The following is a 115,343-nucleotide window of genomic DNA, read 5'->3' as shown; positions in this document are numbered from 1 at the left end:
TCCGGGTGAACAGGTCGTAGGTCATGCCGAGGCCGTGCAGGTCCTGCGCGATGACGCCGTTGTAGCGGTCGGCGAGCTCGCGGGCGGACACGCCCTCCTTGTCGGCCTGCACCTGGATCGGCGTGCCGTGCTCGTCGGTGCCGCTGACCATCAGGACCTGGTTGCCCGCCATCCGCTGGTAGCGGCTGAACATGTCGGCGGGCAGCGCGAAACCGGAGACGTGCCCGATGTGACGGGGCCCGTTGGCGTACGGCCAGGCGGGCGCGGTCAAGATGTGACGGCTTGACGAGGACATGGAATCAAGGGTAGTCGCGTCGGGGACGCCCCGGCACACGACAGGAGTAGCCTGGTCCGGCGGCGCCCGCACTATCCCCGCGAAGCCCCCGCGATCCCCACGAAGCCCTTGGAGGCGGAGCCAGGCATGGCCCAGAGCACGTCCGAGCAGCCGGCCATCGACGAGGCGGCCGGGGAGGCGGCGGCAGCGGGCGGGCCACAGCGAGATCGGCTGGCCCGCATGGCCGGGCGGGTGCGGCGGACGCGGCGGGTGGTGTGGCTGTCCCTGCTGGTCGCGGCGGCGACGGTGCTGGTGCAGTGGGTGATCATGACGCCGCCGCTGTACTTCGACCCGTACTACGTGTGGCTCGCCGCCCGCGACTGGCCCGACATCCCGCTGAACGTGTGGCCGTTCGACGAGGTCCCGCACCAGGTCACCCGGATCGGGCTGGTGCTGCCGGCGCGACTCGTCCAGGAAATCCTCGGGGACGGGCAGGCCGCCTTCTTCGTCGTCGCGGCGCTCGGCGGCTGCGCGTTCTTCGTTGGAACGTACCTGGTCGTCAGGTCGCTGTTCGGGGACGTGGCGGGCGTGGCGTCGGCGGCGGTGCTGCTGATCCACCCGTTCTTCACGATGACGAACCCGTTCGGCCACGAGATCACCTGGTCGACGGGTCAGGTGCTGCCGGACATGCCCGGCGCCGGGCTGTTCACGATCGGGCTGGCGGGCCTCGTCGTCGCGAGCCGCCGGACCGGACGCGCCCAGACCCGGATGCTGATCGCCGCCGGGGTGTTCATGGGGTCGGCGTTCCTCGTCCGGGAGTTCCTGGCGTTCCTGTTCCTCCCGATCCCGGTCTACCTGGCGCTGCTGCGGATCCCGTGGCGCCGCAACATCACGGTCGGCGCGCCGATGCTCGCGATCCTGGCGGTCAACCTCGTCCACAACCAGATCGTTTGGGGCAGCCCGCTCGCCGGGCTGATCTCCGCGGCGACGCACGGCGGCCAGTCCCGCGACTACGTGACGCGCGAGCTCGCCGCCCGCTCGTTCCTGCGCGCCATGCACGACTGGAACGAGCTCGGGCTGGTGTTCACCGCCGCCCTGGTGCTGACGACCCTCGGCTGGTCGGTCACCCACGACCGGCGGCTCGCGCTGGTCCTGGTGTGGTTCTTCTCCCTGGCCGTCCCGCTGACGTTGTTCTCCGGCGTCCTCGACCCGAACGACATCTCGCTGCGGGCCTGGCTCCAGCGGTACTGGTTCGCGGTGCTGCCCGCGCTGCTCGCGGGCGGCTTCGGCTCCCTGATCCTGATGTTCCGGATGCTGCCGCCGGATCTCGTGTCCCGGCTACGGCTGCGGACGCTGGTCGTTCCGGTGCTGGCGGTGGTGCTCGGCGGGACGTACGCGGTCGCCGCCGTCCGGTCCGTCCCCGACCTGCCGCGCGACAAGGCGTGGGGCGAGCTGCGCGGCTATCTGGCCGGGCACCGCGACATCACGCTGATCTGCGCCGACCGGCGGCTCGCGCAGACCCTCACCTTCTACACGCGGGACGTGTGGGGCGACCCGATCTGGCGCGGCGAGATCCGCGACTTCCCGCACTACCTGGGGCAGGTCCCGCGGAACGCGACCGAGGGGCCGATGCTGTACACGCGCTGGCGGGGCATGGAGTCGCAGATCGGCGGCGGCTGGCGTCCGGACCCGGCGCAGGGCTGGCGGCTCATGTGGCGCTCGTCCGACGGGATCCTCCAGCTCTGGAACCCGCCGCCGCAGCCGAAGCAGGATCAGGCGGCGGACTAGCGCGCCCAGGCGACCCAGTCGCCCTGGATCGTGCGGCGGCTGTCGATGATCCGCCAGCCGGGCGGGGCGCCCTTCGGCCAGGACGCGGCGGCCGGCTTGTCCTTCGGCCACGCCAGGACGACCATGTCCACGTTCTGCGGCGGCGCGTACCAGCGGGCGTCGAAGACGCTGCCGTCGGCCCACCAGGCCCAGTAGTAGTGCGAGAGGCGGATCGTCCACGGGACGTTCCAGTCGACGGCGATGGACCGCTGCCGGCGCAGGTCGATGCTCCGCCGGATGTCGGTGTGCGCGGTCTCGTCGCGGACGAGGGGCCGGGCGATCCGGTCGGTCGCCGTCACCGACATGCCGATCGCGACGGCGGCCAGCACGCCCGCGAGCAGCAGCGGCCCGCTCCGCCGGAGCCGGGCGACGGCCACGGACGCGCACATGAGCGCGAGCCCGGTGGCCGTGGCGTGCCACAGCTGGAACGACTCCCAGTCCCACGTCAGGAACGACGTCTCCGGGAAGTCGTAGGGCGTGTGCTTGTAAAGGGTGAGCAGATCGCCCGCGTACCACTGGACGACGCAGGCGGCGACGACCGTCAGCGTGGCCGCCGCGGCGGACGCCCACAGCAGCGTCCGCGCCGACGCGCGCAGCAGGACCGCGACGCCGACGGCGAACAGCACCGGCGTGATCGAGGCGAGGTAGCGGCCGTAGACGTAGTTGCCGATGCGGTACTCGACCGGGAGCGCCGCCGAGGTGGCGAACGCGATGCCCGCGACGATCGCGATGACGGCGAGGGCGAGGGCGCGCGTCCGTCCCGGCGCGCCCAGCATCGCCGCCTTCACGGACGGCGTGCCCGCGGGCCGGACGGCGACGTACGCGACCGCGACGAGGCCGATCGCCGCCATCCCGCCGGTCGCGGCGGCCTGGTACCAGACCTGCCCGGTGCCGAGCGACAGCATCCAGCCCCAGCCGTCCTCGGACGTGAGCCGCCGGACGACGTTGCCGCCGAGGTCGTTGTCGCCCGTCGGGTACATGTGCGGGAGCAGTGACCGGTTCAGCAGCATCCCGGCACCGGTCGCCGCCGCGGCGGCGAGCGCGGCGAGGCCCGTCGCGCGCCAGGACCGCCACCGGCACACCAGCGCCGCCGCGACCAGCGCGAGATGCGCGGCCAGCAGCACCGCGCCGCGCGTGTGGCAGGTGTAGGCGTACGCGACGATCAGCGACGCGCCCGTCCCGGCGAGCGTCAGCCGGACGGACGAGCGGCGGCCGGTGGGCGGCGGCGCGTTCAGCCAGGCGTGGACGAGCAGCAGCCAGCCGACCACCATCACCGGCAGGATCGCGTCGGTCAGCGCGAACTCGGCGTAGAACAGCACGGCCGGGAGCACCGCCATCACGTGCCCGAACACGTACGCCCAGCGCCTGCGGACGCGCAGGCGGCGCAGCAGCAGGTAGCCGAGCGGGAGCATGGCGGCGCTGATCAGCGCGTTGATCACCAGGGCGCCGCGGTAGATGCCGACCGGGTCGTCGCCGAACCAGAACGCGGGCGTCAGCAGCAGCGGGTACCCGCCGCGGTAGACGGTCCCGGACGACATGTCGGCGTCGGCGCCGCCGGTCAGGACGCGGGCGGCGAACAGGTAGCCCGACTCGTCCGGGGTCGCGACGGGCACCGTCTGCCCGGAGGCGAGCACGAGCCGGACGGCCACCTGCGCGGCCCAGCCCAGCACGAACAGCCAGGCCCAGCGGCGGCTCGGCCGGGACGGGGCGGGGCGCCGGTCCGGCGGCGCGACCGGCGGCCGCGCGCTGACGATCGGCCGGCCCGGCACCGGGGGCGCGGTCGAGGCCGGCGACGCGGTCTCGGCGCCCGCCGGCGTTGGCGTGCTCATCGACGTACGGCCCCCCACCGCCGGGCTGTCAGAGAACGGTGATCCATCGCCGGTCAAGCCTGTCACACCACCGCCGGAGCACCGGTTCGAGGGCCGGGAACGTTCAGCGAGTTCTCGGCCTTCGCGACGGTCTGTCCGGCACGTTCCGCAGGATGCCCTGCTATGCCCTGGACACTCCGCTCTCGTCGCCTTCGTCGCTTCCGGTCGCCTTCGTGGCACCGGACTTCCCGGCGGTGCTCTTCCCAGCGGTGACCTTCGCGGGCCCGTCCTTCGCCGGGTCGTCCTTCGCGGACTCGTCCTTCGCGACCCGGCGGGCGGCGGCGTCCACGACTCCGGCGGCCTCCTCGGCCGCGTCCACGATCGGCGGGTGCTGGCGGCGGCGGATGCCGAGGATGCTGACGAACAGCGAGGCGAAGATCGCCTGGAGGCTCATCACGAGCGCGGTGGCGGCGGGCACGACGATGCGCAGCGACTCGCGCGGGTCGAGCTCGCCGAAGCTGTTGACCCGCCAGTGCAGCAGCGAGGCGACGAGGCCGCCGAGACCGGCGACGGCGAGCAGCCCGCCGAGCAGCAGCCCGCGTTCCAGGCTCCACCAGTCGATGATCTTCTGGACCCGCTGGTCGTGCGGCAGGAATCCCTCCTGCATCGCGTAGACCTTCGTGAGCAGCGCGAACAGCACCGCCTGGAAGCCGATCACCAGCGCGGCGCCGGCGCCGACGAGCGTGTCGACGTCGAAGGCGATCTCCCCGACCGTGACCGGACCGGTCGACAGCGCGATCCCGGCGAGCAGCCCGAGCGTCATGAAGACGAGACCGGGGATAAGGAACAGCCAGCGCGGGCTGTAGAGCATGAGGAAGCGGAGATGACGCCATCCGTCACGCCAGGTGTTCAGGTGCGGGGCGCGGGTCCGGCCGTCGGGCGACAGCGTGGTCGGCACCTCGCGGATGTCGTAGCCCTGCAGCGTGGCCTTGACGACCATCTCGCTGGCGAACTCCATGCCGCCGGTCTGCAGGCCGAGCCGCAGGATCGCGTCCTTGTCGAAGGCCCGCAGCCCGCAGTGGAAGTCGCCGATCTTGCTGCCGAAGAACAGCCGGCCGACGAAGCTGAGCACCGGGTTGCCGAGGTAGCGGTGCAGCGGCGGCATGGCGCCGTCGGCGATACCGCCCTTGAACCGGTTGCCCATGACCAGGTCGGCGCCGTCGCGCAGCTCGTCCAGGAACGGGCCGAGGGTGGTGAAGTCGTAGGAGTCGTCGGCGTCGCCCATCGCGACGTACCGGCCGCGCGCGGCGCGGATCCCGCCCATCAGGGCGTTGCCGTACCCCTTGTCGACGACCGGCACGACACGCGCCCCCGCGTCCCTGGCGAGCTGCTGGCTGCCGTCGGTGCTGCCGTTGTCGGCGATGACCACCTCGCCGTCGATGCCGTTGTCCTCGAAGAACCCGATCGTCTTGCGGACGCAGGTCTCGACCGTCTCGGCCTCGTTCAGACACGGCATCACTACGGAGAGTTCCACGCGATCTCCTTCGTTACCCCTGGTGACGTTTTCCCTGATGGCGTTTCCCCTGATGACCGCCGGCGGGACGATCCACTAATCTCAGTTGTTCTGCGCGGCGGCCCGTCGTCGTTCATGAATCCAGTGGTTCATGATGCCTGCCGGAGACGGGTATTGATGGCCGCTCTCGTCAAGAGCACCCGTATCGTGTTGCCCTATCGCAACCCAAAAAACATCACCGCCGCGTTCGCGGGCGGCAGGCTAGGACGTCAAGCATACGGGCACAGCGGCCCGGAAGGGGGTCGCCTGTGACGCGCGCTGGTCAACGCAGTGCCGCCGGACAGGGGGCCGGACACCGAAGGGGAGGTGCGGCAGTGGCGGGCGAATCGCCGCGGGGCACCGCGGCCGGAACGGGCGGGACGGCCCTGGCCACGGCCGAGGGGGCCGCCGAGGACGCGGACGGCCGACCGGGCGTGTCCGGCACGGGCGACACGCCCGGCGGGACGACGACCGTCCCGGTCCCGGACGAGGACCTGGACGAGGCCCTCGCCGGAGACCTGGGCGACGGCCCGGGCACGGGCCTGAAGGACGCCCAGGAAGCCGGCGACGCGCCTGGTGAGGCGGGCGGCACGGAGGACGAGACCGCCGGCTCCCGGCGCGGGCGGCGCGGCCGCGGCCTGTGGGCGCTCGCCCGGCGGCACCCCGCCTTCAGTGTGATCATTGCCACAGCGGCGCTGCTCCGGCTGATCGCGATGCTCGGCTACCAGCCGGTGATGTTCTTCAACGACAGCTTCGACTACCTGCACGTCGCGACCGACCCCTACCCGCATCCGCTGCGCCCGGACGGGTACGCGTTCCTGCTGCTCATCCTGAAGCCGTTCCACAGCTTCGCGCTCGTCGCCGCCGTCCAGCACCTCATGGGCCTCGCCATGGGCGTGATGATCTACGCGCTGCTGCGGCGGCGGTTCCGGCTGCCCGGCTGGGGCGCCGCGCTCGCCGCCGCGCCCGTGCTGCTGGACGCCTACCAGCTCCAGCTCGAGCACCTCGTCCTGTCGGACACGATGTTCACGTTCCTGGTGATGAGCGCGGTCACGCTGCTGCTGTGGCGGGACCGGCCGTCCTGGAAGATCGCCGCGGCGGTCGGGCTGATCGTCGGGCTGGCCTGGCTGACCCGGTCGGTCGGGATGCCGGTGCTGCTCGGCGTCCTGGTGTACATGCTGATCCGGCGCGTCGGCTGGAAGGTCATGGCGGCCACGCTCGCCGCCTGCATGCTGCCCGTGCTCGCCTACATGGGCTGGTACAAGGCCGACAGCGACAAGTTCGCGATCACCGAGAGCAACGGGATCTTCCTGTACGCGCGGGTCTACAAGTTCGCCGACTGCCACCAGATGAAAGACCTCCCGGTCAGCCAGTACCCGCTGTGCACCGAGCCGCAGAACCGGCTGGCGACCTCCCAGTTCGGCATCTGGAGCGCCGAGTCCCCGCTGAACCGCTACCCCGGGACACGGTTCAGCCCCGAGAACAACGCGCTCGGCAGCGACTTCGCCAAGCGCGCGATCATCGCGCAGCCGGTCGACTACCTCCAGGTCGTCGCGCACGACTTCTTCCGGGTGTTCCGCTGGGAACGGACGGTGTTCCCCGACCCGGCGACGTACTCGCAGTACGAGTTCGAGAAGACGAGCAGGCCGCTGCCCGATTGGCACATGCCCGGCGGCGGGGTCGCCTCCGCCGAGGCCAAGGCCTACGAGCGCGGCGAGGCCCGCACCCAGGTCGTCGAGCCGTTCGCCGGGGCCGCCCGCGGCTACCAGGACGTCTTCTACCTGCGCGGGACGATGATCGGCGGCATCCTGCTGCTCGGGCTGGCCGGGCTCGTCCCGCTGTGGCGGCGGTTCGGCGGCGAGGCGCTGCTGCCGTGGACGCTCGCGACCGGCCTGCTGCTGGCCCCGGCGGCGACCGCGGAGTTCGACTACCGGTACGTGCTGCCCGCCATCCCCCTCGCGGCGCTCGCGGCCGGGGCGGCGTTCAGGCCCGAGGCCCGCGCGACGGTCACCGGCTGGACGCGCCGCCTCCGCGTCCTTGCCCAGAGCAAGCGTGTTCCGGACAAGGCGGCACCGCCGGACGCACCCAAGGCCCCCGTGGCCTGAGGCGCGCGCCCCGCGCTACCAAGGTCCGCTTACCAGGCGTGCATGCGGCGAAGGTGGAACACCATCGCCACGTCGCTGCCGCCTGGTGCCTGCGGCACCTCGCCGTGCCCGCCCTTCATCGCGGACAGCGCCTTCACGTTCTGGCTCTGGCACTTCGGGCAGGAACGGTCCACCCAGGGCGTCGTGCAGGGCTGGCCGCCGCGCTCGTAGATGACGGCCTCGTTCCCGTGCCCGTCGCCGTAGTGGCGGGCCTCCAGCTCCTCTTTCCAGGTCGTCGCGCAGTTCAAGCACTCGAAGACCCAGGACTCGTGGCTCGACCATGCGTCCCGCACGGCACTCACCTCCGCATCCGTGGCGACGCCACCAACTCCATAGTGCGCCCCGCCGCGCGCCACCGTCCCGGGTCATTCCCCGAAAGAACCGTTCGGACCGCCCTGATTCCGCCGCCCCGCGTCGCGCCCCCTGGTTACAGCGTCTTCCTGGCCTGGACGACGGCGTCGTAGACCACGCGCTTGGGGGCGCCGTTCTCCTTGGCGACCTCCACGATGGCCTGCTTGCGGGGCGTCCCGGCGTCCTCGCGGGCGGCGACGGCGGCGGCCAGGTCCGCCGGGTCCGACAGCCCCGCCGGCTCGGGCGCCCCGCCGACCACCAGCGTGATCTCGCCGAGCACGCCGCCCTCGGCCCACGCGGCCAGCTCGCCGAGCGTGCCCCGGCGGATCTCCTCGTAGGTCTTGGTCAGCTCCCGGCAGACGGCGGCCGGACGGTCCGCGCCGAACGCGCCGGCCATCGCGGCGAGGGTCGCCGGGAGGCGGCGCGGGGACTCGAAGAACACCATCGTGCGGGGCTCGGCGGCGAGCGCGTCCAGCCGCCGGGCCCGCTCGCCCGGCTTGCGCGGCGGGAACCCCTCGAAGCAGAACCGGTCGGTGGGCAGCCCGGACGCCACCAGCGCGGTCGTGACGGCGGACGGCCCGGGCAGCACCGAGATCGGCACGCCCTCGGCGACGGCCGCGCGGACGAGCCGGTACCCGGGATCCGACACGCCGGGCATGCCCGCGTCGGTGATCACCAGGACGTCCCGCCCGGCCAGCAGCTCGGCCAGCAGCTCACCGGCCCGCGCCTGCTCGTTCTGGTCGTGGTAGGACACGATCCGCGCGGTGAGCCGCACGCCGAGGTCGCCCGCGAGCCGCCGCAGCCGCCGCGTGTCCTCGGCCGCGATCACCGGCGCGTCCGCGAGCGCCGCCCGCAGCCGCGCCGACGCGTCCTCCGGCCGCCCGATCGGCGCCGCCGCGAGCACCAGAGTCCCCGTCCCCATCACGTACCAGTCCCCATCACGCGCCCGTCCCCATGACGTGCCCAGTCTTCCACCCGTGTCCGCGGCGCGCGCCCGGCCGCGCGTTCCGCCCGAAACGGGCGGGGTCCGGCCGCCCGTACGATGACGGGATGGCGATGACGGATCTCGTGCACGCGCCGGCCACCGGGTCACGGCGGAGGCCGCCCCCGCTGCGGGAGTGGCTCGCGCCCGCGATCCCCGGCAACCCGCTGCTGTCCTGGCTGGGCCCGCTCCTGGTGACGCTGTTCGCCGGCTACCTGCGCTTCGACGGGCTGGGGACGCCGAAGCAGGTGGTCTTCGACGAGACCTACTACGCCAAGGACGCGCTGGCCCTGCTGGAGTTCGGCTGGGAGCACAACACCGTCAAGAACGCCGACAAGATCCTGATCGCCGATCCGGACGCGAACATCTGGACGGACGGCCCCTCGTTCGTCGCGCATCCGCCGTTCGGCAAATGGATGATCGCGATCGGCGAGTGGATGTTCGGCGCGACGCCGTTCGGCTGGCGGTTCGTCCCCGCGCTCGCCGGGACGCTTTCGGTCCTGATCCTGTGCCGGGTCGCGCGGAAGATGACGGGGTCGACGATGCTCGGCTGCGCCGCCGGGCTGCTGCTCGCCGTGGACGGCCTGGCGTTCGTGACCAGCCGCGCCGCGCTGCTGGACATCTTCGTGATGTTCTGGATCCTCGCCGGGTTCGCCTGCCTGGTGAACGACCGCGACCGCTCCCGCCGCATCCTCGCCGAGAAGATCGAGCAAGGGCATAAGTCCCTCTATGGGCCGTTCCTCGCGCACGGCTGGCGGTGGGGCGCCGGGGTCTGTCTCGGCCTCGCCTGCGCCACCAAGTGGACGGGCGTTTTCTATGTCGCCGCGTTCGGGGTGATGGTCGTCCTGTGGGACTACGGGGCGCGCCGCGCGGCCGGGGTCCGGGCGCCGTTCACCGGGACGATGCTGCTGGAGGCCGCCCCGGCGTTCGTGCAGCTCGTCGTGGTCGGGCTGCTGACCTACCTGGCGACGTGGTGGGGCTGGATCTTCAAGCCGGGCGCATGGAACCGCGGCCAGGCGTCCGACCATCTGCTGTGGCGGCCGTTCGAGGCGATGCCGGACCTGTGGCGCCACCACAAGCAGATCCTCGACTTCCACACCGGGCTGGACGACAAGCACCCGTACCAGTCGTGGCCGTGGGACTGGCCCGTCCTGCGGCGGCCGGTGGCGTTCTTCTACACCGAGCCCAAGGGCGCCTGCGGGGGTGCGGCGCGCTGCTCCCGCGAGATCCTCGGGATCGGCACGCCCGCGCTGTGGTGGGGGGCGCTGGCGGCGCTGATCGCCGTCGCGTTCATCTGGGTCATGCTGCGGGACTGGCGGGCGGGGGCGATCCTGGTCGGGTTCCTCGCCGGCTGGCTGACCTGGTTCCCGTCCGCGTTCGCCGAGCGGACCATGTTCCTGTTCTACGCGACGCCGCTGATCCCGTTCATGGTGCTGGCGGTCGTCCTCGTGCTCGGGTATCTGATGGGGCCCGCGCCCGTCCCGTTCGCGGGTGCGCATGCCGCCGCCCGTCCCGGTAAGGGCGCGCATCACGACGACACGTCCGAGGGCGTTTCCACCTTTCCCGACTACGGGGAGGGCGGCGCGCACACGGTGGAGCCCGCGGGCCCGCCCCTGCCGGGCGCGGGGGTGCGGCGGCTGGTCGGCGCGGCGGCCGCGGGCGCGTTCCTGCTGGTGGTGCTGGCGAACTTCGCGTACTTCCACCCGATCCTGTCGGCCCAGACGATCCCGTACGACGACTGGCACGAGCGGATCTGGTTCGGCTCCTGGGTCTGATCCGCCGGCTGGGCGGGCTGGTCAGGCGGGGGCCTTGGCGGGGACGGCCGGGGCGGCGTGCGGGCGGAGCAACCGGCCGCCGAGCAGGCAGAACGCCAGGGCGAGTACGCCGCCCGCGCCGGCTCCGGCGAACGCGCCGGGAACGCCCGCGAGGTCCTGCCCGAGCCCGGCGGCGAACGAGCCGGCCGAGCTGCCCGCGCCGACCGCCGCGACGACCCACGCGAACGCCTCGGTGACGGTCCCGCTCGGCGCGAGCCGGTCGACGAGCGTGAAGCTGCACGCCAGCACCGGCGCCAGGAAGACGCCGGACGCGAACGCGAGCACCGACATGGCCACCAGCCCCGGCGCGAGGACGAGCGGCACGTACCAGGCGGCGAGCGCGGCCATCAGCCACCGCAGCCGCCGGTGCGGCTCGCCCGCCCACCGCCGCGCGCCGTAGACGATCCCGCCGGTGAGCGCGCCGCCCGCCATGCACGCCAGCAGCAGCCCGGACGCGACGTCGCTGCCGTGCCGTTCGGCGTAGGCGACGACGGCGACCGCGTACACGCCGAGCGCGATCCCCGCGCAGGCCAGGGACAGCAGCAGCACCCGCAGGCCGGGCGAGCGCAGCGGCCCGGCCCAGTCGGACGCGCGCGGCTCGCCCGTCCAGCGGCGGGACGGCCCGGACAGCGCGACGATCAGCGTCCCGGCGATGCCGAGCGCGCCGGTCAGCAGCAGCGCGGTCTCGGTGTTCACGACGGCCGCGGCGACGACGAGCAGCGGGCCGACGGTGAAGAGGAGTTCCTGGGCGGCGGCGTCCAGCGCGTACGCGGCGTCAACCTGGTCGGGGCCGTCCAGGACGTCCGGCCAGAGGGCGCGCAGCCCGGCCTCCAGCGGCGGCGTGGCGAACCCCGCGACGATCACCGCGGTGACGGCGGCGGGCAGCGGGCCCGCTCCGACGGCGGCGAGGAGCCCGAAGCCCGCGGCGGACGCGCACGCGGCCGGGAGCAGGACGCGGGGCTGCCCGAACCGGTCCATGGCGCGGCCGAGGACCGGCTGCCCGGCGGCCGTCGCCAGCCCGAGGATCGCGGCGAGCGTCCCGGCGAGGGGGTAGCCGCCGTCGCCGGCTCGGACGTGCAGCACGACGGCGAGCATCCCCATCCCGTTGGGGAGCCGGCCGAGGAGGGTCGCGCCGAGCAACCACCCCGCGTACGGCCGTCGCAGGAAAACGACATAACCCCGCATGATGCCCCCGCATTGATCCCCGTCATACGTATTACCCACCCGGGTCATACGTACCACTTCCGGGCCCCGCGGCGCTAGTCTGAATTCGTCCATGATCCGCCAGGGGAGGCGCAAGGTGCCGGCAGTCAGCCGTCCCACCAGCAAAGACGTGGCTCAGGAGGCCGGGGTCTCGCAGTCGACCGTCTCGCTCGTGCTGGGCGGCAAGTGGACCGGCCGGGTGTCCCCCGCCACCGCCAGCAGCGTGCGCAGCGCGGCCGAACGCCTCGGATACCGGCCCAACCTGGCGGCCCGGAACCTGCGGCTCGGCACGACCCGGACCGTCCTGCTGATGGTCCCGACCCTGACCGCACCCTTCTTCGGACCGGTCTACACCGGCGCGGCGCGGGTCGCGTCCCGGCACGGGTTCGGCGTCGTCGTCTCCACCTGGTCGGACGATAGGTCCGCCGACCCGGAACGCCCGGTGGCCCAGGGGGGCGACAGCCCATTCGCGGTGCCGGACGAGGCGATCGACGGCGTCCTCGCGTCCTCGCTGGCGGTCGAGGAGCTCGGCGAGTTCCGGCAGACGCCCGTCGTGATGCTCGACAGCGGACCGTCCGGGCTTCGCGTGCCGACGGTCGACTTCGGCGTCGCGGACGGAATGCGGGACATCGTGGCCCACCTCACCGCCCTCGGCCACCGCCGCATCGGGCACGTGGCCGCCGCCGTCGACCAGTGGACGTTCCACGCCCGCGCCGACGCCCTCGCCGAGGCCCTCGCGCCGCTGCCCGGAACGGTCCTGCTCCGCGCCACCTGCGCGATCGACGTCGGCTCGGCCAAGGACGCCGCCGCGCGGCTGCTGGACCGTGCCGATCCGCCGACCGCGCTGATCTGCGACGACGACCTGATCGCCGCGGGCGCCTACAAGGCGGCGCGGGCGCGCGGCCTGGACGTCCCGGCCGACCTGTCGATCACCGGGTTCGACGACGTGCTGCTCGCCACCGCGCTGGAGCCGGAGCTGACGACCGTCCGGCTGCCGGCGGAGGAGCTGGGCGCGCAGGGCATGGCGGCGCTGCTCGACCTGCTGGCCGGGCGGCGTCCGGCGCCGCGCGTGCTGCCCGGAGAGCTGATCGTCCGCGGCTCCACGGCGCGCCCGCGGGCTTTGTGAGAACGGCGCCCCAGGTCAGGGCGCATACATATCGGGGGGAATATCGATGCGCGTCCGATATCACTATTGGACATGACGTCTCCGGCCCTGCTCTGCTCTCCCCCATGACGACTCGCGCTCCCCGATTCCGGACGCCGCTCGGCGCCGCCGTCCTCGCCCTGTCGGCCTTCGCCGCCATCGCCGGTTGCGACTCCGAGGCCGCCGCCCCGAAGAGCGGTCCGTCCGCGCCGGGCAGGGCGGCGGCGAGCCCGCAGAGCCCGCCCGTTTCCGCGCGGCCCGCGCAGCCCGCGCCATCCCAGGGCGATGTCACGGCGAAGCTCGGCCGGCTTGAGAAGGCCCGCGGGGTGCGGATCGGCGCCTATGCCGTCGACACCGCCACCGGCCGTTTCGTCGCGCATCGTGCGGACGAGAGGTTCCCGTTCGCGTCCACGTTCAAGGCTTTCGCGTGTGGCGCGGTCCTGCGGAAGGCGCGCAATTCCGATCCGGGGCTGATGGACCGCGTCATCCGCTACAAGAAGAGCGACCTGGCCCCCTTCTCCCCCGTCACCGAAAAGCACGTGGGCACCGGCATGACCGTCTCCGACCTGTGCCACGCGACGATCACCCAAAGCGACAACACCGCCGGGAACCTGGTTCTGAAGGAGATCGGCGGGCCCGCCGGTCTCACGGCCTTCCTCCGCTCGCTCGGCGACACGGTCACCCGCAGCGACCGCTGGGAGCCCGGCCTCAACGACTGGAAGCCGGGCGAGAAGCGCGACACGACCGCGCCGCGCGCCTGGGCGGGGAGCCTGCGGGCCCTGACGGCGGGCGACGCCCTCGCGCCCGCCGACCGCGACCGGCTCAACGCCTGGATGAAGGCGGCGGTCACCGGCGGCAAGCGCATCCGCGCCGGGCTCCCCCAGGGCTGGGCAGCCGGTGACAAGACCGGCACCGGCGGCACCTACGGCAGCGCCAACGACGTCGCGATCGTCTGGCCGCCGTCCCGCGCCCCGCTGGTCATCGCGATCCTGACGACCAGGCCGGACGCGGGCGCCGCCGCCGATGACCGGGCCATCGCGGAGACCGCCCGCGTCCTTGCCCAGGCCCTGAGCCAGACCGAATAGGCCGAATCCGTCACAGCCCCTTGAGGAAGTTCGCCGCGATGGGGGCGGCGGCCTCCGCGCCGGTGCCCCCGCCCTCGACGATGACGGCGAACGCGACGTCCTCGTGGTAGCCGATGAACCAGCCGTGGGTCGGCGGGTTCTTGCCCTCGCCGAACTCGGCGGTCCCGGTCTTGCCGGCCGTCCCGGACGGGAACGAGACGCCCGCCGCCGTCCCCTCGCTCACCACGGCGGGCATGATCGTCTGGAGGGCCTTCTTGACGGCGGGTTCGAGCCGCTTCGGCGGCTCGGGCTTGCGGCCGCCGGCGTCGGCGGCGTTCACGGCGTCGGCCGCGCTGACGAGGCGCGGCGACCGCCAGGTGCCGTCGGCCGCGGCGGCGGCGACGGCGGCCATGTTGAGCGGGCTGGTCAGCACCTGGCCCTGGCCGAAGGACGCGGCGGCGAGCGCGGTGTCGTCCTTGTTGGCCGGGAACGCGGCGCGGACGGCCGGGACCCCGGCGATGATCGGCGCGTTGAACCCGAACTGGGCCGCGACCTCGGTGAGCCGCTTCTCGCCCAGCTTGTCCACGGCCATGCGCGCGAACGTGGTGTTGCACGAGTGCGCGAACGCCTGCCGGAACGGGACCGTCCCGAAGTCCTCGTACTTGTAGTTGTGGAACTCGCGGCCGCCGACCGTGGTGGTGGCGGGGCACGCGACCCTCGTCGCCGCGCCGACGCCGTCCGCGACGATCGCGGCGGCCGTGACGACCTTGAACGTCGAGCCGGGCGGGTACTGGCCCATCAGCGCCCGGTTGTACCCGCCGGGCTTGTTCGCCACGGCGAGGATCTCCCCGGTGGACGGGCGCAGCGCGACCATCGCGGCGGGCTTCTTCGCCGCGCTCAGCGCCTTGCCCGCGGCGGACTGCACCCGCGGGTCGATGGTCGTCTTCAGCGGGCTGCCCGGCGAGCTGTCGAACCGCTTCAGCGTCTTGACCGGGGTGCCGTCCGCGCCGACGATCTGCACGGCGAGGCCGGGCGTCCCGGCGAGGCGCCGCTCGTACTGCTTCTGGAGCCCGTCCAGGCCGACGAGGTCGTCCTTGCGGTAGGGCGCGCGGAGCTTCTTCGCGGCCTCGGCGGACGCGGCCCCGATCGGCCCGGCCAGCTGCCGCGCCGACCCGGACTCCGACTCGCTCAGCACGCTGCCGTCCGCGGCGAGGACCGGCGCGCGGTCCGGCCACGCGCGGCCGGCGCTGAGCCGCTGGCCCTCCTCGAGCTCCGGGTAGAGGAGCTGCGGCGACCACCGGACGCGCCATTCGCCGTCCCGCTCGACGAGCGGCAGCGGCGCCTCGTACTTCCACGTGCGGGTACCGGCGAGGAGCAGCTCGGCGGCGTAGGACGCGCCCGCCTTCCCGCCGTCGGCGCCGCCCACGGACGCGACGGTGAACCGCTGCGCCGTGAGCCCGAGGTCGTCGTACATCCGGGTGAGGCGCTGCTCGAAGTCGGCGGGCGCGCCGTCCGTCAGCGCCTTCATCGCCGCGTGGTCTCGTTTCGTCCAGGCCGCGAGATAGCTCTCGGCGGTGTCCCGCGGGTCATCGCCCCTGTTCAGGAACCACACCGTCCCCGCCCCCAACATCACGACCGCCGTCACGACCACCGCGACGACGATCATCCGGGTTCGGCGCATCGATCTTCCCCTCCCTGCTGACTGAACCACCCTTGAACGGAGCCACAACAACACCAGCCAGGCGGCGAAATGTCCAAGAATGATATCTATGTTGGAGTTATATCCGAATTGATATGATCGCTGGTCGTGAACCTCGTCGGCCATCTGCGGTGCTTCGTCATCGTCGCGGAAGAGCTGCACTTCGGGCACGCCGCGGAACGGCTCGGCATGGCCCAGCCGCCGCTCAGCCAGCGGATCCAGCGGCTGGAGCGGGAGCTCGGCGTCCGGCTGTTCGACCGGTCGAGCCGGCGGGTGGAGCTCACCGCGCCCGGCAGGCTCCTGCTGGACGAGGCCCGTGACATCCTCACCCGCGTGGAGCGCATCTACTCCGTCGCCGAGCGGGCCCGGCGCGGCGAGGTCGGCACGGTCCGGGCGGGCGTGCCGAGCGACCTCGGCGGGACGATCGTCGCCGCGCTCATCGCCGCGTTCCGGGACCGGCGCCCCGACCTGCGGCTCGACCTGCGCGAGACGGGCACGGCCGAGCAGGTCCGGGCGCTCGCCGACGGCGCGCTGGACGCGGGCGTGGTCCGGCACCCCTGCGACTCCCGCGACCTGGAACTCGGCCCGATGCTGGCCCAGCCCCTAGGCGTCCTGCTCCCCACCGAGGCGAACCTTGCAGCCGACGCACGCCCGGCCACCGAGGTGCACCTGGCCGCCGAGGTGCATCTGGCCGACCTTCGCGGGTTCGGCCTCGTCGTGCCGCCGCGGGAGGACGCGCCCGGCGCGCACGACGACCTGCTCGCGACCTGCCGGCGGCACGGGTACGCGCCCACCGCGATCCACGAGGCGCGACATCCGCAGTTCGCGCTCGGCCTCGTCCTCGCGGGGACGGCGGTCGCGCTCGTCCCCCGCACCGACGACTCCGCGGGGGTGACGTGGCGTCCGCTGGTGGGCGAGCCCCTCTCCTGGCGGACGTCGTGCGTCTGGCGGCGGGCCCGCGACCCCGAGCACGCCCGCGCGATCGCCGACTTCGCCGCCGTCGTGACCGCCGTGCTGCGCACCGAGGCCGGCATGGCACCGCTGGACGGCGTTCCCGCGCGCCGGGTCGTCCCGCGCCCGTCGTCGGGATTCCTGGCATGAGCGCGGTCCCGGGCGAGGCGAGCCGGAATTCGAGCACGGCGAACGCCGGCGGGGAGGTGGCGGACCGCATCGAGGCGGAGTTCCGGTCGGCGGGCGTCACCGGGTTCCTGCACACCGTGGACATGGACACCGGACGGGAGGTCGCCGTCCGCGCGGGCGCGCCCGTCGTGCTCGCGTCGGTGTTCAAGGTGCCGCTGCTCGTCACCTTCCACCGGCAGGCGGCCGAGGGGCTGCTCGACCCGTCCGAGCAGGTCACGCTGCCCGCGGAGGGCCGCACCACCGGGCCCACCGGGGTGTCGGGGATGCTGGACGAGGCGCGCCTGTCGCTCCGCGACCTCACCTTCCTGATGATCACGGTCAGCGACAACGCCGCCGCCGACGTGGTGCTGGAGCGCGTCGGCCGGGACGCCGTCAACGCGACCGCCGCGGCGCTCGGCCTGCGCGACACGGTCGTCGAGGTCAGCGGGCGCGAGCTGCACGAGACCCTCCTCGCGGACGCCGGAGCGAGCAGCGTCGCCGACGTGTGGGCCAAGCTGGACGAGCCCGGCATGCAGTCCCGCCTCCGCGCCCTCGACCCCGCCCGCACGAGCCGCAGCACCCCCCGCGACATGACCCGCCTGCTGTCGCTGATCTGGCGGGACGAGGCCGCGCCGCCCGCCGCCTGCGCCGCGATGCGCCGGCTGTTCGGGCTCCAGGTGTGGCCGCACCGGCTGTCGTCCGGGTTCCCCTACGACGACGTGGTCGTCAGCGGCAAGACCGGGACGCTGCCGACGCTGCGCAACGAGGTCGGCGTCGTCGAGTATCCGGACGGCGGGCGGTACGCGGTCGCGGTGTTCACCCGGTCGCCGCTGCCCGTCGCCGTCCTGCCGCAGGCCGACGCCGTCATCGGCACGGCCGCGCGGATCGCCGTCGAGCACCTCCGGCACCCCTAGTCGCTCACGGTCACCCAGGGGCGACGGGACGACTGAACGTGACAGCCCCAATACCTCCGATTGGACGGACCGCTAACCCGGCACTCCCTCGGGAAACGTAGGCTGTACCCCTGCTTTGATCGTTCATGGGGAGACTTCTTTGCGGCTGCCGGATCATCTGGAGCTATTGCTCACCGACGAGCCGGTGCTCGACGTCTACTCGCACGGCCCGTGGCGCGTCCCGGACGGGCTCTTCGAGGAGATCTCGGCCCGGATCGACGGACTCGCGGCCGACCCGCGGGCCGCGGACCTGACCACCGACGAGCACAAGCTGCTGACGCTGCCCGCGTCGCTGGTCACCGCGGAGATCTTCGGCATCCTGGCGTTCCTGCCCGGCGGCGGCGCGATCAAGGCGGGCTCGTGGTCGCAGCTCCCCGAGCGGCTGCTCTACGAGCATCTCGTCAACCCCGGCCCGCTCAGCACCCGGATGACCCGCTGGGACGCGCCCGGTGGCCGGTGGCGGCCACCGGTCGACTGGTTGATCGAGGCACCCGACCGGGAGCTCGCCATCGAGCTGGCGCGCGACTGCCTGTCCGTCCTGGAGGGCGTCGAGCCGCTGGAGGAGCGCCGCAAGGCGCTGCTGCGGATGTACGACGACGCGCCCGAATGCGACGTCAACCTGCCCAAGATGGAGCTGCGGGAGCAGTGGCACGCGCACGCAGGTGACGACATCGTCACCGCCGTGCCGGAGCTGCTCGGCCCGGTCGGCTACCTGGAGTGGGTGTGCGGCGGGCTGCTCGCGTCCTACGAGCACCTGACGGAGGTGGCGCCGCGCGAGGAGAGCGTCGAGGTCCACCTGATCCATCTGCTGCTGCAGGGCAGCATGGAGCACGTCCCGGCGGAACTGTCCGTCGCGCTGGGCGAGGACCGCTACGGCGACCTCCAGCAGCGGTTCCCGGGCGAGCGGCGCGGGTTCAAGCCGGGCGCGTGGCAGGAGCGGACGCGGGCGTGGCTCGTCCGGGCGCTGGTCGCCGGGGCCGCCGACGCGTGCCGCGGCTGGCTCGACATGGCGATGCGGTTCGTCGCCGTCGTCCAGGGGCTGCCGGGCGACCCGTGGTTCCCGAAGGCCGAGTGGATCCCCGTCGGCCAGTTCCAGACCGACCTGCGGCGCCTGTACGCGCCGCGCCGCCGCGTCGTCAACCCGCTCACCGAGACGCTGAAGAGCATCCCGGCGAAGGCCGTCAAGACCGCCGGGTCCCGCTCGCGCGGCCGCCCCGAGATCGCGACGTCGCTGGTCGGGCAGCCGGAGGTCGTGCAAGCGCTGGACGAGCTGACCCGCGGCGACGAACCCGTCCGGCTGCTGCTCGCCGGGCCCGACGCCACCGGCAAGCGCGACGCCGCGCAGGAGCTCGCGAAGGCGCTCGCGTTCGGCCGCGACCCGCACTGGGTCACCGACAACCTGTTCACCGGGCAGCGGCTGTCGGACGCCGTCGCCAAGCTGCACGCCGACGCCCGCGACTGCGCCGGCGACCGGCTGCTCATCATCGAGGGCCTGGACGGCATCGTCACCGACCCCGGCAACGGCGAGGCGATCGCCGCCGAGCTGCACCGGCTGCTGGCCGTCCACCCCGACCTGCACGTGGTCGCGCTCTGCGACCACGGCGGCGAGGACCGGATCCGCGAGATCAACCCCGTCCTGCCGCAGCGCTTCCGCATCGCCCGGACCCGCCCGTTCACCGCGGAGGGCCACGCCGAGCTGTTCCGCCGCGCGCTCGACGCGCGCGGCGCCCGCGGCACCCGGCAGGCCGTGGAGGCGGCGGGCGCGCTGCTCGCCGCGACGCCGCCGATGCAGACGCTCCGCAACGCCCGCCTCGCCCCGCACCTCGCCGACCAGGTCGTCGCCGCCGTCCGCGCCCGAGCCGCCAAGGACGCGGCCCCGGCTGAGGCCGATTCCAGGACGGCCGATGCCAAGGCGGCGGATCCCGCGGATGAAGGGGTGGTCGAGGAGGCCGCGAACCAGGACACCAGGCCGGTCGTCCGCAAGCAGGACATCCCGGCGACGCTGGACACCTCGCTCGCCGCCGGGAACCCGCTCGCCGAGCTGCACTCCCTCACCGGCCTCGACACCGTCAAGCACGAGATCGCGCTCATCGTCGCCGGGACGCACGCGGCGCGGCTGCGCAGCGAGTCCGGGCTGAAGATCACCCCGCCGACCCGGCACATGGTGTTCACCGGCAACCCCGGCACCGGCAAGACGATGGTGGCGCGGCTGCTCGGCCGCATCTACAAGCGGCTCGGCGTGCTGTCGTCCGGGCACCTGATCGAGGCGTCCCGCGCGCACCTCGTCGGCGAGTACATCGGGCAGACCGCGCCGCGCACCCGCCGGCTGGTGGAGCGGGCGCTCGGCGGCGTGCTGTTCATCGACGAGGCGTACACGCTGACGCAGTCCCCGCTGAAGGGCGACTACGGGCACGAGGCGATCGCCGAGCTGGTCAAGCTGATGGAGGACCACCGCGACGACCTCATCGTCATCGTCGCCGGATACCAGCAGGAGATGGCGGAGTTCCTCGTCGCCAACCCGGGCCTGGACTCGCGCTTCCCCAAGCAGATCCACTTCCCCGACTACAGCGACGAGGAGCTGATCACCGTGTTCGGGCAGCTCGCCGCCGCGGACGGCTTCAAGCTCGCGCCCGGGACCGACGACGTCCTGCTCGCGATGCTGCGCCGCGCGCCCCGCGGCCCGTCGTTCGGCAACGGCCGCCTGATGCGCAACATGCTGGACGTGGCCGTCGCCAACCAGGCCGACCGCGTCGCGTCCGCCGCGTTCGCCGCGAAGAAGAAGGGCGACGGCACCGGCAAGAAGGCGGGCAAGATGCCGTCGAAGAAGGAACTGATCACGCTCACCGCCGACGACCTGCCCCCGCTGCTGGACCATCCCGAGGAATTCTTCGGCCTGTATTTGTAGGCGCGCGGGTATGACGTAGGTGGCTTCCCCGCCCGCTCGACGGCGAGGAGGCTTTCATGGGCCCGGACGACCGGCGTCTCCTGCGCGGCATCGCCGGCCAGGAGACGGCCCGGCTGCGGGATGGGACGCGCCCGTGGTCATGGTGGCTGGAGCGCGCCGTCCTGCACGGCCGCCGCCACGGCTACACCGCCATCCTGCTGATCGCCGCGCAGTGGCGCGGCGCCACGGACGTCCGCGGCTACGAGGAGTGGCGTTCAGCGGGCCGCCAGGTCAGGAAGGGCGAGACGGGCATCCGCGTCCTCGGCCGGACCGGCACGCCCCGCGCGGTCTTCGACGTGTCGCAGACCGACGGCCTCCCCCTGCCCACCGGATCCGGACCGCCGCCGCCCGAGGCCGGACAGCGCCTCGCGGCCATCACGGCGAAGGCCCCCGAGCGGGGTGTGCGGCGGATCGAGGCCGACTCGGTCGCGTTCCTCGTCGCGGCGTGGCTGGGGCTGGAGCCGCCCATGCCCGACTTCCCGGCGCGGGCCTTCTGGGCGGGTCCGGGGCTCGGCGACCGCATCCTCCGGACGACACGGCGGCTGCACGGGCGCGTGTCGGGCGCGTCCCAGCACGGCATCATGGCTGACGCCCAGCGCTTCTTCCGGGCTCGGGCGGCGGCGAGCTGGGTGCCCGGCTACCTGGCCGGACGCGGTTTCCCGCCGGGCGTCCAACGCCACTGGCAGATCGGATACGCCCCCGCCGGCCCGCACGCGCTCACCGACCATCTACGGACCCTCGGTCATGGCGACGAGGAGATCGCCGCCGCCGGTCTCGCACGTCCGGGCCGCCGGGACGGACGGCTCCGCGACACCTTCCGGGACCGCGCCATGTTCGCCATCCGCACACCGGACGGCGCGATCGCCGGCTTCATCGGACGCCGCCGCGACGACGGCCCCGGCCCCAAGTACCTCAACGGGCCCGATACGCCGCTCTTCCACAAGGGCGAGCTGCTGTACGGCCTGCACGAGGCCCGCGACCGGCTCGCCGGTGGGGCGCGTCCCGTCCTGGTCGAGGGACCGCTGGACGCGATCGCCGTCACGATGGCGGGTCCCGCCGCGTACGCGGCCGTCGCGACCTGCGGCCTCGCCCTCACCGCCGCGCAGCTGGACGCGCTCGCGGACGTCGCCGATCTGGACGGCGCGGGCGTCGTCGTCGCGCTGGACGGCGACCCCGCCGGCCGGTCGGGGGCCGTGCGGGCGTGGGAGCGGCTCGCCGGGATCGGCGGCCCGGTCGAGACCGCCGATCTGCCGAGCGGCCGCGACCCGGCGGGCCTCCTCCAGGCCGAGGGCCGCGCCGCCGTCCTGCGCGCGCTCGGCAACCGGACGCCGCTGATCGACGCCGTCGTCGACGCGGCCGTCGAACGGGCGGGCGGGCCGCTGGTCACACCGGAGGACCGGCTCGCCGCGATCCGCGCCGCGTCCAGGATCATCGCCGCGCGTCCGGCTGAGGCGGCACGTCAGGTCGTCCGCGTCGCGTCCCGCGTCGACGTGCCGCCCGCGCTTATCACCGAGGTGTTGGTGGACACCGTCAGCCCGTGAGAGGCGCTGTCAGTCCCTGAGAGGGGGTGTCAGCCGGTGAGCCGCGCCGCCGTGTCGAACAGCAGGCTCTCGGCGCCGCGGCGCGTGATGATCTGTGCCCCGACCGGCAGGCCGCCGACCGTCCCCGCCGGGAAGCTCAACGCGGGCAGACCCAGAACGTTCCACGCGCAGGTCAGGGCCACCAGCGCGGGCGCGTGCCGGCCGAACGCCCCCTCCAGCTCGCCGATCTTCGGGGCGGTCATCATCATGGTCGGCAGGGCCAGCAGGTCGTAGCGCTCCAGAAGCCCGGCCACATGGCGGGCGAACTCGCCCCGCTCGCGGAACGCCCGGAGGTACCGCCAGCCCGGCGTCGGCGCCGCCTGCTCCAGGCGCTCCAGCGTCGGCGGCTGGTACAGCTCGGGCGCCGCCGCGACGCGGTCGGCGTGGATGTCGTACGCCTCGCAGTCCTGGATCGCGCGGAAGACGCGTCGCAGCTCGAAGAGGTCGAGCGGCTCGGCCGGGGCGTCCGAGAACAGCGCCCGGACCGTCCGCACGACGTCCGGGTCGGCGGACTCCGGCTCGATCCAGGCGACGCGCGGGGTGTCACCGACCGGCAGCGACACGGCTTCCGCTGGGCCGGCCAGCGCGTGGTAGGCGATCCGGCAGTCGTCGGCGGACGCGGCGAGGAAGCCCACGTGATCGAGCGACGGCGACAGCGGGAACACGCCGTCGGTCGGGATGACGCCGTAGGGCGGCTTGAACCCGGTGATCCCGCAGAACGCCGCCGGGATCCGCACCGAGCCGCCCGTGTCCGTGCCGAGCGCGAGCGGGACCATCCCGGCGGCGACCGCGACCGCGCTGCCGCTGCTGGAGCCGCCCGACATCCGCTCCCGGTCGTGCGGGTTGCGGACCGGGCCGTTCACCGACACGTCGCCGCTGCCGCCGTACGCGAACTCGTGCGTGCCGGTCTTGCCGACGATCACGGCGCCGGCGTCGCGGAGCATCGTCACGCAGGCCGCGTCCTTGCCCGCCACATGCCCGGTGAAGTGCGCCGATCCCATGCCGGTTGGCAGGCCGGCGACGTCGATGATGTCCTTCACCGCGACCGGTACACCGTGCAGCGGGCCACGGTCGACGCCGGACCCGAGCTCGTTGTCCGCCTGCTTGGCGGCCGCCTCGGCGCCCTCGCGGTCGAGGGTGACGAAGGCGTTGAGCTTCGGTTTCTCGCCCGTGTTCTCGCCGGAGTTCTCCTCCGCGTCGATCGACGCGAACGCGTGCGCCAGCAGTTCCGCCGCCGTCGTGTCGCCGGAGCGTAGATCGCGCCCGAGATCCGCCAGCGACCGTCCGGTGAAGAACCCGCCCATACCGCCTCCTATCAGTACCGTCTCGTCCAGACGGTGCCTCCGATCTGCGTACCATGACAGACCGTCCGGAGACGAGCCCGGTACCGCGCATCGCGCTGCGTGGCTCGCTCGTCGCGGAGCGTGAGCCTCTCGTCGCAGATCCCCGACCGCCCGTCGACCGCGCCCCGGAACCCGTGAACATACGCGCCAGTACACGGCAGGCTGCAACGCACCTGAACAGATGCTTCCGCCGGTTCGCTGGGGGGCGGGGCGGTGGCCGTGCCGCGTCCCGGACGCGGTCACCGCCCCTTGTAGCCGGGGACGTCGACAGGTGGGGGGACAAAGCCACGGCGGCTAGGCCAGGACACGCACCGCCGCCGTGGCTCTGTCAACCGTCACCCTTCTCGCCTTGGCAGGGCGGTTGAGGCCGGGCGACGGTTGAGGCCGGGCGACGGTTGAGGCGGCCGATCGCGGGGACGTGATCCTTTCGAGGTCCACGGCGATCCTGCGAGGCGGCACCGAAGGGACGGATCACCCCATGACCCAGTCCGGCACGACTCCGTCCGGCATGAGCCACTCCGCCGGCTTGCACGACGACGACGCCGTCCGGCGGATCCACGCGTACTGGAGTGCGGCCAACTACCTGTCCGTCGGGCAGATCTACCTGCTGGACAATCCCCTGCTCCGGGAGCCGCTCCGGCCCGAGCACATCAAGCCGCGGCTGCTCGGCCACTGGGGCACCTCGCCCGGCCTGAACTTCTGCTACGCGCACCTCAACCGGGTGATCAACGCGCGTGACCTCGACATGATCTACATCATGGGGCCGGGGCACGGCGGCCCGGCGGCCGTCGCGAACGCCTGGCTGGAGGGCACCTACAGCGAGGTGTACCCGGACGTGTCGCTGGACGCCGACGGCATGCGCAAGCTGTTCCGGCAGTTCTCGTTCCCCGGCGGCATCCCCAGCCACGTGGCCCCGGAGACGCCCGGGTCGATCCACGAGGGCGGCGAGCTCGGCTACTCGCTCGCGCACGCGTACGGGGCCGCGTTCGACAATCCGGATCTCGTCGTGGCGTGCATCGTCGGCGACGGCGAGGCGGAGACCGGTCCGCTGGCGGCGAGCTGGCACTCCAGCAAGTTCCTCGACCCGGTGAAGGACGGCGCCGTCCTGCCGATCCTGCACCTCAACGGCTACAAGATCGCGAACCCGGCCGTGCTGGCGCGCATTCCCGAGGAGGAACTGGTCCAGCTCCTCGACGGCTACGGATACCAGCCGTTCCTGGTGAGCGGGGACGAGCCCGCGTCCATGCACCGGAAGATGGCCGCCGCGCTCGACCAGGCCCTGGACGAGATCGCCGACATCCAGCGGAACGCCCGCGAGGGGCGCGTCACCGAACGGCGGCGCTGGCCCGTCATCGTCCTGCGGTCGCCCAAGGGCTGGACGGGCCCGAAGGAGGTCGACGGGCAGCCGGTGGAGAACACGTGGCGCTCCCACCAGGTCCCGCTCGCGGGTGTGCGCGACAACCCCGAGCATCTGGCGCAGCTGGAGGCCTGGCTGCGCTCCTACCGTCCTGAGGAGTTGTTCGGCCGTGATGGGAGCCCCGTCGCGTCCTTGCGGGCGCTGGCGCCTGTTGGGGAGCGGCGGATGAGCGCCAATCCGCACGCCAACGGCGGGCTGCTGCTGAAGCCGCTGCGCCTGCCCGACTTCCGCGGCTACGCCGTCCCGGTCGGCAAGCCCGGCACGACGTCGTCCGAGCCGACCCGCGTGCTCGGTGCGTTCCTACGGGATGTCGTGGCCGCCAACACGTCCAACTTCCGCATCATGGGCGCGGACGAGACCGCGTCCAACCGGCTCGGTGCCGTGTTCGACGCGACCGACCGCGTCTTCCAGGGCGAACGGCTGCCGGGCGACGAGCACCAGGGGCCGTCCGGGCAGGTCATGGAGGTGCTGAGCGAGCACCTGTGCCAGGGCTGGCTGGAGGGCTATCTGCTGACGGGGCGGCACGGGCTGTTCAACAGCTACGAGGCGTTCGTCCACATCGTGGATGCGATGTTCAACCAGCACGCGAAGTGGCTGAAGGTCACCCGGCATCTGGCGTGGCGGCGTCCGATCGCGTCCCTGAACTACCTGTTGTCGTCGCATGTGTGGCGGCAGGACCACAACGGCTTCACCCACCAGGACCCCGGCTTCCTGGACGTGGTGCTGAACAAGAAGCCGGAGATCGTCCGGGTGTATCTGCCGCCGGACGCGAACACGCTGCTGTCGGTCGGCGACCATTGCCTGCGGTCCCGCGACTACGTGAATGTGATCGTCGCCGGGAAGCAGCCCGCGCTGAACTGGCTCTCGATGGACGCGGCCGTCGCGCACAGCACCCGCGGCATCGGCATCTGGGAATGGGCGTCGAGTGACGGCGGCGCCGACCCGGACGTCGTGCTCGCCTGCGCCGGAGACGTCCCGACACTCGAAACGCTCGCCGCCGTCGACCAGCTTCGGCAGCTCTTCCCCGAGCTGCGCGTCAGGGTCGTGAACGTTGTGGATCTCATGCGGCTGCAACCGTCCAGTGAGCACCCGCACGGGCTGCCGGATCGGGAGTATGACGCGCTGTTCACCACCGACAAGCCGGTGATCTTCGCCTTCCACGGCTACCCGTACCTGATTCATCGGCTCACCTACCGCCGCGCAGGGCACGCCAACCTGCACGTCCGCGGCTACAAGGAGGAGGGGACGACCACCACGCCGTTCGACATGGTCATGCTGAACGACCTGGACCGCTTCCACCTCGTCATGGACGTCATCGACCGCGTCCCGTCGCTCGGCGGACGCGTCGCCCACATCCGCCAGCGCATGGCCGACCGGCGGCTGGCCCTGCGCGCCTACACGCGCGACCACGGCCAGGACGCACCGGAAATCCGCGACTGGACGTGGCCGTACTGATGCGCGTCCTGACCGTCAACCCGGGATCGAGCAGCCTGAAGGTGAGCCTGCTCGACCCGGACGACACGCTCCTCGCCGAGGACTCGGCCCCCGGCCACGAGATCGCTGGGATCGTCGGTGAGATGCCCGCTTCACCGGACGCGATCGGGGTGCGCTTCGTCCATGGCGGGACCGACTACACGGAACCGATCCTGATCGATGCCGCGGTCACCAAGCACTTGCAGGGCCTTGCCGACCTGGCGCCTCTGCACCAGCCCGCGTCGCTGCATGCTCTGTCGGAGATCACCGCCGCCTTGCCTGGCGTACCGGCCGTGGCCTGCTTCGACACCGCGTTCCACGCCACCCTGCCCGACGCGGCCGCTACCTATGCGCTGCCTTCTGAATGGCGTACCCGGTTCAACCTGCGTCGCTACGGGTTCCACGGTCTGTCGTTCTCCTACGCCGTCCGGCGCGTCGGCGCTCTGCTCGGCGGCCGGCCGGCTCGCATGGTCATCTGCCACCTGGGTTCTGGCGCTTCGCTGTGCGCTGTGGCCGACGGCCGCTCCGTTGACACCACCATGGGTTTCACGCCGCTTGAGGGGCTCATCATGGCGTCGCGGGCGGGCAGCATCGACCCCGGCATCCCGCTGTGGCTGATCAAGCACGGTCTTTCCGCCGAGGACGTCAACTCCGCCCTCGAACGCGACTCCGGCCTGCGCGGCCTCACCGGCACCGGCGACATGCGCCGCATCCGCGACCTCGCCGAGCAGCGCGACGTGAACGCCCTCGCCGCCCTGGACGCCTACCACCACCGCCTCCGCGCCTGCGCCGCCGCCATGACCGCCTCACTCGGCGGCCTGGACGCGCTCGTGTTCACGGGCGGCGTCGGCGAGCATGATGCGTCCGTCCGCATGCGCCTGGCCGAGGACCTCGCGTACTTGGGAGTTTCCATAGACCCTGATCGAAATGGCACGGTCGAGGGGGATACGGAGATCACGGCTGCGGACGCTGTTGTCCGTACGCTTGTGGTGGCGGCTCGCGAAGATCTAGAAATAGCGTCCGGCGTCAGGCGTGTTCTTCGTTCATGACGCGTCTGATATTCGTTGGTCGTATTCGTTAATCATATTCCTTGGACATCAGAGCGAAGTTGGTAATTCGGGCGGTGGGGGCGGCGCAGCGTACGGGGCCGCCCCTCCAAAGTCAAGGGCGCCTTCGGCGTCGCTTCGCGATGGGACTCCGTCCCACCCTTGACTTCGGAGCCTCTACGGCCCCTCATGCAGGTGACAAGGGGCAGGCTCCGCCTGCCCCGCCGCGACGCGCCGCCCCCACCGCCCAGCCACGAAGTAGGAATCTAAAATGGACAATTTGGACCAGTGGCCACATTTTTTCCATGGAATCTGGGCGCGCAGACTGACATTTGATGTGTTATCATTAGAACATGAGTTCGATCACCTTGGATTTGGATGCGTCCACCGGTGAAATGGTGGGTGTTCTTTCGGTGATCGCTTCGGAGCTTGCGCGGCGGGGTGCTCCGGATTCGGCGGCTTCTTGCAAGGAACTCTCCGAAACCCTCGCTGCCGCCACCGACCAGATTGAGGCCGCCCTGGCCGGATTGGTGGCCGTGGTCGACCGGGCCGGGGAAGTGCGGCGTTGGGGTTACCCGTCCACTCAAGCCTGGCTCCGTCATGAGCTCGGCATGCGCGACAACCGCGCCAAGGAGCGTCTCACCCTCGCCCGCCAGCGTGACCGCCTCGCTCAGGTGACGAAGCGCTGGACGGACAGCGACCTCTCCTTCGGATACGCCGCGACCATCGCGGGTGCGGTCGTCCGGCTTGACGACCAAGACTGCCAGGCCGCCGAAGAGATCTTGCTCGGCATGGCCGACCAGGGCTGTTCGGCTGGGAAGGTCGCTTCGTTCGGTAAGCGCATCCGTGACGTGATCGCCGAGCGGGACGGCACCGAGAACCCCAACGGCGACGTCAAGCACGGATACGAGCACTCCTGGATCGACTCCACCCGTTCCCTGGACGGCGGCCGCTACATCAAGGGTTGGCTCAACGCAGAGGACGCCGCCATCTGGGACGGCACCCTCGCGCCGCTCGCCAAGCCCGCCGGGACGGATGACCGCCGGGATCTGTCCGAGCGGACGGCGGCCGCACTGACCTCGGTCCTGAGCGGCGGTCACAAGGCCACCCGGGTCACCGTCATCTGCGACCTGGACACTCTCACCGGCGGTAGCGTCCCGGCACGGCTCACCGACGGCACCCCGATCCCGGCCGAGCACGCGCGTCGCATCGCGCTCAACGCGGGCCTGTCGCCCTTGCTGCTCGGCCCCGGTCAGCACCCGCTCTACCTCGGCCACACCGTCCGGATCGCCACCGCCGCGCAACGTCGCGTCCTGCAGACCATGTACCCCACCTGCGCCGTTCAGGGCTGCGAGGTACCCGGAATGCTGTGCGAAGTCGACCACGTCCACGGCTGGGCACTGGGCAAGAGCCCAACCGACATCGACAAGCTCACCCTCACCTGCGGCTGGCACAACCGGTTCAAGCACAGCCATCCCGGCCAGATCCAGATCAATCGAGATCCCTTAACCGGGCGCTACGCCTACCGGCTTCGCCCGCCGCCCGACCGGCGGCCGGTCCCCGCATCCGGCCTCCCGCCACCCCGCCTCCAAGCCGCCTGACCCTCGAGCCTGGCGCGTTGGCTTGGTGTGGTCATGCGGGATTCAACGCGTTGCCAAGCGGACACAATACGTGGCGAACCAACCACTGTCCGCACGTGTGCGGCGGGGACGAGATCGAGGACGGAGGCCCCCATGGACGCTCTTCGGGCGCGCAGGTTCCAGCGGTACTTCACCGCGCTGGACAGCAACGAGGACGGCCGGCTGAGCAGGTCGGACTTCGAGCTGGCGGGGCTCCGGTACGCCGAGAAGCTCGGCTACGCGGCCGGGTCGGCCGAGCAGCGCCGGCTGTCCGACATGTCCGTCGCGCTCTGGACCGACATGGTGAGCCCCATGGACACCGACGGCGACGGTGAAGTCACCTACGAGGAGTTCTGGGCCGCCATCGAGCAGAACCTGGGTAGCGACCGCGCCGACTACGCGAAGGTACGGCCGGTCATCGAGATCTACTTCACCATGGCCGACAGCGACTCCGACGGCGAGATCAGCCGGGAAGAGTTCACGACGATGTTCACCACTGCTGTGCGCGTCCCCGAAGCCGACGTCGCCGCGAACTTCTCGGCGATCACCGCCGAGCACGCAGAGGTGCTGACCCTGGCCCGGTTCCACGAGGCGATGGCGGAGTTCTGCTACGGCACCGACCCTCAAGCTCCGGCCAATCATTTGTTCGGCCGTCTCTGAGAGCGGGAGTCCCGGGGCGCCGGTCAGCGGGTGCGTTGGTGGGTGGTGACCAGGACGCCGTCGCCGTAGGTTTTCGGTTCCGTCATTGCCCATGCGGTCTTGTCGGGGGTCTCCGGCCAGAGTTTGCGGCCGTGGCCGAGGATCACGGGGAACCACATGAGGCGGATCTCGTCCACCAGGTCGTGCGCCAGCAGGGATTGGACGAGCGTGATGCTGCCGGGTACGGAGATCTCGCCGTTGACGTCCTGTTTCAGCTGGGTGATCTCGTTGGTGAGGTCTCCCGGGAGCACCGTCGTGTTTCGCCATTCGGGGTCGGTGAGTGTCCTGGAGACGACGTATTTCGGCATGCCGTTGTACTTGTCGGCGAGTTCGCCCTCGTACTGCGGCCACGCGGAGGCGAAGCCCTCGTAGGTGGCGCGGCCCAGCAGCAGCGCCGCCGACGCCAGTGCCTCGTCGGTCTTGAACTGTTCGCCCTCCGGGCCCCGGTCGAACTCGAAGCTCCAGTTCGGGTATTTGAAGTCCTCGCCGCCGGGCGCCTCGACGACGCCGTCCAGGGAGATGAACTCGGTCACGACGATCTTTCCCATGTCAGGCCCCCTTGGTGAATTCGCTCAGCGCGGGCGCCAGGACGTCCGCGGTCGTGCTGTGGTTCTCGCCCGGGATCGCCTTCAGCGTGGCGGTCGAAAGGTGGTCGGCCACCGCTTTCGCGCCGGCGGCGAGGGCAGGCCAGGTGTTGTCGCCGTAGAGGACGAGTGCGGGCACGTTGACCTTGTCCCATAGGGCGGTGCGGAGCGGCCTGCCGGACATGGTGTCTCCGACGATCCGGCCGTCGTAGGCGATCGTCGGCGCGATCGCTTCGAGTCCCGGCCAGAAGTCGCTGTCGCGCATTCCGGCGACGGCTTCTTCCGGCATCAGCGCGGCGGCGGTCATGAACAGCGCCACGGCGTCTCCGGGGCGGCCTTCGGCGACGGCCGTCTCCAGTCGCTCGACGTAGTCGGGTGGGAGCGGGGGGCGGACGTCGTCGATGACGACCGGCGGCTCCCACAGGGCCAGGCGCGCGATGGGGGCACCGGCCTGCGCCGCGTGGAGGGCGAGGAGCGCCCCGGACGACCAGCCGAACACCGTCGCCGGACGGCCTCCGGCCGCCTGCTCGATGATCGCGGTGAGGTCCTCGATCTCGCGTTCGATCGCGTAGGGGGCGGTGTCGCCGCTCTCGCCGCGCCCGCGGCGGTCGTAGTTGATGATCTGGAACTCGCCGGCGAGCAGCTCCGCGGTCTGCGCGTTCTCGGGGGTCGTGGCGCGGTGGGCGGTCGCGCCGTCGATGATGACGATCGGTTCGCCGGCGCCCCACGTGGTGTAGGCGATGGCGGTGCCGTCGGCCGAGGTTACGGTGCCCTGGGACATCAGGTCACACCTTTCTCGTGGTCGGTGCCGCGTTGGGATCAACGCGTTGGCGCCAACCCTAGAAACGCTCGTCGCCCTCGATCTTGTACAGGAGCGACAAGGGCTCGTCGCCGTCGCGCCGCCGCAGCCGTGTCGCCGTCCGGCCGATGAACCGCTGGAGCGAGCGCGCCAGATGCGGCTGGTCGTAGTAGCCGAGCCGGTGGACGACGTCCAGGGACGGCGCGCCTTCGCCGAGGAGCACCGCGGCGTGCCGGGCACGGTCGATCTGCCGGATGGCGCCCTGGGTCAGGCCCGTCGCGGTGACGACGCGGCGCTGCACGGAACGGGTTCCGACCTTGGCGATGCCGCCCCAGACGACCTCGTCCACGAGCGGGTCGCGGACGAGCACGCCCGCGCGCACGAGTTTCCCGACGAAGTCCTCCGCGTTCTCGAAGCCGGGGATCTCCCATTCCTCGCCCCGCAGGACGAAGGCGCGCCCTTCGGCGAAGGGGCTCTCCAGTTCGGAGTCGACCAGGCGGGCGATGGGCAGGTGCGGCATCGACGTCCCGTGCGCGAACGTGATCCCGAACGCCTCGGAGTCGCCGGAGATCGTCGCGGTCGACGCGATCGTCTCCGGTCCCCGGAGGGCGGCGTGGACGGTGCCCTCGAACTCCCAGAAGACGAGCTCCCAGTTCGACGTCGCGACCGAGGTCATGCTCTCCTGGCCGCTCGTCCGTCCGCGCCAGACGCGCGCTATGTACGGCGAGTCGGATTCGCGGTGGTCGCTTTCGATCGGCATGCGGCGCCCTCCCGGTCTTGGGGCGAGACTATCGAGCGGGCCTCAGCGGGCCGGTTTTCCGGCTTCGCGGGCTCGTTTCTCCTCGTCCTCCAGGAGCGGGCCTACGCGGAACGGGACCTGGTGGGTGAGGACGATCGAGGTGATGCTCCGGCGGACGCCGGGGCAGGCGAGGATCGAGTCGATCACCTCGTGGAGCTGCTTGCCGTTCGGGGCGACCGCGCGGACCAGGAGGTCGCCCTGGCCGGTGATGCCCAGCACCTCCAGGACGCGCGGGATCGCGGCCAGCGCGGCGGCGGCCTCGCGGAGGCGGCCCTGGGCGACTTCGAGGGTGACGAACGCGGTCAGCTCGAAGCCGATGGCGCCCAGGTCGACCTCGCGGCCGCGGTGTCCGATGACGCCGTCGCGTTCCAGCCGCTCGACGCGGGCGTGGGCGGTGTTGCGGGCGATGCCCAGCTTGGCGGCCAGTTCGGTGACGCCGATGCGCGGCTGCTCGACCAGGCGGCGGAGTATCTGCAGGTCGAGGAGTGTGGGACGGGTCACAATGCTCAGCTCCGGTCGGTGCGACGCTCCATATTTGAGCAATCTGGTCAATTGTCGCGGTCCCATCTTGCACTCCGCTCAGCGGGGCGGGCTCAATGCAGTCATGAGCACCACCGCCTCTCCGATCCGTGACCGGCTCGAACTGGAGCGGGGGCGGATCGCGATCGGCGGCGTCCACGCGCTCGTCCGGCTGCTGCTGGAGCAGCGGCGTGCGGATGTGCGGCGCGGCTGGACGACCGCCGGGTTCGTGTCCGGGTACCGGGGGTCGCCGCTGGGCGGGTTCGACCAGCAGCTGGCGCGGGACGCGCGGCTGCTGGAGAGCCACGACATCCGGTTCGTGCCGGGTGTGAACGAGGAGCTGGCGGCGACGGCCGTCTACGGGTCGCAGCTTGTCGAGCATCTGCCGGGGCCGAGGTATGAGGGTGTGTTCGGGCTCTGGTACGGGAAGGCGCCGGGCGTCGACCGGTCGCTGGACGCGTTCAAGCACGCGAACTGGCTCGGCACGTCCGAGCGGGGCGGGGTACTCGCGGTGGTGGGGGACGATCCGTCCTGCAAGTCGTCCACGCTGCCGTCCGCCACGGAGGGGGCGCTCGCGGAGGCGTTCATGCCGGTGCTCGTGCCCGCGTCGGTCGGGGACGTGCTGCGGCTGGGACGGCACGGCTTCGAGATGTCCCGGTTCAGCGGCGCCTGGACGGGCTTCAAGGTCGTGACCGACGTCGCCGACTCGCACGAGATCGTGGACGTGGAGCCGGTGCCCGATCCCGTGTTCCCCGAGTTCAGCTGGCGTGGGCGGCCGTGGAAACCGACGCGTCGGCCGGGCGTCGATCTGAAGGACACGACCTCGCTGGAAGGCGAGGTTCTGGAAGGGCGGCTGCGGGCCGCGGCGGCATATGTCGCGGCGAACGGCCTGGATCGGGTTGAGGGCGCGGGCGGCGAGGCGACCCTCGGGTTGGTCGCCGCCGGGCGCACGTATCTGGAGTTGCGTGAGGCGCTCGATCGGCTTGGGTTGGATGATGCGGCGCTGGCCCGGCGGGGTGTCCGGCTTCTGCGGCTTGCGATGGTCTATCCGCTCGACGCCGGGCGGGTTCGGGAGTTCGCGCGCGGGCTCCGCGAGATCGTGGTGGTCGAGGAGAAGCGGGCGTTCGTCGAGACGCAGTTCAGGGACGTCCTGTACGGGGCTTCGGAGCGTCCGGCCGTGTACGGGAAGTACGGGCCGGACGGTGCCGGGCTCGTTCCGGTGGACGGCGGGCTCGACGCCGACCGGCTCACCAAGGCGCTGGCCCGGTTCCTCGCCGACCGGGTCGGCGAGGAGCACGTCGACCTGCGGGATGCCGTGCTGCGTCCGCGCAAGCCGGCGGTGAACCTGCTCGGGTCCGCGCGCACGCCGTTCTTCTGCTCGGGGTGCCCGCACAACCGGTCCACGGTCGTCCCGGACGGGTCGATCGCGGCGAGCGGCATCGGCTGCCATGTGATGACCGTGTTCGCCGACCGCAGCATCGGCACGACGCAGATGGGCGGCGAGGGCGTGATGTGGGTCGGGGCCGCGCCGTTCAGCGACACCGGGCACATGTTCCAGAACCTCGGGGACGGGACGTTCTTCCACTCGGGCAGCCTCGCGATCCGGCAGGCCGTCGCGGCGGGCACGAACATCACCTTCAAGATCCTTTACAACGCGGCCGTGGCGATGACGGGCGGGCAGGACGCCGACGGCGGCTCCGACCCGGCGGCGATCACCCGGATGCTGCACGCCGAGGGCGTCGCGAAGATCGTGGTGGTGGCGGACGACCCGTCCCGCTACCCGCGCGGCACGGACTGGGCGGCCGGGGTCCGGGTCCGGCACCGCGATGAGCTCGACGCGGTCCAGCGGGAGCTGCGCGAGGTGCCGGGCGTGACCGTGCTGCTGTACGACCAGGCGTGCGCGGCGGAGACGCGGAGGAAGCGGAAGCGCGGGCTCGTCCCGGATCCGCAGACCCGCGTGCTGATCAACGAGGCGGTGTGCGAGGGCTGCGGCGACTGCGGCGTGAAGTCGAACTGCCTGAGCGTGGAGCCGGTCGAGACGGAGTTCGGACGCAAGACGCAGATCAACCAGACGTCCTGCAACAAGGACTACTCGTGCGTGGACGGCGACTGCCCCTCGTTCGTCACCGTGACTCCGGGCGAGCGCAAGGGGAAGGCGGGTGCGGCGCTGCCGGAGATCGGTGCGCTGGCCGAGCCCGACGTCCGGCCCGACTCGGCTGACGTCCTGCTCGTCGGGATCGGCGGGACCGGGGTCGTGACCGTCAACCAGGTCCTGGCCATGGCGGCGCTGCTCGACGGGCGGCACGCTCGCGCGCTCGACCAGACCGGCCTCAGCCAGAAGGCGGGCGCCGTCGTGTCGCATCTGCGGATCGGCGGCTCGCATCGGGACCGTCCGGCCATGGTCGGCGCGGGCGGCGCCGACGCCTATCTCGTGTTCGACTCGCTGGCGGGGACGTCCGAGCCGAACCTGCGCCGCTGCGCGCCCGGCCGCACCGCGGCGATCGTGTCGACCAGCGAGGTCCCCACCGGGCGGATGATCACGGACACGGCGGCGTCGCTGCCGCCGAGCGCGTCGCTCGTGCGGCGGATCGCCGACCGGACGGACGCGGACCGCCTCGTCGCGCTCGACGCGCTCGGTCTCGCGGAGCGCTGGTTCGGGAGCACGACCACGGCCAACTTCGTCGTGGTCGGCGCCGCGTACCAGGCGGGGCTGCTGCCGCTGTCGGCGGACGCGATCGAGCAGGCGCTGGCGCTGAACGGCGTCCAGGTGGAGGCGAACGTCCAGGCGTTCCGTGCCGGGCGCCGTCTCGTCCTTGAACCGGGCTGGGCGTCGGCGGTGTCCCCCGAGCCGTCTGCGGCGCCGGCGCCGCGGCCGCTGGACGGCACCGCTGCCGCCGCGACGAGCCTGGTGGACGCGTCCGGCGCGGGTGGCGAGCTGGCCCGCGTGCTGCGGGCCCGCGTCCCCGACCTCGCCGCGTACCAGAACCTCGCGCTCGCCAAGCGGTACCTGGACGCGGTCATGCGCGTCGCCTCGGCCGCCGAGCGCTCGGCCGCCGGTGCCGAGGGGTCCCGGCTCGCGGTGGCCGTCGCCCGCAACCTGTACAAGCTGATGGCCTACAAGGACGAGTACGAGGTGGCCCGCCTGCACCTCGATCCCGAGCTGGCCCGCCGGGTGGAGTCGCAGTTCGGGGCGGGGGCGTCCGTCCGGTACATGCTGCACCCGCCGCTGCTCCGCGCCATCGGGGTGGACAGGAAGATCGCGCTCGGCCGGACGGCCCGGCCCGCGTTCCACGCCCTGCGCGCGATGCGGCGGCTGCGCGGCACCCCCTTCGACCCGTTCGGCATGACGGCGCAGCGGCGTGCCGAGCGCCGCCTCGTCACCGGTTACGTGGCCGTCGTGAACGAGCTGGTCGCCGGTCTGGACGGTGGCGAAGGGCAGGCGAATCTCGACCTCGCCGTGCAGATCGCAGAGTTGCCCGACATGATCCGCGGCTACGAGGACGTCAAGACGGCGAACATCGTCCGGTACGAGGAGCGCCTCCGTGAGCTGCTGACCGCGTGGCGCTCGGAGTCCGCCCCGGCGGCCGTCTGACCGCGCCGGCCGGTCGAACCCGTCCGGCGGACGGGCCGTACCAGCTGGTATGCCGGGACCTCGCCCGGCCCGGAAGTGCGACGAGGGTTGGTTCGAGTGAAACCGGGCTTGCGGCTGGCGGAGCGTTACCGCCTCGTGGACAGGCCTTCCCGCGCTCGCGGAACGCTGGAGGTCTGGCGGGCCTGGGACGAGCTGCTCGGACGTCCCGTCGCGGTGAAGCTGCTGACCTCCGCGCGCGGCGATCTGCGCCGCGCGTTCCGGGAGGGCGTCAACCGGGCCGCCGGGCTCTCGCATCCCGCGCTGGAAACGGTCTACGACAGCGACCAGACCCGCGATGCGTCCGGACGTCCCGTGCCCTTCGTCGTGACCGAGTTCCTGGACGGTGAGACGCTCGCCGGGCGGCTGCGGCATGGCCCGCTCAGCGCGTCAGAGGCGCTCGGCGTCTGCGCGCAGATCGCCGCCGCGCTGGACGCCGCGCACAAGGCCGGGGTGACGCACGGGAATCTCGAACCGGGGAAGGTCTTTCTCGTCCGCGGCGACGTCAAGGTCGTCGATATCGGGATCGGCGGCATCGTGCGCAGCGACCGCAGCGACCGCAATGTGCGCGGTCGGCGCGTTCCCGATCAGGCGGCCGACGTGCGTGCGCTCGGCGCCATCCTCTCCGCCTGCCTGCCCGCCGGGGCGTCCGGGGAACCGGCCGCGATCGTCGCGCGCTGCCTCGGTGCGACGGCCGTGGGCGGGCCGTCCGCGACGGAGATCGCCGGGCTCCTCCGCCGGGGCGACGGCGGCCCGGCGAACGCGGTGTTCGCGCCTCGGCGGGCCCGGGCGAACGGCGGCCCTGCGCACGCGACGCTGCCGTTCCATGATCGTCGGACCAAGGTTCTGCCGCCGCCTTCGTCGCGTCACCGTGCGGCGGGCGCCCGGCTGGGGGCGGTCGCGCTCGCGGTCGCCATCCCCGTCACCGCCGCCGTCGCGATCCTCGTGTCGGCGCCGCGCACGCCCGCCCTCGCGCCTCCGCCGCGCGCCGAGGCGAGCGACGCGCTCGGACGGCTGCGCCCGATCGTCAGCCGCGGCTACACCTCCGGCGAGATCCGCTCCGATGTCGCCATCGACCTCAACGACCAGATCACGAACCTGGAGAACGCCCTGGCCTCCGGCCGCGGCGGCGAGGTGCGGCGGCGTGCGGTGAACCGGCGGATCGCGCTGCTGCAGGATGAGATCGTCGCCCGGCGGCGAGATCGCGGGCTGTCCCCCGACGTCGCCGCCGAGTTGAATCGCGTCCTCGCGACGATCCAGGCATGACGGCCGTGCGCGCCCGGATCAGACGCAGCCCTCGAACTGGGGGATCTCGATGATCGACAGGTCCATGCCGGTGCCGTCGAACCATTTGTGCATCAGCTTGGCGGCCGTCCCGTCCTGGTACATGCGGGTGATGGCGCGGTTGAGCGCCTCGCATCCGTCCGGGTCGCCCTTCTGCAGCCCGATGCCGGTGTTCTGCTCGCTGATCCGCGCGTTCACCAGCCGGAACCCGCCGCCCTCCCGCCGGATGAGCCCGGCAAGGATCACGTCGTTGGTGGTGATGGCGTCCACCCGCCGGTCCTTGATCATGGCCATGCAGGCGTCGTAGTCCTTGGCCGGGACGATCTGCGCGGTCATCCCGTTGATGGCCAGGAGCCGCTTCGTCGGATCGGCTCCCTCGACCGCGCAGAACTTCCGTCCCTTCAGATCCCGCACGCCTTTGACGCCGCGCTCGTCGGCGCGCACCAGGACGTCCTGGTTGGACATGTAGTACGGGCCCGCGTACGCGATCTCCGTCTTGCGCTCCGGGGTGACCGACAGCGTCGCGAGGACCATGTCGGCGCGGCCCGAGGTCAGGATCGTGATCCGCTCGGACGCCAGCGCCGGGACGAACCGGACCTGCTTGCCGAGCCGGTCCGCCACGTACTGGGCCACGTCGATGTCGAAGCCCTCGAACCGGCCGTCCGGCCGCCGCAGGCCGAGCCCGGGCAGGTCCGGCCGCACCCCGACCACCAGCATCTCCTTGTCGAGGAGCGACGCGTCACCGCTCTGCCCGCACGCCGTCAGCAGCCCGCCCGCGAGGACCCCCGCGGCCAGAATCCGGACGGCAGACCATTTCCCGGAATTCCTCACGACGTAACCATAAAGGGCCCGAACCCGTCGGGGAGCGCCCATTTCGACCAGATTCGCGGCGGGCCCCGGCTACCTGCGCCGGAGCGCCCGGTTCAGCGGGACGGTTTGCCGGGGCCGGAGCCGGGCGGGGGGCCGAACTCCACGCAGCAGTAGCCGGTGTGCGGCGCGAGCTTCGCCTCGATGGGCGCCGCGCCGGGCCCGTCGGAATCGTCGTCGGGTGGGGTGCGGGCTTCCGTGGTGCCGGTGGTCAGGGTCTCGACCATGCCGGAGAGGAAGGCGTGGTTGACTCCGCAGACCAGGTCGGGGTCGTCCGCGGCCAGGGGATGGAACGGGCAGTTGCGCAGCCGCAGCCGCGTGGGGCTCTCGCGGTCGGGCTCGAAACCGTGGCGTTCGAGGATCTCGGCGGCGGAGGTGAGCGCGCGTTCGGTGCCGAGCCGTCCGCCCCGGACGGGACGGCTCTCCGCGGCGCCGAGCGCACGGCCGCGTTCCGCCGCCACCCGTAGCGCCGCGTCCCGGCCGTTCTCGTCCGTGCCCTGCTCGCGGACGGCGTCCAGCAGGATGCTCGCGAGCAGGGCGTGCTCGCGCTGCGGGATGTTCACCTGCACGTCGACGCCGGACGGCTCGTACACCTTGGGCGCCCGCCCGACCCGCCGCACGCCGGGCGGGTTGGCGTAGCGGGCGTGCAGGAGCCCCGCGTCCACGAGCTTGTCCAGGTGGAACGCGGCGAGCTTCCGGGAGATCCCGACGCTGGCGGCCGCCTCGTCCCTGGTCACGGGGCGCCTGGCCGCCCGGATGAACGCGTACATGCCGCGCCGCAGGTCGTCGCCGAGGATCGCGGCGGCCTCCAGCCCGGCCGAGTCTGAGGTCACGGGATCACCCTAGCCCGCCACCATCGAAACACCAAGGTGAGCAGGTTAAATAATCGAAGGCCGCCCCTATGCCTCCTCATCGTTGACGGCTCCTGCTATAACACCAATACTTGTTGGTGAAATAGGAGGTCCACATGAATGATCAGGCGCACCAGCCGGCCAAGCGGCCGGTGACCCCACTCGCCGGGAGCTACGGCCACCCGCTGCATCCGATCCTCGTGACGGTGCCGATCGGGGCCTGGATCGCGGCGCTCGTGTTCGACATCGCCTCGCACCTGGTCGACGATCCGGAGTTCGCGTCCCGGGGCGCGCTGTGGCTCATCGGCCTCGGCATCGTCGGTGCGCTGGCCGCCGCGGTGACCGGGTTCCTGGACCTGCTCGCCGTCCCGCCCGGCACGCGCGCCTTCCGCACGGCGCTCGTCCACATGTCCCTGAACCTCGCCGTCACGCTCAGCTTCGCGGGCGGCTTCTTCTGGCGCATGGGCGACGGCACGGGCTCGGTCGCGCCCGCGCAGATCGCGCTGTCCGCCGTCGCGCTCGCGGCGCTGGCCGTGTCCGGCTATCTCGGCGGGAAGCTCGCCTACCGGTACGGCGTCCGCGTGGCCGACGAGACGACGCAGGCCGAGGGCTTCGTCCGCTCGTAGGACGGCCCGAACGACGCCGGCACAACAGGCACCTCCTCCGGATGAGGTGCCTGTTGTGGTGCGGGGCGGTCGGGCGAACCGGGCCGTGCGGTCCGGGTCAAGGCTTCGTCCGAGGCCCCGGGCTATGGGGTTGTGATGGGCGTGGTGTGGGGGGCTAGGAGGTGCCGGCGACCACTTCCGTTTCTGTCTCGGGGACGGTGGACGGGGACGGCCTGGAACGGCGCGGGGTCATGCCAAGAGCGGCGATCGCGGCGACCGCCATGAACCCGGCGACCGTGAGCCAGGCGTTCACGTATCCGTTGTGCGCGTCGGCGTAGCCGAGCGGGGTGCCGAGGACGGCGACGGCGAGGCTGACGCCGAGGACGCTGCCGAGCTGGCGGCTCATGTTCACGACGGCGCTGCCGGTGGCGTAGCGGTGCGGCGGCAGGTCGACGGCGGCGGAGGCCAGGATCGTGGGGAGGGCGAGGCCGACGCCCGTCCCGCCGATGAGCCAGCCCGGCAGCAGCTCGGTGGTGTAGGCCGGTGCCGGGCCGAGGCTCATCGCGATCAGGACCACGCCGAAGGCGCAGAGCATGCACCCGGCGGCGGTGATCAGACCGACGGGGACCCGCGCGGCGGCGAGCCTGCCTGCGATGATGGCCATGATCGGGACCATCAGCGGGCCGGGCGCGACGGCGAGCCCGGTCTTGATGGGCGAGTAGTGCCAGACCTGCTGCATCCACAGGACGCCGAGCAGGAGGTTCGCGGCGAACGCGACGGTGAAGAGCAGGATCGTCGCGTTCGACCAGGAGAAGGTCCGGACGGCGAGGAGCGACGGTTCGATCACGGGCGCGGGGTGGCGCAGGGAGCGGAGCCAGAACCAGGCGAGGCCGAGCAGCGCGGCGGCGATGGCGATCGTGGTCTGCTCGCCCGGCCAGTCGTTGATCTTCACGAGGCCGAGCGCGAGGAGCGCGACGGAGAGGGTGAGCACCGCCGTGCCGGGCAGGTCGGGGACGCGGGCGGCGGCGCCGTCGCGGGAGTCTGGGACGAACCGCAGCGCGAGCAGCGTCACCGCGATCCCGATCGGGATGTTGACCTCGAAGACCCAGCGCCAGGAGACGTCCACCAGGACGCCGCCGACCGCGGGGCCCGCCGCGGCGGCGAGCGCGGCGGACGCGGACCAGATCCGCACCGCGCCGGCGCGGCGGGCGGCCGGGTACGCCGAGAGCAGGAGCCCGAGGCTGGTGGGGATGAGCGCGGCGGCGCCGGCGGCCTGGAGGACGCGGAACCCGACCAGCCACCACAGGGACGGCGCGAGCGCGCACGCCTGGGAGGCGAGCGTGAAGACGATGAGCCCGGCGATGAGGCCGGGCTTGCGGCCGTAGCGGTCGGCGAGCCGGCCGAGCGGGACGAGCAGCGCGGCGAACACGATCGCGTACCCGTTGAGCACCCAGGACAGGTCGGCCATCGAGTGGCCGGGGAAGTCGCGTCCGATGTCGTTGAACGCGACGTTGACGATGAACAGGTCGAGGCCCGCCATGAACGAGGCGACGGAGAGTACCGCGAGCACTGGCCGGGGGCGCACCTGACTTTGTTGCACCATAGTCAGGGAGGCTAGCGAGCGGCCTGACTTTGGTCAAGCGAAGTCAGCAGGTTTATAGTGGACGGGTGACAATCGCACTTGAGGGGCACTTCGCCGACCGTGACAGCTGGTCGATGCAGAACTGCCCGGTCGCGAGGACGCTGGCCGCGCTCGGCCCGCCATCGGCGGTGCTCGTGCTCAGCGAGGCCTACTTCGGGACCAACCGGTTCGGTGACTTCGTCCGCAATCTGGAGATGACCGAGTCGGCCGTCACGGCGCGCCTGCGTCACCTCGTCAAGGCGGGCCTGCTCAGCCGGGAGCCCTACCAGGAGCCCGGCCAGCGGACGCGCTACGAGTACCACCTGACGAAGATGGGCCAGGACCTCGCGCCGACCCTCGTCGGCCTCATGGAATGGGGCGAGACCTACCTGCCCGGCGAGGAGGGGCGCCAGGTCATGCTGACGCACGCCGGCTGCGGCGAGGCCGTGACGGCGCAGGTCAGATGCGCGGACGGCCATGACGTAGGGGTGGACGAGATCATCATGCGCCCGCCCCGGCCCGAGGAGGCGGCAGCGGCGGCCGACGCCGAGTAGCGCCGGCCGGGAACGCGCGTCAGAGGCGGCCGCCGGCCCGCGTCACAGGCGGCGGCTGGTGCCGCCCGCCAGGCGCAGCGCGTGCTCGACCAGCGACACCAGGACCTGCTTCGCCGACAGCGTATGGCGCGCGTCGCAGAGCATGACGGGCACGTGCGGGTCGATGTCCAGCGCCATCCGGATCTCGGGCGGGTCGTAGCGGTCGGCGTCGTCGAAGCAGTTGACGGCGACGACGAACGGGGTGCCCTTCTGCTCGAAGTAGTCGATGGACGCGAAGCTCGCCATCAGCCGCCGCGTGTCCGCCAGCACGACCGCGCCGAGCGCGCCGCGCGACAGCTCGTTCCACATGAACCAGAACCGGTCCTGGCCCGGCGTCCCGAACAGGTAGATGGCGACGCCGTCGCGCAGGGTGATGCGGCCGAAGTCCATCGCCACGGTCGTGGTGGTCTTGGCGGCGACGCCGTCGAGGTCGTCCACGCCGACACCGACGTCGGTCAGCGCCTCCTCGGTGCGCAGCGGCCGGATCTCGCTGACCGCGCCGACCATTGTGGTCTTCCCGACGCCGAACCCGCCGGCGACGAGGATCTTCAGCGCGACGCGCGGGCCGTCCAGCCGCTCGTCGTGCTCGGCGAGGGCGTCGGAGGAGTCCGGCGCGTCCAGGGTGTCCGGCGGGGGGTCAGAGCGCGCGGAGTTCATCGAGCACCCTCCTGAGCAGGTTCGGATCGGTGTGTGGCGAGCTCGCGTGCGGTGGGTTCGCGTACGGCGAGCTCGCGTGCGTGGCGCCTGCGGGTGGTGCGCCCGCGTAGGGAGCGCCCGCGTGCGGCAGGCCCGCCCCGGGCAGGCCGGTGAGCGGGTCGGCGGACGGCCCGGACCACCGCTGGACGTCCACGAGCCCCGAGTCGAGCAGGTCGCCGACCAGGACGCGGATCACGCCGAGCGGCAGGTCGAGGTCCGAGGCCAGGTCGGCGAGCGCGTGCGGGCGGCGGCACAGCGCCAGCAGCCGCCGCTGGTGGCGCGACAGCCGGCCGGGGTCGGCGGGCCGCCTGCCGGTGGCGACGAGGATCGCCACAATGTCCAGCGGCTCGCCGTTCGGCCGGGTGCGGCCGCGGGTCACCGCGTAGGGACGGACGATGGGTCCGGCGGCGGCGTCCAGCCACCGTTCCCTGCCCGGGGCCCCGTGATCGGGGGCGCCGGGCGCGTCGCCGGGGTCCATCGCACGTCACCTGGTTCCCGGTCCCGGGCCCGGCGGCGGGCCCGGCGAAGGCGCCGGGCCGTTCTGCCGGACGCCCGTGGACAGCTGCCGCCCGACGCGCTTGACCAGCATCGTCATCTCGTAGGCGACCAGGCCCGCGTTCGCGCCGACCTCGCTGAGCAGCGCCAGGCAGCTGTTGGCCCCGGCCGGCACGACGAAGAACAGGCCGTCGTCCATCTCGACCAGGGTCTGCCGGATCTCGCCGGAGTCGAGCTGCGCCCGCGCCCCGGTCGCGAGGCTCTGGAACCCGGCCGCGAGCGCCGCCAGGTACTCGGCGTCCTCGCGCCCGACGCCCCGGGACATGCCCATGACCAGGCCGTCCCGCGACAGCACGACGACCTTGCGGACCTGCGGGACCCGGCCGACCAGATCGTCGAGGAGGAAGTTCAGCTCGGTCGCGACGCCCTGCCTGCTCATGATCGTCCTTCCGTGCCGTCGTCCATGGGTTCCTCGTCGTCGTCCCTGCCGCGCAGCCAGCCGGCCTGGAGCGAGGCGAACAGGTCGCGGGACGCCTCCGCCGAGCGCGCCTCCCACGCGGCGACCGCGTCCTCGGGCGGCGCTTCCGGCGATGGCGGCCCGGCGGCGTAGACCTCCGCCTGCGGGGCGGTGTCGCGGAGCTGCGGCGCCAGGTTGCCGCCGCGCACCCGGCGCGGCAGCGGGGTCCGTCCGCCGTTGCCCGCCTGCGCCTGGGCCTGCGCCTCGCCGAAGGACGGCGGCGACTCGTGGCCGTAGGGCGGCACGTGCGGGCCCGCCGCCTGGAACGGGCGCGTCGCGTCGTAGAGGGGCGTCCCGTAGGGCGGGGTCTCGTGCGGTGCTGGTTCGTACGGGGGTGTTTCGTACGGCGGCGACGGCGGGGTCTCGTACGGCGGCGGGGTCTCGTACCGGTCGTACGATGGCCGGTCCTCGGTGGACGTCGGCGCATGCAACCCCGCCGTCGCGTCGTACTCCGGCTGATCCGTGATGGACGCCGGCGCATCGGGTGAAGTGGTGTCGTCGTAGATCGGGGCGTTGAGCATCGTCGTGGACGTGGGCGCCTCCGGCGTTGGCCAGGCCCTCATCGAGCCGTTCCGCACGGGCGTCCCGTTCTCCTGCCGCGGCTGCGGATGCGGCTGCGCCGAGTTCGAGCGGGCGACGGGGACGTCGCCGGGGACGGCCTCGTCCTCGGGCTGGTCGGCGTCCACGATGAGCTCGCGCGGGATCAGCACGACCGCGCTGACGCCCCCGTACAGCGACGGCTGCAGCGCGACCCGGATGCCGTGCCGGCCGGCGAGGCGGGCGACGACGAACAGGCCGAGCCGGTCGGTGACCGCGAGGTCGAACTCGGGCGGCCGCGACAGCCGCAGGTTCAGCGCGTCGAGTTCGGACTGGTCGAGGCCGATGCCGCGGTCGATGACGTCGACGGCGAACCCGTTGGCGCCCATCTCGCCGCGGACCAGCACCTCGGTCGGCGCGGGCGAGAACACCGTGGCGTTCTCGATCAGCTCGGCGAGCAGGTGGATGATGTCGGCGACGGCCTCGCCGATCACCGCGGCCGGGCCGGTCACCACGACGACCTCGACGCGCGTGTAGTCCTCGACTTCGGAGACGGCGGCGCGCAGCACGTCCTCGACGTGCACGGGCCTGCTCCAGCCGCGGCCCGGGGACGTCCCGGACAGGATGACCAGGCCCTCCGCGTGCCGGCGCATGCGGGTGGTGAGGTGGTCGAGCCGGAACAGGTCTTCGAGGGCCTTCGGGTCGGACGCGCCGCGCTCCATCTCGTCCAGCATGCGGAGCTGGCGGTGCAGCAGCGACTGGTTGCGCCACGCGACGTTGAGGAACACGCGGCTGATGCCCTGCCGCAGGTAGGACTCGCGGACGGCGGTGTCGATGGCGGTGCGCTGCACCCGCGTGAACGCGTCGCCGACGCGGGCGACCTCCTTGGTCCGGCCCCATTCCATGAGCCCGCCGAGCGGCGGGACCTCGGCGTCCACGTCGACCTCCTCGCCGCGGCGCAGCCGGGCGACCACGCCGGGCAGCCGGTCCTCGGCGAGGTGCAGCGCGGCGCGCTGCAGCCCGCGCAGCTCGCGGGACAGGCTGCGGGCCGCCAGCAGCGACAGCACGATCGAGACGACCACGGCGAGCAGGCCGAACCCGCCCGCGAGGACGAGCCGGAGGATGATCCGGTCCCCGATCGGCTTGGCCATCTCGTTGAGCGCCAGGCTCGCCTGCGTGACCTTCTGCGCCCAGGCCTGCGACAGCAGCTGGGTGGTCGCCTGCCAGTCGGCGGCCTCGGGGGGCAGCCGGTCGTCGCGCGCCTCGACGATCGCGGCCTCGGCGGCGCGGTAGCGCTGGAAGCCGTCGGAGGCGGCGAGCTGCTCCAGCGGCCCGCGGATCTCGGCGTTCAGGTCGGCGAGCCCGGAGTCGAACTCGCGCCGCCCCTCGGCCGCCCACTGGATGAACGCGGTGTGCTCGGCGGGCGTGAGCCGCCCGTTGCGCGCCATCGCGGCGGTGACGAGCGAGTCCTGGCGGAGCATGTAGGCGCGGGCGTTGCCGAGGCTGATCAGCGCGCGGCCCTGCGTGAGGATGGCGACGTCGTTGACCGTCACCAGCCCGTTGAAGACCTTGATGACCTCGTCGAGGACGGTGCTGTAGGCGTTGATGACGTCGAGCGGCTCGGCGCTTCCCGCGTCGACCTGGGCGCGCAGCGTCGGCAGCGTGTCCAGCGCCTTGATCGCGACGGCCAGGCGCCGCTCGGTCTCGGGTTCGGCCGCCTCGCGCGCCTCGGCGGACGTCGCGGTCCTGCGGAAGGACGCCTCCATGGCGCTGACCCGTGCGCGCAGCCCGCCGAGCTTCTGCCTGTCCTTGGCGTCGCGGGTGCTGAGCGCGACGACGCTGAGGGATCGTTCGGCCTGGAGCAGGCCGACCAGGTTGATGCCGGGCAGGCCCATCTTCTCGTAGGTCGTCGAGAAGTCGAACTTGTCGGACGCGTCGCCGACCGTGATGTTCGCGGCGAACGCCCACAGCGCGATGAGCGAGACCAGCGGAACCAGCAGCAGCGCCGTGATCCGCAGCCGGATCGGGCGCTTGCGCCGCCGCCGCTCGCGCGCGGGCGCGTGGTGCGCGGACGTGTGATGCGGGGACGCGTGGTGCGGGGCCTCGCCGTGCGGCGGCTCGCTGTACGGAGACTCGCCGTACGGAGACTCGCCGTGCGGGGGCTCGTTGTTCGAGGCGGCCGTGTAGGGGCCGGCCGGCCGGCCGTCGCCAACCATCAGATCACAACCTCATGCGGGGGGACGGGCCGCGATCCGTGGCCCGCTCTTTCGGTCTGTGTGGGCTTGCTAGGGGCGCACCTCGTCCATGGCCGCGCGCGCGACCAGGCCACGGAGCCTGCTGGTGATCTTCGCGACGGCGCGGGCGTGCCCGTGCACGGCCTTCTCGCGCGTGGAGTACCGGCCGACGTCGGCGTGCATCGACAGATCGGACACGATCGTCTGCCACAGCAGCGGTCGCCCGTCCGCCGCGAACCCGAGGTCGATCACGGTGAACCAGGTCGACACGACCACCACGACACCGCCGACGCGGATGACGTCCTGTGCCAGCAGGCGTCCCCGTACGTCCAGCAGAAGGCGCTGGGCCTCTTCCGAGGTGACTCGTCTCCCGTCCGAGCGGTAGTAGTCGACGGACTGATGCCTGTCCAGAGGCTGTTGCTTCTCGACCGGCATGTGCTTTTCAACCGACATGGTGCTTCCCATCGCTGCGCGGGGTTGCGAGGAAAGGCGGGGTCAGCGGCCTGGACGCGCGTCCCGCGGCCAGGCGGGGACCTCGCACCAGACGGCCTTGCCGGACGGGGTGAAGTCCGTGCCGTGCCGGTCGGCCATGATCGCGACGAGGAACCAGCCCCGTCCCGTCTCCTCCATGAGGTCGACGCCGCCGCCGTCGGCGAACCGCGTCCGCGGCACGCCGGCGCTCTGGTCGTGGACCTCGATGCGGAGCCGGTCGCCGGCGCGCAGCAGCCGCAGCGACAGCACGGTGCCGGGAACGTCGGCGGAGTGCCGGACGGCGTTGGTGACGAGCTCGGAGACCAGGACCTCCGCGTCGTCGCCGACGTGGCCGATGTCGGAGCCGGTGGTGACGGACCGGCTGAAGCGCCGGGCCTGCGGCACCGATTCGTGCTCGGCGGGCAGCGTCAGCTCGCCCAGCAGGATCGCCGCGCCGTTGGTCGGGGCGCCGCCGTTGGACGGGGCCGCGCCGTTGCTCGGGGCCATGCCGTTGGGCAGGGCGGTGCCGTTGGACGGCGGCGGCGCGCCGTCCGGTGCGGCCGTGCCGGTGGCCAGGGTGTTAGGGAGTTCGATGGTGTGGTTGTCGCCCGACATGCGGAACGCCTCCTTGACTAAGGCGTGTTGCCCGGATCCAGCCCGGCCGGGACGCGAGGCTGGGAGGGGCTAGGGGGTTGGTGCGGGTGCCGCCGCCGTTCGGGCATGCGGCGGCACGGGGGTCGAGGACGCGGGACCGCGGACGACACGCGGAACGCTCGGTCTCGACGGCGGGCACGACCTTGACGACGTGCACTCTCTCGATCTGTACCGTCTCGACCGAGCGGGCGGTCATGACGGATCGCCTTCCTCGGCATCGCCCGCCCGGGTGCGCAGCAACCGGGCGGTACTGGTGAACCACTCGTAGTTCTCCTGCTCGAAGCGCAGTCCGCGCATGCAGGTCAGGTACGGGCCGACCGGGGTGCCGGTCCGCAGGAACGTCTCCTCGTCCAGGTCGCCGCGCAGGTGCTTCATGGTGTGCTCGAAGACCTCGATCTTGGCGGCGGACGCCACCGCCCGGTCTTCGAGCTGCGCGATGACGGAGGACGCGGAGATGTGGTCGACGGCCTGGACCATCGCGAGCAGGTTCTCGCGGATGATGCCGGGCTTGGCGGGGGTGGCCGCGAACCGCTCGAGCTCGTCGAGGCCGGCCTGGGTGACGGTGTACACGCGTTTGTTCGGACGGTCGTGCTGGATGATCTGCCGACCGCTGATCAGGCCTTCCGTCTCCAACCTCGACAGCTCCGAGTAGAGCTGCTGCGGTACGGCGTGCCAGAAGTTGGAGACGGACAAATCAAAGATCTTGGCCAGCTGGTAGCCGCTGTACTCGCCGTCGAGCAGCGCGGCCAGCACCGCGTGACGTAGCGCCATCGGCCTTCTCTCCCCGCCTTGACTCAGGGTTGACCCGACGTTATCAGGCAGCGACATGAATAGTCATGCTTTTGACTAGGATTGGTTAGGGTGATTTTTCCGGTCCGCTGAGAAGTTCCAGGTCACCGGCAGGTCGGTGGCGAGGTCCCCGGCGAGGCCGGTGATCTGGCCGCGGAGGAACGCGTCCCGGGTCTGGCGGCGCTGCGTCTTTCCGCTGGTCGTGCGGCGCACCGCGCCCCGTCCGGCCAGGACGACGCTCAGCGCGGGCAGCTCGAACGCGCGGGCGACCTCGGCCTTGATGAGGGCGGCGAGCTCGTCCAGCGGCGTCCCGGCGGCGACCCTGGTGCTGATCTCCTGGACGATCACGACGTGCTCCTGCACTCCCCCGCCGTCAAGGACGAACGCGGCACCGGTGAGCGCCGCCGGGTGGGCGGCGCCGGCGGTCTCCTCGACGTCGTGGGCGTGGATGTTGCGGCCGTTGACGATGATGAGGTCCTTGATCCGTCCGGTGACGAACAGCTCGCCGTCGGCGGCGAGGAACCCGAGATCGCCCGTCCTGAGGTAGGGGCCTTCGCCGTCGGAGGTGTGCGCGCCGAAGGTCGCGCGGCTCGCGGCCGGGTTCTCCCAGTACCCGCGTGCGACGCTTCCGCCGCGGACCCAGATCTCCCCCACCTGCTCCTCCGGCAGGCGCGCGCGGGTGCCGGGGTCGACGATGCCGACGTCGAGCGTGACGGGACGCCCGCAGCTCACCAGCCGCCGCCGCGCCCCGGCGTCCCCGTCCGGCGCCGGGACGGCCTTGTCGAGGGTGAGCGCGTCGGCGTCGAAGTCGCGGACGACGGGACCGGTGCCGAGCGGCGCGGCGGTGACGAGCAGCGTCGTCTCGGCCATGCCGTAGCAGGGCATCCACATCCCGGGCCGGAACCCGACCGGCGCGAACCGCTCGCTCATCCGCTCCAGCGTCGCGGCCCGGACGGGTTCGGCGCCGTTCTTGACGACGCGGAGCGACGACAGGTCCAGGCCCTCCAGCTGGCGGTCGGTGACGCGGCGCAGCGCCAGCTCGTAGCCGAAGTTCGGCGCGACGGTGACCGTGCCGCGGTACCGGGTGATCAGCTCCAGCCACAGCACCGGACGTTTGATGAACGTGATCGGGGAGGTGAACACGTACCGGCAGCCCAGGTACAGCGGTTGCAGGACCTGACCGACCAGGCCCATGTCGTGGTAGTGCGGCACCCAGCCGACCCCGACCGTGTCGGCCGTCCCCTCGATGCGGCGCTGGATCTCCTCGCCGTTGCTCAGCAGGTTGCCGTGGGTGACCATCACGCCCTTGGGGTCGCTGGTCGAGCCGGAGGTGTACTGGAGGAAGGCGAGCGTGTCCGGGCCGAATCCGGGCGGCGTCCAGGAAGCGGGGCCGGGGACGGTCTCGTCGGCGGCCTGCGTGTCGAGGGCCTGGACGCGGCGTTCCAGACCGGCGCCGTCCAGCCAGGCTTCGATGGTGGCGCGGTGGGCGGTGTCGGTGAGGATCAGCGTGATGTCGGCGTCCTCGATGATCCGGCGGGTGCGGCCGAACCGTCCGGCGTCCAGGTCGGGCAGGGGCGCGGGGACGGCGATGACGCGCGCGTACAGGCATCCCAGGAACGCCGCCAGGAACTCCAGCCCCTCGGGATACAGCAGCAGGACGGCCCTGTCCTGGAGGCCGCGGGCCTGTAAGCGGGAGGCCAGCGCGCGGGCCCGGCGGTCGAGCTCGGCGAATCCGAGCACGTTCTCCTTGTACCTCCCGAGCCGTTCCTCGCTGATGAAGGTGAACGACCGGTCGTCGCCGTGCGCGTCGATGTTCTCCCGGACGAGCGACACGAAGTCTTGATGCTCGTGCATCCCGGTCACTCGTCCCCTGGGCTGGTCGGCTCAGCGACGGTCACCAGCTCGGCCAGGGAGAGGAGGGAGAACCAGCGGCCGTCGTCGAAGGTGCGGAACATCGCGTCCTCCAGCGACGGGAGGAACTCCTCCGACAGGAGCGTGTCGGGCTGTGCGCGCTGGAGCAGGCGCTGCAGGCACAGCACGAGCCACTGCCCGCCGGCGAACGGCCCGCAGAACCGGTGCCGGTTGTGCAGCCAGGTCAGGACGCAGGAGAACATCGCGTGCAGCTCGCAGTACCGCTTGGCGCGCGCCAGCGCCGCCACCGACGACGTGTCGCCCTCGCTCGCCCTGATGCCCTGCTCCACCTTGGCGCGCATCCCGCCGATGCTCGACATCAGATCCTTCAGCTCGGCGGCGACGCCGGGCGCGGCGTGGGCGTTGGCCGCGGTCAGCAGCTCCTCCGACAGCAGGTCGAAGCGCTGGCCGATCTCGTCGCGGCCCTCGTTGGTGAGCTGGAGCAGGCGGCCGTCCGGCGCCCAGGCGGGGGGCGTGCGCGTCCAGCAGAACAGGTCGGCGAGCAGCTCGTCGGCGTCGGAACCAGCAGGGCGGCCGGTCTCCTCCGGCGGGTCGATCAGGAACGGGAGCTGGCCCGCGACGTTGGCGAGGTTCACGTGCGTGGTGCCCTCGAAGATGCTCGCGATCGCGTGGTCGCGTTGCAGCTTCTGGAACACGCCGTGCGCGACGCCCTCGCGCAGGTAGCCGCGCGCCGCCAGGACCGTCCCGATGCTGGCGACGACCTCCTCGCCCAGGACGGGCACGAAGTACTTCACGATCGAGGACCACAGGCTCAGCCGTCCGGGCGCGACCGTCAGGCAGCGCGCCACCGGGATCGCGACGCACTCGGCGATCAGCAGATCCAGGTGCGCCTTGAGCAGATGGTCGCGGATGACGGGGATCTGGTAGATGTCCGAGCCGTAGAGGGTGCGGCGCCGCGAGTACTCCATGCCGATGCGGACCACCGCGTCCATCGTCCCGACCGACAGCGCGGCGATCGCCGTCCGGGTGATCTGCAGCGTCTTCAGCGTCTGGACGAGCCCGGACCCGCGCCGCCCGATCACCCGGTCGGCCGCGACGCGCGCCCCGGAGAACGCGACGCCGCTCAGGTCGTGGCCGCGGAGCCCGACCGTCCGCACGGGCGGGAGCGTCGACCAGGTGCCCGGGTCGAGTTCGTTCTTGTCGACCAGGATGAGCGAGAAGTCGCGGGTGCCGGTCCTGGCGTAGGTGGTCACGAACCGTCCGCGGGTGGCGTTGCCGACCGGCCATTTCGTACCGGTGAGGACGAGGTCGTCGCCCTGGAGCTCGGCCTCCGACTCCGACGCCATCACATCGCTGCCGTGGTCGGCCTCCGAGACGCCGAAGCAGGCCAGGTCGCCGTTCAGGACGCCGTCGGCGACCGTCCTGCGCTGCCGGTCGTCCCCCCACAGCCACACCGGGTTCACCGCCAGCAGGCCCGACCCGTACATCACCGCGACGGTCACGCTGCGCCGCGAGATTCCGCGCGTGACGAAGAACAGCTCCTCAAGCGTCGTCAGCCGCCCGCCGAGACCGCTCGGCACCAGGTATCCCGGGAAGCCCCAGTCGCGGACGGTGTCGACCGCGCCGGGCGGAAGCTCGTCGCGCTCCTCCGCCTCCACGATCGCCTTGTAGGAGAAGGGGCCGGACGCCTCGTCCATCGGGTCGCCGAGACGCCGGTCCAGGTCGGCGGCGATGCGGTGCGCGGGCGACAGCTCGGGCTCAAGGGACGCGGGGCCGGGGGGCGGCGGCTCGGCGCGTCCGGGATGGGGCGCGGGACGGGACGGCGGCTGCGGGGATCGCGGCGCCGGGACGGCACTCGCCAGGCCAACGGGGTCAACAGGGGGAACGGGGGTCACGGGGACAACGGGGTTTGCGGGGATCTTGCTGTCCATCGGTTCCTTCGACTCTCTAGAGGTGGGCCGGGCTCTAGCGCTGAGCAGGGTCGGACGGGTCCCCCGATCCCTCCGCCGCCTCCATCCGCCGCCCGACCACCCGGGCGAGCGTCATCGCCGCGGGCAGCGGGCGGACCATGACGGTCAGGCCGGTGACGAGGCCGGTGTCGCCGAACCTGAGCAGGTCGAGCCCCTGGACGGCCTTGCCCGCCACCCGTGCCGTGAAGATCAGCGCCAGGGGCGGGGCGGCGGGCGTGGCCGGGGCGATCGGGAAGCCGCCGCCCGTGGGGTCGGCGACGGGTGCGGTGCCGGTGAGCTCGTCGGTGTAGCGGAAGTCGTCGAAGACCTCCAGCAGGACGCCGAGCAGCGCGGTGACCGGCTCGCGGCCGAGGTAGGGCTTCACCATCACCGGACTGTGGAACTCGATGCCAGGGTCGAGTGCCATGGTGATCGCGGCGAGGTCCTTGGCCTCCACCGCCTTCCGGAACGTTCCGCGGGCCGTCACCTGAGCTGCTCCCTTCACCCGCCAGCGGACGGGTCAGTTCATCGTCTGAGGCGGAACGGTGTCGGCGGGGGACGCGCTGTCCACGGAACCGGGCACATGATCGGAAGGCGGCGGGCCGGGGAGCGGTGGGCTGGAAGGTGGCGGGCTGGAGGACGCCGGGCTGGGGGGCTGCGGGCTGGGGGACGGCGGGGTGATGAGCATGCGGGCGGCGGGAGCCGCGGTGGGAGCGGCGGCGCGGGCGAGGTCCGCGGCCCAGGCGCGGTAGCCGGCGGGCGACGGGTGGAAGCCGTCGGAGGCGAACAGCTTGCGGTCGCGGGCCATCGCCTCGTCCATGGGGGCGTGGACGGCGCCGCCCGCCACGGCCACGTCCCGCATGATCCGGTCCATGGACCGTGCCCGCGCGCCGAGGACGAGGCGCAGCGGCTGCGGTATGGCCGGGAACCGGTGCACGGGCGGCATCCCCGCGACGACCAGGGTCGCGTCCGCGTACCTGCCGCGCAGGACGGCGATGAGGTCGGCGAGGTCGGCCGTCCAGCGGCGCAGCGGCCGCCGCCGGATCAGGTCGTTGATCCCCACGGTGACGACGACCAGATCAAGGACCGGCGGGCCCTCCGCGGCGGGGACGAGGCCGGTCGCGACCCGTCGCGCCGTGGCGCCGTTCTCGCCGGTGACCGACCAGGCCACACTCCGCCGCAGCCGCTCCTGCAGCGCCTCCGCGAGAAAGCCCGGCAGCGCCTCCGCGTGCAGGGACGCCCCCACCCCGGCGGCCGTGGACTCGCCGATCACCACCACCCGGAACGCGGGACCGGACGCGGGGTTCGCGCCGGGGACGAAGCCGTGCTCGTCGCCCGTCGCGGGGTCGAGCCTGGGCGTGCGGCGCACCGTCCGCCATGCCTGGACGGCCAGAACCGGCGCGAGCGGGACGAGCATCATCGACTGGGGGACGCGTGTTCGCCAGCGTCCGTTCAAGAAGGTGAATGGTTTCTTCATCTCTATCCCAGACTAGGAAAATTGGCCCCCGAGGCTTAGATCACCCGCTCGGCGAGCAGGCTTCGTGCGATACCAGCGATCACCTCCGCGACATAAGCGTGCCCTCTCGGGTTGAGGTGGATTCCATCCGCGCTCCACATCGCGGGGTCGGCGACTTTCGCCACCGATTCGCGTGCGGGAAAAGAATTTCCGAAGTCGAGTGCGGCGCGGCCGAGCTCCTCGTTGAAGTCGTGAATCCGCTGGACGGTGCGTTTCTTGCGGAACTGCGACATCGGGGCCAGGTCGAGCAGCGGCGGGCGCGGCACCGGGATCGCGAGGGTGACCGCGCCGATGCCGGCGGCCCAGCCGAACAGCTCGTCCAGCCGGGCGGCGGCGGCCGGGCGCTCGAACCCGCGCAGCGCGTCGTTCATGCCGCAGCCGAGCACGACCAGGCCCGGCCGCAGCGCCCGGACGGCGGGCAGCTGGTCGCGGACGACGTCCTCGATCGTCGCGCCCGGGTCGGAGGCGTTGAGCATCTCCTCGCGGGGAATGCCCAGGTGGCGGGCCAGCCGCCCGGCCCAGCCGAGCCATCCGCCGGCGGGGTCGGGATCGTCCTGCCCCTCGGCCACGCTGTCGCCGAGCACCACCATGGCGGGCGCGACCGCACCGGGCTCGGCGGGCCCGGCCGCGGGCACGCCGACCTGCGGAACACCGGCCGCGGGCACGCCGACCTGGGGCATGCCGGCCTCGGGACGGCCGGCCTCGGATACGCCGCCGCCCATCACACGCCGCCGTCCAGCGCACCGCCGTCCATGGCACGGGAACCCATCGTGCGGGCGCCCATCACGCGACGAGTTCGAGCAGGTAGTCGGTGAGGGCGGTCACCGTCTCGCGGCGGCGGGCCTCGGCCACGTCGACCTCGACCTGCAGGTGGTCCTCGATGTCGCTGATGATGCTGATGGCGTAGACCGAGTCGACGCCATAGCGCGCCAGTTCCACCGTCGGATCGATGTTTTCCGCCGGCTTGTCGAGGTAGAAGGCGATCCTGTCAAGAAGCCACGATTGCAGCTCGCCGTGGGAAATTGTTTCCGATCTGGTCACCGCACTCCTCCTTATGTCAGAAGGATCTTCGCGGGCATTAGTGATTGCACCGCAAGACGAGCAACACGCAACATACAGGGATATGGATGTTGTGTCTCAGGTCCACATGTGAACGATCGGACACAACCATGTCTCCGTTCCGTAAATTATGTCATTGACACGGTAAATCGGCGCAAAGTTACCGCTAGGTAACCCCTTCCGTTAAGGGACCCACCGAAGCCGTGATCCAAAACCGCCGTCCCCCTGCGTCCCAGGGATCCGTTCCTTCTCGCGCGCCGCATGGCGGCACGCGACCTGCGCCGTTCCCCAGCGGACCCGCCGCGCCCGGCCACCGCGGGCTCGGCCGGCGCGCGAGCGGTACGGCACGTTCCATGAGAATTTCGGACAACTGAACGGCGCGTACAACACGATGCGGCAAGGAGCGCCTTGCCTAGAGGTAAGGGTCACCTTGCGGTGAGGTCAGCTCCAGGCGGCGTCGGCCCTTGTCAGGGTCAGTTCCCGTCCAAGCGGTCGGGCACCGGAACCGGGCCCCGCAGCAGGGAGACGACCGGGTTCGGCTCGCGGGACTGCGCGAGCCGGTCCAGCGCCGCGTGCATGCGCCGCGACCGCCAGCGGTGCGCCGCGAGCCGGTGGAACCGCGCGAGCTCCGCCGCACCGGGACGCGCCGCTCCCGTCAGCGCGTAGCCGTGGTCCAAGAGGCGGGACGCGAGGACGTGCTCGACGAGGTCCGCCTCCGGACCGTGCAGGCGGTCCCGCCACGCCCCGACGTTGCGGCTGTTGGGCTCCTCGTGCGTGCGGAGGTGCCATCGGCGCGCGGACGGCACCGTGCGCCGGGCATGCCGGTACGCCTTGGTCATCTCGGGGTCGTACTCCTCGTCCAGGAAGATGCACAGCCTCTGCAGCTCGTGCTCCGGATCGGCGACGAGGTCCTCGTACCGGAGCTCGTAGAAGGTGCCGGGCCCGAGGCGCGGGCCGAGCCGCTTCCCCATGTCGACCGCCTCCCGCCAGGTCAGCGCCGCCGCGTAGATGTCGCCGTCGAACCACGGCATCCGCATCAGCGAGCTGACCGCGTCCCGGCCGTCGCGGACGAGATGGACGAACTGCGCGTCCGGGAACATCCGCCGGAGCATCGGCACCCGGCGGAAGTAGCTCGGCCGCTTGTCGCCCCAGCGCGGCTTGCCGTGCCGCCGCGCGTAGGCGCGGAAGACGATCGCGAGCGCGGACCCGAGCGTCGGGGGCCCGTGCACGATCTCCTCGATCACCTCCTCGGCGTCCAGCTCCAGGACCCGGAACTTGGTGTCCCCGCGGGTGATCCACTCGGCCAGCGCCCGCCGGTTCGCCTCGTCCTCCAGATCGCCGAACCGGTGCCGCGCCTCGTACGAGGTGTACACGAACCGCGTCTCGGACGGGAACGCGATGCGACGGTGCGAGTGCAGCATCTGCTGCAGCAGCGTCGTCCCCGACCGGGGGCACCCGAGGACGAAGATGGGGCGGCTGATCTGCGGATTCATGGGCGGCGAAGGTACCCGCGCCGGCTGAGACGAAGCCCAAGGCGACATCAACGAAGGCTGAAAATTCCTCCGGGCCTCCTCGATCGTGCGACGGTCCGCGGCGTATGTCCGCTCAGCGCGTCCCGTCCGGGTGGGCGCAGCCGACGTCCGCGGCGGGCAGGACGCCGGTGCGCAGGTAGGCGTTGACGATGCCGTCCGCGCACGGGACGGGGGTCAGCCCGTCGGCGCCGCGCCCGTAGACGCCGTGGGAGCGGATGTCCGCCGAGATCAGGCGCGAGCCCTTGAGCCTGCGGTGCATGGCGACGGCGCCCGCGTACGGGACGTTGTTGTCGCGCTTCGCCTGCAGGAGCAGCAAGGGGACCCGGTTGCGGATCTCGACCCCTGGTTCACGCGGCCCGGTTCTCCAGAACGGGCACGGGAAGATCGCGTTGGCCGTCGTCGCGAAGACCGGCTGGGTGCGGCGGGCGCGCTCGATGTTCCGCCAGTACCGCTCGGGGTCGGACGGCCAGCCCCCGGCGGGCCAGCCGCCGTCGCCGCACAGGATCGCGTTGGCGCTGTTGAACTGGTTGTCGAGCTCGGGGCTCGGGGTGTTGAACACCTCCAGCCACATGCGGAGCTCGGGGGTCGGCTCGACGGTCCGGCCGCCGGCGGCGTCGACCAGGTTGCGGACGGCCCTCGCCAGCACGTCGTCGTACTCCTCGGTGCTGACGAGCTGGCGCAGGATCAGGCCGAGCGCGCTCGCGTCCAGCGTGAAGCCGCCGATGCGGAGCGGGCCGCCGTCCACGTGCCTGGACAGCCTCTCTACGGTCCCTCTGACCTGGGCCGGGGTGCGTCCGAGGCGGTAGCCGGCGGAGCGGCGGGCCGTCCAGGCGGCCCATTCGTCCAGGCCCCGCTCCTGGGCCGGGCCGGCGGCCTGGAAGTTCTCGTACTGCGTCAGCGCCGGGTCGGTGACGCTGTCGATCACGATGCGGTCGGCGTGCCGGGGGAACATCTGGGCGTACACCGCGCCCAGGTCGGCGCCATAGGAGATGCCGTAGTAGGACAACCGGCGCTCGCCCAGGACGGCGCGGATCAGATCCATGTCGCGGGCGACGTTGCGGCTGGACGCGTGGGGCAGCAGCGCGGCGTTGTCGCCGTGCTCGTGGCAGCGGCGTGCGGTGTCGCGCGCGTTCCGTACCGACGCCTCGAACGCTTCGCGCCGGGAGTGCGTCGGCTGCGCCTTCGGGGACACGCCGCAGTAGATCGGGGTGCTGCGGCCGACGAACCGGGGGTCGAAGCCGATCAGGTCGTAGCGGTCGGCGGCGTCCTTCATCGAGGATCTGAGGTGCGCCGCGTAGTCCAGCCCGGGGCCGCCGGGCCCGCCCGGGTTGGCGAGCAGGATGCCGCGCCGGTGCGCGCCGTCCCTGGCCTTGATCCGGGAGATCGCGAGGTCGATGGACCGGCCGCCGGGGGCCGCGTAGTCGAGCGGCGCCGTCACCCGCGCGCACTGGGCCCCCGCCTTGACCAGTTCGGCGGCGTCGGCCGGGCACGCGCCCCAGTCGAGGTGCTGGCCGAGGTAGCGCGCCAGCCCCGGCGACTGGGGCGGGGACAGGGACAGGGAGGGGGTCGGACGGATCGGCGGGATCGCGGCCGAGGCGCTCCCCGTCCAGCCGACGAGACCGGCGGTGACGATCGCGGCGGCGGCCATCGCGGTACGTGGATGGGTCATGGGTTCGATCCCATCGGCTCGCCCATCGAAGATCATTACGGCTGGCACGTGGCCCGTGGTGGGGGCAGCCCCACCTAGCCGCTTTCCGCCGCACGGGCCGGCCGAATGGCAGGGTTCGGACTCCCGCCATTCTGTCTCGCAACAGCGAGCCGTCCAGGAAAAGACTTCCCTTACGGCGAGAAATAGGCTAAAGTAACGATCGGTGTGCCGGGAAGTCTGGTCGGCGAGGCAGGTCCTGTCTCCGACCAGAAGGAGTTTGATGACTCCCCGGCACTTTTGTTTTGCGCTGCGTGCGCCGCTTGCGCCGCGACCCGCCGTCTTCGCCACGCCGCACGGCCTGACCGCCGCGGCCTGGGCGAACGCGTTCCCAGATAGCTGAGCCGTACCCGCTCCACCCCTTGACCGGGGTCTTTTTCGCACCACCTTTCCCGTCCGGTGACGGCGTTTCCTGGCGTCCCGGCGCGGTCAATGACGGCTCGAAGCGGAAGCGTGCAATCACATGGGCGAATTCATCGATGCGGCGTTCGGTTTCCCGGCCGCGCTTTTCACCTTCTCTCTCTTCGTCGTCACCGGTTACTGGGTGCTCGTCCTCCTCGGCGGCCTCGGAATCGACTTCCTCGGCGGCGCCGATGCCGACACAGGGGCCGGCATCGGCGGCGAGACCGGGGCCCTGGACGGCGCCGGGACCGAAGACGCCGCGGACGGGTTCGTCGCCGAGCGGCTGGCCTTCCTCGGGCTCGGCGGCGTCCCGGCCACGGTCGCGCTGTCGCTGCTGATCGCGCTCGCGTGGTTCGCCGCGCTGTCCGGCTCGGCGCTGTCCGAGAGCCCGCTCGCGCGGACGCTCGTGCTGCCGGTGGCGCTGGCCGTCGCGTGGTTCGGGACGCGCGTCGCCGTCCTGCCGCTGCGCCGCGTCTTCCAGAGCCCGGTCGCGGGCTCGCTCCGCGACTTCGTGGGCCTGCCCTGCGTCATCCGCACCGGGCGGGTCGGCCCGGACTTCGGGCAGGCGGAGGTCATCGCGCCCGACGGGTCGTCGGCGATCGTCCAGGTGCGGCAGCCCGCGATGGACGTCCCCGTCGCGGGCGCCGCGGCGGGGTCACCGGAGGGCGCCGGGCTCACCGCCGGCACCAAGGCCCTGATCTTCGACTTCGATCCCGCCGGCCAGTTCTTCTGGGTCATGCCGCACGACGCGGCCTTCGACCCGCCCGAGAACGCCTCTTACTGACACCCAGCAGACAGGGATATCGATGGACACCATCACGATCGGAGCCGGTGTGCTCCTCGCGCTCGCCCTGCTCGTCGCCCTCGGCCTGATGCTGATGGTGACCCGGCTGTTCCGCAAGGTCGAGCAGGGCCGCGCGCTGATCATCTCCAAGCTCCGGAAGGTCGACGTCACGTTCACCGGCGCGGTCGTGCTGCCCGTGCTGCATCGCGCCGAGTTCATGGACATCTCGGTAAAGACCATCGAGATCGAGCGCACCGGACGCGACGGGCTGATCTGCAAGGACAACATCCGCGCCGACATCCGCATCACGTTCTTCGTCCGCGTCAACAAGACCGTCGAGGACGTGATCAAGGTCGCGCAGGCGATCGGCACCGAGCGCGCCAGCAGCCGGGACACGCTGCAGGAGCTGTTCGCGGCGAAGTTCTCCGAGGCGCTGAAGACCGTCGGCAAGCACCTCGACTTCGCCGACCTCTACACGCGCCGCAACGAGTTCCGCGACCACATCATCCGGGTCATCGGCACGGACCTGAACGGCTACAGCCTGGAGGACGCGGCGATCGACTACCTGGAGCAGACGTCGCTGCTGTCGCTGGACAGGACGAACATCCTCGACGCCCAGGGCATCCGGAAGATCACCGAGCTGACCGCGATCGAGCACGTCCGGACCAACGAGCACGCCCGCAACGAGGAGAAGGAGATCACCCGCCAGAACGTGGAGGCGCGCGAGGCGATCCTCGAGCTGGAGCGCCGCCAGGCGGACGCCGAGCTGCGGCAGGCGCGCGAGGTCGAGACCGTCCGGGCGCGGGAGGAGGCGGAGATCGAGCGGGTGAAGGCGGAGGAGCGGCTCCGCGCGCAGACCGCGCACATCCGGACCGACGAGCAGCTCGGCGTCCAGCACGAGAACAAGGAACGCGAGGTGTCGGTCGCCGCGAAGAACAAGGAGCGGGTCCTCGCGATCGAGAGCGAGCGGATCGAGAAGGACCGCGTCCTGGAGGTCATCGCCCGCGAGCGGGAGACGGAGCTGACCCGGATCGCCGCCGACAAGGAGGTCGAGGCGGAGAAGCGGGAGATCGCGAACGTCGTCCGGGAGCGGATCGCGGTGGAGCGGACGGTCGCCGAGCAGGAGGAGGGCATCAAGCGGCTCCGCGCGGTCGAGGAGGCCGAGCGCGCCCGCCAGTCGGTGATCATCCACGCGGAGGCGGAGGCGCAGGAGAACCTCGTCAAGGACATCAAGGCGGCCGAGGCGGCGGAGGCCGCGGCGCAGCACCGGGCCCGCGAGGAGCTGACCATGGCGCAGGCCCGCCAGGAGGCCGCCGAGCTGGACACGCAGGCGAAGATCCGGCTGGCGGAGGGGCTGCGCGCCGAGGCCGCCGCGGCGGGGCTCGCCGAGGTCCAGGTCCGGGAGCGGGACGCGGAGGCGATCGAGAAGGTCGGGCGCGCGGAGGCGGCCGTCGCGCGGGAGAAGGCGCTGGCCGAGGCGGCGCGGATCCGCGAGAGCCTCAAGGCGGAGGCGGAGGGCCTGACGGAGAAGGCGGGCGCGATGGCGGCGCTCGACGACGCCACCCGCCAGCACGAGGAGTACCGGCTGCGGCTGGAGGCGGAGAAGGACGTCCGTCTCGCGGGCATCGAGGTGCAGCGGCAGGTCGCGGAGGCCCAGGCCGGGGTTCTCGCCGCCGGGCTGGAGAACGCCGACATCAACATCGTCGGCGGCGACTCGGTGTTCTTCGACCGGCTCGTCGGGTCGATCGCGCTCGGGAAGGGGGTGGACGGGTTCGTCCAGAACTCCGAGGTCGCGCGGGCGGTCGCGGGCCCGTGGCTGGACGGCTCCGGCAGCTTCACCGACGACGTCGCGAAGCTCCTCGGCTCGCTCGGCGCGGGTGCGGGCGGCGTCCGGGACCTGACGCTGTCCGCGCTGCTGCTCCGCCTGATCAGGTCGGGCGGCCCGGACGGCCCGGCCCTCCAGAACCTCCTGGACACGGCCCGCCGCCTGGGCGTCGCCGACGCCCCGCTGTCCGACGCGCCGCTGCCGGATGCGCCGCTGACCGTCGGCGAGCCGAACCATGCCGTGAACGCCGTCCCGAACTGACGCGCTGGATAGGAGGATCCGTTGACTGAGGACGCCAGGACGGCCACGGGCGCAGGGGCGGCGGCGGGCGGGGAGCTGGACCACGGCACGTACGAGGTGCTGCGGGCGCGGCTCGCCGAGCACGCCGGGGAGCTGGCGCGGCGGGCGGAGGCGCTGAACGTCCGGCGGCTGGAGGTGTTCGGCGGCGCGGAGCTGCGCCCGGCGGGCACCGGACGGATCCGGACGGAGCACAGCTGCGTGCCGCGCGACGTGGTGGCGCTCGGCGACGTGCTGCTGACCGGCTACAACGTCTTCCTGGGGCTGAAGCCGGAGACGGCGGTCGAGGACGTCTTCTCCCTGCACCGCCGCACCCGCAGCGAGAACGGCACGGCGTTCGTCCCGGCCGGGGCGGACGCCGTGCCGGGCCTCCTGGACGATCCGAGATTCCAGCGCGACTTCGCCGACATGCACCGGTACTACCGGCAGGCGCGGCTGCTCCAGCTGCGGCTCGTCGACGGGCGCCTGCTCGCGGTGTTCCAGACCGGCCCGCGACTGACCGACCTGCGCGTCCTGCGCTGGCGAACATCTCCGGACGGCCATGTCGCGTACGAGGACAACCAGGGCGAACGCGACCACGCGTTCCCGCCGCCGCACGACGTCGACTGGATCGAGACGACCCGCGACGACCACGTCCTCGGACGGCATCCGCACATCTCGATCGGCGGCGAGGTGTTCGTCGAGACGATCGGCGGCACCCTCACCGTCAAGATCGAGGACAACACCGGCACCGGCGCCGGGATCTACTCCGAGCCGGTGGACGAGCCGCTGCAGGCCCTCGCGGACGCCGACGTCCTGTACGCGCGGGTCGGGGCGCTGATCCTGCTGCGGATCCGGCCGTACAACGAGACGGCGTGGCGGCATCTGGTGTTCAACGTCCGGACGAAGGACGTCGTGCGGCTCGACGGGATCGCGCAGGCGTGCCGCCGGCTGCCGGACGACCACGGGATCATCTTCCCGGGCGGCTACCACCTGGAGACCGGCGCGGCCAAGACGTTCGACACCGACGTGCGGGGGCTGGAGTACGAGCGCGCGGTCCGCTCCCCCAACGGCGAGGACGTCCTGTACGTGTTCCACTCGCGCGAGGACGGCCGGTCGCTGCTGCTGCCGTACAACGTCATCCGCAAGCAGGTCACGACACCGATCACATGCCACGGATACTCGCTGTTCGGGGACGGAAGCATGGTCGTCCTGCGGGCTCTCTCGGGCGAGCCCGCTCGCGTCCATCCGCTGCAGGTGTGGGCTACGCCGTTCGCCTCCGACGCGCACGCCGCAGCGCAGCCCGTCGGCTCGGGCCCGCTGGAGCGCATCGGGAACCCGGACCTGGTCCGCGGAGTCTCCGAGTGCCTTTCCATCGCGCGGATGGTGGACGAGATGTCGCCGTCGACGCCGGTGTTCGAGGCGCTCATCGCGGCGTGCACGCGGGCGTCCGACCTGTACCCCTGGCTCACGGCGGACGACCTCGGCGACCTGGCCGCGCCGCTGGCGGACGTCCGCGCGACGGCCGGTCAGGTGCTGGACGAGTACGAGAAGGTCCGCGCCCTCACGGGCCAGGCATCCGCGTCGGTGACGGAGGCGGGCGAAGCCGTCGCCGCCCTGGTCCGCCGCTCGCGGGCCGAGGTGCCGGAGAGCGCGGACGCCTGGATCACGAGGCTCTCCGATTTCCGCCGCGCCCAAGGACGCCTGGAATCCCTCCGCGACCTCCGGTACGTCGACACAACCCAGATCGACGAGCTCTCCGCGACCGTCCAGGCCGAGCTGGGAAACGCGGGGCAGGCCGCGGTCGGGTTCCTCCAGCACGCGGACGCCTTCACCAGCTACCACGCCGAGGTCGGCCGCATCACCGAGGCAGCCCGCGCCATCGAGACCGCCACCGACGCCGCACCGCTCGCCGACCTCCTCGACGCGCAGCACGAGGGCCTGGAGATCGTCACCGAGGTCGTCGGCGAACTCGACATCACCGACGCGACCGCACGCACCGCGATCCTCGAACGGGTCGGCGAGGTGCTCGGCGGCCTCAACCGGGCCCGCGCCGTCCTGGACAACCGGCGCCGCGACCTCCTCGCCCGCGAGGGCCGCGCCGCGTTCGCCGCCGAGCTGGCACTGCTCGACCAGTCCATCGCCGGGGCCCTCGCCACCGCCGCCACACCCGAAGACTGCGACGAGCAACTCGGCCGCCTGCTCCTCCGCCTGGAAACCCTCCAGGCCCGCTTCTCCGACCTGGACGACTTCCTCGCCGAGCTGGAGACGAAGCGCACGGAGGTCTACGAGGCGTTCTCGTCCCGCAAGCAGACACTGCTGGACGAGCGCGCCCGCCGCACCGACCGGCTCATCGAGTCGGCCGACCGCATCCTGTCCGGCATCCGCCGCCGCGCCTCCGCGCTCGCGTCCCCGGACGAGGTCGCCGCGTACTTCGCCACCGACCCCATGGTGGCGCGGCTCCGCGCGATCGCCGACGAGCTGCGCGCCTTGGACGACGCCGTCCGCGCCGAAGAACTGGACGGCCGGATCAAGGCCACCCGCCAGGAGGCGGGCCGCGCCCTCCGCGACCGCCTGGACCTGTACGGCGACGACGGCGGCACGATCCGGCTCGGCCGCCACCGCTTCGCCGTGAACACCCGCCCGATCGAGCTGACCCTCGTCCCGCACCGGGACACGCTCGCCTTCGCGATCACCGGCACCGGCTACCGCGCCCCCGTCCGGAACGACGCCTTCGCCGCGACCAGCCACCTGTGGGCCCAGACCCTGGTCTCGGAAACACCGGAGACGTACCGCAGCGAGTACCTGGCGACATCGATCCTCGCGGAGACGGCCCCCGACCTGCTCGAACGCGCCGCGGCGGACGGGCACCTGCTCGCCCTGGTCCAGGACACGGCCGCCGACCGCTACGACGAGGGCTACGAGCGCGGCGTCCACGACCACGACGCGGCCCGCATCCTGGAAACACTGCTGCGCCTCCACACCGACGCGGGCCTGCTCCGCTACCCGGGCCCGGCCCGCGCCGCCGCCCAGCTCTTCTGGACGTTCGGCGCCGAGCCCGCCGCCCGCATCGCCTGGACGACCCGCGCCCGTTCCCTGGTCCGCGCCCGCCGGACGTTCGGCCACTCCGCCGCCCTCCCCGACCTGGCAGCCGAGCTGACGACGTCCATCACCACCTTCGCCGAGCGCACACACCTGCCCGGACGGGACGCACCGCTCGCAGCGGAGTACCTGATCGAGGAGCTGGCGACGTCCCCCGACGGCTTCGTCACCAGCCAGGCCGCCCGCGACCTGCTGAAGAGCTTCGGCCAGAAACACCGCACCGCCCTGGACGATGACCTGCGCGCCCTGGGTGACGACCTGGCCGCCCGCCACCAACTCACCGAAGCCTGGCTCCACTCCTACAGCGAGAACGACGACGACATTCCAGAGGCCGTAGCCACCGTCCTCTGCCCCGTCACCCGCTACGACTCCCCCGCCGCGCTGACCGCCACCATCGACGATCTCCTGGGCAACCACCCCCGCATCACCGACCGCCGCCTCGGCCTCCGCCTGGACGAGCTACTCACCCGCACACACCATTTCCGCACCGAACGGGTTCCGGCGTTCCGCGCGTATCAGAAACAGCGCAACGACCTGATCGCGGCGGAGGAGCAGCGCCTAGGAATCGCCGCCCTAAAGCCACGCACGATGAGCGCGTTCGTCCGTAACCGCCTAGTAGACGAGGTGTACCTGCCCCTCATCGGCGACAATCTCGCCAAGCAACTGGGCGCCGCAGGCGACGGCAAACGCACGGATCACATGGGCCTGCTCCTCCTCATCTCCCCGCCCGGATACGGGAAGACGACCCTGATGGAATACGTCGCCGACCGCCTGGGCCTCGCCCTCGTCAAGGTGGACGGCCCCGCCCTAGGCCACGAAGTGACTTCCCTCGACCCCGCGAAGGCCCCGAACGCCACAGCCGCCCGCGAGGTCGAGAAAATCAACTTCGCTCTCGACATGGGCGACAACGTCATGCTCTATGTGGACGACATCCAGCACACGTCGCCGGAATTCCTCCAGAAGTTCATCCCGCTCTGCGACGCCCAACGCCGCATCGACGGAGCAGCGCGCACCTACGACCTACGCGGCAAACGCTTCGCCGTCTGCATGGCCGGAAACCCGTACACCGAGTCCGGGCGGCGCTTCCGCATCCCCGACATGCTCGCCAACCGCGCCGACGTGTGGAACCTCGGAGACGTCCTGTCCGGCAAGGACGACCTGTTCGCGCTCAGCTACATAGAGAACGCGCTGACCTCGAACCCCGTCCTGGCTCCCCTGACGACACACGACCGCACCGACATAGAACTCCTCGTCCGCCTGGCCTCCGGCGACGAGACCGTCCGCCCCGACCGCCTTTCCCACCCCTACTCCCAAACAGAACTGGACGAGATCCTCTCCGTCCTAGGAAAACTCCTCCACATCCAGCAGATCGTCCTAAAGGTCAACCGCGCCTACATGACGTCCGCTGCCCAAGACGACTCCGCCCGCACCGAGCCCCCGTTCCGCCTCCAGGGCTCCTACCGCGACATGAACAAGCTCGCCGAACGCGTCCTCCCGGTAATGAACGCCGCTGAGCTAGAGGCCGCCATAGACGACCACTACAAGGCCGAATCACAAACCCTCACCTCGGACGCCGAAGCGAACCTCCTCAAACTCTCCGAACTCCGAGACAAGCTCACCTCACCCCAGGCCGAACGCTGGACAGAGATCAAGGCCGCCTACCAACGCTCCCAAACCCTCGCAGGAAACGCCGAAGACCCATCGGTAGGCGCCCTACTCCACCTGGCCGACAAACTGTCCGCCATAGAGCAAGCACTGAACGCACGCTGAGCCAAGGCGGGCGCGCGGCCCGCCTTGGCTCACTCGTCCTCACCGGCCTGCCGCTCATACTGATCCCACAGCTCGAGCGACTCGATCAGAATGCTCTCCACGTGCTCGGCCGCCTCCCGGTACGCCATCGCCCGGCCCGCGCATACTCCCGCGTCCCACACCCGCCCGTCCCGCGACCACACCCGCGACCGGGCGGCCTCCATCTCGGCCAGGACCCGCCACGCGTGCGCCTCTTTCGGGAACATCTCGAACGCCTCGCGCGCCTGCGGCCCCAGCCCCGAGAACAGGAACACGACGTCCGGCCACGCTTCCACCTGCGGCTCGCCCTCGGCCGGACGAGCCCGTGGCCACAGTCCCCGGACCACTCGCGCCACGATCGACCTCAAACCGTCCCATCCCTCTGGTGTCTCTCCGAGCCCGCCCATGCGCCGACCGGGGACGCGAGCTGCGGGAGCACATCGCGTCCCCGGATGCGGGACGGCCTCAAGCGGTGAACGTCGCGGCGCGCGCGGTCTCGATGTGGCCGACGATCCGCTCGGCCGTTTCCTGGAGATCGGCCAGCGGTCGGCGTACGTAGTCGGCGCCGTCCCGCCACGTGAAGACCTTGGGCTCCACCCAGACATTGAGCGCCTCGGCGTTGATGACCGAAACGCCGGTGTGGTCGCTCCGCCACGAGACGGAGACGCCGCGCGCCCGCAACGCTTCGACCAGCCAGAGCGCCGCACGGCCAGGGGCCATCGGACGCCGCGCGGGCCACGTCGCGGACACCGGCAGCGCGAACCACACGCACTTCCCCAGCACCGCGGACGCGACCCGAGAGCGAGTGATGTGCGCACCGGTCGCGGAGGTGAGGGCGGCGACGATGGTCAGGCCCTTGCCGTGCTCGTCGAGCAGCTCCGCGCCCGCGTCCACCGGCCACGCATTGCGGTGCACGTCGAAGACGGACACGACCAGCTCGGACGCGGGCCAGGTGCGTCCCCACACCCACAGCTCGGGCAGGCCGGCCGCACCGCCGCGCGACTTGACCGTGTGGACGTGGACGTTCGTGGCCAGCTCGGACACGGCGAGCTGGGCGTCCTCGATCGGCTCCTCCGGGAACCCGAGCTGGCGCATCGTCGCCGCCAGCAGGGAACGCGCTCGAGACGCGCAGGTCGCGTCCTGCGACAACTGAAACGCACACGCGCCACCGGCCACGATGTCGGCCGGTCTCCCCGCCGCCTTCGCCCCCGCGACGGGTACCGCCACGCGGGCACGCGGCGGGTCCATAGGATCGTTCATGGGTCGGACCTCCGTTGTCCGATCAAGGTCTTGGACCGGTGTGGCACCACCGGTCCAAGACCGCCTCACACTTTCTCGGGCGAACGGCGCCGGACTGGCCGCCGTCCTGCACGCGCTCCCTCACCGCGCAAGTCCCTGGCACGGGACTCGACCCGCCGCATGCGCGTCACCTGTGGCAACTCTGGGCGATCAAGAGACAGCAGAGCGTGTTGACCACATCATGCACCGAATCAGGTTGACGGTCTATGCACTCGTTCATTTTCATCCAACCTTCTTCATCAGTTCTGCCACGTGATCATTTTCGTGCTGCCACACTGAGCGACATGCCGAACGCGCAGAGTCCAACAGTCAGGCATCGTCGCCTCGCCCGCCAGCTCCGCGAAATACGTGTACAGGCCGGGCTCTCCATGGAGAGAGCCGCGGCCGCGCTCGGCTGGAGCCGCCCGAAGCTCGTCCGTTTTGAGACGGCGAGGACACGCCCCAAGCCGGCGGACGTCGAAGCGATGCTCGACCTGTACGGCGGCGACGAGGCCGTCAAGCTGGCTCTCATGCAGCTCGCCCGAGACATCCGCAAGCGCGGCTGGTGGTCGGCGTTCACCGACGTCCTTGCCGGTTCGTTCGCCGAACTGGAGGATGACGCATCCCAGATCCGCAGCTGGCAGGTCCAGTGCGTCCCCGGGCTTCTCCAGACCAACGACTATGCGCTCGCCCTCCTCCGTATCCGGAGTCCCGAAGACTCCGAAGAGGTCATGCTGAGGCGGCTCCAAGCACGAATGGCCCGGCGCACGATCCTGGAACGGCAGGACGCTCCGTCCTTCACCGTTGTGCTGGATGAGGCCATCCTGCGGCGCATGGTCGGCAGCCCCGAGGTCATGGCACGTCAGCTTGAGGAATTGGTGAACGCTGCCCGCAAGCCGAACATCAGCGTCCGTGTCCTACCTGTCGCGGAGGGCGAACACGCGGGGATGGACGGGACCTTCGTCATCCTGAGTTTCCCTGGCGAACTCGACCAGGACGTCGTCTACCTGGAGGACATGGGCGGCGGAATCTACATCGAAGACGTCGGACAAGTCGCCCGTTGTAATGTGAGGTTTGACCGCATATGCGACCAGGCCCTGTCCCAGGAGGACTCGGCCACACTGATCGCCACCGTTGCCAAGGAGTACCGGCAAGCTCATGAGTCTGCGCAATGACCTCTCCAAAGCCAGTTGGCGCAAGTCCAGCCGGAGCAGTCCCAACGGAAACGACTGCGTCGAAATCGCCAGCCTCCCCGGGCTAGTCGCCATCCGCGACTCCAAGAACCCCCACGGTCCCAAGCTCCTCCTCACCCCCAACACCTGGCGCCACCTGGCCAAGCGAGTCACCACCGGCGAACTCGACGTCTAGGAGTCGGTCTTCGACCGGTGTTCTTGCCAGCTCGCGAGAGCGGTGTGGACGTCTGCGTGTGGCTGGTGTTCGGCTAGTGAGAGCCGGGTTCGGAGGAACACCGACAGTGCGGCGTCGGTGACGTTTCGCCATGCCGGGATCTGTCGGGCCCACTCCTCGGCTTGTCCGGGCGGGTGCCCGGCTTGGATGAGCCGGACCACCAATGAAGCGGTATCGAGCCAGTCGGCGCCCCGGGTCGGCCAGGCCCAGTCGACGACCCGCAAGCGCTCGCCCACCAGGATGTTCCCGGCGGTGAGGTCCGTGTGGACGAGCGTGTCGCCTTCAAGTAGTCGCAGGTTGAGTCCGTCCGCGAATGGCGCCCATCGTCGTTCCACCGGCAGGACGGGAAGGCGGGGACGGCGCACCTGCGAGAGGTCAGTGACGAGTCTCGCGATGTCGGGCAGGTCCTTCGACTCGGCCCCGAGATCGGCGTGGCGGCCGTGGACGTACTCGAACAAGAGCAGCAGCCACCCGGACGCTTCGATGTGCCCGAGCAGCCTCGGAGCGATCCGAGGAAGGTAGGGCTGCACCTTGACCTCAATGCGCCGAACCTCGGCCCGCCGCCCGCCAAGGTGAATGCCCTTCAAAAAGACCGGGTCATTCGCGGTACGCAGAATGGCGACGATTTCTGCACCGAGCCCAGGTCGGGCTGGTTCCGCCGAGAAGACCTCCCCGACGCGGCGGCTCACGGCGATTCGCAGCGAAGCAGGGAGATCTTCCCAACGGGAGCAGGTCACGACACGAAGGCTATGGGCTGTCGTAGCACGTGGCGCGCGGCGGGCGGTGGCCGTAGCTGGTCCGCTGGGTGGGGCGGGTGGGGCTTGACGATCTTCGGGGCTGGTCCGGAAAATTCAGGCGTTCCCTCGCCGGGAATCGCCCGCGGGGACGCTTGGAGAGGGTTTTTGGATGCCGCTCGCCATCGATCGCAATCAGAAGGTCGTTTTCGCGCACAGAAAGAACTTCGTTGGTAAGCCGAGTGGTCCCAGCACGGTTTCGTGGGATTACAAGGGTGAGGAGCATGTGATCGTCCGTCCGGAGGACGGGGAGCCCGCGGAAACGTGGAAGGTGACGTGCCGGCAGTGCCGGAAGAAGCTGGAGTTCACCGTGCACAGCGTCGCGGGCGCGCGGCGCAGGCAGGTGCGCTGGCGGGCTATCGCCTGGACGGGCCTCGCTGTGCTTGTTGCGAGTGTCGTCGGGTGCTTTGTGATCGGTGGTGCCGCGCTGGCCTTGCTGATTCCGCTCGCGGTCGTCGGGGCCGCGACCGGGTACTACGTCGGCGGGATCGCGTCGGACGAGATGGGCATCACGGGAAACGGTGCCGGGATGCCGATCGTCGCCAAGCACTCGGTGAACCTGGTCGAGTCTCGTCCCGCGGAGTTCGAGGAGCTCGTCTGCGAGAAGTGCGGGCATGAGGAGGAGTTCCGCTGGGGCAGCCACCTGCGCAAGGGGTTCGTGGAGCGGCAGTACCAGGAAGCCAAGGCGCGGCTGGACGCCCACACCTGCCGAGCCGGGTGACCGTCAGAAGGCGGGCGGGGGCGGGATGTCCTTGACGCCGTGCTGTCTCAGTGACATCTCCACGGCCAGGTCCCAGCGGGCGGACAGCTCCTCCGACATCGCGTACGCGTCGTCGCACATCGCCGCGGCGGCCGCCGCCGTCTCGCGGTCGCCGGCGCGTTCGGCGACGCGCCGCAGCATCTCCCCCGCGGCGATCTGCAGGTGGGCGGCGACGTAGGCGTCGCGCATGTGCTTGCCGGCGGGGTCGCGGCGGCTGCGGCCGAGCCCGCCCTCGACCACCGCCGCGAACAGCATCCCGGCGTCCCGCACGATGGACGGCGCCGAACCGTGGGCGTGCAGCCGGTCCTCGATGGCCCGCGTGTGGGCGCGGGACCGCTCGGCGTAGTGGCCGAGCGGCCTGCACATCTCCGGCTCGTTCGCCGCCGTGGTCAGCATCTCGCTCAGCGCGGCCTGCACATGCTGCTGCAGCGCGTGCGCGTCCTTGAGGTAGCCGACCAGCTGCCGGTCGATCGTCGTCATGCGTGAAGCCTCGTCACCTGGACTTCTTCGCGCTGCGACGGCGGCTCGGCGCCGGCAGTTCCTTGACGATGACGGCGATCGCGGCGAGCGCGAACAGCGCGATCATCAGGCGGGTCACACCCCGGCCGATGCGGTTTCCTTTTCTCATTTTCACTCCCTCCCCTGTCGATTCCCCGGACGGTTCCGTCCGGGGACGTTCATGCGGTCTGCCTGCGGAGGGCGGGGACGGTCATGAGGGTCCGCCACGTCTCGACCGGCAGCAGCGCGGTCGTCTCGTGGCGCCAGGGGGCCTGGCCGGTGCGGGGCGTGCCGTTCTCGCCGGGGTAGAAGACCGTTCCGTCGAAGGCCAGGTCCAGGGGGACGCCGCCGTTGTTCAGGGAGGGGAGGTGGTCTTCGACGGCGGCGCGCATGCCGTTCCGGCAGGGCAGTGTGAGGGTCAGCTCCGTCCCGCCGCGGAAGGTCGGGACGGTGGCGCCGACGCGTGCCCACGACAGGCGGGCGGGTGCGACGGTCACGGTCGTGGTGAGCAGCACGCACTGGACGGGTCCGCCGTCCGTCCGGCGGAGCCCGACGCGCAGGCTCAGGACCGGTGTCGCCGCGGTGATCCCGCCCTCGACGCCGAGTACCTCCAGGCCGAGTTCGGGCGGTCCGTCCATGATCATCACGTGGGGTGGACTGCCCGGCGGGCGGGGCGCGAAACCCCGGCCGCGGGCCGTGGTGGTGGGGATTGGGGAGATTTTCCGGTGCCATGCCGGACGCCTGCCGGAAACATCGCAGAAGTGTTGCTTGACCTTGAGTGCGCTCCAGCTCGTAGCTTCGAGCGCGATCGGCCGTTCGAGGGGCGATCGCCATATAGGGAGTGATCTGTCATGCAGTACCGCAAGCTCGGCCGGACCGGCGTCGAGGTCAGCACCCAGACCCTTGGCGCGATGATGTTCGGTGAGGTCGGCAACCCCGACTACGACGAGGTCGAGCGCATCGTCCACCGCGCGCTGGACGCCGGGATCAACTTCATCGACACCGCCGACATGTATTCGGCCGGGGAGAGCGAGCGGCTCGTCGGCCGCGCCATCAAGGGGCGCCGGGACGAGGTCGTCCTCGCGACCAAGTTCTTCTTCCCGCTGGACGAGGACCGCACCAGGCGCGGCGGGTCGCGGCGATGGATCGTCCAGGCGGTCGAGGACAGCCTGCGCCGCCTCGACACCGACCACATCGACCTGTACCAGATGCACCGCCGCGACTGGGACACCGATCTGGAGGAGACGCTTGAGGCGCTGACCGATCTCGTCCGCCAGGGGAAGGTGCTCTACATCGGCTCGTCGAGTTACCCGGCCGATCAGATCGTCGAGGCCCAGTGGGTCGCGGAGCGGCGCGGCACGGCGCGGTTCGTCACCGAGCAGCCGCAGTACTCGATCTTCGCGCGGGCGAACGAGGAGTTCATGCTGCCCGCGGCGCTGCGGCACGGCATGGGCGTCATCCCGTGGAGCCCGCTGGCGGGCGGCTGGCTGACCGGCAAGTACCGGCGCGGCGAGCAGGCCCCGGCCGGTTCGCGGTTCTCCGGGGGCTCGCACCCGGCGTGGGAGCGGCGCGCGGTGGACGTGGACCCGAGCGCCGCCGTCCGCTACGACGCCGTCGAACGCCTCACGAAGATCGCCGAGAGCGCCGGGCTGTCGCTGACGCACCTGGCGCTGGGGTTCGTCACCGAGCATCCCGCCGTCACCTCGACGATCATCGGGCCGAAGACGCCGGAGCAGCTGGACGACCTGCTCGCCGGTGCCGACGTCCGGCTCGACGCGGCCGTCCTGGACGCGATCGACGAGGTCGTCCCGCCGGGGACCGACATCGCCGGTATCGACCACGGGTCAGGGAACCCGGCGCTGAAGCCGGAGAACCGGCGCCGGCAGGACAAGGAGCGGATCGACGCCGCGTCCCAGGCGGCCTGAGCAGGGCCGCCCCCTCCCCTGAGCCCGGTCTCAGGGGAGGGGGCGGCGGCCGAGGAAGGCGACCAGGCGGTCACCGGCGGCGGCGTCCGGGGCGGGCTCGACGGGGTCGGCGAACAGCGGGTGGCGCGGCGCCTCGGGGATCACCAGCGGGCAGATCCTCAGCAGTTCTTCTGCAAGTTCCGCCGGGATGGGCGAGCCCTGGCCCGACGCCTGCGCGATGTCCCAGCCGTGGACGGCCACCTCGATCGCCCCGGCGGCGGCCATCAGGTGGCCGTCCAGGTGGCGGTCGCCGACCTCGACCGGGCCCGGCGAGAGCGACGCGCGCAGCAGCCGGACGGCGCGCACCCGCACCGCCGACACCAGATCCTCGTCCGGTGCGGGCGGCTCCGGCAGCATGGCGACGCGCCCGAGGCTGATGCCGTCGTGCAGCGCGCCGAGCGAGTCGCGGAGATGCAGCAGCAGCTTCTCCAGATTCCACGACGCGCACGGTGTGGGCCGGGACATCATGCCCGGCGTGACCACCTGGACGGACGTCAGCGCGAAGCCGATCGCGCGCTCCATCAGCCCGCCGTCCAGGAAAACGGGCCGCTGCGCATCCGCCTTCTCGTGCATCCGCGCTCCTATCGTGGTGATGGCCCTTGTTCTGTGGACCAGCCACCCGGCGGAAAGTCATCGGACGGAACGGATCACGCGCGATCACCCGCACGGGAAGAGCGAAACGCCACAATCGGCGTGGAAATCCCCCGTTCGCGGGGGCCGGGTCCGGGCGGTTCAGGACGCGACGCCGTCCACCATCTGCAACCGGATCGCGATCGACCGGGCCTCCGGAACGTCGAGCATCTCGAACAGGTCGAGGGCCTGCCGCCAATGAATCCGGGCGGCGTCGGCGCCCCGGAGTTGCAGGACCGCGCCGGCGATCCCCTCGTGCGCCTTTCCCTCCCCGTACGGGTCGCTGATGTCGCGGGCGAGGGTGAGCGCCTCCTTGTAATGGTCGAGCGCCGTGGAGTAGCGGCCGGAGGCGCGGTGCGCGTCCCCGGCGCCCAGCAAGGCCCGCACGCGCTGATGCGGGTCGCCGACCTCGCGTGCCAGCCGTTCCGCGTCCTGATGGTGGACGAGCGCCTCCGTCGGACGGTCCATCAGCAGATACGTCACGCCGAGACTGTTCAGCGTGTCGGCGATGTTCCGCCGTTCCCCCGTCGCGCGGAACACGGCGATCGCCTCGCGATGGCAGCGCAGCGCCTCCTGGTATTCGCCCTTGTACAGGTGGACGTTCCCGATGTTGCTCTTGAGAATGGCGTTGTTGCGGCCTTCGTCGATCCGGCCGAACACGCGGGCCGCCTCCAGGTAATGCCGGACGGCGTCGCGGTGGTAGCCGCGCTGCCGCTGCACTTCGCCGAGATTGTTCAGCGCCGCCGCCTCACCGCGCTCGTCCCCGGTGCGCCGGTACCCGTCGAGCGAAGTCCGCATGTGGACCATGGCCTCCTCGTAGCGGCCGAGATACCACAGCGCCATTCCCGCATGGTCGATCGCCTCCGCCTCACCGTGCCGGTTACCGAGCCCCCGGTGGATTCCGCGGGATTCCTGGCAGTGCGCGAGTGCCTCACGGAAACGGCCGGTCGCGAGCAGGTAGATGCCCATCCGGTCGAGGACCTCGGCGGTGGCGGGCCGGTCGTCCGCGGCCCGGTTCAGCGCGAGCGCCTGTTCGGCGGCTTCGAGTGCCTCGGTGAAACGTCCCGTGCGCGCGTTGGTGACGCTCAATTCGTACAGCGTCTGCGCGGTGAACGCCGCGTCGCCGAGTTCGCGCGCCGCGCGGAGGGCCTCTTCCTGGGCTTCGCCGGCGGAGTCATGGTGTCCGTGCACCTCCAGGTAGCGGGAGAAGAGATGCACCAGCAGTACGCCGTCCTGCTTCCTTTCGCGTGCGATGGCGTGGTGCGCCAGGGCAAGGCCGTTACGCCATTCCTCCTTCATCCACGCCTGGGCCTCGTCAGTGCTCGGCGGCGCGGTCTCGTCCGCCGCCGTCCCGTCCGGAATGGGAAGCCTGCGCCGGTGCGGATGCAGGACGCGATCCGCGCGAAGGGCACTCGCGAGGAAATGGTTCAGCAGGCGCCCGAGGGCACGCCTCCGGTCCCCGTTGGAGTCCTCGGCGAACGCGCGGGACCGGGCGAAGGCGCGGACGAGGTCGTGCATGGACAGCCGGCCAGGCCGGTGCTCGTCCACCAGGTGGTGATCCAGCAGGGTCTCGATGGCGTCGTCCACGACCTCGGCCGGGCATCCGCTCAGGATGGCGGCCGCCCGCGATCCGGTCTCCGCGCACGGGCTCAGGCCGAGCCGCCGGAAGACCGTCCGCTGGCCGCCGGTGAGGGCGCGGTAGGAGAGCTCGAACGCCGCCTCGGCCGGGTTCTCGTCCTCTTCGGGGAGCGCCGCGCCGTCGAGGTGGTCGTCCTGCGGGCTCGTCACGGCGCGTCCGGTGGCCACGCGCAGCGCCACCGGCAGCCGCCCGGACCGGCGGACGATGTCGTCGACCGTTCCGGCGGTGAGACGGTCGCCGGCGATGCCGCGGACGAGGGCGCGTGCCTCGTCCATGCCGAGAACGTCGAGTGGCAGGTAGCTCGCGCCGGGGAGCCCGGCCAGCCGCCGCCTGCTCGTGATGAGGAACCGGGCCGGTCTGGCGCCGGTGATCGCGCTGATCTGTGCCACGCCGGTGGCGTCGTCCAGGACGACGATCGCGCGCCGCCCGCCCAGTTCCCGCCGCCACAGCGCGACCCGGCCTTCGAGATCGGCCGGGATCCGCTTGGCCGGGACGCCGAGCTGCGGCAGCAGTTCGGCGAGCGCGGCGTGCGGCGACATCGGCGGCCGGTCCGGGTCGTGCCCGCGCAGGTGCAGGTAGAGCTGGGCGTCCGGATACCGGTGCGCGAGCATCCGCGCCGCGCGCATGGCGAGCGCGCTCTTCCCGACCCCGGCGAGGCCGGTGATGACCGAGATCCGCGCGGGGGCCTCCCCGGCGTCGGTGGGCGGACGGGTGAGGACGTCGAGTTCCGCGTCCCGTCCGGTGAAGTCCGCGATGTCGGGCGGCAGCAGGCCGTCCGGGAACAGCGCGGTGGGCTGCGGGGCGGCGCCGGGACCGGACGGTGCGGCCGCGGAGGGCGGGGCGGCGCGGCGGTAGCGCGGGGTCGCCGCCAGATCGAGGTCGCGCCGGAGGATCCGCTCGTGAAGGTCGCTCAACCGGTCCCCCGGTTCGGTGCCCATCTCGTCGGCGAGCAGCCGGTGCACGCGCCGGTAGACGGCGAGCGCGTCCGCGTGGCGGTCGCACCGGTACAGCGCGGTCATGAGCAGCGCCGCGACGCGCTCGTCGAACGGATTCGCGGCGGTGAGCCGGGCCAGATCTCCGACGACGGCGTCGTGCAGGCCCAGCCGCAGCTCCGCCTCCATCCGCTCCAGCTTCGCGACGTGGAGCTCCTCGCGCAGGCTCGTGCGCAGGTCGCGCGCCCAGTCGCCGGGCAGCCCGGCGAGCGGCTCGTCACCGCGCCAGAGCGCCTCCGCCTCGATGAGCAGCGCGCGGGCGTGCTCGTCGTCCCCGCTGTCGGCGATGGCGCGCGCCTGGCGGCGCAGCCGCCGGAACCGGTGGAGATCGACCGCCTCGGGATCGAGGGTGAGGACGTAGCCGCCCGGGCCATGCCCCAGCAGCACGTTGCCCGCGCCCGCGTCCTTGAGCCGGCGGCGCAGCCGGGACAGGTAGCTCGTCAGCGTCGCCCTCGCCTGCGCCGGTGGGTCCTGCCCCCAGATCCTGGCGGCGAGGGTGTCCGCGGAGACGGTGTGACCGCACTCGACGGACAGGACCGCGAGCACGCAGCTCTCCTTCGGCGAGCCGGCGTCCAGCCGGCGGCCGTGCACGCTCAACTCGACCGGACCGAGGAGCGCGACCTCCTCCATCATTCCCTCCGTCTGACCCCGATACGGAAGGTCTCACACCAATTAACTAGTTACCAGCCCGCTGGCCAGCAAAAGGGAGCTACTGGTATAAATCCACATTGTTCACCGGGAACAAATGTTCGACTTATACGCTCTCGCGGCCATCGTCCGAAACCCTTAAACTCAGCCCTTGGTGACCGTTTCGCCGGAGACGCCCGGACCGATGCGCCCCAAACGGACTTCTCACACAAGGCCCCAATAGCCCCCGGAAGCAACCCAAGCCACTCCAGAAACGGCTAGGATGGGGCAAGCTCGACCCCCAGGGAACTTCGGGCGCTGACCAGTTACGACTTTCGTGCACGTGCAGCCGCATTTGCGAATGTCTCGGCAATAGATTAAGGAGCACTCCGTGCTGCCGATTTTCATTTGGTGACAAATGAACCGGGATGGATCTCATGAGAGTTTCATCCCGGTTCTTTGTCGCGGTCACCAATCCCGCTCCCACCTGGGGTGCAATCGCGGCATCCCGTTCCCTGCAAGGAGCCCGTCAAGCACCGGCACGCACCTTGGCTTCGAGGCGGTCATCCAGGTCGCCGCGTCAATCGGGGCAAGGGGGACATGCAGATGTCAGTCGACGGGTGGTCCGTTGGACCGTTCGGGCTGGACAACGGGAAGGGTGCGACGCTTTCGGGGCTCCGGACGGTCTTGATGGTCGTCCACCATCTGACGTCGGCGACCAGGCTCGCCGACGTCGCGCCGCTGGTCGAGCGGGACCGGCGGCTCCAAACCGTCTACACGGTGGCGCCGTCGTCGGCGCTCACGGCGGGGACGGCCCGCCATCTCGCCGCGTCCGGCGCGGTCGTCATCCCGTTCGAGCAGGCGGCCCAGACACGGTTCGACCTGGCGGTCGCGGCGGGCGACGGGGCGCTGGAGCGGATCCACGCGCCGGTGCTCATGCTCCAGCACGGCGTGGGCCCGGCGAAGCTGGGGCGCCGGTGGGAGGGCGCCGGTCCGGCGGCGGCGCCGCCGATCGCGGGGCTGCGCCGGGAGGGGATCGTCGCGGGCGGGCGGGTCATCCCGTCCGTGCTCGCCTTCGCGCACCGCGAGCACCTGGCGGCGCTGGAGCGGATCTGCCCCGAGGCGCTGCCCGTGGCGCGGATCACCGGCGACCCCGCCTACGACCGTCTCGTGGCCAGCCTCCCGTTCCGCGACCGGCACCGCGACGCGTTCGGGGTCGCGGACGGGCGGCGGCTCGTCGTCGTCTCTTCCACCTGGGGGTCGCGGGCGCTGCTCGGCCGGCACCGCGATCTGGTGCGGCAGCTCGCGCTCGATCTGCCGTCCGAGCGGTACCGCATCGTGATGGCCGTCCATCCGGTCGTTTGGGGCTGGCACGGGTTCCGGCAGCTCAGGGCCTGGTTCGACGACTGCCTGCGGCTCGGTGTCGGGCTGCTGCCCTTCCATGAGGGCTGGCGCGCGGCGCTGGCGGCGGCCGACCTGGTGATCGGCGACCACGGGTCGGTCACCACCTACGGCGCGGCGGCGGGGGTTCCCGTGCTGCTCGGCGCGTTCCCGGCCGACGAGGTGGTGCCGGGGTCGCTGAGCGACCTGCTGGGACGGTGCGCGCCGCACCTGGCTCCGCACCGCCCGCTCCTCCCGCAGGTCGAGGACGCCATCGCGAGCCCGTGCTCCCGGGTTCCGCTGTGCGGGCGGCTGACCTCGGAGCCGGGGCGGGCGGCCGTCCTGCTGCGGCGCGAGATGTACGGGCTGATGGGCATCGAGGAACCGGCGGAGCCGCCGGTGGCCGAGCCGGTTCCGCTACCGGAGCTGATCACGTCCCAGCGGGAGCGGAGCGGGCTCTCATGAGCGCGCTTCCCGGGCATGCGAGCCTCGTGCGGGCGCGCCTCACACCATCGCCCGTCTTGGACGGCGGCGACGCTCGCGTCACGGCGAAAGGGCCGCACGACCAGCTGTGCCTGACGCTGACCCGCTCCTCCGTCACGGACGAACCGCCCGCGTCGGGGCCACTGCTGGACGAGCACCTGGCGGTCTGCCTCCACGACGGCGAAGACGCCGGCTGGGGGTCGGTCGCGGACGTGCTGCTGCATGGCAACGGCCGCCCTCCCAAGGGGTTCTCCGGGCTGGTCATCTGCGCGATGGAACCGGCGGGGCTCTGCACCATCACGGTCCGGGACGCGCCGGACGCGGTCTTCACAAGGGAAGCCGCGGAGGCCGTCTGGTTCGCGTCGTTCGTGCACGCGTGGCTCGTGTCCGGACGCTGCGCGGATGCGCTCGCGTCCATGCGGATCACGGTCCGCCGAGTTCCGCCAGCCGTTCCCTGATCGCCCGCGCCTGGTAGGAGCCGAGCTCCTCGAAGACCGCGGCCGCCTGCTCCAGGTGGCCGCGTTCGGCGGCCGGGTCGCCCTGCCGGGCGGCGAGACGCGCCTGCGCGGCGTGGATGTTCGCCAGGGAATGCCGGGCGCCGACGCGGGCCGCGGCCTCCGCCGCTTCGGCGAGGGCCTCGCCCGCCTCGGCGTCCAGGCCGTCCGCGAGCAGCGCCTCGGCGAGGGCGCTGAGCGTCCGGGCCCGGTTGTAGTCGTCGCCGCGCCCGGTGAAGAAGCCCAGCGCCTCGCGCAGGCGCCCGGCTCCCGCCTCGGACCGGCCGTCGCGGACGAGCGCCTCGCCGAGCCGGCGGGTCATCATCGCCGTGCTCCGGGCGGCGTCCCCGGGCACGCCGCGGCTGACCGCGAGCGCCCGGGTGAACGTCTCCGTCGCGGTGGCGACATCGCCCTGCGCCATCTGCGCGACGCCGAGGCATTCCAGCGCCGTGACCTCGCCCTCGCGGTGCCCCGCGTCGCGTTCCAGGACGAGCGCCTCCCGGCCGAGCCGCGCCGCCGCGGGGAAGTCGCCGAGGTTGAGCTGCGCGACCGCGAGCGCCTCCAGCATCCGGGCCTGGGCGACGGGATCGCCGAGCGCGACGGCCGACGCGTGGCCCTTCTCATGGGTCTCGATCCAGATCGCATAATGCTTGCGGAATGTCAGGACGCCCCACAGAGCCTCGCACATCTCCCAGGTATCGCGGTGCAGTCCCCGCTCGTGCGCATCGGCGATCAGGTCGCGGAGGAGGGGCAGTTCGGCTTCGATCCAGCCGATCGCCTCCGGCGTCCCGGAAAAGGGGACGGCAGGTGGCTCCTGGTATTTGCGGCCCAGATGCCAGCGGTCCGGGATGATGGCGCGGTCGGCCGCCACCGCCATTCCCAGATAATGGTCCATGAGCCGGTGGAACGCCTGCTCCTTTTCCGCCTCGTGCGCGGCCTGATCCGCGACGGATCTGGCGTGCAGGTGCGCGAGATCGTGGAAGCGGAATCGGCCGTCCGAGGCGGCGTCGACCAGGTTGACGTCGACCAGCGCGTCGAGATCGCGGGCGGTGTCGTCGGGGTCTCCCCCGGCGGCGGCCGTCGCCGCCGGGAGCCCGAACCACCCGTTCGGATGGACGCTCATCAGCCGGTACAGCCGCGCCGCGGACGGCGGCAGATCCCGGTAGGTGACGTCGAAGACGGCCTGCACGGACAGATCCTCCTCACCGAGGACGGCCAGCCGCCGCCGCTCGTCGGCCAGTTCCCCGACCAGCCGCTCGATGCGCCAGTGCCCGCGCGTCGCGAGCCGGGCCGCGGACGTGCACAGCGCCAGCGGGAGCCGCCCGCACAGGGCGGTCAGGGACCGGACGGCCTGCGGTTCGGCCGCCGTCCGGCCGGTGCCGAGCATCCGGTCGAGCAGCTCGACGGCCCCGGTCTCGTCCAGCGGGTCCAGCGGCAGGAAGGACGCGCCGTCGACCGCCAGCCCCGACAGCCGCCGCCGGGACGTCACCGCCACCACCGAGGGCCCGCGCCCCGGCAGCAGCGGCCGGACCTGGGCCGCGGACGCGGCATTGTCCAGCAGAATGATCAACCTGCGTTCCGCCGTGAGCGTGCGGAACAGCGCGGCCTGCTCGTCGAGGTCGGCGGGCACCGCCTCCGGCGCCACCCCGAGGGCCCGCAGGAACCGTCCGAGTGACTCGCTCGGCGTCGCGGGCGCCCCGGCGGAGAAGCCGCGGAGGTCGGCGAAAAGCTGCCCGTCGACGAATTCCGCGACGACGCGATGCAGCCATGCCAGCGCCAGCGACGTCTTCCCGACGCCGCCGACACCGCTGATGACGATGACGGCCGCCTGCTCGCGCGCGGCATCGCCCAGCCGCCGGAGCATTTCCAGTTCCCGAGCGCGGTCGGTGAAGTAAGGGCGCGAGGCCGGCAACTGCGCGGGCACGGCCGGATACCCGGTGTTCGCGTGCAGATGTATCCCGCCGTGGACGGTGCCCGCCTGAACCACCGAACCGGACACGTCGGCACCGACTTCATTACGCAATGACGGATTTTCGACCCGCCATTCCTCTGCATCGCGTTCAGGCAAGGAACCAGCTCCACCGGGGGGTGAGGACGCTCGGAATCCGGGTCAACATAACCTGGCCGCCCCCGCTCGGCAAGGGAAACGGTTGATCATGTCACAAATCGCGAACGTGAATGCGATCGGACCCTGACATCGGGGATATAGCTGGAACGTTTCGAATCTGCCTGGACCCCCTGCGACACTTCCGACCCTTTCGGCCCAATGCGAACAGGGCGGGGACGGAAACGGCCGGATCGTGATGAACTGAACGAATGACAGATGAGATGACCGTGGCGATCGTCACCGCCATGGCGGGCAAGGCCGCGGAAGTGGCGGGCGAACCGGTGCGCGCGGCCGTCGCCGAGATCTCCCGCCGCGTCCGCGAGCGGTTCCGCGGCCGCCCGTCCGACGAGGCGGCGCTCGCCCGCGCAGACGAGGAGCCCGAGGTCCTCCAGGGTGCCGTCCTGCGCCTCTTCGACGAGGACCCCGACTTCCGCGCCGCCGCGGAGAACCTCTGGAACCAGGCGCAGACGATGGCGTCCGTGTCCGGCGACGGGGTCGTCAACATCTTCAACGGGCAGGCGCAGCGGGTCATCCAGGCGCGCGACATCAAGGGCGACCTGAACCTCGGATAGCCCAGACCCCGGCCGAGGCCAATGCCGGAGGGTGCCCCCGGCCACGCGATCACTACACTGTGTGACTGGTCGGACACGTCGAGGCGGGGAGCATGGACGGGGAGGACGGGTGGGCCAGGAGCCTGTGGCGCCGTCCGCATATGCGGTCCTCGGTGCGGGGCCGCGCGACGCTGCTGACCGTCGCCGTCTCGGCGGTGATCTTGCTGGCCGCCCTTCCCCTCGCGGGCTGGGTGATGCGGGACTGGTTCCGGAACCAGAGCGAGAACGAGACCGAACGGACCGTCGAGCACAGAATCCTTGAGCTCAAGCAAGGAGCGCGCGACAACCCGCTTCCCGTCGGCGAGGACGAGGCGGAACTGATCCAGGTGCTGGCGCTGGACGGGCGGGTCCTCGCGGCGAGCCCCGAGATGCGGAGGCGTCCGGGGCTGGTGGTACCCGGCGGGAGAGTGCTGGTCAACCGCAAGGAATGTCCGCGCTACCAGTACCGGTGCGTCTGGGCCTACGGCGTCCGGCTTTCGGACTCGGTGTACCAGGGCGACGTGATGGTCATCGCGGCCTCACCGCTGCCGCTGTTCATGAGCCTGCCGGTGCTGGTGCCGCTCATGCTGCTGTTCCTGCTGGCCGTGCTGGCGCTGATCGCCGGGTGGACCTGGCGGACCGTCGGGCTGGCGCTGGACCCGGTGGAGCGCATCCGGGCGGAGATGTCGGAGATCGGGGCGGGCGACCTGGGCAGGCGGGTGCCCGTCCCGCGCGGGGGCGGGATCCTGGTGCGGCTCGCCGAGACCGTCAACGACACGCTCGCGCGGCTGGAGGAGTCGTCCGGCCGGGAACGCAGGTTCATCTCCGACGCCTCGCACGATCTGCGCAACCCGATCTCCGGACTGCAGATGCGGCTGGAGGTCGCGCTGGGCGAGCCCGAGGACCACGAGCTGCGGCCGATGGTCCAGGCGGCCCTGGTCGACGTCGGGCGGCTCACCGACATCGTCGAGGACCTGCTGGAGCTGTCCCGGCTGGATTCGCGCGCGCCGCTGCCGGTGGAGCGGATCGATCTCGCCCGGCTGGTGCGGCGGGAGGTCGAGCGCCGCAGCTCCGGGACGACGATCACGACCCGGCTGGAACCCGGGGTGTTCGTGCGGGCCGCCCCGGTGCGGCTCGCGCGCGTCCTGAACAACCTGCTGAGCAACGCCGAACGGCACGCGGAAAGCCGCGTCGAGGTGGCCGTGACGCGCGAGCGCGGCCTGGCGAGGCTGGAGGTGCTCGATGACGGCGCGGGCATCGCGGAGGACGCGCGGGAACGGGTCTTCGAGCGGTTCGCGCGGCTCGCGGAATCCCGCGAACGGGATCCCCAGGGGACCGGCCTCGGCCTGCCCATCGCCCGCGAGATCGCCGAGATGTACGGCGGATCGCTCACGATCCAGGACAGCCGGAAAGGCGCCCGTTTCGTGATGTCCCTGCCACTCGCCCCGGAATGACGGCCGGCCGGGGGACGCGTTTTCAACCGCGCGTCAACCGGGAACCATAGAGCGGGAAAGTTTGATCACTGCCGCACCGTCCGCGTCCGCAGGGAAGTGATCAAGTGAGGCGAGCACTCGGGCTCCGTTCCGTGATCAGCATGGTGACCGTTCTGGCCGTTCTGGCCGCGCTGACCGGCTGCGGTGGCGGCGCCGGTGGCGGCGATGGATCGGGCCGGGTGACGCTCACCTTCTGGACGTGGGTCCCTGGCATCGAGAAATCGATCGACCTGTGGAATTCCCAGAACCCGGACGTCCAGGTCGAGTTGGAGAGCATCACGTCGGGAGTGGACGGCGGCTACGCGAAGATGTTCTCCGCCGTCAAAGCGGGCGCGGCGCCTGACGTGGCGCAGGTCGAATACTGGGAGATCCCCGCGTTCCTGCTCGAACAAGGGCTGGTCGAGCTGGGGCAGTACGGTGCCCGGCAGCATGCGGGCGAGTTCGTGCCGTGGCAATGGCGGCAGGGCGTGTTCGGCGACGGCGTGTACGCGATCCCGCAGGCGTCCGGGCCGATGGCGCTCTACTATCGCGCCGACCTGTTCCGGAAATGGGGCATCGAACCGCCCGCCACCTGGGACGCCTACGAGCGGGCCGCGCGGCGGATCCGCGATGCCGACCCGTCCGCCCGCATCGGAACGTTCCCTCCGGCCAACTCGCAGTGGTTCGTCGCGCTGGCCTGGCAGGCCGGGGCGCGCTGGTTCGGCGCCGACGGGCGGTGGTCGGTGGGCATCGACGACGGCCCGACCCGCCGGGTCGCGGCGTATTGGGACAGGCTGCGCCGGGACGGGCTGATCTTCACGATGCCCGACGTCCACACCGAGTGGTACAAGGCCGTCCGCGACGGGAAGATCGTCGCGTGGGCGGGCCCGCAGTGGGGTGACGCGCTGCTCAAGGGCAACGCGCCGAACACCGCCGGGAAGTGGCGGGTGGCGCCGATGCCGCAGTGGGAGCCCGCCCGGCCGGCGTCCGCGAACTGGGGCGGGTCCTCGACCGCGGTGCTGCGCGGCACGCGGCATCCGCGCGAGGCGCTCCGCTTCGCCCTGTGGCTGAACACCGACCGGCGCAGCGTCGACCACCTCATCGAGGGCGGGTACGGCTGGCCCGCCGCCGCGGGCATCGCGCGCGGCTCCGCGCTGGACCGCGCCGACCCGTTCTTCGGCGGCCAGCGCTACAACGACGTGTTCGCCGAGGCCGACCGGCACGTCGACACCGGATGGCGGTGGACCCCGACCACCGCGGCGATGCTCGACTCGCTCAACATCGGCTTCACCGATGCCGCGGGCGGGCGGGGCAGCTTCGTCGAGGCCGTCCGGGCGGCGCAGCGGAGCACGGTGCGCGACATGCGCCGCAAGGGCCTCACCGTCGACGAGCAACGCAGATGACCGAAGAACGCAGATGACCGAGCAACGCCGATGACCGAGCAACGCCGATGACGACGCCGATGACCGAGTAGCGATCGAGGAGGCGCCCCCATGACCCGTCGCACAGTTCGCGGCGCACCGGGACGGCGGCACGCCCCGCTGCTGTTCTTCGGGCCGTTCGCGGTGGTGTTCCTCGCGTTCTTCGTCGTGCCGATCGGATACGCGGTGTGGCAGAGCTTCACCGGCGTGCGCCGCTCCGGCCCGCTCGGCCTCGGCGAGAGCGAGACGACGTTCGCCGGGCTGAGCAACTACTCCGACGCGCTGACGCAGACGGGATTCACCGAGAGCCTGCTGCGCATCCTGCTCTTCGGCGTCGTCACGGTGCCGTTGATGATCTTCGCGGCGGTCGTGCTGGCGCTGCTGCTCGACTCGGCGGCGGCGGTGTGGCCGCGGTTCTTCCGGACGGTCTACTTCCTCCCCTACGGGATCCCGGGCGTGATCGCGTCGATCCTGTGGAGCTACCTGTACCTGCCGGAGCTGAGCCCGATCCTGGAGGTGCTGCAGAAGGCCGGCGTCACCGTCGAGCCGCTCGCCGGCGACTCGGTGCTGTGGGCGATCGCCAACATCGTGCTCTGGGAGTTCGCCGGCTACAACATGCTGATCATCGTCGCGCAGCTGCAGGCGGCGCCGCGCGAGCTGTACGACGCGGCCCGCGTGGACGGGGCGAGCGCGTGGCAGCTCACCTGGTATCTGAAACTGCCGCTGATCCGTCCGGCGGTGGTGCTGGCCACGGTCTTCACGATCATCGGGACGGTGCAGCTGTTCGCCGAGCCGCTGGTGCTGAAACGGGCGGCGCCCGCCGTCACGAACGACTACACGCCCAACGTGTCCGCCTACAACCAGGCGTTCACCTACAACGACTACGGCCTCGCGGCGGCCGAGGCGGTGCTGCTGGCGCTCGCCGCTTTCGCCCTCTCGTTCGGCTTCCTGCGCCTTGCCGGCCGCGCCGGGCGTCCCGGAGGCGGTGCCCGATGAACAGGACGACCGGGGCGCGCGTGCTCGTCGTGGCGGTCCTCGCGGTCGCGGCCGGGTACTTCCTGGTGCCGATCTACTGGCTGGTCGTGGCGTCCACCAAGAGCACCGACCGGCTGCTCGGCAGCTCGCCGCTCTGGTTCGCCGGCCCGCGCCCCTGGCGGAACCTGACGGACCTGCTGACCTACGACGACGGCATCTACCTGCGGTGGCTCGGCAACACGGTGCTGTACTCGGGCGTCGGCGCGCTCGTCGCGACGCTGCTCGCGGCCGGTGCCGGGCACGCGATGGCGAAGTTCGACTTCCGGGGACGGGAGGCGGCGTTCAAGGTCGTGCTCGGCGGCGTGCTGGTGCCCACCACGGTGCTCGCGCTGCCGCTGTACCTCATGTTCAGCCGGCTCGGGCTAGCGAACACGTACTGGTCGGTGCTGCTGCCCAGCGTGGTCAGCCCGTTCGGGGTGTACCTGTGCCGGATCTACGCCGAGGCGGCGGTGCCCGACGAGCTGCTGGAGGCCGCGCGCGTGGACGGCGCCGGCGAGCTGCGCATCTTCTTCACGATCGTGCTGCGCGTCATGTCGCCCGCGCTGGTCACGGTCTTCCTGTTTCAGCTCATCGGCATCTGGAACAACTTCTTCCTGCCGCTGGTGATGCTGTCCGACCCGGACCTGTATCCGATCCCGCTCGGCCTGCTGTCGTGGCAGTCGATCGTCGACCGGCAGCCGATCCTGTACCAGCTCGCGATCGGCGGCGCGCTGGTGTCGGTGGTGCCGCTGGCCATCGCGATCGTCGTCCTCCAGCGGTTCTGGCGGACCGGCCTCACGGAAGGGAGCGTCAAGGCTTGAACGATCGGGGCGATCGGGGCGATCGGGGCGAGGAGCGGGCGGCGGCTCTGCGGGCGCGGCTCGGCGGCATCGGTTACGGCGGCGACTACAACCCCGAGCAGTGGCCCGAGGAGGTCTGGGCCGAGGACGTCCGGCTCATGGCCGAGGCGGGCGTGAACCTGGTGTCGCTCGGGATCTTCTCCTGGGCGCGGGTGCAGCCGGACCCGGAGACCTTCGACTGGGGCTGGCTCGACCGGGTCATGGACCTGCTGGCGGACGGCGGCATCGCGGTGTGCCTGGCCACCATGACCGCCTCCCCTCCCCCGTGGCTGGCGCGGCTGCATCCGGAGACGCTGCCGGTCCGGCCGGACGGGAGCGTCCTGTGGCCTGGGGCGCGGCAGCACTTCACCCCGTCCAGCGAGGTCTACCGCGACCACGCGACCCGCCTCGTCGAGCGGCTGGCGACCCGGTACGCGCGCCATCCCGCGCTCGCCGCATGGCATGTCGGCAACGAGTACGGGTGCCACGTGTCCGCGTCGTACGGGGAGGTCGACGCGGTGGCGTTCCGCGGCTGGCTGCGGCGCCGCTACGGGACGATCGACGCCCTGAACGAGGCGTGGTCGACGACGTTCTGGTCGCAGCGGTATGCCGCGTGGGACGAGATCACCCCGCCCCGGCAGGCCCCGACCTTCCCCAACCCCGCCCAGCGGATCGACTTCCGCCGGTTCTCCTCCGACGCGCTCCTGGAGTGCTTCCTGGCCGAGAAGGAGGTGCTGCGGCGCGTCACGCCGGACGTCCCGGTGACGACGAACTTCGTCCCGCTGCGCGACACCCTCGACCTGCACGCCTGGGCGCGGCACGAGGACGTCGTCTCCTACGACTCCTACCCCGACCCCGCCGACCCCGGCGCGCACGTCGCCGCCGCGTTCGCCTTCGACCTGCTGCGGTCGCTGAAGGGCGGCGCGCCGTGGCTGCTGCTCGAACAGGCGCCGGCGGCGGTGAACTGGCGGCGCGTCAACCGGCCGAAGGCGCCGGGCCAGATGCGGCTGTGGTCATGGCAGGCGGTGGGGCGCGGCGCCGACGCGGTGATGTTCTTTCAGTGGCGGGCGTCCGCCGGCGGCGCGGAGAAGTACCACTCGGCGATGGTCCCGCACGCGGGCACCGGGACGCGCACGTTCGCGGAGGTCCGCGAGCTCGGGCGGGAGCTGGCCGCGGTCCCTGACCTCGCCGGTACCCGGGTGCGCGCGCCGGTCGCGCTGGTGCTGGACTGGCCGAGCTGGTGGGGGCTGGAGCAGGACAGCCATCCGTCGGCGCTGCTGCGGCAGCAGGAGGCGAACCTCGCGCACTACGCGCCGCTGTTCGCCGCCGGGGTGGCGTGCGACGTCGTCCACCCCTCGGCGGAGGTGTCGGGGTACCGGCTGGTCGTCGTCCCCAACCTGTACATGATCACCGAGCGGGACGCGGCGAACCTGGCGGGTTACGTGCGGGGCGGTGGCCACCTGCTGGTGTCGTTCTTCTCCGGTGTGGCCGACGACCGCGACCGCGTCCACCCGGGCGGCGCCCCCGGGCCGCTCGCCGACGTCCTCGGCCTGCGGGTCGCGGAGTTCTGGCCGCTGGCGAAGGACGAGCACGTCGAGATCGAGGAGGCCGAGCCCGGCTGGCTGGGCAGCGGCTTCGGCGGCGTGGCGCACGGTTCGCTGTGGTCGGAGGAGGTCCGGCTGGACGCGGCGTCCCCGCTGGCCACGTTCGCCTCCGGCGTCCTGGCGGGACGGCCCGCCGCCGCCCGAAACCGGCACGGCACCGGCATCGCCTACTACCTGGCCACCCGCCCCGACCCTGCCGCCATGGCCTCGATACTCGCCCGGATATGCCGGGAGGCGGGCGCCGCACCAGATCTCCCAGACCTCCCCGAGGGGGCCGAGTCCGTCGTCCGCCACGCCGCGGACGGCACCCGCTTCGCGATCGTCCTCAACCACAACGACAAGCCGGTGACCGTACCGCTCCCTCCCGGCGGCGTGGATCCGCGCGACGGCACGGACGTCGTCCCGCCGTACCGGCTCGATGCCCGCGGCGTCCTCGTCGTCAGGTATCCGGCATGAAACGGCTCGACGGGAAACGCGCCGTGGTGACGGGCGCCGCGTCGGGCATCGGCGCCGCGATCGTCGACCGGTTCGAGGCCGAGGGCGCGACCGTGATCGCCGTAGACGTGGCCGCCGACGCCCTGCACGCCGCCACCGCCGATCGCCCATCGGTACACCCGGTGCCCGGCGACGTCTCCCAGGCCGACACCTGGACACGGCTGGCGAACCTGGCCCGCGACGAGTTCGGCCGCCTGGACGTGCTGTGCTCCAACGCGGGCTACAGCATCCACGCCCCGGCGCACGAACTCGCCGAAGACGACTGGGACCGGCAGCTCGCCGTCAACCTCAAGGCCGCCTACCTGGGCGTCAAAGCCTGCGTCGGGCTCCTCGCAGAAGACGCGGGCGCGGTCGTCCTGACATCGTCGGTGCACGCCGTCGCAGGGCTGCCGGGACGCCCCGCCTACGCCGCGGCCAAAGGCGGCCTGTGCTCGCTGGGCCGCCAGCTGGCGGTGGAGTACGGGCCGCGGGTGCGCGTCAACACCGTCCTCCCCGGACCGATCCTGACCCCCGTCTGGGACGGCGTCGGCGACGAGGGACGGCGCCGCAGCGTCGCGGCCACCGCGGCCGGGCGCCTGGGGCGGCCCGACGAGGTGGCGGCGGCGGTGGCCTTCCTCGCCTCGTCCGAAAGCTCCTACATCACCGGCGCGAGCCTGCTCGTGGACGGCGGCTGGACCGCCAAGAAGGACTCCGCATGAAGATCGCCAGGGTGGAGACGTTCCCCGTCCCGCCGCGCTGGCTGTTCTGCCGGATCGAGACCGACGACGGCCTGGCCGGCTGGGGCGAACCGGTGGTGGAGGGCCGCGCCGAGGTGGTCCGCGCCGCCGTCGGCGTGCTGGCCGAGTACCTGATCGGACGCGACCCGCTGCGCATCGAGGACCACTGGCAGGTCCTCGCCAAGGGCGGCTTCTACCGGGGCGGTCCGGTGCTGTCCAGCGCGCTCGCGGGCTTGGACCAGGCGCTGTGGGACATCGCGGGCAAGGCCCGCGACGTCCCGGTGCACGCGCTGCTGGGCGGCCCGGTGCGCGATCGCGCCCGCATGTACGCCTGGGTCGGCGGCGACGAGCCCGCCGCGCTGGTGGACGGCATCGCCGCCCGCGTCGGGCAGGGGTTCACCGCCGTCAAGATGAACGCCTCCGGACGGATGCCGCCGCTCGCCGGCCGCGCCGCCATGACCGCCGTGGTCGACCGCGTCGCCGCCGCCCGCGAGGCGCTCGGCCCGGACCGCGACGTCGCGATCGACTTCCACGGCCGCCTCACCCCGGCCGACTCCCGCCGCCTGCTCCCCCTCCTGGACGAACTGCACCCCCTGTTCGCCGAGGAGCCGGTCCTGCCCGACAGCCCGCATCTCCTCCGCGACGTCGTCACCGCCAGCGGCGTGCCCATCGCCACCGGCGAGCGGCTGTACTCGCGCTGGGACTTCCGGCCCGTGCTCGAAGCGGGCGTCGCGGTCGTCCAGCCGGACGTCTCGCACGCCGGCGGCATCTCCGAGACCCGCCGGATCGCCGCGCTAGCCGAAGTGTGGGGAGCCCACGTGGCACCGCACTGCCCGCTGGGCCCGCTCGCCCTGGCGGCCAGCCTCCAGGTCGCGTTCGCGACGCCGAACTTCCTGATCCAGGAGCACTCGATCGGCATCCACTACAACACCGGCGCCGACCTGCTCGACTACGTCCTCGACCCGGCGGTCTTCGAGTTCACCGCCGGCCACGCCGCGCCGCCGTCCGCGCCGGGCCTGGGCGTCCAGATCGACGAGGCCGCCGTACGCCGCGCCGCCCGGACGGGCCACACCTGGCGCAACCCGATATGGCGCCACGACGACGGCACCTTCGCCGAATGGTGAGCCCCGGCGGTCAGGGTGTACCGGTTCCGGTGATCTTGGCCTGGACGGCGGCGACCAGGTCCGCCGCGTGCGGACCGGCGGCGTGCCGGGCGGCGTCGATCGCATCGGTGGCGGCGGCGAGCGGGTCCGGGTTGGTCGCGTGGTGCAGGGCGGACCAGACCCACGGGTGTTCGCCGTCGTGGAGCTGGGACCGGCGGGCGCGCAGGTGCGCGTCCGGGCTCAGCGCGCGGGCGGCGACGCTGGCGGCGATGTCGGGATCCGCCCCGAGACCCGCGTGGCGGGCGGCTTCCGTGGCGGCCCACCAGGCCAGGTCCCGCAGCGATGACTCGGGGAGCCCGGCCAGGGCTTCGGCGGCGGAGCCGAGCGGGTCACCGGGCCTCAGACCGGCGGGGTGGTGCGGGTTCAGCTGGGGCAGGTGCGGGACGATCCGGAACGCGATGTCGGCGCCCACGATGCGGTGCAGGTCGTCGGCGGTGACGCCGTGGCCGGTGAACCGCTGCACCGCGACCAGACCCATCATCTTCTTCCCGCGGCGGTGATCGGCGAAGTCGAGATCGGCCAGCATCGAGGCGAGCCGCGGTGGCGCGTCCAGGCGGTCGAACGGTTCCACCGAGAGAAGCAGGTCGCCGTGTTCCGCGAACGACAACTGGGTCATCGCGTCGACGTTCCAGAATACGCTCGCGGCCCGTCCAGCGGCGGACGCCCTGGTCAGCACAGGTCCGGTGGACCCCTGCCAGCCGTTGAACTCCACGGCGAGCACGGCCCCTCCGACGTCCAGCACCGCGACCCATGGATCGATCGACCCCCGGTTGAACAGGTCGTCCTCGATGGCCCGGAGCGACTCCGGCCGGGCCGGGTCCGCACCGAAGGCGCGCAGCACGTCCGCGGCGTCCGCCCCGGTGACCACCGTGACCGTCGCCGCCTCCGACAGCCCGCTGCGGCGCAGCCACCGGTAGGCGGCCTCGGGCGGTTCGGGACGCACCGGCTCCGGCTCCCCGCGCAGCCGGTGGCCGAGCCGGTCGGTACGGGCGTGCACGATCTCGTCCGCGGGCGGCGCCTGCCACACCACGAGCTCGTAGTGCTCGTTTCCGTCGGCGTCGTCCCGCCCACGGGCATGGACCCGCAGCCGGTAGTCCCCCGGCCAGGGCGGGGTGAGCCCGCGCAGCTGCGACTCGCCCACCCGGGGCTCGACCGCCCGGGGACCGACCACCGAGGCGCCGCCGGCGTCCGCCCGCCAGCTGACCTCGACGATCTCCTCCCAGCCGGTCTCGACCTCCGGCGGCGGCGCCTCCAGGACCGTCACCACGATGTGGACGCGTCCGTCCTCGACTCCGGTGCGGATCACCGCACCACCCGGAACCACCGCGACCAGCCCGTTGCCACCGAAGTCGGCGTCCGGGACCTCATCGTGCTCCAGCAGCGCGAACCGGTGCCCCGCCACCGGCGCCGACCCGCTGGCCCCCAGCGGCAGCAGGTACTCCGCCCGGACCTTGGCGAGGACGGCGGCGGCATAGCCACTGGGCATCGGCGCCTCGCTCAAGAGCAGCGCCGCGGTGCCGAACGCGACGCCGAGCACCGCCGGCGGTTCGATCGCCCAAGGCTGGAGGTCCACCCGGGACAGGACGGCTGTGGCTGTGGACACGGCCAAGGCCAGCCGCGCCGCACCGTGCGCCGCGGCCACCTCCCGCTCGCCGGTGATATCAGGCGCCACCTCCAGCAGGGGAGCCACATCCGGATGGGCGGCCAGCCGGCGGGCAACCGCGGCGACCAGCGGCACCGCACCCGGCCGGACCGTGTCCAGCACGGCCGCCCCGGTGACCGCCTCGCTCGTCCCGTCCCCGCTCGTCACGGCGAAGCCGCCGGTTAACGGTTCGCCCAGGAAACCGGTCAGGTCTGGGACGCCGGACACCTCCAGCTCCGGCACGGTCAGCTCCAGCGCGCCGAGCAGCCGTTCGACCAGCATCGGCGGCAGCGAACCGAGCGCGTCCCGCACCGGCGAATCACCCGTCCCGGCTCCGGAACGGAACCGGGCGACGCCTCCGTGCCGGACGGCCGGACCATGAACCGGCCACGTGCCGTCCGCGGCCGCCCGCAGCCGCCCGAGCTCGGCGGCCGGCGACCCAGGAATACGTGCGACGACCAGCGGCATCATCGCGGAGACCGGCCCGACCATTTCCGCCAGAACCGAATCAGGAACGTCCACCACAGCACACTCCCCCACCCGTAAACACCAACAAGAAGGACGCCGCCAACCTAGCTTCGGCTACTGACAACGCTCCCTCTCGAACAATTGGCGGCGAGCCACACGCCACCTCAGAAAAGGCGCTGACCGCAACGGCCTTGCTCCAGGAGCCGTCCGCTCCCCGGCTTGACCTCAATCAAGGTTGAGGATGTTGAGTGGCAGATGGCGGCGGTGTTCACCGTCGCCCCCGGACTACGAGAGAGGGGCACGGTCATGACGGACGGCGACATCCTGGTGGTGGGAGAAATCTCGGCGGAGACGCAGGCGGCGGTGACCGGCGTGGTGAAGGCGCTGGAGAAGGCATTCAACGTCAAGGATCCCATCGCGCTGAGCGAGCAATTCGCCCGGCAGACCTCCTGGACGAACGCCATGGGCACACGCTTGGACGGCCGCGAGTCGATAGCCGAGTCCGGCGCTCCGGCGTTGAAGGGCTTCCTGCGCGATTCCTACGCGCGCTATGACGTCGTCAAACTGCTGGAAATCGCGCCCGAGGTGATCGCGGTGACCGTGGCGCAGACGCCTACCGACGAGTCGGGCAACCCCGTCGAGGGCGCCCACGGGGCGACGCTCTATGTGATCGCCAAGCGCACGGACGGCTGGAAGATCGTCGCCGGCCAGAACACCGCCATCGAGCCCCCGTCCACCCGATGACACCCGGTCACACGCGCTTTTCTGCATGACACCCCGATCACCTCTCCGGGGCGCAGGTGAGGTCGCCGGTGGGGAGACGGCCGGTGAGCAGGTAGTCCTCGACGCGGTCGTTGATGCATGCGTTGGGGTATCCGCGCTGGTAGGGGGCGTGGACGTAGGCGTCCAGCGTGATCATCCTGGAGCCTCGCAGCAGGCCGTGCAGGATCTGGTTGCTCCGGTACGTCGTCCGGGTGTCGCCGGTCGCGGCGACCATCAGCGCGGGCAGGTCCGCCTTGATCCTGGTCGGCGGCTCGGCGGGGCGCGTCGGCCAGTACGCGCACGGGCCGATGTTGATGCTCGCGCCCCGGACCCGCATGGCCGCGTTCATCGGACGCCCCGTCCGCCGGACGGCGGGACGATCACCGCACCCGGCCCGGCATCCCGGCATGCGCGGACCCCACACCACGACCGCGACGCCCGCCAGCACCGCGACCGCCCCGAGCACGGCACAACCCCGCGTTAATCCTGCTGTCGGCATGCCGACGACGCTAGGAGCCCACCCCACCCGGACACTCCAGTGATCACCCGGAAGCCGCCTCCGGACGCCCGCACCGCGCTCTTCGGGATAGCCCCCCGTTGTCGGTTACGGAGCGTCGGTGGCGGCCGTGCAGGGAAGGTGGAAGTGGCGATCGAGGCGGGGGGGCGGACGGGCAGCGCAGTCGGGAATCAGTTGGTCATAGCAGCACATTTACCGCTAGACCGCCGATGACGAAGCTGGAAACAAGGCCGGTCACGACTTGGCCGCGTCGCCCTGTAGTGAACCGCCCGAGCATTGCTCCGCTGACCGCCAGCAGCATGAACCAGCTGGCCGAAGCAGCGAAGATCGCCATGATGTAGGCGCCTGCGGTCACCGGGGTCGCGCCTATCTTGTCCTGTTGGCTGACCACGAGGCTCGTGAAGTAGACGATCGTGAATGGATTGACGAGGGTCATCCCCAGAAAGCCGATATAGGCCCCTGCGGGCTTGGTGAGGACGCCTCGATACAGCGGTCTGGTGTCCTGTTCGCGCCGGTGCCGTATTGCCGTGAGCGCGATGCGAGCGGCCAGGCAGCCGAGTATCAGGGCGGCCAGATAGCGCAGGGGGACGGCGAAGGGCTCGATCACGTTGGTTGCGGCCGCTCCTCCCACGACTGCCGCCACCGCATAGGTACCGTCCGCGGTGGCTATCCCCAGCGCCGCTGCGATACCGACGCGAAGGGAGGTGTGGGCGGCGAGACTCACCATGAATGCCGCGATGGCACCGATGGGCAGCGCCAGCGCGTACCCGGCGACGAGACCGGAGAGAACTGCTCCGCTCACCGTCCGCACCCGCTTCCCTGGTTCAGGGACCGGATCGGCGGACCATCGAGTCGGTGCGGGAGTATGTGTTCTCCGCAGTCTGGATGTGACGTCGGCCGGCCGCGGGACGGCACACCAGCCTTTGGCTGAGGTGGCACACGCCGTTTTTGGAAGGAGTTGCCGGAACCTGGGACGGCGGTGGGAGGAGCGTCCGAACTGGTTCGGGCACGGTCGACAGGGAAGTTTCCGGGCATTGCGGCGGTCTCCCATGAGGGGATGCGCCCACCGCGAGCGCGAAAGGTCAGCCGGTGGGCGAGGCGAAGTGGACAGCGTCTGGCGCGCATGCCGAGGCGCGCCGCACAGATGCGGCGTTCACCAGCAGCGCCTCCTACACTTCGCCGGGAAACTCACCCGGCACCTCCCAGGCATGCTCACCCACGGCCCGGCCACATTCAACCCCCGTCACAGTGGGTGGTGGCTAGGTTGCAGTCTGAACGTGCACATGACGCCGCGCAGTCAGAAGCCACAGAGCGGGAGCGGCCGGAGTCGCTCCCTCCAACGACAAAATCCCGCCCGGTCAACACGACCGAAACGGGATCTCATCAAACGACATCAGGCCATCTCAAGAGGGGCCCTTGGGTGGAGCTGAGGGGATTTGAACCCCTGACCCCCTCGATGCGAACGAGGTGCGCTACCGGACTGCGCTACAGCCCCGAGGACTCCGTAAGGTTAGCAAACTTCGGGGGGTGGTCGCGCACGGGTTATCCGGGGCTGCGGCGGGCTGAGGTCATTCGCCGACGGCGCGGCGGTCGTCGGCGTACTGGTCGAAGACCTCCTCGGGGGTGGGGAGTTCGATGACCTCGGCGGGTTCGGCGGCCTCGGCGGCGCGGCGGGCTTCGAGGGCCCTGGCGCGGGCCAGCGCGCGGGCCTCCGCGGCGGCGTGGCGGCGGGCGGTGTCCACCCCCGCGGCGACGCGGAGGAGCGCCAGGTGGCCGCCCAGGAGGACGGCCGGCGGCGCGATGACCCACCAGGGGGCGAAGCCGGACGCGACGACGGCCCCGGCGGTGATGACCAGGGCCGTGAGGCCGGTGGTGCGGCGGCGGCGCCGGGCGATCACGGTGGCGCGGGACGTCCGGCGGCGGGGCCGGGGCTCCGGGACCTCCTCGGGCTCCTCCTCCACGTCCTCGACGAGGGTCTCGTCGGAGCGCTTGTGGAGGAGCCGGGTGATGCCGGTCGTCTCGGTGTCGCGGCGCAGCCACATGGGTACGAGGACGATGCCCCACACGGCGACAATGGCGAGATACAGGACCGCGCTGCTCATCGGCCCCACCGTCCCAGGGCACGCTCGACCGGCGGGCCGACTTTCGGCGCGCGAACGTGCATTGGGAGCAGGGTCACGTCCCGCACGGTACGAGGGGCTGTCAGAGGTTGACGAGCATAAGGGGCGGTGTGTCGCGAGATCGATCCCGCCGTTACTCTCCGTTTGCCGGGCCTTGTCGGACGCAGGATTCTTACGGAGAGAAAGTCATAGCGGACTCAAGTGTGCCGGGGAAATGCCTGTTTGCGCTCGGCGAGCCAGCGTGCGCGGAGGCCGCCGGGAACGTCCTCGACGGTCAGCGCGTAGCAGATGTGGTCGCGCCAGGCTCCGTCGATGTGCAGATGGCGGCGGCGAATTCCCTCTTCCCGGAATCCGAGTTTTTCGACGACGCGGCGGCTGGCCGTGTTCTCGGGACGGATATTGGCTTCCAGGCGGTGCAGGCCGACGGTGAAGAAGCAGTGGTCGACGGCGAGCGCCACGGCGGTCGGAATGACGCCGCGGCCGGCGACCTGCCGGTCGACCCAGTAGCCGATCTGGGCTGAGCGGGCCGACCCCCAGACGATCGCGCCGATGGTGAGCTGCCCGGCGAATTCGTCCTCGTGGGTGACGACCCAGGGAAGGGCGAGGCCCTGGCGGGCCTCGCGGCGCATGGTGTGGACCATGCTGATGTACGGCCCGAGCCCGCTGCGGAAAAGCGGCGTCTCCGGATTGGTGGGCTCCCAGGGGCGGAGCCAGTCGGCGTTGCGCACGCGCAGCTCGCGCCAGACGGCGGCGTCGCGGTGCCTGAGCGGGCGCAGCCCGATGGATCCCTCCGTCAGGGTGACCGGCCATCCCCGCAAACGTTCCACGCTTCCATGATTCCCTGGTCGGACGTCTGGACGCCATCAATTGTCACCGAGAAATCGGGCACGCGGGACGTTCGGGCCCGGTTTGTCACACCCGGCATCCGCCTAGCCGGGCGTGGAGCCGGGTGGGCGGGGGTGGTCGCCGCCCTTGATCTGGTCTACGGCGTGGGCCAGGACGCGGCCGAGGACCGTCATGCCGTCGCGGACGCCGCCGGTCGAGCCCGGCAGGTTGACGATCAGCGTGCCGCCCGCGACGCCGGCGAGCCCGCGGGACAGGATCGCGGCGGGCACCATGTCGCGGCCCTCCAGCCGGACGGCCTCCGCGATGCCCGGTATCTCCCACTCGATCACCCGGCGGGTCATCTCGGGGGTCTGGTCGGTCGGGGTGAGGCCGGTGCCGCCGGTCGTCACGACCACGTCGTAGCCGGAGGCGACCGCGTCCCGCAGGACGTCCGCGACCGGCTCCCCGTCCGGGACGACGACCGGGCCGTCCACCTGGCAGCCGAGGTCCTCCAGCATGGCGACGAGCACGGGGCCGGACTTGTCCGCGTAGACGCCCGCCGCGGCCCGGTTGGAGACGGTGACCGCCATCGCCCTGATCATCGCCGCCACAGCCCGGTCTTGCCGCCGGTCTTCTCCTCGACGCGGACGTCGGTGATCACCGCGGCCGGGTCGACGGCCTTGACCATGTCGACCAGGGCGAGCGCGGCGACGCTGACCGAGGTCAGCGCCTCCATCTCCACGCCCGTCCGGTCGGCGGTGCGGGTGACGGCGGTGATCGCGACGCCGTCGTCCCGGATCTCCAGGTCGACGGTCACGCCGTGCAGCGCGATCGGATGGCAGAGGGGGACGAGGTCGGGGACGCGTTTCGCGCCCATGATCCCAGCGATGCGGGCGACGGAGAGGGCGTCGCCCTTGGGAATGTCGCCGGCGCGCAGTAGGGCGACGCACTCCGTTGACAGGCGGACGAAGCCCGTCGCGGTCGCCGTCCTGGCGGAAACGTCCTTGGACGACACGTCGACCATGCGGGCCGCGCCCGAATCGTCGAGATGGGTGAATTCGGAGCCCATGGCACTCACTACGGCAACCTCATGACTTCCACGTGGGAACCGGCGGGAAGGGCTTCGGCGTCCTCCCCCAGTTCGATGAGCGCGTTCGCCGACGCGAGGGAGCCGAGCTGGTGCGAGCCTTGCGATTGCGCCGCCGTGACGGTGTAGGAGCCATGGCTGAACGACAACAGGCCCCGCATGTAGTGGCGAAGCCCTGGTGGCGACTTCACGTCATCGGTGAGGACGGCGCTCACGGTCGGCAGTGGGTCGGGCGCCAATCCCTGCATGGCACGCAATGCGGGACGCACGAAAACCTGGAACGAGACGTACGCGCTTACGGGGTTCCCAGGGAGAGTGAAGACGGGGACGCCTTCGAGAAGGCCGAACCCTTGAGGCTTGCCCGGACGCATGCGCACCTTGTGGAAACCCACCGTCCCGGTGCCGGCCAGTACTTCCTTGACCACGTCCCTGGTGCCCATCGAAACGCCGCCAGTGGTGACGATGGCGTCGGCCCGGACGAGCTGGTCGTGGAACATCTCCAGCACCTTGGCGGGCTCGTCCTCGACGGTCGCCTGCCGGTAGCCCACGCCGCCCGCCTCAACAACGGCGGCGGTGAGCATGTAGCTGTTGGACTCCCAGATCTGGCCCGGGGCCAGCGGCTCGCCCGGTTCGCGCAGCTCGTCCCCGGTGGAGACGACCACGACGCGCGGCCGCGGCCGGACCGTCACCCGGGACCGGCCGACCGCGGCGATCATGCCGAGCTGCGGGGCGCCGAGCCTGGAGCCCGCGTCCACGACGACCTGACCTGCGGGAACGTCCTCGCCCGCGCGGCGGATGTAGTGGCCGGACGGCGCGGCCCGCGAGATCCGGACGGTGGCGTTGCCGCCGTCCGTCCACTCGACCGGGATGACCGCGTCCGCGCCGGCGGGCAGCGGCGCGCCCGTCATGATCCGGGCGGTGAGGCCGGGGCGGAGGGCCGACACGCCGGTGTCACCGGCGACGATGTCCCCGATGACGGGCAGCGTGACCGGGTCGGCCTCGGTGGCCGCCGCGACATCGGCCGCGACGACGGCGTAACCGTCCATCGCGGAGTTGTCGAACGGCGGCAGCGGCACGGGCGCGGACACGGCCTCCGCGAGCACCGTGCCCTGCGCCTCCAGCAGCGCCAGGTCGAGTGGCGGCAGCACCGCGACGTTGCCGAGGATGTCCGCCAGATGCTCGTCGACCGTTCTCATGCTCACCGCCCCTGTCTCCTCACACTGAGCGCCCCAGTCTCCTCATGGGCGGCGCCCCCGTCTCGGGCTCACCGTCCCGTCTGGCCTCTCCTCACTCGTCGCCGGCGTCCTGGCGGCGGACGAACTCGCGCAGCCACGGCATGAACTCCGGCGCCAGATCAGGACGTTCCGAAGCGAACTGGACGACCGTGCACAGGTATTCGAGCTTGTTCCCGGTGTCGTAGCGGCGGCCGCGGAACTTGATCCCGTAGACGCCGCCGCCCTGGTCGGCGGGCGTGTCGGCGAGGGTGCGCAGCGCGTCGGTGAGCTGGATCTCGCCGCCGCGCCCCGGCGGGGTCTTCTCCAGGACGTCGAACACCGCGGGGTCGCAGATGTACCGGCCGATGATGATCCAGTTGCTGGGCGCCTCCTCGGCGGAGGGCTTCTCGACGAGGTCGGAGATCCGGACGACGTCGTCCTCGTCCGTCGCCTCGATGGCCGCGCAGCCGTAGGCGGAGACCTGGTCGGGCTCGACCTCCATCAGCGCGACCACGCTGCCCCCGTACTGCCGCCGCACCTCGATCATGCGCCGCAGCAGGTTGTCGCGGGCGTCGATCATGTCGTCGCCGAGCAGCACCGCGAACGGCTCGTTCCCGACGTGCTGGCGGGCGCAGTGCACCGCGTGCCCGAGCCCGCGCGGCTCGCCCTGCCGCACGTAGTGCATGATGGCCAGGTCGCTGGACTCGTGGACGGCCCCGAGCCGTTCGTCGTCGCCCTTGGCCCGCAGCGCCTCCTCCAGCTCGTACGCCCGGTCGAAGTGGTCCTCGATGGATCGTTTGCTGCGTCCGGTGACCATCAGGACGTCGCTGAGGCCGGCGTCGACCGCCTCCTCGACGACGTACTGGATCGCCGGTTTGTCGACGATGGGCAGCATTTCTTTGGGAGTCGCCTTGGTGGCGGGCAAGAATCGGGTACCGAGGCCGGCCGCCGGGACGACCGCCTTGAGCACAGGTGCAGAGTCGGCCATGTAGAGACCCTAGCCATCCGTGAGGACAGCAGCGTGCGCGACATAGCTTCTAAGACCGGCCTCCGGGCCGAACTGCTCGGCAGGCGTGCGGCGATGCCGCCCGAGGCCCGGGAGGCGGCCGGACGGTCGATCCGGGACGCGTTGCTCTCGGTCCCGGAGATCGAGATGGCGGGGACGCTCGCGGCCTACGTCTCGATCGGCACGGAACCCGACACGCGGAGCCTGCTCTTCGCGCTGTGGAAGCGCGGCACGTACGTGCTGCTCCCCCGGCTGCTGCCGGACGGCGACCTGGACTGGGCGTCCTACGAGGGGCCCGACTCGCTCGTCCCGGGGCCGCGCGGGTGCCCGGAGCCGTCCGAGCCGCCGCGCGGGCCCGGCGCGGTGGCCAGCGCGGACGTCGTGCTGACCCCGGCGGTCGCCGTCGACAGGACGGGCATGCGCCTCGGGCGCGGCGGCGGCTCCTACGACCGGGCGCTCGCGCGTGTCGGCCCGGCGATCCTGACCGTGGCACTCCTGTACGACGCGGAGCTGGTGCCGAACCTGCCGTCGGAACCGCATGACCAGCGCGTCCGCGCCGCCGTCACGCCGTCCGAGGGCTTGGTGCGCCTCGGCTGATCATCCGGGTTTCGCGGCCTCGTAGGGTTGTGGACAGGCTGGGGGCGGGTTGTGGGACGGGTTGGGACGGATGTTCACGGGAGGTTCGAGATGACGGCGCTGTGGCGGATCCTGTCCCTGCCTCCGCTCGGGGAGGACGTCGTTCGCGGGCTGTTCGCGCCGCTGGGCGACGCCGTCGAGATGACGTTTCCCCAGACAAGAGACCGTTCCGGCCTGCTCACCGCGCTCGCCGGCGCGGACATCGTGATCGGTGACTTCACCGGGCAGCTCGCGCTGGACGCGGAGGCCGTGGCCGCCGCGCCGCGACTGGCGTTCTTCCAGATGCCCGCGGTCGGAACGGACAGCATCGACGTCGCCGCTCTGGCCGCCGCAGAGGTGCCCGTGGCCAACGCGGCGGGATTCAATGCGCGCAGCGTCGCCGAGTGGGCGGTGGGCGCGGCGTTCGCCCTCTGCCGCAACCTCGCCTGGGGTGACCGGGCCGTACGCGCGGGCGGGTGGCCGCAGATGGAAATGGCCGCGCGACAGCCACGGGAGGTCCACACACAGCGCGTCGGCATCGTCGGCTTCGGCGCGATAGGCGCGGAGGCGGCACGGCTGTTCGCGGCACTCGGCTGCACGGTGTCGTATTGGACGAGACAGAAGCGTCCGGAAGCCATCGCCACGTACCGCGAACTGGACGACCTGATGGCGACGTCCGACATCGTCGTCCTCGCCTTGCCGCTGACAGACGAGACCAGGAGGCTGATAGGTCCCGAACGTCTCGCCCTACTGCCGGACAACGCGCTCCTAGTGAACGTGGCGCGCGGGGGCATCGCACCTGATGACGCCGTCCTCGACGCGCTGAAATCGGGTCGGCTGGCGGGCGCGGCCCTGGACGTGTACGACGAGGAGCCGTTGGCGGCCGAGCATCCTCTGCGTTCCCGTGAGGACGTCCTGCTGTCCCCGCACGCGGCCGGGACGTCGGTGCAGTCCCAGATGAACCTGGTGACGCTGGTGGTCGACAACGTGACCGCGGCCGTCCGGGGACAGGACGTGCGGAACGTCGTCAACGGGGTAAATCCGCAGGTCAGACGACGATAGTCGGCCTTTGCGACATGCCGTCCCTCAACCGCAAATATGCGATCGGCCGGTGAATCTGTAGGATTCCTAAACGATCAAGTTTGACGACCCCGAAGGGTGGGATGTGCATCTCGACATCTGGCTACTCCTCGGGGCCACGCTCGTACTCTGCGCCATCGTCGCGGTCAGGCTGTCGCACAAGGCGGGCCTGCCGACCCTTCTGGCGTACATGGGCCTCGGCCTTCTCATCGGCGAGTCCGGCCCCACGCACATCCAGTTCGACGACGTCGAACTGGCCGAGACCCTAGGGCTCGCGGCCCTCGTCCTGATCCTCGCAGAGGGCGGTGTCACCACGAGCTGGCGGCACGTCCGGCCCTCGGTGCCCGTCGCGCTCGTCGTCTCCACCATCGGCACGCTGATCAGCATCATCGTGGTCGGGCTCGCCGCCATGTGGCTCGTCGGCCTGGACTGGCGGCCCGCGTTCCTGCTCGCCGCCGTGCTCGCCCCCACCGACGCGGCGGCCGTGTTCTCGGTGCTGCGGCGGCTGCCGCTGCCGTCCCGGCTGAGCGGGCTGCTGGAGGCCGAGTCCGGCTTCAACGACGCACCCGTCGTGATCATCGTGGTGACGCTCAGCGCGCACAGCGGCATGCCCAACCTCACCGAGCTCCTCGGCGTCATGCTGTACGAGCTGATCGCGGGCGGCATCATCGGCTTCGCCATCGGCTGGCTCGGCGCCCAGGGATTGCGTCGTATCGCGCTGCCCGCGTCCGGCCTCTACCCCATCGCAGTGCTGTCGCTGTCGATCGGCTCCTATGGCGCGGCTTCACTACTGCACTCCAGCGGATTCCTCGCCGTGTACGTGAGCGCCCTAGTCCTGGGCAACGCCCGGCTACCGCACCGTCCGGCCACGCGTGGCTTCGCAGAAGGCGTCGGATGGCTCGCCCAGATCGGACTGTTCGTGATGCTGGGCCTGCTCGCCTCCCCCAGCGAGCTGCCCGCCCAGATCGTGCCCGCGCTCGTTGTGGGCTTCGTTTTGCTGCTGGTTGCACGTCCTGTGTCGATCGTGCTGTCGACGATCGGATTCAAGCTGTCGTGGGGCGAGAAGATGTTCGCGTCCTGGGCGGGGCTACGCGGCGCCGTCCCGATCGTCCTCGCGACCATCCCGATGGTGGAGCACGTAGAGAGCGCCGACCGGCTGTTCGCGATCGTCTTCAACATCGTCGTCGTGTTCACCCTTCTGCAGGGCCCCACACTGCCGCTGGCGGCGCGCCTGTGCCGGCTGAAGAGCGACGAGCAGACACGGGAGCTGGACGTGGAAGCCGCCCCCCTGGAGGAACTCCACGCCGACCTGCTGGAAGTGCGGATACCGCTCGACTCCATGCTGAACGGCGTGGAGATATTCGAGCTCCGGCTTCCGCATGGTGCGTCCGTCACCCTTATCGTGCGGAACGGGTCCAGCTTCGTCCCGGAACCCACCACGCCATTGCAAGCCGGTGACACCCTCCTGGTCGTGACCACCGACTCCGTACGCGACACCGCTGAACGCCGCCTGCGCGCGGTCAGCCGGAAGGGACGCCTGGCAGGCTGGTTCGGCGAAACGGGCTCGTGACACCGCGTCAGGGAACAGGCCGGGGGCGAATCATGTTCCAACCATCGGTACCATTAGCAGTCGTCTAAAGTGAGTGCCAGTCCGGGTCGACCGGGTTGAGTCAGCGAGGAGGAACCGTGCCGACGTATCAGTACGTTTGCACCGAGTGCGGCGAGCCTCTTGAGATCGTGCAGAAGTTCAGCGACGCCGCGCTGACCGAGTGCCCGGCGTGCAGCGGCAAGCTTCGCAAGGTCTTCTCGGCCGCCGGGATCATCTTCAAGGGGTCCGGCTTCTACCGCACCGACAGCCGCGGCTCTTCCGGGAAGGCCGCGACGGCGAGCTCCTCGTCGTCCAACGGCTCCTCTGGCGGCTCTTCGTCCAGCGGCGACTCGTCCAAGTCGGACACGTCTTCGTCCTCGACTTCCTCTTCTTCGTCGTCTGGCAGCGACTCGTCGTCCTCCAGCACATCGTCGTCCTCGTCCTCCGAAAAGGTCGCCTGACCTCCCTCGGCCTGGACGGCCCCCGCGCCTTCATACGCCCAACCGAGGGCTCCACCGGGCCCTCGGTCTTGGCATGCCCTGCCCACCCGCCATGCCACCGCTTGCCCCACACACCCGCCGCGCGCCCGACGAGCCCCACCACGCATACCGCGCCCGCCACCACGCATAGCGCGCAGGTTCCCGCGCACGGCGCACACCCGCCCCCGCGGCGCCACATCCACGTGGACGCCTGGCATCACACCTCGCCACGCACTAGACGAACCCCTCCACACGTGCAGCCCCACGCGCCCGGCAAGCGCCCTCTCCACGCATCGCGTGCGCCCGAATCCATGCACGCAGGCCTGACCGCACAGCGCTCCCCTGCCCACGCATGATGCGCGCCCTCCCACACATGGCCCGCACTCCCACGCATGGCCCAGCACGACGTCATCAGCACTCATGCCGAGCCACCCACCTCCGCACGCGCCTCTCGGGCACATGACCCACGCCTCGCCCGTCACGGCCCACACCGCTCACGCAGGGGTCCACACCGCTGCGCAACAAGAGCATCGGGTTCTTCGGCAACGACACCGGCGAGACCAGCCTCCGCGCGACCGTCATGTCGTTCGGCTATGGCCACCACCCCTCACACAGGGACCGCACCTCTCACAAATGGCCGCACCCCCACGCATGGGCCCGTACCTCCCGACGTATGGCGCGCACCCTGCCGCGCATGGCACGCGCCCCCCGCCGCCGCACGGTGCGGGCGACGTTCGGGGCTGTGGGTGGTTCTGAGCGCCTTGTGTGTATGGCCGCGTCAGCGGGCTGCGGGGGCGGTGAGGCGGAGGCGGGTCTCCTATTCAGGGCCTGTGTTGAACCTCCGTTTCTACATCTCGAGGGGTAGGCGCGGGCGCGGTCATGCCTCGGCCGGGGTAGCCCAGGTCCAGTCTCATGCCGGACGCGCCGTCGACGCCTTCTGGCGACGATTGAGTACGTGGGAGGCGACCAGCGTGCATGCAACCTCTCCGAGTTGACAGAACTCTCGTTCTCAGAGAAACTCTAGTTCCGAGAAGCTTGACACAAGAACCATGGTCGAAATCTCGCGATACTACTTGACATGTCTCGGTGATCGAGACACTCTATGGCAGTCGCGACATATCTCGATCGCAGAGTGCACAGGAGAGGAACATGAGCGAACAGAGCCCGGCTCCCCCCAGGTCGTGGGCCCACCGCCTGGCCGGCATCATCGCCGGACGGCGCACCAAATGGGCCGTCCTGGCTTTGTGGGTCGTCCTGCTGGTCGCCCTCGGCCCACTGGCCGGCAAGCTCGGCGACGTCGAGGAGAACGACGCGGCGGCCTGGCTCCCCAGCGGAGCCGAGTCCACGCAGGTCGTCGAACTGGAAGAGCAGTTCCGCAAGGACGAGACGATGCCCGCGGTCGTCGTCTACGAGCGTTCCGGCGGAATCACTGCGCAGGACCGCGCGAAGGCCGCCGCGGACGTCTCCGCCTTGCAGAAGCTGCCCGGCGCGCAGAAGGTGCAGGGACCGTTCCCGTCCACGGACGGCAAAGCCCTGCAGACGTTCGTGCCCCTCACCGACGAGGACATCACCAAGGCGGTAGACGAGGCGCGTGAACTCGCCAAGCGCGGACCGCCTGGGCTGACCTCGCACGTCACCGGACCCGCCGGCATGGGCGCCGACCAGTTCAAGGTCTTCGAGACCATTGACGGCTTCCTGCTGATGGCCGCGGGCAGTGTCGTCATCGTCCTGCTGCTCATCATCTACCGCAGCCCGGTCCTGTGGTTCGTTCCTGTCCTGAGCGCCCTCTTCGCCTTGGGGCTGGCCCAGTCGCTGGTGTATTTGCTCGCGAAGTACGGGGACCTCACCGTCAATGGCCAGAGCGCAGGAATCCTGACCGTTCTCGTCTTCGGTGTAGCCACTGACTACGCACTACTACTCGTCGCCCGTTATCGGGAAGAACTGCATAGGCACGAGGACCGGCACGAAGCCATGGCGTATGCGCTGCACCGCGCCGCGCCCGCGCTCATCGCGTCCGCCGCCACCGTCGCGGTCGGCCTGCTGTGCCTCCTGCTCGCCGAGATGAACTCCACTGCGGGCATGGGGCCGGTCGCCGCCGCGGGCGTCCTCACCGCGCTCGCCGCCATGACCACCCTTCTGCCTGCCCTGCTCGTCATCTTCGGCCGCTGGCTGTTCTGGCCGCTGATCCCCCGGTACGACGCCAAGTACCTGGAGCCGGAGGCGTACGAGGCCGAGCACGGCATCTGGAGCCGCATCGCCGCTCTGGTCGCGAAGCGCCCGCGCGCGCTCTGGGCCGTCACCATGCTCGGACTGATCGCCCTCACCCTCGGCCTGGGCTCGCTCAAGGCCGACGGGCTCTCGGACGCGGGACAGTTCACCGGACGTCCCGACTCCATCGCGGGCTCCGAGGTCGTCGCGCGGCACTTCGCCGCCGGATCGGGCTCGCCCGCGGTCGTGATCGGCAAGGCGTCGGCGTCCGACCGGATCGCCGAGGCCGTCCGCGGGACACCGGGCGTCGCCGAAGTCGGCCCGCCTGCCACGGCGAACGGCCTGGTCAAGTACGAGGCGACGCTGAAGCACCCGGCCGACAGCGAGGCCGCCCGCACGACCATCGACCGGCTCCGGGCCTCGGCGCACGCCATCCCGTCCGCGGACGCCAAGGTCGGCGGGACCACCGCGACGTACCTCGACATCAAGCGGGCCTCCACCCGCGACAACCAGGTGATCATCCCGATCGTGCTGGCCGTGGTGTTGCTGATCCTCATCGCGCTGCTGCGCTCCGTCGTCGCGCCGCTGCTGATGATGGGCACCGTGGTGCTGTCGTTCCTCGCCTCGCTCGGTGCCTGCGCGCTGATCTTCGACTACGGCTTCGGGTTCGAGGGCACCGACTCCGGGTTCCCGCTGCTGGCGTTCATCTTCCTGGTGGCGCTGGGGGTCGACTACAACATCTTCCTGATGCACCGCGTCCGGGAGGAGTCGCAGAAGCTCGGGACCCGCCGCGGCATCCAGCGCGGTCTCACCGTCACCGGCGGCGTGATCACCTCGGCGGGGCTGGTCCTGGCCGCGACGTTCGCGTCGATGGTCACGCTGCCGCTGGTGTTCATGGTCGAGATGGGCTTCGCGGTGGCGTTCGGCGTCCTGCTGGACACGCTGATCGTCCGGTCCCTGCTGCTCCCGGCGCTGTCGTACGACATCGGCCGGCGCATCTGGGCCCCGGGCCGCCTGGCCAAGAAGGACGAACCGGCCGTCGAGCAGCCCAAGGTCCTCGACCCGGTCGGCTAGCCCGCGCGGACCGGCCGGCAAGCGCCGCACACCCCGGCGGCGGACTGGTTGACGTGCACAGACTCCGGCTTCGGCCGGAACGGGGAAGGGAAGGGGCCCGGCTCAGGCCGGGCCCCTTCGCCGGGTTATCCACAATCCGTGGACGGTCTCCCGGCGGCCGCGGCGGGGTGGCTAATGTCAGCACCATGTCCACTCAACCTCCCGGTTCCGCCCAGCCCTCCGGGGCCGTTGCGCCCTCCAGTCCCACGCCCGCCGCCGAGATCGGAGTCATCGGCGGCTCCGGGTTTTACTCCTTCCTCGACGACGTCGAGGAAGTGCGGGTCGAGACCCCGTACGGCCCGCCGAGCGACACCGTCGCAGTCGGCGAGCTCGCCGGGCGCCGTGTCGCGTTCGTCCCGCGACACGGCCGCGACCACCGGTTCCCGCCCCACAAGATCCCCTACCGGGCCAACCTGTGGGCGCTGCGCTCCCTCGGCGTCCGGCAGGTGCTGGCACCGAGCGCGGTCGGATCGCTCACCCCCGACTACGGCCCCGGCACGCTCGCCGTGCCCGACCAGCTCGCCGACCGCACGTCCGGGCGGGAGCAGACCTACTACGACCACGGTGCCGCGGTCCACGTCTCCTTCTCCGACCCGTACTGTCCGGCCGGCCGCCACACCGCCGTGACCTCGGCCCGCGCCGCCGGCTGGGAGCCCGTCGACCGCGGCACCCTCGTCGTCATCGAAGGTCCGCGCTTCTCGACCCGGGCCGAGTCCCAGTGGTTCGCCTCCCAGGGCTGGACGCTGATCGGGATGACCGGCCATCCCGAGGCCGTCCTCGCCCGCGAGCTGGCGCTCTGCTACACCCCGCTCTGCCTCGTCACCGACCTCGACGCGGGCATCGAGGAGGGCGAGGGCGTCACCATGGACGAGGTGCTCCGCGTCTTCGGCGAGAACATCGACCGCCTCCGCACCGTCGTCGCCGACATCGTCAAGACACTGCCGGCCGATCGCTCATGCCCGTGCCCGAACGTCCTGGACGGCATCAAGCTTCCCCTGGAGCTCCCGTGAACGTCCCCTCAGGCCGCCTGTTAAGGCGCCTGCGGCGGCCGCTGGCCGCGCTGCTCGCCGCGACAGCCGCCGGGCTCGCCCTCCTGGCTCTGCGCCCGGCTCCGCCGCCGTCCGTCCGCGTCCTCGCCGCCTCCCGCGACCTCCCGGCCGGACGGACTCTCACCCCCTCCGACCTGCGCCCTCTGAGGCTCCCTCCGGGCTCCGTCCCGGCGGGCGCCCTGCGCTCACCCGCCGCCGGACGCGTCCTCGCGGGTCCCATGCGCCGAGGCGAGCCCCTCACCGACGCCCGCGTCGTCGGCGCCGCCCTGCTCCGCGGCTACGGCCGGGGCACGGTCGCCAGCCCCGTCCGCATGGCCGACGCCGGCGCGGCCCGCCTCCTCCGCCCAGGCGACCACATCGACGTCCTGACCACCCCGGCCCCGTCCTCGTCCGATCCACTCGAAACGACACGGCACCAAGGCCCGGCCCGAATAGTGGTCTCGTCCGTGCCCGTCGTCGCCGTCCCGCCCTCCGACAACGACAGCCCGCAGGACGGAGCACTGGTCGTTCTGGCCACCGACCGGGCACAGGCCGCCGCACTGGCGGGCGCCGGCGCGCCCCTCTCCCTGACGATCAGCGGCCCCTGACAAGATCACGACCGCCGCCCGTAAGTCCGCACGTCATAGATCGTTTTCGTCCTGACTTGGCGAAGCCGGGGATGTTTCATTACGATCCGTAGCCGTTCCTGCGCAGATCCGCATGCGCACCCCCGACATCCCTGGAGTTCCCCATGAGTGGATTCAAGAAGTTCCTGTTCCGCGGGAACCTGATCGACCTCGCGGTCGCGTTCGTCGTCGGAGCAGCCTTCGCCGGCCTCGTGAAGGACTTCGCGAACTCCTTCATCACCCCGCTGATAGCGCTGATCGGCGGCAAGCCCGACTACACCCGGCTGTCCGTCGCGATCAACGGCACCCAGTTCCCGTACGGCATCTTCGTGACCTCCGCGATCGCCTTCACGATCACGGCCATCATCGTGTACTTCCTGGTGGTGCTGCCCACGACCAAGCTGATCGAGCGGATGGACCGGGGCAAGGAGGCCGCCGAGCGCGACTGCCCGGAGTGCCTGGGCGAGATCCCCATCAAGGCCAGGCGCTGCCGCCACTGCACCGCCGAGGTCGTCCCCGCGACCGAAGCCCCGCTCTAGACGGCCCCCAAGGCAACCGTCAGGAGATACGGACCGAGGCGGCGAACGCCACCGGCATCATTCGTCGTTCTCGGTGCCGTACTCCCAGTGCCAGGGCTCGAACGGGTTGCTGTACGCCCACGCCGGATGGATCCATCCGTACTTCCCGGCATTGGCCTCCATCCAGTTGAACTGGACGGACCCGGAGTTCTGCACACCGCCGCACAGATCGACGGCCTGCCCCTTGCCATGGTTGCTCGTCCCGGGAACCGCGGCGAAGCCCGGCCGCTGCGCGTAGATCCGATGCTGGTCCGAGAGGTTGCGGTACGCGTCCCTGACGCACATGTCGCGGCCGAACCGCTTCTTGTAGGCCGCGTTCAGCTTGTAGAACGCCTGCGCCGCGTCCGCCCGCAGCTTGTGCCCCTTCTGCGGCAGCACGCACAGGTACCTCGACGGGATCAGCCCGTTCGGGAACTGCTTCGCATCGCTCGAAAGGCCCTTGTCGCAGCCGAGCTGCAGCCGCTTCAACCGGCTCACCGCGAGCTTGTCGAGCATCGCGTTGAGCTGTTCGGTCAGCTGCTCCGACTTGCTCTTCAGCGCGTCGACCTCCTGCTGCACCCGGGTCTGCTCGATCGCGTTGCGCGACTGCAGATCCTGGGCGCTCGTCGCGAGCCGCTTGCGCCGCTCCTGCAGATCGTCGGCCCGGTCGACCAGTGACTTCTGCGACTGGGCGAGCAGCGTGACGTCCGCCGTCGACCGCAGCGCCTGCCCCGGATCACCGTCACCGAAGATCGACATCGACCCGGCGGCGCCGCGCTGCTGGTACGAGGTGTTCGCCAGCCTGGCCAGCGGCTCCCGGATCACGTTCAGCTCGGCCTCGGCCGCCGCCAGATCCTTCAGCGTGTCCCGCAGCTTGACCTGCGAAGCGGCCAGATCCTTCTTCCGATCCTCCATCCGCTTGGTGGCCTTCTCGAGCTCGCTGCGGGCCTTCGACGCTTCACGGCGCAGCGACTCCAGAGGATCGGCCCGACCCTCGGCCGCCGTGGCGGCGCCATGCGGTGAGATCATCGTCATCACCAGGAAGACCGCGGTCAGCGCCGCCGACCGGGGGTTCGGCACGGTGGTTTTCCTCCTGATGCCCAAATGCGGAACAGCGGCAGAACGCTACTACAGGTTCTACGATGACCTGTGCGTAATCAGTTCAGCGACCACGGTGACCATCCTGTGGCCAGCACCACCTGTGCATCCACCAGACGTCCTCCCACCCCGGCGGGCACGGCCGCCGCGTCCTGAAGGACGGCGACGGCTTGGGAGTCCACCGCTTCCGCGGCACCGCCTTCTGAACAGGCGCCGGCTTCGGAGCCTTCGTCCCCACCTCCGGCTCGGATTCAGGCTCCACGTACTCCCCGTACGTCGGCTCCCCCTCCGGCGTCACCGCCGGGCTCACGGCCCGCGCCGACGACCCCACCGACCCCGGCCGCTCCCGAACCGGCTCCTCGCGCAACCCGAACGCGACCAGCGAGGCCACAACGACGGGAACCACGAACGCACCGGCGACAACGCCGATCCGCACACCCCGGGACGAACGCGCTTCCACCTCGTCCTCGGCAACCCATTCCTTCGGTTGCCCGCGATGCCGACCCGTCACGGCACCGAAGCGTACCCACACCGCCCCCACCCGGCCTAGTGGCACCGGACGCCCCATAAGAAGGAGCGCCCGGCACGCCCCGTCCCCTACCCTGTAGGTGCCGTCCGCTACGCTCTTGCCGCGAACGACGACACGCCTCCGTAGCTCAGGGGATAGAGCACCGCTCTCCTAAAGCGGGTGCCGCAGGTTCGAATCCTGCCGGAGGCGCCACCTCCCAAACGCGCCGACCAGCCAAACACCCAGCCCCCGGGCGGTTCGTTGGTCGTTCCCCGTGAGCGCTGTCGGCCCGTGTTGGGCGGTTGATGCGGGGTGGCCGTGTGGAGTTCCCCGTCCGGACGGAGATCGTTCGAGCGGACGCCTGGTCAGGTGGCTTCGGTGGTTAGGCCCTTGTGGAAGGCGGTGTCGGTTGCTGTGTCGCCCAGGGCGGTGCGGATTTGCTGTTCGCAGGCTCTGCGGGCGTTCATGAGTTGGGGGGAGCCGAGCTGGGAGCGGCCGTAGGTTAGTTGCCACAGGCGCTCGCCGGCTCCTAGTAGGCGGGCGGCTGCTTCTAGTTGGCCCAGGGCGGCGGTGGCCATGGCCAGGGCGTCCAGGGCGAGGGCCATGCCCCAGCTGTCGCCTAGTCGGCGGACGTTCTCGAAAGCGGCGCGGGCGTGGGACTCGGCGGAGCCGAGTTGGCCGGTGTTGAGGTCGGCGAGGGCCTGGACGTAGTGGCCCCAGGAAAGGAACTTGGCCTCGTCGCGGCGGGCGCCTTCGTCGCGGATCTCCTGGGCCATGGCGGACGCCTCGGCGAACGAGCCTCGGATGACCAGGGTGAGTGAGACCACTGCTTGTACCTGGATCCACGTGACTTCGTGGATGCCGCCTCGTTCGGGGCGGGCATCGATGGCCGAGAGCATGTCGATGCCCTGCTCGTGGTCGCCCTGGAGGGCGTGGCGGGCGCCGTCGAGGTAGTCGGCGGCGACGGTGGCTTCCGGGGTGAGGTGGCGGGACGCACGGCAGATGTCGATGCAGAGCTGGAGGCTGGGGAAGTCGCCTTGGGCGAGCAGGACGCAGCCGTAGGCCCAGGCGGCCCGGACACGTAGGGGGCCTGGTTCCGCGTCGTGGGCGAGCGCCCGCTCCAGGTACTCGCGGCCTTCGCGCAGGTGACCGCAGGAGAACCAGAGGAACCACAGGGCGCCGGCCATCTCCGTCGCGACGGACCCGGGCTCGGCGAGGCTGGTTTCGAGGGCGAGCCGGATCTCGGCGATGTCGTCGGTGATCCGTTGGCACCAGGTGACCTGCTCGGCCCATGTCCAGTGGGGGTACGCCTGCCGGGCCTGGGAGAGGTAGTGGTCACGATGCCGGCGGCGGACGGTGTTGGCTTCGTCGAGTCGCGTAAGCCAGGTGGCGCCGTACTCGCGGATGGTGTCGAGGAAGCGGTAGCGCGAGCCGTCCTTGAGGAGGATCGACTTGTCGACCAGGGCGTCCAGGACGCTGGGCAGGTTGATGGAGGTGAGAGGTCCACCGACGCAGACGGACCTGGCGGCGTCCGCGGTGAACGAGCCGGCGAAGACCGAGGCGCGTGCCCACAGCAGCCGTTCGGCGGGCGCGCACAGTTCGTGGCTCCAGCCGACGGCGGCCCGGAGGGTGTCGTGGCGGTTGGGGGCGTCGGACGTTGTGCGGGCGAGGGTGTCGAACCGGGCTTCGAGGTTCGCCGCGATGTCGTCGATGGTGTGCTCGCGGACGAGCGCGGCGGCCAGTTCCAGCGCCAGGGGAAGGCCGTCGAGCCGGTGGCAGATCCGGGCGATCGTGCGGCGGTCGGCGGCGGTCACCGCGAATCCGGGCACGGCCGCGGAGGCACGCTGGGTGAACAGGTCGGCGGCGTCCCGGCAGGGAGCGCCCGCGGCTGTCGGGAACGGCGCGATCGTGATCAGGGACTCTCCCCTGACCCGCAGGCTCTGGCGGCTGACGGCGACGATGCGCAGGTGTTCGGTGCTTTGCAGCAGGGCCGTCGCCAGCATGGCGCAGGAGTCGACGAGGTGCTCGCAGGTGTCGAGGATCAGCAGGCTGCGCCGGTCGGCCAGATAGTCGGCGAGCACATCGATCATCGGCCGGGTGGTCTGGTCCTGCAGCCGCAGCTCCATGCCCACGGCGTGGGGCAGCAGCGCGCCGTCGCGGACCGGGGACAGCCGCACCAGCCAGATGCCGTCGGGGAAGCATGCTCGGAGGGTGTCACTGGCCTGGAGGACCGTGCGCGTCTTTCCGACACCGCCCACTCCGGTCACGGTCACCAGGCGGTGCGTGCGCAGCCGGTCATCGATGTCGGCGAGTTCCGCGGCTCGGCCGACGAAACCGGGCGGCACCGGCGGAAGATTTCCCGGACGCCCACCAATGTCACTCTTCATGATCTCTCCGTGACTCCTGGTGCTGGACGGAGATCCTACAGCGGTGGACACGCCCGATTGTTCACTTTTCGCATATGCATCGCTACCAACGGCTATCGTCGAGAGTCCGTCTGTTTCCGCGGAGACGAGGCCGCACATGGCACGTTTCAGCTGCAGGGCCGGATTGGCCGCGGCTGCCGCAGTGGTCATGGCCGGTTCAGCGGTCATCTTGCTCAGCGGCCGGCTCGGGGGCGTCGTGGCCGTCGTGGTCGTCCTCGTCGGCGTGCCGGGCGTCTGCCACTACGTTCGGATGTGGGGCGAACTGTCCGATCTGCGGCAGATCAGCGACGTCGTCCAGGATGCCTTGCTGCGCCCGGTGCCCGAGCGCTGTGGTCCGGTACGGGTGCACGCGCGGTACAGCGCGGCGGAGCCCGGGGCCCGGGTCGGCGGCGACCTTTACGAGGTGGTGTCGACGCCGTTCGGAGTGCGCGCCATCATCGGCGACGTGTCCGGTCACGGTCTCGCGGCGGTGCAGATGGCCTCCGACGTGCTCGGCGCGTTCCGCGCGCTGGCCTCGCACGAGCCCCGGCTCGAAGGCATCGGGCGACGGCTCGACGCGTTCGTCGCCACCCGGGTGGGAGAGTTCTCCGAGAAGTTCGTGACCGCGGTGCTCGTCGAGATCCACGCCGACACCGAGACGGCCGCGGTGTGCAGCTACGGCCATCCGTGCCCCCTGATCCTGCATGCCGGAAAGCCGCAGCCGCTCGACGAGTCGATCGCGGTGCTTCCGTTCGGCCTGCTCGATCTTGCGAACGAATGGTGCGCACCTGCGGCGATCCCGTTCCGCCCCGGCGACAGGCTGGTCCTTTACACCGACGGCGCGATCGAGACGTGCGACGAGAACGGGCTCGCCTACCCCTTCGAGCAGCGGCTCGCGGAGCTGCTCACCGCCGATTCCGGAGAGCTGCTCGATCGGCTGCTCGAAGAGCTGAGAACGTACCCCGGCGGTCAGGATCACGACGACATCGCGCTGCTGATCCTCGAATATGAGAAGGCGGCGCCCATCGGTACACCGGGCGCCGAGCAGGTGAACGCCGAGCCGGGCAGCTTGCGCTGAGGGAGCGCCTGCCTTCCGTGCCAGGCTGATGCGGCTACGGCGAGTTGGGCTGATCGCGGCATTCCCTCTTCGAGAGCTTCGGGCGTGTGGCTCTTCGATGGGTGGGCTTCGGGCGGGTGAGGCTGCTGATGGTGGTCGGCATCCCGGGCTCGGAGTACGTCGCCGAAGCGCTGGAATTCTGGAATCGGGGGTCACCCTGGTGTTTCTCCGGTGATCGCCCTGCGCGCCGGAAAATTGTTCGCTTGGCCGGACGGTCTGAGGCAGCATGGGAGCGCAGCGGCATGGAGGGTGGGTGGCTGTGCTCGGAGTACGGGGTGGCTCCAGGGACGGCCGGTCCGCCCGGCAGCAAGCGGTTCTGCTGGCCCTGCGCCATTACCGCGCCGTGCTGCGGCGCGAGTGGCGAATGTCGATTCCGGCGTTGACGCTGCCGGCGTTCGGGAACATCTCCCTGTTCTACCTGACGCCGCTGGCGGTGGCCGCCCTGGTGGGGCATCTGGCCGACGGCGGTGAAAGCGACTTCGAGGCGCTCCTGCCCTATGTTCTC

The 115,343-nt window shown here is 71.5% G+C and carries 95 protein-coding genes, 2 tRNA genes and 1 pseudogene (2 of these 98 cut by a window edge); 46 read left to right on the top strand and 52 right to left on the bottom strand.

Annotated elements, in window-relative coordinates; all coding sequences use genetic code 11:
* On the bottom strand, positions 1-295 hold the start of the coding sequence (gene metG / locus ACH34S_RS29940) for a methionine--tRNA ligase (protein ID WP_395956176.1). The gene continues 1,508 nt to the left of window position 1, outside the view; 295 of the gene's 1,803 nt are visible here — the first part of the coding sequence; its start codon is at positions 293-295; its stop codon lies off the left edge, out of view.
* Between the two features lie 126 nt (positions 296-421).
* Between metG and ACH34S_RS29935 the strand changes: the two genes are divergently transcribed.
* On the top strand, positions 422-2,062 hold the full coding sequence (locus ACH34S_RS29935; protein ID WP_395956175.1) for a glycosyltransferase family 39 protein: 1,641 nt from the start codon (positions 422-424) through the stop codon (positions 2,060-2,062).
* On the opposite strand, the gene ACH34S_RS29930 is transcribed toward ACH34S_RS29935, so the two are convergent.
* Positions 2,059-3,930: a hypothetical protein gene (locus tag ACH34S_RS29930; protein WP_395956174.1), complete on the bottom strand. Its 1,872-nt coding sequence runs from the start codon at positions 3,928-3,930 to the stop codon at positions 2,059-2,061. The genes ACH34S_RS29935 and ACH34S_RS29930 overlap by 4 nt on opposite strands.
* A gap of 160 nt (positions 3,931-4,090) precedes the next feature.
* On the bottom strand, positions 4,091-5,443 hold the full coding sequence (locus ACH34S_RS29925; protein WP_395956173.1) for a glycosyltransferase: 1,353 nt from the start codon (positions 5,441-5,443) through the stop codon (positions 4,091-4,093).
* A 353-nt stretch (positions 5,444-5,796) separates the two neighbouring features.
* On the opposite strand from ACH34S_RS29925, the gene ACH34S_RS29920 reads away from it, so the two are divergent.
* On the top strand, positions 5,797-7,566 hold the full coding sequence (locus tag ACH34S_RS29920; RefSeq protein ID WP_395956172.1) for a hypothetical protein: 1,770 nt from the start codon (positions 5,797-5,799) through the stop codon (positions 7,564-7,566).
* A 29-nt stretch (positions 7,567-7,595) separates the two neighbouring features.
* Here ACH34S_RS29920 and ACH34S_RS29915 read toward each other — a convergent pair whose 3' ends face one another.
* Together ACH34S_RS29915 and rsmI are read right to left on the bottom strand one after the other, a co-directional pair.
* The gene (locus ACH34S_RS29915) at positions 7,596-7,907 is read right to left on the bottom strand and encodes a hypothetical protein (protein ID WP_395956171.1); all 312 of its coding nucleotides are present in this window, start codon (positions 7,905-7,907) and stop codon (positions 7,596-7,598) included.
* A 125-nt stretch (positions 7,908-8,032) separates the two neighbouring features.
* Positions 8,033-8,878: a 16S rRNA (cytidine(1402)-2'-O)-methyltransferase gene (rsmI, locus tag ACH34S_RS29910; RefSeq protein WP_395956170.1), complete on the bottom strand. Its 846-nt coding sequence runs from the start codon at positions 8,876-8,878 to the stop codon at positions 8,033-8,035.
* A gap of 128 nt (positions 8,879-9,006) precedes the next feature.
* Between rsmI and ACH34S_RS29905 the strand changes: the two genes are divergently transcribed.
* The gene (locus ACH34S_RS29905) at positions 9,007-10,713 is read left to right on the top strand and encodes a dolichyl-phosphate-mannose--protein mannosyltransferase (protein ID WP_395956169.1); all 1,707 of its coding nucleotides are present in this window, start codon (positions 9,007-9,009) and stop codon (positions 10,711-10,713) included.
* 21 nt (positions 10,714-10,734) lie between these two features.
* On the opposite strand, the gene ACH34S_RS29900 is transcribed toward ACH34S_RS29905, so the two are convergent.
* A complete protein-coding gene (locus ACH34S_RS29900) occupies positions 10,735-11,937 on the bottom strand; it encodes an MFS transporter (RefSeq protein ID WP_395956168.1) in 1,203 nt (400 codons plus the stop codon).
* 115 nt (positions 11,938-12,052) lie between these two features.
* Here ACH34S_RS29900 and ACH34S_RS29895 point away from each other — a divergent pair, with 115 nt between their 5' ends.
* Positions 12,053-13,081 carry a LacI family DNA-binding transcriptional regulator gene (locus ACH34S_RS29895; protein ID WP_395956167.1) on the top strand — a complete coding sequence of 343 codons (1,029 nt, stop codon included), beginning with the start codon at positions 12,053-12,055 and terminating at the stop codon, positions 13,079-13,081.
* Positions 13,082-13,185: 104 nt separating this feature from the next.
* Positions 13,186-14,184, top strand: a complete 999-nt coding sequence (gene bla / locus ACH34S_RS29890; protein ID WP_395956166.1) for a class A beta-lactamase — start codon at positions 13,186-13,188, stop codon at positions 14,182-14,184.
* A gap of 10 nt (positions 14,185-14,194) precedes the next feature.
* On the opposite strand, the gene ACH34S_RS29885 is transcribed toward bla, so the two are convergent.
* On the bottom strand, positions 14,195-15,844 hold the full coding sequence (locus ACH34S_RS29885) for a penicillin-binding transpeptidase domain-containing protein (protein ID WP_395956165.1): 1,650 nt from the start codon (positions 15,842-15,844) through the stop codon (positions 14,195-14,197).
* A 126-nt stretch (positions 15,845-15,970) separates the two neighbouring features.
* On the opposite strand from ACH34S_RS29885, the gene ACH34S_RS29880 reads away from it, so the two are divergent.
* The 4 genes from ACH34S_RS29880 to ACH34S_RS29865 all read left to right on the top strand — a co-directional run bounded on the left by ACH34S_RS29880 (position 15,971) and on the right by ACH34S_RS29865 (position 22,419).
* A complete protein-coding gene (locus ACH34S_RS29880) occupies positions 15,971-16,963 on the top strand; it encodes a LysR family transcriptional regulator (RefSeq protein ID WP_395956164.1) in 993 nt (330 codons plus the stop codon).
* Positions 16,960-17,895 (top strand): serine hydrolase, encoded by a 936-nt coding sequence (locus tag ACH34S_RS29875; RefSeq protein WP_395956163.1) that lies wholly within the window; start codon positions 16,960-16,962, stop codon positions 17,893-17,895. The genes ACH34S_RS29880 and ACH34S_RS29875 overlap by 4 nt, the downstream gene beginning before the upstream one ends.
* A 139-nt stretch (positions 17,896-18,034) precedes the next feature.
* Positions 18,035-20,839 (top strand): AAA family ATPase, encoded by a 2,805-nt coding sequence (locus tag ACH34S_RS29870; protein WP_395956162.1) that lies wholly within the window; start codon positions 18,035-18,037, stop codon positions 20,837-20,839.
* 56 nt (positions 20,840-20,895) lie between these two features.
* Complete coding sequence (locus ACH34S_RS29865; RefSeq protein ID WP_395956161.1) at positions 20,896-22,419, top strand: toprim domain-containing protein; 1,524 nt, start codon at positions 20,896-20,898, stop codon at positions 22,417-22,419.
* Positions 22,420-22,448: 29 nt separating this feature from the next.
* Here the strand turns inward: ACH34S_RS29865 and ACH34S_RS29860 are convergent, their stop codons facing one another.
* Positions 22,449-23,762, bottom strand: coding sequence for an amidase (locus ACH34S_RS29860; RefSeq protein ID WP_395956160.1), 1,314 nt, complete (start codon positions 23,760-23,762; stop codon positions 22,449-22,451).
* A gap of 517 nt (positions 23,763-24,279) precedes the next feature.
* Here ACH34S_RS29860 and ACH34S_RS29855 point away from each other — a divergent pair.
* From ACH34S_RS29855 to ACH34S_RS29840, 4 genes are all read left to right on the top strand, one after another.
* Positions 24,280-26,673 (top strand): phosphoketolase, encoded by a 2,394-nt coding sequence (locus ACH34S_RS29855; RefSeq protein ID WP_395956159.1) that lies wholly within the window; start codon positions 24,280-24,282, stop codon positions 26,671-26,673.
* A complete protein-coding gene (locus ACH34S_RS29850) occupies positions 26,661-27,740 on the top strand; it encodes an acetate/propionate family kinase (RefSeq protein ID WP_395956158.1) in 1,080 nt (359 codons plus the stop codon). Before ACH34S_RS29855 ends, ACH34S_RS29850 begins: the two co-directional genes overlap by 13 nt.
* A gap of 350 nt (positions 27,741-28,090) precedes the next feature.
* Positions 28,091-29,338, top strand: coding sequence for a DUF222 domain-containing protein (locus ACH34S_RS29845; protein ID WP_395956157.1), 1,248 nt, complete (start codon positions 28,091-28,093; stop codon positions 29,336-29,338).
* Positions 29,339-29,470: 132 nt separating this feature from the next.
* The gene (locus tag ACH34S_RS29840; RefSeq protein WP_395956156.1) at positions 29,471-30,016 is read left to right on the top strand and encodes an EF-hand domain-containing protein; all 546 of its coding nucleotides are present in this window, start codon (positions 29,471-29,473) and stop codon (positions 30,014-30,016) included.
* Between the two features lie 23 nt (positions 30,017-30,039).
* Here the strand turns inward: ACH34S_RS29840 and ACH34S_RS29835 are convergent, their stop codons facing one another.
* The 4 genes from ACH34S_RS29835 to ACH34S_RS29820 are packed head-to-tail and all read right to left on the bottom strand — an operon-like array spanning position 30,040 to position 32,738.
* The gene (locus ACH34S_RS29835) at positions 30,040-30,603 is read right to left on the bottom strand and encodes a dihydrofolate reductase family protein (protein WP_395956155.1); all 564 of its coding nucleotides are present in this window, start codon (positions 30,601-30,603) and stop codon (positions 30,040-30,042) included.
* Between the two features lies 1 nt (position 30,604).
* Positions 30,605-31,420 carry an alpha/beta fold hydrolase gene (locus ACH34S_RS29830; RefSeq protein ID WP_395956154.1) on the bottom strand — a complete coding sequence of 272 codons (816 nt, stop codon included), beginning with the start codon at positions 31,418-31,420 and terminating at the stop codon, positions 30,605-30,607.
* 58 nt (positions 31,421-31,478) lie between these two features.
* On the bottom strand, positions 31,479-32,198 hold the full coding sequence (locus tag ACH34S_RS29825) for a helix-turn-helix domain-containing protein (RefSeq protein WP_395956153.1): 720 nt from the start codon (positions 32,196-32,198) through the stop codon (positions 31,479-31,481).
* Between the two features lie 42 nt (positions 32,199-32,240).
* Positions 32,241-32,738 (bottom strand): Lrp/AsnC family transcriptional regulator, encoded by a 498-nt coding sequence (locus ACH34S_RS29820; RefSeq protein WP_395956152.1) that lies wholly within the window; start codon positions 32,736-32,738, stop codon positions 32,241-32,243.
* A 103-nt stretch (positions 32,739-32,841) separates the two neighbouring features.
* Between ACH34S_RS29820 and ACH34S_RS29815 the strand changes: the two genes are divergently transcribed.
* Both ACH34S_RS29815 and ACH34S_RS29810 read left to right on the top strand, forming a co-directional pair.
* The gene (locus ACH34S_RS29815; protein WP_395956151.1) at positions 32,842-36,348 is read left to right on the top strand and encodes an indolepyruvate ferredoxin oxidoreductase family protein; all 3,507 of its coding nucleotides are present in this window, start codon (positions 32,842-32,844) and stop codon (positions 36,346-36,348) included.
* Positions 36,349-36,483: 135 nt separating this feature from the next.
* Positions 36,484-37,650 (top strand): protein kinase, encoded by a 1,167-nt coding sequence (locus ACH34S_RS29810; RefSeq protein ID WP_395956150.1) that lies wholly within the window; start codon positions 36,484-36,486, stop codon positions 37,648-37,650.
* Between the two features lie 18 nt (positions 37,651-37,668).
* Here the strand turns inward: ACH34S_RS29810 and ACH34S_RS29805 are convergent, their stop codons facing one another.
* Both ACH34S_RS29805 and ACH34S_RS29800 read right to left on the bottom strand, forming a co-directional pair.
* Entirely contained in the window at positions 37,669-38,499 is an 831-nt protein-coding gene (locus tag ACH34S_RS29805; RefSeq protein WP_395956149.1) for a transporter substrate-binding domain-containing protein, read from the bottom strand.
* Between the two features lie 92 nt (positions 38,500-38,591).
* Positions 38,592-39,368 (bottom strand): helix-turn-helix transcriptional regulator, encoded by a 777-nt coding sequence (locus ACH34S_RS29800; protein WP_395956148.1) that lies wholly within the window; start codon positions 39,366-39,368, stop codon positions 38,592-38,594.
* Positions 39,369-39,502: 134 nt separating this feature from the next.
* Between ACH34S_RS29800 and ACH34S_RS29795 the strand changes: the two genes are divergently transcribed.
* A complete protein-coding gene (locus ACH34S_RS29795) occupies positions 39,503-40,012 on the top strand; it encodes a DUF2231 domain-containing protein (RefSeq protein WP_395956147.1) in 510 nt (169 codons plus the stop codon).
* 154 nt (positions 40,013-40,166) lie between these two features.
* Here the strand turns inward: ACH34S_RS29795 and ACH34S_RS29790 are convergent, their stop codons facing one another.
* Positions 40,167-41,561, bottom strand: coding sequence for an MFS transporter (locus ACH34S_RS29790; protein WP_395956146.1), 1,395 nt, complete (start codon positions 41,559-41,561; stop codon positions 40,167-40,169).
* 98 nt (positions 41,562-41,659) lie between these two features.
* Between ACH34S_RS29790 and ACH34S_RS29785 the strand changes: the two genes are divergently transcribed.
* Complete coding sequence (locus tag ACH34S_RS29785) at positions 41,660-42,166, top strand: winged helix-turn-helix transcriptional regulator (RefSeq protein ID WP_395956145.1); 507 nt, start codon at positions 41,660-41,662, stop codon at positions 42,164-42,166.
* A gap of 42 nt (positions 42,167-42,208) precedes the next feature.
* Here the strand turns inward: ACH34S_RS29785 and ACH34S_RS29780 are convergent, their stop codons facing one another.
* The 15 genes from ACH34S_RS29780 to ACH34S_RS29710 all read right to left on the bottom strand — a co-directional run bounded on the left by ACH34S_RS29780 (position 42,209) and on the right by ACH34S_RS29710 (position 58,195).
* The gene (locus tag ACH34S_RS29780) at positions 42,209-42,862 is read right to left on the bottom strand and encodes a GTP-binding protein (protein ID WP_395956144.1); all 654 of its coding nucleotides are present in this window, start codon (positions 42,860-42,862) and stop codon (positions 42,209-42,211) included.
* On the bottom strand, positions 42,843-43,379 hold the full coding sequence (locus tag ACH34S_RS29775) for a DUF742 domain-containing protein (RefSeq protein ID WP_395956143.1): 537 nt from the start codon (positions 43,377-43,379) through the stop codon (positions 42,843-42,845). Before ACH34S_RS29775 ends, ACH34S_RS29780 begins: the two co-directional genes overlap by 20 nt.
* 6 nt (positions 43,380-43,385) lie before the next feature.
* A complete protein-coding gene (locus ACH34S_RS29770) occupies positions 43,386-43,835 on the bottom strand; it encodes a roadblock/LC7 domain-containing protein (RefSeq protein WP_395956142.1) in 450 nt (149 codons plus the stop codon).
* The gene (locus ACH34S_RS29765; RefSeq protein WP_395956141.1) at positions 43,832-46,666 is read right to left on the bottom strand and encodes a nitrate- and nitrite sensing domain-containing protein; all 2,835 of its coding nucleotides are present in this window, start codon (positions 46,664-46,666) and stop codon (positions 43,832-43,834) included. The genes ACH34S_RS29770 and ACH34S_RS29765 overlap by 4 nt, the downstream gene beginning before the upstream one ends.
* A 69-nt stretch (positions 46,667-46,735) precedes the next feature.
* Entirely contained in the window at positions 46,736-47,137 is a 402-nt protein-coding gene (locus tag ACH34S_RS29760) for a hypothetical protein (protein WP_395956140.1), read from the bottom strand.
* Positions 47,138-47,179: 42 nt separating this feature from the next.
* On the bottom strand, positions 47,180-47,770 hold the full coding sequence (locus ACH34S_RS29755) for an ATP-binding protein (RefSeq protein ID WP_395956139.1): 591 nt from the start codon (positions 47,768-47,770) through the stop codon (positions 47,180-47,182).
* Positions 47,771-48,001: 231 nt separating this feature from the next.
* The gene (locus ACH34S_RS29750; RefSeq protein WP_395956138.1) at positions 48,002-48,580 is read right to left on the bottom strand and encodes a PadR family transcriptional regulator; all 579 of its coding nucleotides are present in this window, start codon (positions 48,578-48,580) and stop codon (positions 48,002-48,004) included.
* Positions 48,581-48,655: 75 nt separating this feature from the next.
* Entirely contained in the window at positions 48,656-50,452 is a 1,797-nt protein-coding gene (locus tag ACH34S_RS29745; RefSeq protein ID WP_395956137.1) for a fatty acyl-AMP ligase, read from the bottom strand.
* A gap of 5 nt (positions 50,453-50,457) precedes the next feature.
* Complete coding sequence (locus tag ACH34S_RS29740; RefSeq protein ID WP_395956136.1) at positions 50,458-52,365, bottom strand: acyl-CoA dehydrogenase family protein; 1,908 nt, start codon at positions 52,363-52,365, stop codon at positions 50,458-50,460.
* 70 nt (positions 52,366-52,435) lie between these two features.
* Complete coding sequence (locus tag ACH34S_RS29735) at positions 52,436-52,906, bottom strand: nuclear transport factor 2 family protein (RefSeq protein WP_395956135.1); 471 nt, start codon at positions 52,904-52,906, stop codon at positions 52,436-52,438.
* Between the two features lie 33 nt (positions 52,907-52,939).
* Positions 52,940-53,896, bottom strand: a complete 957-nt coding sequence (locus ACH34S_RS29730; protein WP_395956134.1) for an SGNH/GDSL hydrolase family protein — start codon at positions 53,894-53,896, stop codon at positions 52,940-52,942.
* A gap of 35 nt (positions 53,897-53,931) precedes the next feature.
* Positions 53,932-54,657 (bottom strand): SGNH/GDSL hydrolase family protein, encoded by a 726-nt coding sequence (locus ACH34S_RS29725; protein ID WP_395956133.1) that lies wholly within the window; start codon positions 54,655-54,657, stop codon positions 53,932-53,934.
* Positions 54,658-54,718: 61 nt separating this feature from the next.
* Complete coding sequence (locus ACH34S_RS29720; protein ID WP_395956132.1) at positions 54,719-54,976, bottom strand: acyl carrier protein; 258 nt, start codon at positions 54,974-54,976, stop codon at positions 54,719-54,721.
* Between the two features lie 491 nt (positions 54,977-55,467).
* Positions 55,468-56,487 (bottom strand): sulfotransferase family protein, encoded by a 1,020-nt coding sequence (locus tag ACH34S_RS29715; protein WP_395956131.1) that lies wholly within the window; start codon positions 56,485-56,487, stop codon positions 55,468-55,470.
* Positions 56,488-56,599: 112 nt separating this feature from the next.
* Positions 56,600-58,195: an alpha/beta hydrolase gene (locus tag ACH34S_RS29710; RefSeq protein ID WP_395956130.1), complete on the bottom strand. Its 1,596-nt coding sequence runs from the start codon at positions 58,193-58,195 to the stop codon at positions 56,600-56,602.
* Between the two features lie 499 nt (positions 58,196-58,694).
* Here ACH34S_RS29710 and ACH34S_RS29705 point away from each other — a divergent pair, with 499 nt between their 5' ends.
* From ACH34S_RS29705 to ACH34S_RS29695, 3 genes are read left to right on the top strand one after another with little or no spacing between them, the layout of a single operon-like run.
* Positions 58,695-59,417, top strand: coding sequence for a hypothetical protein (locus tag ACH34S_RS29705; RefSeq protein ID WP_395956129.1), 723 nt, complete (start codon positions 58,695-58,697; stop codon positions 59,415-59,417).
* Between the two features lie 22 nt (positions 59,418-59,439).
* Positions 59,440-61,503, top strand: a complete 2,064-nt coding sequence (locus ACH34S_RS29700) for a flotillin family protein (RefSeq protein WP_395956128.1) — start codon at positions 59,440-59,442, stop codon at positions 61,501-61,503.
* 21 nt (positions 61,504-61,524) lie between these two features.
* Entirely contained in the window at positions 61,525-66,390 is a 4,866-nt protein-coding gene (locus ACH34S_RS29695; RefSeq protein ID WP_395956127.1) for a DNA repair ATPase, read from the top strand.
* Between the two features lie 29 nt (positions 66,391-66,419).
* Here ACH34S_RS29695 and ACH34S_RS29690 read toward each other — a convergent pair whose 3' ends face one another.
* Both ACH34S_RS29690 and ACH34S_RS29685 read right to left on the bottom strand, forming a co-directional pair.
* Positions 66,420-66,704 carry a hypothetical protein gene (locus ACH34S_RS29690; protein WP_395956125.1) on the bottom strand — a complete coding sequence of 95 codons (285 nt, stop codon included), beginning with the start codon at positions 66,702-66,704 and terminating at the stop codon, positions 66,420-66,422.
* A 169-nt stretch (positions 66,705-66,873) separates the two neighbouring features.
* Entirely contained in the window at positions 66,874-67,668 is a 795-nt protein-coding gene (locus tag ACH34S_RS29685; protein WP_395956123.1) for an ATP-binding protein, read from the bottom strand.
* 323 nt (positions 67,669-67,991) lie between these two features.
* On the opposite strand from ACH34S_RS29685, the gene ACH34S_RS29680 reads away from it, so the two are divergent.
* Positions 67,992-68,861: a helix-turn-helix domain-containing protein gene (locus ACH34S_RS29680; protein ID WP_395956122.1), complete on the top strand. Its 870-nt coding sequence runs from the start codon at positions 67,992-67,994 to the stop codon at positions 68,859-68,861.
* Complete coding sequence (locus tag ACH34S_RS29675; RefSeq protein ID WP_395956121.1) at positions 68,845-69,054, top strand: DUF397 domain-containing protein; 210 nt, start codon at positions 68,845-68,847, stop codon at positions 69,052-69,054. Before ACH34S_RS29680 ends, ACH34S_RS29675 begins: the two co-directional genes overlap by 17 nt.
* On the opposite strand, the gene ACH34S_RS29670 is transcribed toward ACH34S_RS29675, so the two are convergent.
* Complete coding sequence (locus ACH34S_RS29670; protein ID WP_395956119.1) at positions 69,051-69,830, bottom strand: hypothetical protein; 780 nt, start codon at positions 69,828-69,830, stop codon at positions 69,051-69,053. The two genes, ACH34S_RS29675 and ACH34S_RS29670, sit on opposite strands and share 4 nt — an antisense overlap.
* A gap of 283 nt (positions 69,831-70,113) precedes the next feature.
* On the opposite strand from ACH34S_RS29670, the gene ACH34S_RS29665 reads away from it, so the two are divergent.
* Positions 70,114-70,608, top strand: coding sequence for a hypothetical protein (locus tag ACH34S_RS29665; protein WP_395956118.1), 495 nt, complete (start codon positions 70,114-70,116; stop codon positions 70,606-70,608).
* 3 nt (positions 70,609-70,611) lie between these two features.
* Here ACH34S_RS29665 and ACH34S_RS29660 read toward each other — a convergent pair whose 3' ends face one another.
* The 3 genes from ACH34S_RS29660 to ACH34S_RS29650 are packed head-to-tail and all read right to left on the bottom strand — an operon-like array spanning position 70,612 to position 71,783.
* Positions 70,612-71,127, bottom strand: a complete 516-nt coding sequence (locus ACH34S_RS29660) for a DUF892 family protein (RefSeq protein ID WP_395956117.1) — start codon at positions 71,125-71,127, stop codon at positions 70,612-70,614.
* Positions 71,128-71,140: 13 nt separating this feature from the next.
* The gene (locus ACH34S_RS29655) at positions 71,141-71,275 is read right to left on the bottom strand and encodes a hypothetical protein (RefSeq protein ID WP_395956116.1); all 135 of its coding nucleotides are present in this window, start codon (positions 71,273-71,275) and stop codon (positions 71,141-71,143) included.
* A 49-nt stretch (positions 71,276-71,324) separates the two neighbouring features.
* Positions 71,325-71,783: a DUF6084 family protein gene (locus ACH34S_RS29650; RefSeq protein ID WP_395956114.1), complete on the bottom strand. Its 459-nt coding sequence runs from the start codon at positions 71,781-71,783 to the stop codon at positions 71,325-71,327.
* Between the two features lie 213 nt (positions 71,784-71,996).
* Between ACH34S_RS29650 and ACH34S_RS29645 the strand changes: the two genes are divergently transcribed.
* Positions 71,997-73,070 carry an aldo/keto reductase gene (locus tag ACH34S_RS29645; RefSeq protein ID WP_395956113.1) on the top strand — a complete coding sequence of 358 codons (1,074 nt, stop codon included), beginning with the start codon at positions 71,997-71,999 and terminating at the stop codon, positions 73,068-73,070.
* Between the two features lie 30 nt (positions 73,071-73,100).
* On the opposite strand, the gene ACH34S_RS29640 is transcribed toward ACH34S_RS29645, so the two are convergent.
* Together ACH34S_RS29640 and ACH34S_RS29635 are read right to left on the bottom strand one after the other, a co-directional pair.
* On the bottom strand, positions 73,101-73,682 hold the full coding sequence (locus ACH34S_RS29640) for a TIGR03086 family metal-binding protein (protein WP_395956112.1): 582 nt from the start codon (positions 73,680-73,682) through the stop codon (positions 73,101-73,103).
* A 159-nt stretch (positions 73,683-73,841) separates the two neighbouring features.
* Complete coding sequence (locus tag ACH34S_RS29635) at positions 73,842-77,000, bottom strand: AfsR/SARP family transcriptional regulator (protein WP_395956111.1); 3,159 nt, start codon at positions 76,998-77,000, stop codon at positions 73,842-73,844.
* Positions 77,001-77,603: 603 nt separating this feature from the next.
* On the opposite strand from ACH34S_RS29635, the gene ACH34S_RS29630 reads away from it, so the two are divergent.
* Both ACH34S_RS29630 and ACH34S_RS29625 read left to right on the top strand, forming a co-directional pair.
* On the top strand, positions 77,604-78,842 hold the full coding sequence (locus ACH34S_RS29630) for a hypothetical protein (RefSeq protein ID WP_395956110.1): 1,239 nt from the start codon (positions 77,604-77,606) through the stop codon (positions 78,840-78,842).
* On the top strand, positions 78,839-79,318 hold the full coding sequence (locus ACH34S_RS29625; RefSeq protein WP_395956109.1) for a hypothetical protein: 480 nt from the start codon (positions 78,839-78,841) through the stop codon (positions 79,316-79,318). Before ACH34S_RS29630 ends, ACH34S_RS29625 begins: the two co-directional genes overlap by 4 nt.
* Here ACH34S_RS29625 and ACH34S_RS29620 read toward each other — a convergent pair.
* Positions 79,284-81,377, bottom strand: coding sequence for an ATP-binding protein (locus tag ACH34S_RS29620; protein ID WP_395956108.1), 2,094 nt, complete (start codon positions 81,375-81,377; stop codon positions 79,284-79,286). The two genes, ACH34S_RS29625 and ACH34S_RS29620, sit on opposite strands and share 35 nt — an antisense overlap.
* Before the next feature lie 293 nt (positions 81,378-81,670).
* On the opposite strand from ACH34S_RS29620, the gene ACH34S_RS29615 reads away from it, so the two are divergent.
* The 8 genes from ACH34S_RS29615 to dgoD all read left to right on the top strand — a co-directional run bounded on the left by ACH34S_RS29615 (position 81,671) and on the right by dgoD (position 90,736).
* Positions 81,671-82,033: a hypothetical protein gene (locus tag ACH34S_RS29615; RefSeq protein ID WP_395956107.1), complete on the top strand. Its 363-nt coding sequence runs from the start codon at positions 81,671-81,673 to the stop codon at positions 82,031-82,033.
* Positions 82,034-82,125: 92 nt separating this feature from the next.
* The gene (locus tag ACH34S_RS29610) at positions 82,126-83,505 is read left to right on the top strand and encodes a sensor histidine kinase (RefSeq protein ID WP_395956106.1); all 1,380 of its coding nucleotides are present in this window, start codon (positions 82,126-82,128) and stop codon (positions 83,503-83,505) included.
* Between the two features lie 140 nt (positions 83,506-83,645).
* Entirely contained in the window at positions 83,646-84,926 is a 1,281-nt protein-coding gene (locus ACH34S_RS29605; protein WP_395956105.1) for an ABC transporter substrate-binding protein, read from the top strand.
* Positions 84,927-85,016: 90 nt separating this feature from the next.
* Positions 85,017-85,940, top strand: coding sequence for a carbohydrate ABC transporter permease (locus ACH34S_RS29600; RefSeq protein ID WP_395956104.1), 924 nt, complete (start codon positions 85,017-85,019; stop codon positions 85,938-85,940).
* Positions 85,937-86,779 (top strand): carbohydrate ABC transporter permease, encoded by an 843-nt coding sequence (locus ACH34S_RS29595; RefSeq protein ID WP_395956103.1) that lies wholly within the window; start codon positions 85,937-85,939, stop codon positions 86,777-86,779. Before ACH34S_RS29600 ends, ACH34S_RS29595 begins: the two co-directional genes overlap by 4 nt.
* On the top strand, positions 86,776-88,857 hold the full coding sequence (locus tag ACH34S_RS29590; RefSeq protein WP_395956102.1) for a beta-galactosidase: 2,082 nt from the start codon (positions 86,776-86,778) through the stop codon (positions 88,855-88,857). Before ACH34S_RS29595 ends, ACH34S_RS29590 begins: the two co-directional genes overlap by 4 nt.
* The gene (locus ACH34S_RS29585; RefSeq protein ID WP_395956101.1) at positions 88,854-89,594 is read left to right on the top strand and encodes an SDR family NAD(P)-dependent oxidoreductase; all 741 of its coding nucleotides are present in this window, start codon (positions 88,854-88,856) and stop codon (positions 89,592-89,594) included. The genes ACH34S_RS29590 and ACH34S_RS29585 overlap by 4 nt, the downstream gene beginning before the upstream one ends.
* The gene (gene dgoD, locus ACH34S_RS29580; RefSeq protein ID WP_395956100.1) at positions 89,591-90,736 is read left to right on the top strand and encodes a galactonate dehydratase; all 1,146 of its coding nucleotides are present in this window, start codon (positions 89,591-89,593) and stop codon (positions 90,734-90,736) included. The genes ACH34S_RS29585 and dgoD overlap by 4 nt, the downstream gene beginning before the upstream one ends.
* 10 nt (positions 90,737-90,746) lie before the next feature.
* On the opposite strand, the gene ACH34S_RS29575 is transcribed toward dgoD, so the two are convergent.
* Entirely contained in the window at positions 90,747-92,939 is a 2,193-nt protein-coding gene (locus ACH34S_RS29575; RefSeq protein WP_395956099.1) for a DUF6461 domain-containing protein, read from the bottom strand.
* Positions 92,940-93,104: 165 nt separating this feature from the next.
* Here ACH34S_RS29575 and ACH34S_RS29570 point away from each other — a divergent pair, with 165 nt between their 5' ends.
* Entirely contained in the window at positions 93,105-93,629 is a 525-nt protein-coding gene (locus ACH34S_RS29570; protein WP_395956098.1) for an SgcJ/EcaC family oxidoreductase, read from the top strand.
* Positions 93,630-93,666: 37 nt separating this feature from the next.
* Here ACH34S_RS29570 and ACH34S_RS29565 read toward each other — a convergent pair whose 3' ends face one another.
* The 9 genes from ACH34S_RS29565 to galU all read right to left on the bottom strand — a co-directional run bounded on the left by ACH34S_RS29565 (position 93,667) and on the right by galU (position 100,398).
* Positions 93,667-94,113 (bottom strand): alpha/beta hydrolase, encoded by a 447-nt coding sequence (locus ACH34S_RS29565; RefSeq protein ID WP_395956097.1) that lies wholly within the window; start codon positions 94,111-94,113, stop codon positions 93,667-93,669.
* 229 nt (positions 94,114-94,342) lie between these two features.
* Positions 94,343-94,966 carry a LysE family transporter gene (locus ACH34S_RS29560; RefSeq protein WP_395956096.1) on the bottom strand — a complete coding sequence of 208 codons (624 nt, stop codon included), beginning with the start codon at positions 94,964-94,966 and terminating at the stop codon, positions 94,343-94,345.
* A gap of 619 nt (positions 94,967-95,585) precedes the next feature.
* Positions 95,586-95,659: transfer RNA gene (locus ACH34S_RS29555), tRNA-Ala, on the bottom strand.
* Positions 95,660-95,732: 73 nt separating this feature from the next.
* Positions 95,733-96,266 carry a hypothetical protein gene (locus ACH34S_RS29550; RefSeq protein WP_395956095.1) on the bottom strand — a complete coding sequence of 178 codons (534 nt, stop codon included), beginning with the start codon at positions 96,264-96,266 and terminating at the stop codon, positions 95,733-95,735.
* 215 nt (positions 96,267-96,481) lie between these two features.
* On the bottom strand, positions 96,482-97,102 hold the full coding sequence (locus tag ACH34S_RS29545) for a GNAT family N-acetyltransferase (RefSeq protein WP_395956240.1): 621 nt from the start codon (positions 97,100-97,102) through the stop codon (positions 96,482-96,484).
* Positions 97,103-97,213: 111 nt separating this feature from the next.
* On the bottom strand, positions 97,214-97,699 hold the full coding sequence (locus ACH34S_RS29540) for a molybdenum cofactor biosynthesis protein B (protein WP_395956094.1): 486 nt from the start codon (positions 97,697-97,699) through the stop codon (positions 97,214-97,216).
* 8 nt (positions 97,700-97,707) lie between these two features.
* Positions 97,708-98,178, bottom strand: a complete 471-nt coding sequence (moaC, locus tag ACH34S_RS29535) for a cyclic pyranopterin monophosphate synthase MoaC (RefSeq protein ID WP_395956093.1) — start codon at positions 98,176-98,178, stop codon at positions 97,708-97,710.
* Positions 98,179-98,186: 8 nt separating this feature from the next.
* Positions 98,187-99,392 (bottom strand): gephyrin-like molybdotransferase Glp, encoded by a 1,206-nt coding sequence (glp, locus tag ACH34S_RS29530; RefSeq protein WP_395956239.1) that lies wholly within the window; start codon positions 99,390-99,392, stop codon positions 98,187-98,189.
* A 91-nt stretch (positions 99,393-99,483) separates the two neighbouring features.
* On the bottom strand, positions 99,484-100,398 hold the full coding sequence (galU, locus tag ACH34S_RS29525) for a UTP--glucose-1-phosphate uridylyltransferase GalU (RefSeq protein WP_395956092.1): 915 nt from the start codon (positions 100,396-100,398) through the stop codon (positions 99,484-99,486).
* Between the two features lie 33 nt (positions 100,399-100,431).
* On the opposite strand from galU, the gene ACH34S_RS29520 reads away from it, so the two are divergent.
* From ACH34S_RS29520 to ACH34S_RS29505, 4 genes and pseudogenes are all read left to right on the top strand, one after another.
* Entirely contained in the window at positions 100,432-101,013 is a 582-nt protein-coding gene (locus ACH34S_RS29520; RefSeq protein WP_395956091.1) for a 5-formyltetrahydrofolate cyclo-ligase, read from the top strand.
* A 90-nt stretch (positions 101,014-101,103) separates the two neighbouring features.
* Positions 101,104-102,093, top strand: coding sequence for an NAD(P)-dependent oxidoreductase (locus ACH34S_RS29515; protein WP_395956090.1), 990 nt, complete (start codon positions 101,104-101,106; stop codon positions 102,091-102,093).
* Positions 102,094-102,196: 103 nt separating this feature from the next.
* Positions 102,197-103,681, top strand: coding sequence for a potassium/proton antiporter (locus tag ACH34S_RS29510; RefSeq protein WP_395956089.1), 1,485 nt, complete (start codon positions 102,197-102,199; stop codon positions 103,679-103,681).
* A 116-nt stretch (positions 103,682-103,797) separates the two neighbouring features.
* A pseudogene (locus ACH34S_RS29505) lies at positions 103,798-103,938 on the top strand (FmdB family zinc ribbon protein); the annotation flags it as partial.
* Positions 103,939-103,952: 14 nt separating this feature from the next.
* Here the strand turns inward: ACH34S_RS29505 and ACH34S_RS29500 are convergent.
* Positions 103,953-104,126, bottom strand: coding sequence for a hypothetical protein (locus ACH34S_RS29500; RefSeq protein WP_395956243.1), 174 nt, complete (start codon positions 104,124-104,126; stop codon positions 103,953-103,955).
* Positions 104,127-105,327: 1,201 nt separating this feature from the next.
* On the opposite strand from ACH34S_RS29500, the gene ACH34S_RS29495 reads away from it, so the two are divergent.
* From ACH34S_RS29495 to ACH34S_RS29480, 4 genes are all read left to right on the top strand, one after another.
* The gene (locus ACH34S_RS29495; RefSeq protein ID WP_395956088.1) at positions 105,328-107,460 is read left to right on the top strand and encodes an MMPL family transporter; all 2,133 of its coding nucleotides are present in this window, start codon (positions 105,328-105,330) and stop codon (positions 107,458-107,460) included.
* Positions 107,461-107,645: 185 nt separating this feature from the next.
* A complete protein-coding gene (locus tag ACH34S_RS29490; RefSeq protein WP_395956087.1) occupies positions 107,646-108,509 on the top strand; it encodes an S-methyl-5'-thioadenosine phosphorylase in 864 nt (287 codons plus the stop codon).
* On the top strand, positions 108,506-109,135 hold the full coding sequence (locus tag ACH34S_RS29485) for an RcpC/CpaB family pilus assembly protein (protein WP_395956086.1): 630 nt from the start codon (positions 108,506-108,508) through the stop codon (positions 109,133-109,135). The genes ACH34S_RS29490 and ACH34S_RS29485 overlap by 4 nt, the downstream gene beginning before the upstream one ends.
* Positions 109,136-109,278: 143 nt before the next feature.
* Positions 109,279-109,692, top strand: coding sequence for an MscL family protein (locus ACH34S_RS29480; protein WP_395956085.1), 414 nt, complete (start codon positions 109,279-109,281; stop codon positions 109,690-109,692).
* A gap of 57 nt (positions 109,693-109,749) precedes the next feature.
* On the opposite strand, the gene ACH34S_RS29475 is transcribed toward ACH34S_RS29480, so the two are convergent.
* Positions 109,750-110,790 (bottom strand): D-alanyl-D-alanine carboxypeptidase family protein, encoded by a 1,041-nt coding sequence (locus tag ACH34S_RS29475; protein WP_395956084.1) that lies wholly within the window; start codon positions 110,788-110,790, stop codon positions 109,750-109,752.
* Positions 110,791-111,453: 663 nt separating this feature from the next.
* Between ACH34S_RS29475 and ACH34S_RS29470 the strand changes: the two genes are divergently transcribed.
* Positions 111,454-111,529: transfer RNA gene (locus tag ACH34S_RS29470), tRNA-Arg, on the top strand.
* Positions 111,530-111,681: 152 nt separating this feature from the next.
* Here the strand turns inward: ACH34S_RS29470 and ACH34S_RS29465 are convergent.
* Complete coding sequence (locus ACH34S_RS29465) at positions 111,682-113,703, bottom strand: ATP-binding protein (RefSeq protein ID WP_395956083.1); 2,022 nt, start codon at positions 113,701-113,703, stop codon at positions 111,682-111,684.
* A gap of 43 nt (positions 113,704-113,746) precedes the next feature.
* Here ACH34S_RS29465 and ACH34S_RS29460 point away from each other — a divergent pair, with 43 nt between their 5' ends.
* Positions 113,747-114,799, top strand: a complete 1,053-nt coding sequence (locus tag ACH34S_RS29460; RefSeq protein WP_395956082.1) for a PP2C family protein-serine/threonine phosphatase — start codon at positions 113,747-113,749, stop codon at positions 114,797-114,799.
* A 292-nt stretch (positions 114,800-115,091) separates the two neighbouring features.
* Positions 115,092-115,343, top strand: the 5' end (the start) of a protein-coding gene (locus ACH34S_RS29455) for an ABC transporter ATP-binding protein (RefSeq protein ID WP_395956081.1). Its footprint extends 1,638 nt past the window's final position; the window shows 252 of its 1,890 coding nt (coding positions 1-252); it begins with the start codon at positions 115,092-115,094; its stop codon lies beyond the right edge, outside the window.

Source organism: Actinomadura sp. 3N508, assembly GCF_044326375.1.
In the GTDB taxonomy this organism is placed as follows: domain Bacteria; phylum Actinomycetota; class Actinomycetes; order Streptosporangiales; family Streptosporangiaceae; genus Spirillospora.
The sequence above is the reverse complement of the archived record's forward strand: the minus strand, read 5'-3'. Positions and strand labels throughout refer to the sequence as shown.

Bases quoted from the DNA above. Each gene is read 5' to 3' on its own strand.
- ACH34S_RS29640 (WP_395956112.1), bottom strand. From the start codon at position 73,682: ATGCACGAGAAGGCGGATGCGCAGCGGCCCGTTTTCCTGGACGGCGGG.
- ACH34S_RS29660 (WP_395956117.1), bottom strand. From the start codon at position 71,127: ATGACGACGATCGACCGGCAGCTGGTCGGCTACCTCAAGGACGCGCAC.
- ACH34S_RS29610 (WP_395956106.1), top strand. From the start codon at position 82,126: ATGGACGGGGAGGACGGGTGGGCCAGGAGCCTGTGGCGCCGTCCGCAT.
- ACH34S_RS29900 (WP_395956168.1), bottom strand. From the start codon at position 11,937: ATGCGGGGTTATGTCGTTTTCCTGCGACGGCCGTACGCGGGGTGGTTG.
- ACH34S_RS29710 (WP_395956130.1), bottom strand. From the start codon at position 58,195: ATGACCCATCCACGTACCGCGATGGCCGCCGCCGCGATCGTCACCGCC.
- ACH34S_RS29645 (WP_395956113.1), top strand. From the start codon at position 71,997: ATGCAGTACCGCAAGCTCGGCCGGACCGGCGTCGAGGTCAGCACCCAG.
- ACH34S_RS29725 (WP_395956133.1), bottom strand. From the start codon at position 54,657: ATGGGCGGCGGCGTATCCGAGGCCGGCCGTCCCGAGGCCGGCATGCCC.
- ACH34S_RS29635 (WP_395956111.1), bottom strand. From the start codon at position 77,000: ATGGAGGAGGTCGCGCTCCTCGGTCCGGTCGAGTTGAGCGTGCACGGC.
- ACH34S_RS29840 (WP_395956156.1), top strand. From the start codon at position 29,471: ATGGACGCTCTTCGGGCGCGCAGGTTCCAGCGGTACTTCACCGCGCTG.
- ACH34S_RS29860 (WP_395956160.1), bottom strand. From the start codon at position 23,762: ATGGGCGGGTTCTTCACCGGACGGTCGCTGGCGGATCTCGGGCGCGAT.
- ACH34S_RS29825 (WP_395956153.1), bottom strand. From the start codon at position 32,198: ATGCCGATCGAAAGCGACCACCGCGAATCCGACTCGCCGTACATAGCG.
- ACH34S_RS29615 (WP_395956107.1), top strand. From the start codon at position 81,671: ATGACAGATGAGATGACCGTGGCGATCGTCACCGCCATGGCGGGCAAG.
- ACH34S_RS29780 (WP_395956144.1), bottom strand. From the start codon at position 42,862: ATGAACTCCGCGCGCTCTGACCCCCCGCCGGACACCCTGGACGCGCCG.
- ACH34S_RS29765 (WP_395956141.1), bottom strand. From the start codon at position 46,666: ATGGTTGGCGACGGCCGGCCGGCCGGCCCCTACACGGCCGCCTCGAAC.
- ACH34S_RS29605 (WP_395956105.1), top strand. From the start codon at position 83,646: ATGGTGACCGTTCTGGCCGTTCTGGCCGCGCTGACCGGCTGCGGTGGC.
- ACH34S_RS29730 (WP_395956134.1), bottom strand. From the start codon at position 53,896: ATGAAGAAACCATTCACCTTCTTGAACGGACGCTGGCGAACACGCGTC.
- ACH34S_RS29795 (WP_395956147.1), top strand. From the start codon at position 39,503: ATGAATGATCAGGCGCACCAGCCGGCCAAGCGGCCGGTGACCCCACTC.
- ACH34S_RS29490 (WP_395956087.1), top strand. From the start codon at position 107,646: ATGTCCACTCAACCTCCCGGTTCCGCCCAGCCCTCCGGGGCCGTTGCG.
- ACH34S_RS29625 (WP_395956109.1), top strand. From the start codon at position 78,839: ATGAGCGCGCTTCCCGGGCATGCGAGCCTCGTGCGGGCGCGCCTCACA.
- ACH34S_RS29495 (WP_395956088.1), top strand. From the start codon at position 105,328: ATGAGCGAACAGAGCCCGGCTCCCCCCAGGTCGTGGGCCCACCGCCTG.
- ACH34S_RS29830 (WP_395956154.1), bottom strand. From the start codon at position 31,420: ATGTCCCAGGGCACCGTAACCTCGGCCGACGGCACCGCCATCGCCTAC.
- ACH34S_RS29935 (WP_395956175.1), top strand. From the start codon at position 422: ATGGCCCAGAGCACGTCCGAGCAGCCGGCCATCGACGAGGCGGCCGGG.
- ACH34S_RS29845 (WP_395956157.1), top strand. From the start codon at position 28,091: ATGAGTTCGATCACCTTGGATTTGGATGCGTCCACCGGTGAAATGGTG.
- moaC (WP_395956093.1), bottom strand. From the start codon at position 98,178: ATGGGCTCCGAATTCACCCATCTCGACGATTCGGGCGCGGCCCGCATG.
- ACH34S_RS29815 (WP_395956151.1), top strand. From the start codon at position 32,842: ATGAGCACCACCGCCTCTCCGATCCGTGACCGGCTCGAACTGGAGCGG.
- ACH34S_RS29515 (WP_395956090.1), top strand. From the start codon at position 101,104: ATGACGGCGCTGTGGCGGATCCTGTCCCTGCCTCCGCTCGGGGAGGAC.
- ACH34S_RS29550 (WP_395956095.1), bottom strand. From the start codon at position 96,266: ATGAGCAGCGCGGTCCTGTATCTCGCCATTGTCGCCGTGTGGGGCATC.
- ACH34S_RS29905 (WP_395956169.1), top strand. From the start codon at position 9,007: ATGGCGATGACGGATCTCGTGCACGCGCCGGCCACCGGGTCACGGCGG.
- ACH34S_RS29465 (WP_395956083.1), bottom strand. From the start codon at position 113,703: ATGAAGAGTGACATTGGTGGGCGTCCGGGAAATCTTCCGCCGGTGCCG.
- ACH34S_RS29835 (WP_395956155.1), bottom strand. From the start codon at position 30,603: ATGGGAAAGATCGTCGTGACCGAGTTCATCTCCCTGGACGGCGTCGTC.
- ACH34S_RS29855 (WP_395956159.1), top strand. From the start codon at position 24,280: ATGACCCAGTCCGGCACGACTCCGTCCGGCATGAGCCACTCCGCCGGC.
- ACH34S_RS29630 (WP_395956110.1), top strand. From the start codon at position 77,604: ATGTCAGTCGACGGGTGGTCCGTTGGACCGTTCGGGCTGGACAACGGG.
- ACH34S_RS29875 (WP_395956163.1), top strand. From the start codon at position 16,960: ATGAGCGCGGTCCCGGGCGAGGCGAGCCGGAATTCGAGCACGGCGAAC.
- ACH34S_RS29770 (WP_395956142.1), bottom strand. From the start codon at position 43,835: ATGAGCAGGCAGGGCGTCGCGACCGAGCTGAACTTCCTCCTCGACGAT.
- ACH34S_RS29685 (WP_395956123.1), bottom strand. From the start codon at position 67,668: ATGAACGATCCTATGGACCCGCCGCGTGCCCGCGTGGCGGTACCCGTC.
- ACH34S_RS29930 (WP_395956174.1), bottom strand. From the start codon at position 3,930: ATGAGCACGCCAACGCCGGCGGGCGCCGAGACCGCGTCGCCGGCCTCG.
- ACH34S_RS29760 (WP_395956140.1), bottom strand. From the start codon at position 47,137: ATGTCGGTTGAAAAGCACATGCCGGTCGAGAAGCAACAGCCTCTGGAC.
- ACH34S_RS29680 (WP_395956122.1), top strand. From the start codon at position 67,992: ATGCCGAACGCGCAGAGTCCAACAGTCAGGCATCGTCGCCTCGCCCGC.
- ACH34S_RS29775 (WP_395956143.1), bottom strand. From the start codon at position 43,379: ATGGACCCCGGCGACGCGCCCGGCGCCCCCGATCACGGGGCCCCGGGC.
- ACH34S_RS29675 (WP_395956121.1), top strand. From the start codon at position 68,845: ATGAGTCTGCGCAATGACCTCTCCAAAGCCAGTTGGCGCAAGTCCAGC.
- bla (WP_395956166.1), top strand. From the start codon at position 13,186: ATGACGACTCGCGCTCCCCGATTCCGGACGCCGCTCGGCGCCGCCGTC.
- ACH34S_RS29705 (WP_395956129.1), top strand. From the start codon at position 58,695: ATGGGCGAATTCATCGATGCGGCGTTCGGTTTCCCGGCCGCGCTTTTC.
- glp (WP_395956239.1), bottom strand. From the start codon at position 99,392: ATGAGAACGGTCGACGAGCATCTGGCGGACATCCTCGGCAACGTCGCG.
- galU (WP_395956092.1), bottom strand. From the start codon at position 100,398: ATGGCCGACTCTGCACCTGTGCTCAAGGCGGTCGTCCCGGCGGCCGGC.
- ACH34S_RS29595 (WP_395956103.1), top strand. From the start codon at position 85,937: ATGAACAGGACGACCGGGGCGCGCGTGCTCGTCGTGGCGGTCCTCGCG.
- ACH34S_RS29480 (WP_395956085.1), top strand. From the start codon at position 109,279: ATGAGTGGATTCAAGAAGTTCCTGTTCCGCGGGAACCTGATCGACCTC.
- ACH34S_RS29755 (WP_395956139.1), bottom strand. From the start codon at position 47,770: ATGTCGGGCGACAACCACACCATCGAACTCCCTAACACCCTGGCCACC.
- ACH34S_RS29600 (WP_395956104.1), top strand. From the start codon at position 85,017: ATGACCCGTCGCACAGTTCGCGGCGCACCGGGACGGCGGCACGCCCCG.
- dgoD (WP_395956100.1), top strand. From the start codon at position 89,591: ATGAAGATCGCCAGGGTGGAGACGTTCCCCGTCCCGCCGCGCTGGCTG.
- ACH34S_RS29650 (WP_395956114.1), bottom strand. From the start codon at position 71,783: ATGGACGGACCGCCCGAACTCGGCCTGGAGGTACTCGGCGTCGAGGGC.
- ACH34S_RS29585 (WP_395956101.1), top strand. From the start codon at position 88,854: ATGAAACGGCTCGACGGGAAACGCGCCGTGGTGACGGGCGCCGCGTCG.
- ACH34S_RS29885 (WP_395956165.1), bottom strand. From the start codon at position 15,844: ATGCGCCGAACCCGGATGATCGTCGTCGCGGTGGTCGTGACGGCGGTC.
- ACH34S_RS29750 (WP_395956138.1), bottom strand. From the start codon at position 48,580: ATGGCGCTACGTCACGCGGTGCTGGCCGCGCTGCTCGACGGCGAGTAC.
- ACH34S_RS29540 (WP_395956094.1), bottom strand. From the start codon at position 97,699: ATGGCGGTCACCGTCTCCAACCGGGCCGCGGCGGGCGTCTACGCGGAC.
- ACH34S_RS29865 (WP_395956161.1), top strand. From the start codon at position 20,896: ATGGGCCCGGACGACCGGCGTCTCCTGCGCGGCATCGCCGGCCAGGAG.
- ACH34S_RS29745 (WP_395956137.1), bottom strand. From the start codon at position 50,452: ATGCACGAGCATCAAGACTTCGTGTCGCTCGTCCGGGAGAACATCGAC.
- ACH34S_RS29715 (WP_395956131.1), bottom strand. From the start codon at position 56,487: ATGAATCCGCAGATCAGCCGCCCCATCTTCGTCCTCGGGTGCCCCCGG.
- ACH34S_RS29655 (WP_395956116.1), bottom strand. From the start codon at position 71,275: ATGAGAAAAGGAAACCGCATCGGCCGGGGTGTGACCCGCCTGATGATC.
- rsmI (WP_395956170.1), bottom strand. From the start codon at position 8,878: ATGGGGACGGGGACTCTGGTGCTCGCGGCGGCGCCGATCGGGCGGCCG.
- ACH34S_RS29700 (WP_395956128.1), top strand. From the start codon at position 59,440: ATGGACACCATCACGATCGGAGCCGGTGTGCTCCTCGCGCTCGCCCTG.